Below are 114228 nucleotides of genomic sequence, written 5' to 3'. Positions count from 1 at the left end.
CACCGCAGCGCCCGCCACCTCACCCTCGGGCGTCAGGCACTGCAGTTGCAGGCGTACCGGCAGGCCACGCACCAGTTCACCCTGCTCCGACATTTCCCGCACCGCCGGAAACTCGCGCACCATGGCGTGTAAATCGGGTGCGCGTTGTTGCCCATCGAGCTGCACCGCCACACGCAGGAACTTGCCAAAGCGGCAACGCGCCTCTTCAAGCCCCCACAGCTGCTGCACCACAAACCGCGCCGCAAAGCCGTTGCGCCCCTGCTGCAGGCGGCCGCTCACGATGACCAGGGTGTCGTCTTGCAGCAGATGGCGGTAGGTGGTCAGCATGGCTTCGTCAGCCGTGGCCTCGATGGCCGCAGACTTGTCGTCCAGCGTGAAGATGCCCACCTTGCCGCGGTTGCCGTTGATGACCTTGAAACCGCTGATGATGCCGGCCAGCACCTGCGGCTCGCGGGTTTCCAGCACCTCCTCAATCGGCCGTTTGGCAAACCGGCGCACTTCCAGCGCCATCTCGTCAAACAGGTGGCCCGAGAGGTAAAACCCGACCGCCGACTTTTCCTGCGTCAGCTGCTCGCGCACGCCCCAGGGCAGCACTTCCACCAGATCGGGTTCCTGGGTGCTTGAGCCATGGTCGTCCTCGCCGCCCATGTCAAACAGGCCGTGCTGGTTCGCATTGGCGGCGCTGGCCGCGGCAAAGTCGAAAGCGCGGTCCATGCTTTCCACCAGGGAGGCCCGATTCAGGTGGATGGTGTCAAAGGCGCCGGCCTTGATCAGCGCCTCCACGCAGCGTTTGTTCAGGCGCGTGCGGTCTACGCGACGTGCAAAGTCAAACAGGCTCTTGAAGGGGCCCGCCTCTTCGGTCGGGCCACGGCCTTCGCGTGCCGCCACGATGGCCAGAATGGCCTGTTCACCGGTGCCCTTGATGGCGCCCAGGCCGTAGCGGATTTCCTTGTTGGAGATGGGCTCAAACCGGTAGAAGCCGCGGTTGATGTTGGGCGGCTCGAAGCTCAGGCCCATGGTCTCGGCGTCTTCAAACAGCACCTTCAGCTTGTCGGTGTCGTCCATTTCCACCGTCATGTTGGCGCAGAAGAACTCGGCCGTGTAGTGCACCTTGATCCAGGCCGTGTGGTAAGCCAGGAGCGAGTAGGCCGCGGCATGTGACTTGTTAAAGCCATAACCCGCAAACTTCTCCATCAAGTCAAAAACTTCATCGGCCTTTTCTTCGCTGATGTCGTTTTTGGCCGCACCGGCGCGGAAGATGGCACGGTGTTCGGCCATCTCTTCGGCCTTCTTCTTGCCCATCGCGCGGCGCAACATGTCGGCGCCGCCCAGCGAGTAGCCGCCCAAAATCTGGGCGGTCTGCATCACCTGCTCCTGGTAGACCATGATGCCGTAGGTCTCGGACAACATCTCGGCCACCAGCGGGTGTGGGTACTCGATCACCTCTTTGCCGTGTTTGCGCGCCACAAAGCTGGGGATCAGGTCCATGGGGCCCGGGCGGTACAGCGCGTTCAGCGCAATCAGGTCTTCCAGGCGGCTGGGTTTGGCGTCCACCAGCATGCGCTGCATGCCCACGCTTTCAAACTGGAACACGGCCTCGGTCTTGCCCTCACTGAACAGCCGGTAGACCTTGGCGTCATTCAGCGGCAGGTTTTCGTAGGCAAAGTTCTCCTGGCCCGGGTGGCGCTTCATGATGAACTCGCGCGCGATCTCCAGGATGGTCAGCGTGGCCAGGCCCAAGAAGTCGAACTTCACCAGGCCAATCGCCTCCACGTCGTCCTTGTCGTACTGGCTCACGGCGGATTCGCTGCCAGGCTGCTGGTACAGCGGGCAAAAATCGGTCAGCTTGCCGGGGGCAATCAGCACCCCACCGGCGTGCATGCCGATGTTGCGGGTCATGCCCTCCAGCTTGCGGGCCAACTCCAGCAGGGTCTTGACGTCTTCCTCTTTCTCTTCGCGCTCGGCCAGCAGGGGCTCGGCCTCGCTGGCATAGACGTATTTGTCGTTTTTCTTGCCGTCCGTGGGCGGCAGCTGCAGCGTGACGTTGGTACCCGGCTTGTTGGGAATCAGCTTGCTGATGCCGTCGCAGAAGGTGTAGCTCATGTCCAGCACACGGCCCACGTCGCGCACCACACCGCGCGCGGCCATGGTGCCGAAGGTGGCAATCTGGCTCACGGCGTCTTTGCCGTATTTGTCCTTCACATAGTCAATCACCAGGTTGCGGTTGGTCTGGCAAAAGTCGATGTCGAAGTCGGGCATAGAGACCCGCTCGGGGTTCAAAAACCGCTCGAACAGCAGGTTGTACTGCAACGGGTCCAGGTCGGTGATCTTGAGCGCGTACGCCACCAGCGAACCGGCACCTGAGCCGCGGCCTGGCCCCACCGGGCAGCCGTTGTTTTTGGCCCAGTTAATGAAGTCGCCCACGATCAAAAAGTAACCAGGGAAACCCATCTTCAAAATGGTGGCCAGCTCAAACTCCAGGCGCTCCACGTAACGTGGCATCTGCGCCTCGCGTGCGTCAGCCTTCGGGTAGAGGTGCAACATGCGGTCTTTGAGGCCCTCAAACGACGCGTAGCGGAAATACTCCTCCGGCGACATGCGCTGGCCATTCACCTCGGGCGTGGGGAACACCGGCAGCTGCGGCTTGCCCAGCACCAGCGTCAGGCTGCAGCGTTTGGCAATCTCCAGCGTGTTGGCAATGGCCGACGGAATGTCGGCAAACAGCGCCTCCATCTGCGCCGCACTCTTGAAATACTGCTCGCGTGTGAAGCGGCGCACGCGTTTGGGGTTGCTCAGGATCTCGCCATCGGCAATACACACACGGGCCTCGTGCGCCTCAAAGTCGTCAGGCTCGGTGAACTGGATGGGGTGCGTGGCCACTACCGGCAGCATCATGCGGGCGGCCAGTTGCACCGTGGCCACCACATGGGCCTCGTCATCGACCCGGCCGGCGCGCTGCACCTCCAGGTAAAAGCGGTGCGGAAACACACCGGCCAACTGCATGGCGGCTTCGTAAGCACGGTCGGTGTCGCCCTGCACCAGCGCCTGGCCTACCGGGCCCGCCTGTGCACCGGCCAGGCAGATCAGGCCCTCGTGCAGCTCCTTGAGCCAGGCCATCTTCACCACGGCCTGGTTTTTCACTACGTTTTGGGTGAAGGCGCGGGCAATCAGCTCCGAGATGTTGAGGTAGCCCTGCTTGTTTTGCACCAGCACGATGACGCGCGACACCGCGGCGGGGTCGGTACCCAAGCCTTCGATGATGAGCTCGGCCCCAATGAGGGGCTTGACGCCCTTGCCACGGCCTTCCCGGTAAAACTTGATGGCACCGAACAGGTTGTTCAGGTCGGTGATGGCCATGGCCGGCTGTCCGTCCTTGGCTGCGGCCTTGACCACCTCGTCAATACGGTTGGTGGAATCCACCACGGAAAATTCGGTGTGCAGGCGCAGGTGTACAAACATGGCTTGATTGTAGTTTTGCCAACGCCGCGACCAGGGCACAGGGGCACTGCCTTGCGTCACAATGACACTGCAGGAGACAAAATAAGCGGGAACACCCGCCTCGACCCGATTTGGAGCAAGAAACATGGCGACACCCGCCTTCCGCCCGCACGGTACTGCCCTGGTAGAACTGTCCGACGCCATCCTGACGGTCCACATGCGCGGCGACTGGAACGCAGAAATGCGCAGCCAGACATCCCAACAAATGCGGCAGTACGCCCCCGCGCTGAATGCGGCTGGCCCCTGGGCCATCTGCAACATCCTGCATGACACCCTGGTCTACAGCGAAGCGCTGTACACCAGTGCCCGCCAAGACTACGCGTCTCGCCCGGCTGCATCACGCCTGCAGGCAGTGGCTTTTGTGATTGGCCCCGCTGTGGAGGGCGCCACCTTGCTCAAGCCGCGTTTTGAGACCCTGCTGGACGGCGTGATAGACGCCCGGGTGTTTGCCGACACCGAAGGCGCACGCCAATGGCTGCTGCAGCAACTGGCCCGCGCCTGACAATCTTAAAATCAGGGGGTGAACACCATCCTGAACATCTCCACCTACAAATTCGTACCCATCAGCGATGCACCCGCATTGCGCGAGCTGCTGCAGCAGCGTGCTGTGGCGCTCCAGCTCAAGGGCACCATCCTGCTGGCCGAAGAAGGCATCAATCTGTTCCTGGCTGGCCCGGCCGACGCGGTGCGCGGTTTTGTGGCCCAGCTGCACACCGATGCCCGTTTTGCCGACATCACCCCCAAAGAGAGCTGGTCCGATACCCAGCCGTTCAAGAAGATGCTGGTCAAGGTCAAGGGCGAGATCATCCGTATGAACCACCCCGCCATCCAGCCGGCCCAGGGCCGTGCGCCGGCCGTGGCCCCAGCCACCGTGAAGCGCTGGCTGGACCAGGGCCACGATGACGAAGGCCGCCCGGTGGTCACCTTGGACACACGCAACGACTTTGAGGTGGACGAAGGTACGTTTGACGGCGCCATCGACTGGCGCATCACCAAGTTCACCGAATTCCCCGATGCGCTGCGCAGCCACCTGAACGACCTGAAAGACAAAACCGTGGTGAGCTTTTGCACCGGCGGCATCCGCTGCGAGAAGGCCGCCATCCTGATGCGTGAAGAAGGGCTGGAGCACGTCTACCAGCTCGAAGGCGGCATCCTCAAGTACTTTGAGGAAACCGATGGCAGCCACTACCACGGTGGCTGTTTTGTGTTTGACGAACGGCGTGCGCTGGGCGCCGACCTGCAAACCGTGGGTTTGCAGACCGAACCATCAGCGTCCTGACACGCTCACCGCTGCGTCACCAGCGGCTTGTCGACCAAGCCAGCACGCAGCATCCAGGCAAACACCGAATCCACGGTCACGGTCTCAATCTTGTCCGCATAACGCTTCACATCGGGGTGGTCGTCAAACGCCACATTCGCCTTGGTCATGCGCGCGCCCAGGCGGGTGAGCGCGGTAATGGTCAGGGTGCTGGGCTGGTAGTCCTGCTGCTGCAACCAGGCCTGGGCCTGCAGCCGGTCCAGCACCGGGGCCTTGCCGTCGGCCGCCAGGGCCAGGGCCAGCGTTTCAATCGCCCACTGGTTGGACTGCTGGTATTTTTGTGCCCAGGGGTAACTCACCATGTTGTAGGGCTTGTGGTGCAGCTGCAGGGCCTGTTTCTCGTCCAGCAGCACGGCCAGCAGGCGCTTTTGCACGGCGTCGGTGGGCACCAGCCAGGCCGCCTCGTACTGCCACAGATCGTCCATAAAAAATTCGCCCAGGCCCTGGCGGTAAATGGCCGATTCGGCCGTGCCGCATTGGTTGAGCTTGTGCAACACGCGCCACACCTGGCCACCCTGCCCGTCCGGCTGCTGGTAGGCAAACCCCAGGTGCGAGTAACGAATGCCGTATTTGCTCAAGTCCTGCCCGGCACGGGCCATCACCACCACCTTGGCACCGCTGGCGTCCAGCGTTTTCAGGGTGCTGAGGGCCAGGCCCAGCGAACGCTCCACCGTGGCCACCTTCAGGGCCTGGGGTTCGTTGCAGGGCCGGCCCGCCTGGGCCGGGGCCAGTGCCCCCAGCCCCAGGGCAAGCGCCACCACCCCACGGCATGCGGCGCTGCGCATCAGCGGCTCACACGTTCGTTGTGCAACAAGGCCTTGCCAATTTCATTGGGAATAAAGGCAATCACCGTGCCGGCCACCGACAGCACCACACCTGCACCAATCACGCTGACCGTGACCACGGTGCCCACGGCTGTGGAGGCACCACTGGCCACCTTGCCCGACACCTCCACGCTGGCGCGGGCGCCGTCGGATACACGTTCCAACAGGTAGACGGTGCCCTTGGCAGAGGCTTCCACGCCCTTGACCACCAGCACCGCACCGGCGCTAGAAAAAGCCACAGGAACCGCCACCACCGCGCCCGCACTGGCCCCTACCACCGACGCCAGTGGCATGGCCGACACGGCGCTCAGGGCCGATGCATCGGTTTGCGCTTGGGCATGAAATGAGGCTGTAGCCCCCATAGACATTGCGCAAGCAGCTAGCAAAGAGATAGCACGACGGTATTGCATAAGAGGAAAAACCTCGGGTTGCTGGCAAAAGTGCCGCAGCCATCTTAGCAAGCCGCATGCAAAAACCCAGGCCGGTGCCGCTGCACCGGGCCTGGGTTTCACAAGAGCAAAAGCCGCTTAACCGCGCTTGCCCGCCAGCGCAGCAATACGCTCGCCATACTTGCGTCCGGTTTCCAGATCACCGGGGTTCATCTCGTCGGCACTGGCGTCACCCGGGGTCTGGGCAATCGGGCCGGCGTTGGACGCCAGGTAGTTCAGGTCGGCGCGCTGGGAACCCTTGTGGTTGTTGTAGGCCATGCCGGTGCCGGCCCACAGGCCGCCGTGTTGCATGGCCAGGGTCATGAAGTAGTGCAGCGTGGAGTGTTTGTCGCCGTCCACGTTGGCGCTGTTGGTAAAGCCGCCAAAAATTTTGTCTTTCCAGGCCTGGACATACCAAGGCTTGCTGGAGGCGTCAGCAAACTTCTTGAACTGCCAGCTCACGCTGCCCATGTAGGTGGGCGAGCCAAAGATGATCGCGTCGGCCGCGGCCAGGGTGTCCCAGGCGGCTTCGGGCACATTGCCGTCGGCGTCGATGGTGATCAGGTCCGCCGCTGCGCCCTGTGCCACCGACTGCGCCAGGCGCTGCGTGTGACCGTAACCGGAATGAAATACCACTGCTACTTTTGCCATGTCAAAGCTCCTTGATAAAGGTGAAAGTTAAGGCGAAACAAGAGGGGCCCGCAGCGTGCGGGCTCCAGGGGGATTACTTGCCGCGCTTGGCGTCCAGGCTCAGCGCGCCGGGGCCAAAGGCCGTCAACATTAACAGACCACCCACGATGGCGATGTTTTTCATGAACATGATTTGTTGTATCTGCGCAGCTTCGGGGGCGGCGGCCCAGAAGGCGTGGAAAAACACACCCGCGGCCAGGGTGAACACAGCCAACACCAGTGCAGCCAAGCGGGTCTGCAAGCCCAGCAGCAGCGCAATGCCACCGCCCGCTTCGGCCACGATGGCCAGCACTGCGCCGACTACGGGCAGCGGCAAGCCGACCGAGCCGATGTAGCCCACGGTGCCGGCAAAGCCCGCAATTTTGCTGATGCCAGCAGGCACAAACAAGGCTGCCAACAGAATGCGCGCGGCCAGGGCCAGGGGGTTTTGGAATTTGTCAAACATGAGGATCTCCTTCGTTGGTTAAAGAACTAAAAAATCAGGCTTCCAGGTCAAACACCAAGACTTCGGCGTTGGACCCTTGGGCCAGGGTAATGCGGCTTTCGCCCTCAAGCAGCGCCGCATCACCCGTCGTGAGCTTGGCGCCATTCACTTCCACACCGCCACGCAGCACCTGCACATAGGCTTTGCGGGCGGGGTCCAGGGCCAGTTCGGCACTCTCGGCACCATCAAACAGGCCGCTGTACAGCTTGGCATCGGCGTGGATCAGCACGCTGTTGTCCGCACCGTCGGGCGACGCGACCAGCCGCAGCTTGCCTTGTTTCTCGGCAGTGTCAAAACTCTTCTGCTCATAGCTGGGCGGGATGCCGCGCACATTGGGCTCGATCCAGATCTGGAAGAAGTGTGTGGTCTCGCCCTGGGCGTGGTTGAACTCGCTGTGCTGCACACCGCTGCCCGCACTCATGCGCTGCACATCACCGGGCGGAATACCCTTGACGTTGCCCATGCTGTCCTTGTGCGCCAGGTTGCCCGACATCACGTAGCTGATGATTTCCATGTCGCGGTGGCCGTGGGTACCAAAGCCGGTGCCGGGGGCAATGCGGTCTTCGTTGATGACGCGCAGGTTGCCCCAGCCCATGTGGGCAGGGTCGTAGTAACCGGCGAACGAAAAGCTGTGGAACGACTTCAGCCAGCCATGGTCGGCTTGGCCGCGGTCTTGGGATTTGCGTAAGGTCAACATAGCGGTGTCCTTTCTCTGTGTGTCTTGCTGATGGGTTGAACTTTAGGCCTCGGAACAGTGTTTTCCATCCACGCTGTTTGATGGCATCATTCAAACCAATTCAACATAAAGGCCTGCTTCATGCAAAACGCCCGCGACTTTTTGACTCCCGACGCGCTCTCCATGCTGCAGACCATTGCGGTGGCCGGCAGCTTTGCCGCCGCGGCGCGCGAAATGGGCATGGTGCCCAGCGCGCTGACCTACCGGGTGCGCCAGATCGAGGACGCGCTGGACGTGCTGTTGTACGACCGCAGCTCGCGGCAGGCCAAGCTGACCGAGGCCGGGGCCGAGCTGCTGCGCGAAGGTGCGCGCCTGCTCGAAGAAATTGATGCGGTGGCCAACCGCGTCAAACGTGTGGCCACGGGCTGGGAGCCGCAGCTCACCATTGCCATCGACACCGTCATCTCCAAACCCACCATGATGGAGCTGTGCGAGAGCTTTTTCAGCCAGTCGCCCCCCACCCGCATCCGCCTGCGCGAGGAAACGCTGTCGGGCACGCTCGAAGCCCTGACCCGCGGCCAGGCCGACCTGGCCATTGGCGTGGGCCCAGACTCGGCGCGTACCGCCGGGGTGCACAGCAAACCCCTGGGCCACATCACCTTTGTGTATGCCGTGGCCCCCCACCACCCGCTGGCCAACGCGCCCGAGCCGCTCAGCGACGAGGTGATCCAGAAACACCGTGCCGTGGCGGTGGCCGACTCCATCAGCCGCGGTTTGGGCCAGACCTTTGGCCTGCTCAGCGGACAAGATGTATTCACCGTGCCCACCATGCACGCCAAGCTGGACGCACAACTGCGTGGCCTGGGCGGTGGCAACCTGCCACGCTGCATGGCCGACAGCTACATCGAAACCGGCCGCCTGGTGGTGAAAAAGACCGAGCGCGCCCAGCGCCAGGTGCCGCTGCACTACGCCTGGCGCCTGAGCAAAACCACCCAGCAGGGCAAGGCACTGCAGTGGTGGCTGAGCCAACTGGAAAGCCCGGCCACACGCGACGCGCTGCTGGAAGAACACCGCAACGCGTAAGCCCGTGGGGCCCGGCCAGCGTGTATAAAGAGACCACTACAACTATTGGAGATTGCGCCCATGACCACTTCCAAACACATCGCTATCGTGGGCGCCGGCATGGCCGGTATCGCTTGTGCACGCACGCTGGTGCAAGCAGGCCACCGGGTGACCGTGTTTGACAAAAGCCAGGGCTTGGGCGGGCGCATGTCCACGCGCAGCAGCGCGTTCGGCACCTTTGACCATGGCGCGCAGTATTTCACCGTGCGCGATGCACGCTTTGAGCTGGCCCTGCAAACCACCGCCGGCCTGTGCCGCCCTTGGAGCGCCAACACCGTGCGTGTGCTGGACTCCCACGGCCGCGTGGCCGCTGCCGGCCTGCCGGCACGCGAGCCGCATTGGGTGCCCTCGCCCGGTATGAACGCGCTGGTGGGCGCATGGGCCAAGCCGCTGGTGGACGCAGGCAACGTGGAATTGCAAACCCGCGTCATGGGCATTGCGCCCGACGCCCTCAACAAAAACCAATGGCAGCTGCGCACCACCGGTGCCGACGACAGTAGCCATGTGTACAGCGGTTTTGACGCCGTGGTGCTGGCCATCCCCCACCCGCAGGCCCAGGCCCTGCTGGCCACCACCCCCAAGGGTGAGGCGCTGGCCAAGAAAACCACCAAGGTGTCAGTGGCCCCGTGCTGGACACTGATGCTGGCCTTCCCGCAGGCCGTGCAACCCGGCCTCACCACCTTGGGCCCGCAGTGGAACGCGGCGCGCAGCACCCACCACCGTATTGCCTGGCTCACACGTGAATCGAGCAAACCGGGCCGTGGCCGCGTGGAGCGCTGGACCGTGCAAGCCAGCGCCGCCTGGTCACAAGAACATTTGCAAGACAACCCCGCCCGCGTGCAGGCCAAACTCATCAAGGCCTTCTCCGAGATCACTGGCATCCGCGCCGAACCGGCCCACGCCGATGTGCACCGCTGGATGTACGCCAAGACCGAACAGCCCCTGGGCCACAGCCACCTGCTGGACGCCAAGGCCGGCCTGGGCGTGTGCGGCGACTGGTGCCTGGGCCACCGCGTGGAAGATGCCTTTGTGTCAGGCCTTGAACTGGCACTCTCGATGGCGTGAACAGCCGTTTGACCTACCGAGGGCGATTCGCGCCCTCCCCCACGGGCCCGCTGCATGCGGGCTCGCTCGTTGCGGCGCTGGCCAGTTGGCTGGATGCGCGGGCGCATGGCGGGCAGTGGCTGGTGCGCATCGAAGACGTGGACACACCGCGCTGCATACCGGGTGCCGACCAGACCATCTTGCAGCAACTGGCCGCCTGCGGCCTGCACCCCGACGAACCGCCCGTGTGGCAAAGCCAGCGCAACAACCTGTACCAACAAGCGCTGGAGCAACTGATTGCCGCCGGCCTGGCCTATGCCTGCGCCTGCTCGCGCAAAGACATTGAACAAGCGCTGGCCGTGCGGGGCGATGGCAAGCCGCGCCACGGCGAACTGGTCTACCCCGGCACCTGCAGACCCGAGCAAGGCGGCCTACACGGCAAGCCCGGTCGTGCCTGGCGCCTGCGCACTGATACCGCTATTTTTAAGCCAAATTGGCCTCTAGCGCTTATGGATATTGCGCAAGCAGCTCCTGAATTCATAGCAAATAACGCCCAGCTACTGCACTGGACCGACCGCCGCCTGGGCCCACAAAGCCAGCATGTGGAACAGGCGGTAGGCGACTTTGTGCTCAAACGCGCCGATGGCCTGTGGGCCTATCAGCTAGCGGTGGTGGTGGACGATGCGGCACAAGGCATCACGCATGTGGTGCGCGGTGAAGACCTGGCCGACAACACGGCGCGGCAAATTGGGCTGCAGCGCGCGCTGGGCCTGCCCACCCCGCACTACCTGCACACGCCGCTGGTTCTGGGCCCCAACGGCGAAAAACTCAGCAAACAAAACGGCGCTACCGCACTGGACACCGCCACACCCCAGGCTGCGCTGCAAGCCCTGCAGCAGGCCGCACAGGCGCTGGGCCTGCCGCCAGGCGCCGGCACACACACGCCAGACCACCTAGCAAGCTGGGTGCAAGCATGGCGCCTGGCCACCGCCTCAGGCTGAGGGTTCGGGCGCAGGATCCTCTAGGTCCGAACGCCGCTTTTTCATCAGCGCCTTGGCCTGGTACATGCACTGGTCAGCCTGCGCAATGCACTGCGCCAGGGGTTGCTCTGCATTCGCACGCATGGCGTGGCCCAGCGCGGCGCTGGGGGCGCCCCAGGCATCCGGCGCGGCTGGCAGCCGGGCACCCAGGCAGCGCTGGCGCAGCCCCTCCATGCCCGCCAGGGCCTGGGCTTCGCTGGTAGCGGGCAGCACGATGAGGAACTCGTCACCCCCCATGCGGAAGAAATGCCCCTCGGGCCACTGCTCACGCACCAAGCCCGCAAACAGCAGCAGCAAGGCGTCACCCGCGGCGTGGCCGTAGCTGTCGTTCACACGCTTCAGGTTATTCAAGTCGGCCACCACCACGGCCTGCGGGTAGTCGGGCCGCAGCGCCTGCTCGGCCCGGTCGCTGAAGTAGTTGCGGTTGTGAAAGCCGGTCAGGGTGTCGGTGTACAGAAAATGCTCGCGCTCGGTCAAAAACTGGGTGCGGGCCTTTTGCTCGGCCAGCTTGCGCACCACCTTGATGACCAGCATCAAAATGCCCAGCAAGGCCGCCAGCAAAAACGCCACGATCAGGATCAGCCGCCGGTTGGCCTCGTTGCGCAGGGCCGGCACGCTCTGGATGCCGGCGTACTTGGCGTCCTCAAAGCGGATCAGCGGAATCACCTTGTCCATGATGGACGCCAGCTCGGGCTGGCGCCGGCTCACGCCAAAGTACACAAACGAGTCTTTGGAGGTGTTGCCGCGTTTCACCACGTCGGTGTAGCCCAGGCCGTTGATGTAGAACTCCACCACCGTGGGGTTCTCGATCATGTAGGCCACCTCGCCATTGCGCACCAGGCGCAGCGATTCCATGATGTCTGCGGTGCGCACGATCTGCGGGTTCTTCAGGTTCTTGCGCAGGTACTCCTCGTGCCAAAAACCGTCAATCACCGCCACCCGTTGCCCGTCCAGCCCGTACACATCCTGCACCGGCGCGCTGCTCTTGAGGCCCACGATGATGTCGCGCTCGGTGCTGATGGCGTGGGGAAACACAAAGTCTTTGAGCCGGTCTTCGGTCTTGGCCATGTTGGCCACGTCCACACCGCCCTTGCGCGCCTTGTCCATGATGTCGGCAAAGGTGCCACTGACCACCTCAAAGCGGATGCCCACCGTGTCGCCAATGCGCTGCAACATCTCGCCGGCAATGCCGCGGTACTCGCCTTTGTCGTAGTAGTCGAAAGGCAGGTAGTCCTCGGCCACGCCCACCACGGCGGTGCCGCTTTTCTCCAGCCAGCGCAACTCGGCCTCGCTCAGGCGCAGGATCTTGCGGTTGTACAGGCGCTGCGCCTTGGCTTTCACCTCCTGAATGACGGCCTCGCGCTGGGCAATGTAGCGGTCCAACAGGCCTGCCAGAAGCTGCTGGTCCCGGGCCACGGCCAGGGTCATGTCCGAGGTGATGGCGCGCAGCTCTGCCACTAGGGCCAGCTTGGGGTGGGCGTACAAAAATTCATACTCCAACCCGCCCCCCGCGGTCACAAAGCCGTCCAGCTCGCCGCGCTCCAGCGCCTTCAGGCCCGCCTCCTGTTCGTCAAACTCCACGCTCTGCACATGGATGTTCGGAAACTCCAGCGGCAGCTGCCCGATGACAAAGTCATTGCGAATAAAACCCACACGTTTGCCATCCAGGTCGCCCAGCGTCTGCACCGCCGTGTCGTTGCGTGCAAACACGGTGTAGGGGTACTTCCAGACCGGGCGGGTAAACCGCATGATGCGTTCGCGCTCGGGCGTGGCGTTAGCGCCGTAGAGGATGTCGATGTCGCCCGCAACAAAGCGGTTGTAAGCATCATCCCAGCCCTTGACCTGGGCTGGAACCACATGAAGCCCCAACTGGGCCTGCATGTCCTTGAGCAGGTCGTGCAACAGGCCCACGCGGTGGCCCCGGAATTCAAAACTGTCCATACCCGCAAACGGATCAAAACCCACCGTGTACGTCTTGCCGCGGTGCGCTGCCAGCCAAGCCTGCTCATCCACGTTCAGCTGCAACCCGGGCGCTGCGTGCGCCTGCCCCACCAGCACGCAGCTAGCCAGCAGCAGGCAAATGCGCAAACCGGTCGACCAGCCCTGAAGCACACGAAGCAGGAACACGACAACCCTCCCGAAGTGAAGCGAATTGTGAACGCCGCCCTAGCTTACGTGCAAATGCCCCGGCATCACCACTTGGGCAGTATGCGGTCGCCAGGCATCAGGTCGTAGGGCGCCACCCAGCCGGGCAAGGCCTGCATGCGCGCGACCCAGGCTGCCACATGCGGGTAGCGGTTCAGCAGGTCCAGCCCGTTTTCTTCCTCGGGGTAAAACGCGTAGCCGCTCAGCGAGAAGTCGGCAATCGTGGGGGCGTTGCCCACCATAAACGGTGTCTTGGCCAGGTGTTTGTTGACGATGTCGTAGGCCACTTCCAGCCGGCCCTTGAGCCAGGCCATCACGGCCGGGTCGGGTGCCACCGGGCCAAACGATTTGCTAAAACGGTAACTGGCGAAGTAGCTGGTGAACTTGTGGTTGTCAAACAAAATCCAGCGCAGCACCTCCAGCTTTTCCTCAGGTGTGGTGCCGCCATACGCGCCGTGTTTGTCCGCCAGGTAGCTGAGGATGGCACCGGACTGCGTGATGCGGCGTGTGCCGTCTTCCAGAATCGGCGCCTCGCCCATTTCATTGGTGGCCTCGCGCCACGCGGGGTCGCGTGAGGCCCCGTTCATGAAGTCCACAAACACTGGCTCGTAGGCCTGGCCCAGCGCACGCAGCAAAAAAGCCACCTTGAAACTGTTGCCCGATTGGGCGAAGCAATGCAATTTGTACATCCGGACTTCCTTTAGTTTTCGTCGATATAACCACGCTCGGCCGCAGTCTGCGTGTCCTGAAAAATGGCCATGGCTGTGCGCATGCGGCGAAAACCGAACTTGCGGTAGAAGGGCTCCTTGCCCGGCACCGCATAGAGAATGATTTTCTTGTGCCCCTGCGACAAGGCTACCAGCCGTGCCACGATCTCCTTGCCCAAACCTGTGCCCTGGTGGCTGGGCAACAGCGCCACGTCGCAAACATAGGCGCAGTCCACACCATCGGCCAGCACGCGGCCCACGCCTACCAGCGCGCCATCGTCATACACAAAGCAACGGAACAAGCTGTTGCCAAAGGCCGTTTTCAGCCCCTCGGGCGTCTTGTTGCCCAAAGGGGCTGCACGGTAGAGCGCGGCGAGTTCGTCCCAGTCCAGGGAGTCGGTGGAATCAGACCAGTGGTATGTCATGGGGGGCCATCTCAGGAGTTCGCGTTGTCAACTTCGTTCTGTTTATCTTCACACGATTTGCTGGCATGGATGGCTTCCACCTAGCGTGTGTAGTGAATATTGAACATTCTCAATCGACCCAAAGCGGTCTTCTGCACTCCCGAAATACCTGCCCGAAAGCAGACATCCGATCTGATACAAATGAGGTGCGCCTGCCGAGGTCGCCTATGCGGCGTCAGCAGTCATTCGGCGACATGGCTCAGTTGTAGGATTCCGATGACGTTTCCAAACATTATTCTTTAGGCCTTAAATGAAGCGCGATATCTGGGGTGTTTTTCACGACGGTGTGCTGAAGTACATCGACGGCAGCGTTCCAGGAACGCTAATACTTGAGGTCGAGATCGAGTATCTACGTGGCATGTTCGATGAGCCGGGAATTTCATTCCGAATCGAACTAACAGGCTACACCAAGGTTGTCTACAGCGAGTACGACGAAAAGCCAACTCAAGACATAACGAAGATCCAAGAGCGAGAGCCTGAAATTCTTTATGTCACCTCCGAGCAGCCGCTGCTTCTCGACTGCGTCATGGGAACTCTTGAGCTTGAATACGATGCTATGCGTGTCATGCTTCCGTCGGAAGTTGAGGTCAGTTACGAGTCCCTAGTCTCGGCCAGTGATACATACTGGAGCGAATTGAGTGTGAGGTCCAAAGGTGATGCACAACCCTTCAATCGAGAGGACAAATAGCGGCGGGTCGCGCCTTAGTACTTTTGCCTACGTACAGCCGCCGTTGTTTGCCTCTCATCTCAAACGTAATGACCGCTTTGGACCACTGCGAAAGACCGCAGTCAGTCTTTTGACGTCCCCGCTAGGCGGCGGAAGCGGACTGTCAATGAAGACACCGCGCGCTGGGTTATTGCAGGGTTCGGCCATTCCGTTATCACCATCAAATTGCATCCCACGTCAAAATGCGCAATGAAATCAAAGAGTTCCTGAGCTGGCGTTAACGGTGCTCATAAGCAAGCCGCCTTGTTCATAAGCAGGTTTGCAGGGTTTGGCCTCATTTTCATCGATGGCCACGCGGCATCGGGTCTGACTAATCGGATATAAATCAAGCACTTAAAGAATCCACGGGAGGGAATCATGGGTGTATGTGGCTCTGTTCATAAGACCTGTTTGACGTCTACAACACGTTGGACGTCATAGGAGAAGGTGTGAGTGAGTTATTGAACGAGTACGTGTCATATGAACCGCCAAAGTCGGTGTGCTTTGGACACCAGACGCGAATCAAGAACGCCAGAAGCGCGTGGCCACTCGTCGAGTCGTTCCTCGAAAAGAGGACAACGAGCACGCTCAATGAGCATATTTCTCTTCGGTGCGTGCTGCCCTTTTCTGGCCCAGTTGATGTCTTCAATGCGTACCGTTCGCACGCAAACAATGTGCTGGGCACATGCGATGAAGGCACATGGCACTTCACACCAGCACAGTTTAAAGAGGCACTGAATCTTTCTTTTGAGGAGGACCTCTGGCCGCGTCAGTCGGCTGGTGGTCCGGCGTGTCTTTCCTTCAGCTACACCTTTGCGTGGAAGGCTCCCTTCGAGCCTCTCGCCAGTGGCCTGCCAATAACTTCGCGCTTGAACGTCTTAATTGAGGCGCAGAGAATCTTTCTACAGCCTCATTTCATCTTCCCGTGGTCGTGGAGTTCAAGTGAACTGCGGGAGTTTCTCTGCTGCATCCAGGGCGATCTACCCCTAGATTTACGTGAGCAGTATTTCAAACGGCTGGTGTCTACAAAATCAGGCGGAAGTCGGGCGCTAAAACTTCCAAAGGGTTGGATGAATGCCGCCCAACAACAGGTTCAAGGTCCGACGTCTCCGCCTTCGGCGGAGCCGCGCCCTTAACCTGGGCGTAACGACTGCTTTGGAGCGCAGCTAAAGTCGGCTTTCAGTCTGTAGGCGCCTCGGCTCTGGGGCGAAAGTCGACCATTTTCTAAAAGTCTAGCCAGGACATTTTTGTGACCCACACGCCCGCTGAAGTAGACGAATGGACGCAAGAGCTGCTTGATGAAGCTCTCAGGGATTTGGTGTTCTTGTGGAATATACGGAAAGGTGACTTTAGCGAATTGCACAGACCGCCAGATGAGGAAACGATTGAGGCAGTTCTATCTGGCTTGGTGCGTGGCGGCTGCGTCGTCGGCTTTGGAGACCCAGGTACTTCCTCATGGACGGTTCCCTCTGAATTGAAGGTTTCGAGGGAAAACTTGCCGCAAGCAGTGTTGAACTTCTGTATGAAAAATCCTTCTGGTGACGAATTTCTGGTGTTCACCAGAAGGTAAACGACTGCTGTTGAGCGATACGAGAGTCGGCTTTCAGTCTGAAAGCGCCTCAGCTACGCAGCGAATGCGGTCTGCAAAATACACAGGCCAATGTTTCCGATAGCCCTTGTCCATGAACCGACCACACGACATCGAAGGTTTGTTTAATTTGTTTGCCACCTCTGAAAGTGGGCGGCGCTTAGCCGTACGCTCCGGCTATCGCCCGATACACAAAGTTCATGAGAACTATTTGTCATCCGGACATCATCAGTATCCCGACGTAGACGAAGTAAGCCCAGGGGAGGTCACCAGGGTGTTGATTTGGCTAATCTCTCCAGATGTCTATCCAGCTTCTATGTGGAATGGTCGAGAGATTGAGATTTCAGAGGGTACCCGTGCAATGGGGGTTGTGAAAATTACCAAAGTCTTGAACCCGGTTCTCTTAGGTAGCCCCGAGACTTTTTCATCTAAATGGATTGAGCCACACATTGTTAGCCCCCCCACAAGTGATAAGACCTAATTACTCTGACCGATTTGGAGTGCGACAAAAGTCCGCTTCCAGTCTGCAGGCGTCGTGGTGTCGGGTCGATAGGCTGCAAAATCGATAAATTTTTCGTTAGGTTGTATCAATGCACGAGATCGCAGATTTCATCGAGAAGTACACCGAAGCTGATCGGGAGCGGGTTGCCTTCGCTTGGAACGGCGAGCACGCGGCGGAATTCGAGGATGCCAATCAAGAGTTCCGGTGGAGGGTAGTGCATGCGTGCGTGGCCGCACCAGAGAGGGCACCGCCGCTCTTGCTTGAGCACCTTTTCCTGGCAGATGCTGAGTGGTCACGCGAAGCGTGGGGTTCTCCGCATCACTTCGCAGAACTTGGCGGCGCACTCCTTGTGCGCGGCGAAGATGCCGCACTGGGTTCGTTCGCGAAAGGTTTCGTCGCCTCGTTCGACACCTTTGGTTCCTGCCACGAGCTCCGCCTTCCGGCTGAACTACTAGCTCGCCTAACCCGCCACACACAGCAAGCACTGATAGGAATGAACGACGAAGAGCAACGAAAGCCACTCGAAGCCACTGCCGAGTTGTTCACGAAACTGCAAGCCGGAAATGCCGCACATGGCTGGGCGAGGGTTGAACCGGGTACGCAAGTCGCAAACGTTCATGTCGTGTGGCCGCGCTGGTATCACAAGGCCTGGATAAAGATTGCCTCGCTATGGAGGTCCAATGCAACCTAACGACTGCTTTAGATCGCTGCAAATGTCAGCAACCAGTCTATTGGCGTCTCCGCAAGGCTCAATCTTCCACACATGATTCGTTAGCAGGCACAAACATGACGACGGCGCTCACCTCAAAGCAAAAAAACGAACAGGCAGCTTTCGCTAGATTTGCGCGCGCCATGGAAATTGAGAGTGAATGGCTGAGTGTGTGCAGCAGGCCCGAACCTGAGCCAGACCTATTGTGCGTTCACGCGACTGATGGGCCAATTGCTTTCGAGTTGGTAAGTCTTACAGATGAGGACATATCTAAAGTGCAGGCTGCAGGTTCTAAGGCCCGCCAAGATGCTTTTTCCACTTCTGATCCCTCAGAAAGAATCATCCGCAAAAAGCTCAACAAGAAATACATGACATCGGTAAAGCGTATCGAGTTACTCGTTTACACCGATGGCCAAATCATTACACCAGACGACGTGATCATTCCAACCATTCTTCCCTGGCTCGACGCAACTACGCACCCGTTCTCTTGTGTATGGTTTATGGGGGAACGTACGACTTGCCGCTTATGGAGTCCCAGCTAGATATGCCAATCGACACGGCCCCACATTTGCGTGCAGCGGCTTCGTCGCGAAGGATGACGGGCTTGTCATTTTCACGTTAATACTGCATTTTCAAGGACTGCTTTCAGTCTGTAGATGCCCAAGCTTTGGGGCAGAAGCGATCATTCCGCATCCAGGCCCAGTTCGATACGATTTCGATGTCCATTTCATAGCTAATTCATTAGATCTCACGCAACAAATGGGAATTCGTATGCCATCTCGTCTGATAGTGAGTGCCGCCGTGACAATTCGCCTCCTTGGAGTAGTTCTTTGCAGTGCAATATGCGGCTCCACATTGGCACAAAGCAATTCAACTATTACGCAGGAAATTCTGACTTGCGTTCAGAAGACAGAGTTTTACCCCGATCGGCTTTATCGGGCTGGTGATTCATATGTAGCTGACCGTCTTAGCGCGTTCACGCAATGCCTGAATGCTTCGTCAAACCCCAAAGACCCCGAAGTTCTATTCGCGTTGGGTGCCGGCTACAAGTTTGAACCGATGCCACACGCAGATGGCTATATGGAGAACGCACGCAAAGCTTTTTGTGCTGCAGCAGAACAAGGGTATGTTCTCGCGCAAGAGGAATGTGCCGCCTTCAGCGCTGAAGACAAGCATGCCCAGTATCGATGGACACTCTCTGCAGCTCTCAATGGATCAAGCTCAGCGCAAGCAAACATTTCTCTGAATGCATGGGGCGATGCCGCTAGGCGAGAGGACCAAGCGTACAACAACTACTTGGTCAATTACCTCGCTTGCCATCCAGCCATGTTCAGGTCATTGGAGATAGCGTCTCCGGCGCCAATTGCCAGGAAAGAAGTACTTGCGGGAATGAAAGCGCAAGCCCGCGTAAAGCTTGCGAATCTGGCTCAATGCCAAAGAGAAGTCAACAAGTCACTTTCAGACAGCTTGGATGTCAATTCACGCAAGGAATGGGAATCGCGAGCAAGCAAGCAACTGAATGCAACGCTGGAAAACATGCGCCAGCAAGTAAAACGTTACCCTGGTCTGTCCAACCAGCAGCTGATTTCGCCTTGAACGGCGACGGAAAGATCAGCTGTCATTCTTCCCGCATCTACTTCATTGTCTCGGCATTGCAATTTGCCGCACGACACTACGGGCAGATGATGGCAGTAATACAGCCCACTGGACTTCACACGGTCCGGTAGACATAGTTCGACTTTCAGTTCGACGCGATCTCGATAGCAGTCATTCGCCAGAAACAGCATCCGGCCCCTTGGAGACCGTGCTATCGGAGCAGTTCGACGGCGGCAGCAATGAGCCAGACCTCCGGTCTGGTCTCGCGATGCATCCCGCGGAAGGCGTGGGTGTAGCCGCGCGTCAACTCATCCAATGCGGCGCTTACGTTTGGCGGTTCCGCGTCAAGGAACGCAAATGCATCTTCCAGGCAGCCTCGCTCGGTGTTGATGTCTGGAGGCAGGCTCTCGACAAGGGAGCACAGCCCCCTGGCGATTGATACTTTGTTTGGCGGCTCGATAGGCTGCTTGAGTTCATGAATACGCATTGTTCGTGACCTTTTCAACGAGACAACTGTTGAGGTTGACACACCTCAAGGGTCCAAGCATTGGTCTGGCCAGCGTCCCCAGAGCGGTCGGTCGCGACTGACTCGTTGTGGCCCTCAGTAGCTGTCGACCCAAATTAGACATCCCTGGGTCAACGGCTCATATGGAGAGTTTAGGGTTCCAGAATGATCGAGGAAGCCGAAGTGAGGAGCGCTACTTCGGCCACTCCTTGTACTTCGACGGACCGAGATCAGCGTGTTTGTCATTGAGAATGTTGAACAGCGCCTGATGCCGCTCGTTCTTGGAGTCTGTATTCCGATGACGGAATTGCTTCAGCCACGTATACACATCAGCAAGCTGCAGAAAGCGGCTTAGATGCGAGTGCGTGAAGTGCACGGAGTCTACGAGGTTGGTAATCTTCTGCCCGTACTGAAAGTCAGTGCCATTTACGCGATAGGACGACAGGCTGGTTGCGCATCTCGCCGCCGACGAATCAGTGTCCCGATCACCGATTAACATGCCCATCTTCCCCCGTGCCCGCATCAATTGGTTCGAGCGTTCGCACAAGAACATGAATGCAATGTCGGATGATGACTGGGTGTCATGGAGTTTGGCTTTGTTAATCTGGATGTCGATCAAGCTGACCTGTTTCAGCGACAGTATGCCAACAAACTCTTTCAGCAAATCAAGCCTGACTCCAAAATCATTCCAGGTTTTGAAGTGGGCCTTCCGATGAAATATCTCGGCGGCATGAAACTCCGTGTCGCGGCCAAGCACTGAGTTGTCGAAAGACTTCTCTGCCAATTGCGAAATGCGTGTTTCGACATCCGCAATGTCCGCTTCGTCGATGCACACGCCACCGATGTGATAGACCGGATAGTCGTCGTCGTCCTTCGCCTCGTCAAAGAAGATTAGTTGCACGATACGTTCAACACAGGATTTCGGCGAAGGGCTTCTTGTCCAAAATGGCGGCCTGCACTTTGTGCCGTAGCAGCGCTATGAGGTCACGTTCGTTCAACAGGAGCATGACGATCTCACGCAACGTGCATAGCGCCATGACCTTGTTGGTGGAGTGGGTCACGCATTCGGCGATGGCCGGCGCTGTGAAGTCGGAATTCGAGATAAAGATGCCGCGGACGCCCTCGCGGGCGAACAACCGCATCATGTGTGAGCCGAGTTCCGGCACACCCACCGGAGTGCTGAGCCACTTCATCTCAACTAGGTATATGTTTCCCTCGAACTCTATGACTCCGTCAATCTGCTCGACGACAACGCTGCCTGTCGGATCCTGTCGTTTGAAGTCCTCGCGAACCAGAATGCCATGAACGCGGAACAAGTCGTTCAACACTCCTTCTAGCAGCTTGCCGCGTTTCTGCGGCTCGGCGTCCAAGCCGAATAGCAGGTTCAAACGGTCGCGCACATCTTGAATCTTTCGGCGTTTCTCGGCCGCCGCTTCGCGTTCTGCACGCGCTTTCGCTGCAATATCCGCCTGCGCAGCCTCGCGTTGCTGGTTCATCCGTGTGAACGAGTCGCGATGGTTGACGATCTTGGCGAGGTCGCCGACGTTGGCCTTGGCCTTATGCACATCGCTTTCCCAGCACATCGAGAAGTGCTCGAACTCAACCACACGTTTTATGACTTCCCGACGCGGTCTAAGACCGGCATCGCCACGCTTGTTGAGTTTCTCCAGCACGTCGCGCACTATCGCGAATTTGCTCACCGAATTGCGGTCTGCACGTACCTTGGCTTGCATCTCCAGCAGATCGTCACTGGGCACGCCGGCACCGCGCAGGAACAACAGCACGTCATCCTTGCCTTTTGAGAGCAGAGGAATCGTGTCGACAAGCAAATTGAAAACATCCGGCGGGTAGTGGAAGCGGTCGTCCATGGCGAAATTATGCCGTCAGTACATACCACTGGAGTTGACACGCCGGACTCAACCCAAAGCTGACTATCACGAATGACCGTTACTGGCCCGGAGCCGACGATACATAGTGCAGTCCAATCGCGTTTTTGGGTTAGGTGTGAATCAGAACAATGGCCTGGTTTTCACAGGAATTGCTGGCAGGGATTGGATTGGAATAGCTGGGGAGTTTCAGTGGGATACATAGCCATCAAAACACTATGACAATGTTCACGTGATTGACTATCTCCCGATATGGAATAACGTCAAAAGGGTCACAAGACTATTTTTGCCGTACCTTCTCTCGCAGCCATGAGGCAGCAGCACCGGTGGTCGATGCAACGGATTGAGCGGTATTTTTCAGCTGCTCCTTGGTCGGTAGAGCCGCTTGAGCAGCACCTGCCGCACTCTTCAACCCGTGTTGGATCGAGCTGCCTGCTGTTGCAGCAGTGGTGCGGACGTCCTGCGCTGAAGGCATTGCCGATTGAATCCGATCCACTGTCTTAGATGCGCTCTCAGCTAAATGCGAGCTCACCGGGGCGATTGTCGCCTTGGCTTCTGCCCACCAATTTGCAAGATTTCCGTTGGGTACGGCGTGCAGTAATCTGGACACTTTGGTCAAAGTCTGTTCTTCCGCGGGGGTCAAAGCACCGGCTGATGTCAGCATCTCCCGAAGAAAGCCAGAAAGATCCGTAGCAATAACTTGGTGCTTGCAGTCTGGATTGGCGTGGAGGAATTCGGCCAGTTCTTGAGCCATCGCTTCCACGTTGAGTTTATTCAACTCAGGCTCAATCACCTGGAGAGCTTGCTTCACGAAATGGCCATCCAGTCCCCAGTCCTCGACGAGGTGCATTGTGATGAGCTCCCGCTCCTCAGGATCGATCTGTCCGTCTACCTTGGCCAAGCCAAGCGCTAGCGGTGCAATCAGATCGAATAAAGCCAGGCCTAACGCATCGAGCGGGGTGTTCAGGAAACGGGGTATCTCGATGACCCGACTGCCTTTCGAATTGCCGAGGAATCGATAGAGGCCATAACATGCGCCTCCAGAAGCAAGGGCGGCAAACGCTACCCAACCAATAGGCGTTGCAGCGGTCCCAATACCAATCGCTCCGAGTAGGCCAGATGGAGCAAAAAAAGAGGTCGCGACTAAGCTAGATTTGGCGACAGCTGCGCCCGTGCCAGCTGCGCCCAATACATCCCAAAGTTCACGCATCCCGTTGACTAGGCGAAGCGATGTATACGCCTCCTCGCCGATCGCAAGTTTGGCTTTGAATCGCAGTGGCTCGGCAACAACCCGTTCTACGCCTTCGAGCACTGCGGCTGCGCCAACCCGAGAAGAAACAGTGGTCATGCTGCGTCTGTCGCAAACCGAGCTGCGAATTCCTTGATTCGATCCGCAAAGTCCCCACTCTCATATTCTTTGAGAGCGCCCCAGCTCACGCCGAGGGCCAATGCCAACGGAGTAAGCACGGGGCTCAACAATCCACCGAGCAGAGGAACCATGCTGAGCAGAGCTGCCACCACGGCCGCAAGAATCACTGCAAAGCCTAGCTTCGGGAATTGCTGAATGAGCGACAGGACGAAGTCCAGAACTTTCCGGCCGATTCGCAGGACGGCATTGCCTACGTCGACACCAAGTTTGAGAAGGTCAGAAAGTAGTGCTTTAGCGTCTGCCGACAAATTCAGCGATTCAATCCGCCCCAGGATTTGGGCATCGGAACGCTCAGTCGAGTTCACAAAACTGATCAGATCAGACGTTGCAACGAGGTTTGAGGATGTATCGGTCTTATTCATAGCTTCTCCCTTTATTTGAGACACAGAGAACTGATCTTCTGTGCAAATGCTACACGACCGAGCCATGATTTGTTCTCGACTGTTGCAGTCGCTGTCGATCCTTCTGCTACAAAGAATCACTTTCGAAAAGGCTATGGCAGGTGCGACGTCCACCCAGTTTCAGTAGCACTTGGGTTTGGAGCCCAGGAGCGTAAGTACGGCAATCCGGTCGATCTTTTTTCGTGCTCCAAAGCGGACATTCACCAAGATCCGCAACTGGCCCACTGCCGAAGTCTAGCCTCCAGGCACGCCTGCTGACCTCAACCAATTTGGCATGGGCTTGCTTGCGGATTAATAAACCCGCAGCACCTCAAATTGCTGTTGAATTGGAGCGACCTGTATCCAAACCTCATCACCCTCACATTTACCCAGCATGGCCCTGCCCAAAGGGGCTTCGCTACTGATGACCTGAACGAGCTGAGCGCCGCTGACCAACTTCATGCTGCCCCCATCCGGCCCGAGAAAGAGCTGTTGCTGCTTGTCGTCGGAATCGACTAGGCAGACCAGCGCGCCGAGCTGTATACCTTTGCTGGCATCGTAGGGGCGCGGGCGGAATTGGCGCCAATTGGCCATCGCCTGGCGGATGCCTGCGGCGCGCCGAGCCTGGCCGGTAGCCAGGTAGGCGGCTTCGAGTCCCAATGTGTCGTATTTGTTTTCGGCAATGTTTTCTTCGTGAGTCGCCGTTTCATGGGCCGCACGCACTGCCTGTTCGGCTTGCAGCAGGTCTTCGGCGAGCCGCTCCAGCACCTGCTGCTGCAGCAAGAATTTATCTATGATGAAAGGTAGGCATCTCGAAAAGCGGGGGACAAGTGTTGACTATGAAGTGCTTTACCAGCCTTAGACGCTTCTGTTGGCTTCAGGCTAACTTCAGCTTGTCGGCTGCGTATCCCGCGGTGCGGCAAGTGGAAGCGATTGTCTTCCAGAAAGCATTCTCTGGCCAACTCCCGCAAGTGGCCCCCCCTTCCCGCGACTCCCAAAAATGCCCCCCACCGCCCCTGCATACAATGCAGGCCCGGCCTTTTTGCCGCGACTGCCGACCATGACCACCTCCACACCCGACACCACCCCGCCCGAGAACCCTGCCGAAGAAGGCGCCAAGCCCTTCATGCGCACCATCAAGAGTTTTGTGAAGCGCGCGGGCCGCATGGGCAGTGGGCAGATCAAGGCGGTGGAGGAACTGGGGCCGAAATTTCTCTTCCCCTACCAGCCATCTGCTATCGATTTCGAAGCTGCATTCGCAGGTGCGGCGGGGGCTAGCGGCCCAAATGATGCCCAAACTGGCACACAGCGCCCGGTGGTGCTGGAGATTGGTTTTGGCATGGGCGAGGCCACGGCCCAAATTGCGCTGACCCTGCCGGGCACCAACTTTTTGTGCTGCGAGGTGCACGAGGCCGGTGTGGGCGCCCTGCTCAAACGCATTGGTGAAAACAACATTCCCAACATCCGCATCTGCAACCACGACGCGGTGGAGGTGATTGACCACATGCTGCCGCTGGGCAGTCTGGACGGTGTGCACATCTTCTTCCCCGATCCCTGGCACAAGACCAAGCACAACAAGCGCCGCCTGATCCAGAGCCCGCTGGTGGCCAAGCTGGCCGCGCGCCTGAAGCCCGGCGGCTACCTGCACGCCGCCACCGACTGGGAGCCCTATGCCCAGCAGATTCTGGAAGTGCTGAGCGCCGAGCCCAAGCTGAAGAACCGCGCGCTGGCAGCCAACCCCGAGCTGGCCGGCTACGCGCCCAAGCCGCACTACCGCCCGCTCACCAAGTTCGAAAACCGTGGCATCAAGCTCGGCCACGGCGTGTGGGACGTGGTGTTCGAGCGCATTTAACCCGGCTGGCATGGCGCGCCCCCGCCCCAACGCCCCGCCCACGCGCAACGGGGTAGGCGCCAGCAGCGTGGTGCTGCCCGAGGGGCCCTGGGCCACGGTGCTCGAATTTTTGGTGCAACGCTTCCCCGGCATCCCCCACGCCCAATGGCTGCAGCGCCTGCAGGATGGCGATGTGGTGGACGAGCAGGGTCTGGTGCTGACGCCGCACAGCGCCTATGCGCCCAAGCGCCGGCTCTACTACTACCGCGCGCTGGCGGCCGAGCCGCCCATACCGTTTGACGAAGTGGTGCTGTGGCAGGACGAACACCTGCTGGTGGTGGACAAGCCACACTTTTTGCCGGTCGTGCCCTCGGGCAAATACCTGCAAGAGACCGTGCTGGTGCGCCTGAAGAACCGGCTGGGGCTGCACGACTTGGTCCCCATCCACCGCATTGACCGCGACACCGCAGGCCTGGTGCTGTTCTCCATCAACCCCGCTACGCGCGACGCCTACCACGCGCTGTTTCGCGACCGGGTGGTGGCCAAGACCTACGAGTGCATCGCGCCGGCCAACCCCGCCCTGCCCTGGCCCATCCACCGCGAGAGCCGCATCGCCGTGTCGTCCCACTTCATGCAGCAGACCGAGGTGGACGGCGCGGTGAACGCCATCACCGACATCACACCACTGGAAACCCTGGGGCCGTGGGCCCGCTACCAACTGCAGCCGCTGACCGGCCAGCGCCACCAGCTGCGTGTGCACATGGCGGCGCTGGGCCTGCCCCTGCTGTTTGACGGCATGTACCCCACCCTCACCCCCGAAGACGCTACCGATTACGCCCGCCCGCTGCAGCTGCTGGCCCAGCGCATTGCCTTCACCGACCCGCTGAGCGGCGAGGCGCGGCAGTTTGAGAGTCAGCGCAGGCTGCTGCCCTTGCAAAATTTGAATGAAATAGGCCTCTAGCCCTTATGGAGTATGCGCAAACAGCTCCTTAATTCATAGCAAATACAAGACCCTGGGAGCGCAGTACACTGCAGCAGCGCGCTGCAAGCTCAACCGCCTCCGAGGTGTTTTTGAACAAAAAGCTCACCATCACCATGGCCACATTGGCCGGCCTGCTGGCCGGGGCGATCCCCATCGGGGTGACGCTGCACATGGCCCAGCGGCAAAGCTTGCAGGCCGAGCAGCAGCACATGCTGGACTATGCCCACGCCGTGTTGCAGCGCTCCGAGCGTGCCACCAAGCAGGTGTATGCAGGCATTGCCAAACTGCAGGCCCACAGCGATGCCCCCTGCTCTGCCGCCCAGATGGCCCGCATGGGCGAGATCGATCTGGTCTCAGCCGACATCCAGGCCATGGCCCACATCGCCAACGGGCGCTTGTTGTGCACCTCCTATGGCAAGCTGGAACAAGCCTACACACTGCCCCCCGTGCCAGGCGCACCCAGCAAGGATGGCATCACCCTGTACACGCAGGTGCAGCTGCCATTTGCGCCGGGCATGACTTTCATTGTGGTGGAGCGCGGAGGCTACGCAGCCATCGTGCACGAAGCCATCACCGTCGACATTCCCACCACGCCAGCCGATGTCTCGCTGGCCACGTATTCCCCCCGCAACGGTAATTTCCGGTCCACACGCGGCACCGTGCAGCGCGCCTGGATAGACCGCCCACGCACCGGTGGCCAGGCCACCTTCATGGCCGATGGTTATCTGGTGGCCACCGTGGAGTCGCGCAACTTCTCTACGGTGACGCTGGCGGCCTTGCCACTGGCACAGCTGCAGGCCCACACCACGGCGGTCATTCGGGAGCTGCTGCCGCTGGGCATTCTGGCGGGCCTGGCACTGGCGTTTTTGGTGTTTCTGGTGGCGCGCCAGCAGATGGCGCTGCCCGCCATGATCCGCACCGGGCTGCGCAGAAACGAGTTTTACCTGCTCTACCAGCCCCTCATCGACCTGCACACGGGCGCCTGCGTAGGGGCCGAAGCCCTGCTGCGCTGGCGCCGTGGGGATGGCCTGGCCATGGGGCCGGACAAGTTCATCCCTGTGGCCGAGGAGTCGGGCCTGATCCAGGCCCTGACCCAGCGCGTGCTCCTGCTGTGCGCGCAAGATCTGGGGGACCTGCTGGTGCGCTACCCGGGCTTTCATATCGGCGTCAACCTGTCGTCGCTGGACCTCAAGTCGGCGTGCACGGTGGAGCGCCTGCGTGCCCTGCAGCACAGCAGCGGGGCCGGCCCACAGCAGCTGGTGGTGGAGGCCACCGAGCGCGGCCTGATGGACACAGTGCGAGTGCGCGAGGTCATCCGGGATATTCGCGCGCTGGGTATCGAGGTGGCGGTGGACGACTTTGGCACGGGCTACTCCAGCCTGTCCTACCTGGGCACCTTTGAGCTGGACTACCTGAAGATCGACAAATCGTTTGTGGACACCCTGGGCACCGGGGCCGCCACGAGCCATGTGGCCATGCACATCATCGACATGGCCAAGGATCTGAACCTGAAGATGATTGCCGAGGGCGTGGAGACCGAAGACCAGGCACGCCTGCTGCGTGAGCGTGGTGTGCAGCTGGCACAGGGCTGGCTGTTTGGCAAACCCATGCCTATGCCGCAATTGGTGCAGCGGCTGGTGCTGCAGCAGCGCGCCTAGCGCCGGGGCAGCAGCGGTGCAGAAGCGGGGCGCAAGGCCGCGTCCAGTGCCTGGGCATCGCCTCGGCGCAGACCATCAGACAGCGTGCGTGCCGCCTCTGCACGCTGCACCGCATAGGCCTGCAAAGCCCCCAGCGTAGCGGCCGAGGGCGCATCCCCGGCTGGGGCGGCAGCGGCCAGGCGGTCAAAACTGCGCGCGTAGCCCGCGGCCACTTCAGCGTCTATGCGCCCGGCCAGTTGCTCAAAAGTTTGCCCACCCTGCTGGCCGCTCTGCACCAGGCTGCCCCAGCGCTGGCTGATGCGCTGGTCTTCTTGCAAAAACTGGGCAATGCCGGCCCGGGCCTTCAGCTCTTCCCCCATCAGGTAGGGCGGTGCTGGCAAGGTGCGCCACAGCAGCGCTACCAGCAGCAACACCCCGCTGGCAGATGCCCACTGCCAAGCCCGCACTGGCGGGCTCTGGGCCGTCCACGGGCGGGCCAGCAGCCCGCCCAGCAAGGCGCCCGCCAGCAGGCCACCGGCGTGTGCCGCGTTGTCTATGCCAGGCAGTACCAAGCCCAGACCCAGCATCAATGCCGTAAAAAACAGTGCCCCACCAAACAGCCAGCGAAATTCGGACCGGTCCACCTGCCGGCGCTCGCGCCACAAAAACACCAGCAAGGCCCCGTACAGGCTGAACACCGCGCCCGATGCCCCGCCCGACACCGCCTGGTTGCCCTGCACCACCAGCGACACGCCATTGCCCAACACCCCGCTGCCCAGGTACAGCGCCGCAAACCGCCAGCGCCCCAGCAGCCCCTCCATCAGGCGGCCCACATCCCACAGCGCCCACATATTCAGCGCCAGGTGCATCACCCCAAAATGCACAAACATGGCCGTGCCCAAGCGCCACCACTGGCCGTCTTGCGTGGCCGGCCCAAAGTTGGCCCCCCAGGCCAAGGGCACGCCCTGCGCCGCATGCCACCAGCCTGCACCAGCCAGCAGCATGGCCAAGAAGACCATGACATTGACTGCCAGCACCCCACACACCACGGGCGCTGCAGATGCGGGGCTGCGCATCAGGTCCAGCAGGCTGGTGCGCGTTGTTACAAGTGGTGACACAAATGAAGATGGAAAGGAAAAGCGCTATTACACACGCCTGCACTGGAGAAATCTGCGGACATGCACAAAGCGCTAGTCCGATCGGATCATTGGTTACATGAAACGCCTGGTCTACAGTCCGCACGCATTCACAACCAAGAGGGAGACTTCATGACACTACACAAAATCATCATCAGCGCCGTACTGGGACTTGCTGCATCTTTGGCCAGCGCGCAAACCTATGTGGGATCCTTCACCACCGACGGCAACACCATTACCTTCGCCAACGGCACGTCCTCCAGCCTCGCGGCGGCACATTGGACCTCTAATCCAGGCGTGTTCTCGGGCCTCGACGCAGCCGCATTGATTTTTGGTGGTTTGGCCTCGCAATACGCCGTGTCCACAGATCGCCAGACGATCAACAACCTGGCCTGGTATGACGGCTGGGGCGACCATGCTGGACAAACCTACGCCAGCAACTACAAACTGGACAGCACAGGCTTGGGTTACAACGGCTGTGAAATCGCCGGGACCGACTGCATGTACTCGGCCTACTCGGCCTATATCAAGGATGGTTTCTCCAGTACCAACTACGTATTCCTGACCGCTGCTGTTCCCGAACCTGAGACCTACGCCTTGATGTTGGCGGGCTTGGGCTTTGTGGGCGCTGCAGTGCGTCGTCGCAAACAGGCGCTCCGCGCCTAAGCCCTCTCGGGCTTACCAACACAGGGAGCTTTTAGCTCCCTTTTTTGTGTGCCTCAGCGCCCGAAGGGGGCGGCCAGCGGCTCGCCGACGAACACGCCTTGTGCGGGCCAGGCCACGCTACGCCAGTAGGCTTCCAGCACACTGGCGCCCTGGGCGTAGTGCGCCAGCAGCAAGGCGGGGTGGGGAAACTTTTGCAGGTGGTTACAGGGTTCACTCACCGTGCCATAACTTGCCGTGGCGCCAGCCTCCAGCCAGTCCAGCACACTCATCTGGCCCTGTGCGTGGAGCAGCTGTCCGCCGAATGAGGTGAGGTGATCCGCCAGCGCGCCCGGCAGCCAGGCGATGCGTGCCATGTGCTCCTCACGCACACTGCCGGTTTGGTAGAGGATGACACGGGGCAAGGGCTCGGCCTGGCTGCTGTCCACGCGGTCAATCTGCAGGCCCAACGCAGGCACCATCGCAGCCACAGGAAACAGGGGTGCACGCACATTGCGCGCCTTGTCGAGGGTGGAGACAAATACGGCGTGGGCCAGTGGCACACCGCGCTTGCCCAGCTGCTGGTCGGCAGCCAGGCCACGGTCAATCAGCGCCTTGGCACTCTCCACGCTGCGGGCGGCCAGCAGCATGGAGGGGCGCAGGCCCTCTTCCGTATGCGCGGGGGTGAGCACCCGGTTGAACAGGGGCGAGGGCTTGCTGGGGGCACAGGTGTTTTTGCACACCTCGGGGTCAAAGCCCAGGGTGACGGCAGCGGTGATGCCATTGCACTCCACCGCATAGGGCTGGGTCCAGGCAAGCACTAATGCACGGGTCTTGCCACCCAAGGCGGCCTTGAGTTGCGCTTGCAGCGGCTCAAACTCGGCCGCACTGAGCACGGGTTTCACGGGCAGGTCTACAACCAGCACCTGGCTGGCATCCAGCCCCCGCTGGCGCATGTAGTAGTCGCCCACCGCCACCGAATACGGGTCGGCCTGGTTAACCACCAGGCCCAGGTCTGCCGCCAACACACGTTTGGCACCATGGCCTGCCACCTGTGCGCAGACGCCGGCACCAAGCAGCAGCAACAGCGCGCAGAGCGCCTTAGGAGGCCACCAACTCGGCATTCAGCCAGCCTCGCAAACTGTTGACAAACGCCAGGCCCTGCGCACGCTGCAAGTCCTCCACCCGCACCACGGCCTCGCTCACGCGGCCGCTTTGCAAAAGCACCGCACGGCCAATACCGGGCAGTAGGCCACAGGCCAGCGGCGGTGTGACCCAGCGGCCATCCAGCAACACGGCGATGTTGCCACGTGTGCACTCCGTCACCTCGCCCTGCGCGTTGAACAGCACGGTGTCAAACACGGTGGCATCGCTGGGCGTGAACGCGTCGTAGTGGGCGCGGCGTGTGGTTTTGAAACGCACAAACTCACTGTGCGCATCGGCCATAGGTGCACCGGCCAGTTGCAGCCGCACAGGCTGGGGCGTGTCCACCAGCGCAAAGGCCTGGGCCTGAAAATGCCCGTGGGCTGGCAACAGCAGGCGCACACGGTACGGGCCCTTGGGGTGGGTGGTGGCCAGAGTCTGCAAGGCTTGCAGTGCCCGCTGCCGGTCCCACGGTGTGCCAAAGTGCTGCGCGGCTCCGGCCATTCGGTTCAGGTGCAAATCGACGTGCGGCAACACACCGTCGCGCAGCGCCAGCGTTTCCAGCAACTCAAACGGTTGGCTGGCGCGCTCCAGAAACATACGTTTGCTACGCCACTCGTTCCACTCACCTTCGGCCTGCGCATCAAAGGTAATGCCACTGCCAATGCCACTGCGCGCCGCGTTACCCTTCACGGTGACGGTGCGAATCGCCACATTGAAGGTGGCGTGGCCGCCCGGTCGCACCACGCCGACCGCGCCGCAGTACACACCGCGCTGGTCGGGTTCCAGGGCCTTGATCATGCGCATGGCCTGAACCTTGGGCGCACCGGTGATGGAGCCGCAGGGAAACAGCGCTGTAAACACGTCCAGCAGCGTGGTGCCGGGGCGCGTCTTCGCCTCCACGTCCGAGGTCATTTGCCACACGGTGGGCAGCGCCTCCAGATGGAACAGACGCGGCACTTTCACGCTGTGCGGCTGCGCAAGGCGGGACAGGTCGTTGCGGATCAGGTCCACGATCATGACGTTCTCGGCCCGCTCTTTGGGGGTGTTGCGCAGGTTCGCGGCGTTGGCGGCATCGTCCTCGGGCGTGGCGCCACGTGCGGCGGTGCCCTTCATGGGGCGGCTCAGGATGTGCGTGCCATCCCAGTCAAAAAACAACTCGGGCGAGACCGAGAGCACCTGCTCGGTCCCGGCGTCGATGAAAGCGCTGTAGGCCCGTGGCTGGGCGCGGCGCAGCGCCTGAAAATAGGCCAGCGCACTGCCCGCAAATGGGGCCTGCAGTGGCGCGGTGTAGTTGACCTGGTACAGCTCTCCCGCCGCAATGGCCCGATGGATCTCTGCCATGTTCTGGTCAAACACCACACGCTCCACGCCACCGCCCCACACCACCGTGGGCTCGGCGGCACTGGCGGGCAAGACGTCTGGCAAGGGCTGCGTGTGCACGCCAAACCAGGCCAGCGGCCCGTCGGCCGCATGCACCTGCAGCGCCGCGTCAAACGCGGGTGCCGCTTCGTACCGCACATAACCCACACACCAGCGTCCTTGGCGGCTTAGCGCGTCCACCTGCGCCAGCACGGCGGCCACCTCGTCCACCGCATGCGCCACCAGCACCTGGTCGGGCGGCCCAAACGCCAGCCGCAGCGGGGCTGCGGTGTGGTGCGGGTCACCAAAATCAATCAGGGCATGGGGCTGGGGCATAGGCAGAGTGTGGGGCCAATCGTCAGGCCGTTCAGGCCGCGATTTCCTTGGCGCTGATTTGGTACTTGAAGTCGTCCGGCGCGTAAGAGTCCAGGCGGCCCGCGGCAGTCTCGGCCGCGGGGTACATAAAGAAGCCCAGCTTGGGGCTGGTGGACTGGGGCAGTGCTACATCATGTGCCACGTTGTAGGCCATCCAGTTACCTTCCCAGCCACCAAACAGGCCCTTGTTCACCGGGGCTACCAGCGGGTTCTTGGCGGTCTTGATCCACTCCGGGGTTTCCTGGCGCATCACCTTGGCCACGTCGGCCGGGTCCATGCCCACCCAACCATGGCCCTTGAGGTAGACCTCGGCACGGCAGTGTTGTGCCCCCTTGAGGCTGGCAGAGTTGCCGCCCAGCTCACGGTAACCAAAGGCACTGGGCGCCACGCGCAGGCCGTACACATCGCGCGCGGGGATACCAACGGAGCGGCACAGGCCCACAAACAGCGCGTTCAGGTCGGCACACTTGCCGCCCAGGTTGTTGGTTTCCAGCATGGTCTTGATGTCGCCTTCGCCACAGCCACGCACCTTGGGTTCGCGGTAGGTGTTGGTCACGATCCAGTCAAACAGCTTTTGGGCCTTCTCCACATCGGTCTTGGCGCCGCGGGTGGCCTCTAAGGCCGTGGTGCGCACAATGCCGTCGGTGGGCAGCAGGCTGGTCGGTTGGGTCCAGTACTTGAGGCTGGCGGCGTCTTCAGCCGGGGCAGACTTTTGGCTCCAGTCCTGAGCCCGGTTCTGGGTCTGGATGCGGCTGGTCAGCTCCACAAAAGGTTTGGCCTGGTCGGCGGCAAACTCGACGTACAGCATGCGTGCGCCATAGGTGTTGTCGTCTTCCATGCGGGCCGTGCCGTTGGTCTGGTAGCTACTTTCCAGTGACTTTTGCCAGTCGCTGTTGACCGAGGGAATGGGCAGCCACAGGCGGGTCGCGCCCTGGGGCTTGGCAATGTCCACGCGGGTGGTGACCTCAAAGGTGCGCCACGCGCCCGGCTTGGGGCTGAACTGGCGCTCGGCCATGCTGGCCGATTGTGCAAAATTGATAGCAGGTAGCGCAGTACCTACAAGGGCTACAGCCGAATTGGCCATAAATTTACGGCGCGAAGCCACACGGGAAGCCACGGGGGCAGAAGAAGTAACGGGGGTCATACAGAGATCTCCGGGTGGATGAAAAGGCGGCGCGTACGGCGTAACACAAAGTACCCCGGGGTGGCGCAGGCCCGATTATCCCTGCTGCCTGTATATTCAGCCCTCCCCCGCGCTGAAGGTCCCCCCGTTTGTCCGACTTTTCCTCCCTGCCGCCCGCCAGCGCCGCCCTGGCCCAGCACGCCCTGCACGCCTTCGAGACCGTGGTGGGCAGCACCAGTGGCTTTAGGCGCCGCCCCGGCCAGCACCAGATGGCCGAAACCGTGGCCGCCACGCTGGCCCAGGCCGATATTGGCGAGCACCCCAACCCCACCAAGGCCATTGCCGTCATCCAGGCCGGTACCGGTGTGGGCAAGAGCGCGGCCTATGCCAGTACCGCCATCGCCATGGCACTGGAGCGCAAGACGCGCGTCATCATCAGCACCGCCACCGTGGCCCTGCAAGAGCAGCTGATGACCAAGGACCTGCCCGCCCTGGCCCGCAGCATGGACCAGCCCTTTGCCTACGCGCTGGCCAAGGGCCGCGGGCGCTACGTCTGCAAGGTGAAGCTGGAACGCCTGGTGGGCAGTGGCGCGGCCGAGGACGACATGTTTGACGACGACATGCCGCAGCCCAAGGTGTCGGCGTTGTCGCAAGAAGCCATTGAAGAACGCCGCCAATCGTTGTACGAAAGCATGGCGCACAAGCTGGCCGTGGTGAGCTGGGACGGCGATCGCGACACCCTGCCCGACACACCCGACCCGCGCGACTGGTCGGCCGTGGCCGCCGAGCGCCACACCTGCACCGCACGCCACTGCCCGCGCTACAAGGAGTGCAGCTACTACAACGCCCGCACCAAGCTGGCCGAGGCCAATGTCATCGTCGCCAACCACGACCTGGTGCTGGCCAGCCTGGGCATGAAGACCCTGCCCGACCTGGACAACTGCCTGGTGGTGTTTGACGAAGGCCACCACCTGCCCGCCGTGGCGCTGGACCAGTTCTCCAACGCCATGGACCTGAGCAACCTGCGCTGGCTGGACAAGCTGCCCAAGGCCATGAACGAGGTGGCCGGCAAGCTGGCACTGCATGTGGGCGAAGACGTGCAAACCGTGACCAGCCAGCTCAAAGGCGCACTGACCACCCTGGCCCGCATTGCCATGGACCTGGTGTGGGCCCACACCGGTCAGAACGCGCGCGGCGAAGGCAACGACGGCACGCTGCGCTTTGCCAACGGGGTTTTACCCGACGCATTGCATGAGCCGGTGACACAAATCCACGCGCAGGCCAATGGCCTGTCCAAGGCGCTGGAGGCACTGGGGGTGGAGGTGAAGGCCATTGCCAAAGACGATCCATCGCAAGCCGTGTTGTGCGCCCAGCTGTATGCGCAGCTGGGTGGCCTGGCGCCGCGCCTGGGCAGCCTGGTGTCCACCGCACAACTGCTGCTGGAACATGGCGAACAGCCGCTGGCCAAATGGCTGCAGGCCGAGAGCGAAAACGGCTACCTGACCATGACCGCGCACGCCTGCCCCATCGTGCCGGGTGACTTGCTGCGCCAGTTTTTGTGGAGCCAGGTGCGCGGCGCCATCGTCACCAGCGCCTCCCTCACCAGTTGCGGCAGTTTTGATTACTTCCTCAAAGAAGCAGGACTGTCCAACAAGCCCTATGTCACCGCGCTGGAAGTGGCCAGCCCCTTCAACTACAGCGCCCAGGGCAGCCTGACCGTGGTGCACACCCAAGCCGACCCCAAACACGCCGACGCCTACACCGCCGAGATGGTGCGCGCGCTCATGGACGACATTGAGCAGGTGAAACGCGGCGCGCTGGTGCTGTTCACCAGCCGCGCACAGATGCGCGCCGCCACCGACGCCCTGCCCGGCCATTTGATGGACATGGTGCTGGTGCAAGGCACACAGTCGCGCACGCGCCTGCTAACTGCACACGCAGAACGTGTGGAAAGTGGTTTGCCGTCTGTGTTGTTTGGCCTGCAGAGCTTTGGCGAAGGGCTGGACCTGCCCGGCGCGCTGTGCGAAACCGTGTTCATCGCCAAGCTGCCGTTTGCCCCGCCCAGCGACCCGGTGGACGAAGCGCGTGCCGAGTGGCTACGCAGCGTGGGGCGCGACCCGTTCAACGAACTGGTACTCCCCGCCACGGGTGTGAAGCTGCTGCAATGGACCGGCCGCGCCATCCGCACCGAAGAAGACCGCGCGCAGGTGATTTGCTACGACAAGCGGCTGACGCAAACGAGTTACGGGAAGCGCATGCTGGCGGGGTTGCCGGCGTATAAGTTGGGGACGAGGGTGGTGGGCGGGTAGCATGGACGGCCGATATGCGGCGGAAGCAGTCTTCCAAAGAAATTCCAATAAATTTTTAGCTTCGTGAAATGCGACATCTTCGACGTCCACACAAAACCATCACTTCGAATACGAGGCACTACCGCTCTCGACTGATTCGCATGCCGAAAGAGCGGCTGCGAGGAGTGGTCCGAGGTAGTGTGGGGCGATTCCGAAATTTTGTGCCTGGCAGTGCTAGACGGACTTTGGGAAGGCGAATAGACCGCCTTCTGCAACTCTACGAACTAAGCCAAGGTCAGGATGGCTTCATTCAAGAAATAAAGACAAAGCTTGTAACTCCCTTGCCTCGATTCAATTGGCTTCCTGGCGGTTATGCATACTGGAGAAAGCACATCACTGGTCGGTGACTGAACGTCCGCTTTGTAGCGCACGAAAGGACCGCTTCGAGTCTGTAGATGCCTCGGCTTCGCGGCGACAGCAGACTTCGCCCCAATACTTCGACTCCAGAAAATTCAATCCAATGACCTTAAATCTTGATCAAACCAAGATACTCGCATTTGCCGTGTACGAGCTGCGACTACTACTAGCTGGGCACTTGGGTAGCGACGTGAATGGCGAGCCTTCGGTCCGTGCCGCCGCGCATCTTGCATATGCACTGCACAACCAAGCATTGGCAGTGCTGGAAGGACGCTCATTTGATCCAGCCGAAGCTGTGGAGGCAATCGCAAGAGTTGATAAGGTGCTTGGCGAGAATTTCGTGCAGCAGCTGTCTGAGGCCGCCAGCCGTTCTACCTGAAATCATTTGACTGTGGCCCATGCCCGAAACTCCCACTGACCAAAGTTTTGACGCCCGCTTTGCGGGTTATTCCATGTCGGCCTACAGTCTACTGAAGCCTCAGCGCACCGGCAAAAAGCAGGCAAAGGCCTGTGCATGGCCCTTTACAAAAATCAGATTCAAGCCGTAAGCAACCGGAGAAAATACCGCTTTAGCCCATAAGGTACTTGTGAACCCCTCCCCCGCCCAAACCGATCTCCTCGCCACCTACCGCAGAGCGGAAGCAGAAGCTGCACACAAGTTCGGCTTGATCAAAGTGGTGGCCAACAAAGGGCCCAAGGCAATTCAGGCTGCGGTAGAGACGGCAGCCAAGGCTGCCAAGCGCCGGGATGCGTATGCCAAGAAACTACTGACGCTGGGGGTCGAGCTTAAGGACTGAGAGGCGTGTCGCCTACCCCACCCAGCGCTTGCTGCTTGCGCGCTGCGTGGTAAGCCGTCAGCACCTGCGTCGCCACCATATCCAGTGCGGGCCGGGTGTTGCCTTGTTTATCGGTCCACACCTTGGGCGTCAACGCCCCGGCCAGTGCCACCGCATCGCCATCGTCCAGCGCCATCAATGCAGCGCTGGCCTCTGCTGCAAAGGCAATCACGTTCACGATCAGGCTCTCGCCATCGCCTGCAGTGGCTTTGACTTTGGCCAGCGCAAACATGCTGTCGTTTTTGCCTTGGCGGGTTTCGGCCAGGCCGACCAGGTGGCCGGCAATCAATCCTTCAATCATGCTCACTCCTGCGGGCTCAGTTCCAAACGGGTCATCTTAAAACCACGCTGGGCCAGGCGGGCCAGCAAGGCTTGGTAAGCGGCGGGCTCCACCGTGGGGGTGCGCGAAAGCACCCACAGGTATTCGCGCTCGGGCTCGCTCACCGCCACCAATTGGTACTGTGGGTCCAGGTCAATGACCCAGTAGTTGCCCCACACCATGGGCAAGAACGACAACCACGCGGGCGCAAAGCGTACTTGCAGTTTGGGGGAGTCCGCAGGCCCTACCTGGCGGGCGGCGCCCAGCGCTTCGGTGGTTTGGCCATCAGCCATCACACAGCGGTTGAGCACTTGCACGGTGCCGTCCGGCTTGGCCTGGTAATCGGCGCGTGTGTTGCGGGCGCATTTTTTCTGAAAGCTGTTGGGGTACTTGGCAATTTCATACCACGTGCCCATGTAGCGCGCCACATCCAGAGAGGCTATCGGCTGCAAGGGCGACTTGTCGGCTTGGGCTACAGCGGCGCTGCTGGCCAAGGTGGTGGCAAGCGCCCACAGGAGAAAATGTTGTTTCATAGGCTCAGTATGCATGTGCACAGGGCTCCATCGGTGCGGCAACGCACGCGTTTACAACGCATGGGCCTTAAGTTGCTCCAGGCTCACAGACTCCAGGGCCTTGGCGTGGGTGGCCTCCAGATGCACGGGCGGGGCCACACCCGCCCGCAGGGCTTCCAGCCAGCGGTTGACGCACAGACACCAGCGGTCGCCGGGGCGCAGCCCCACAAAACGGTATTCGGGCCGCGGGGTACTCAGGTCATTGCCCCGTTGCAGTGAATACGCCAGAAAATCAGCCGTAACTTTGGCACACACCACGTGGGTGCCGTGGTCGTGGGCATCGGTGTTGCAACAGCCGTCGCGGGAAAACCCGGTGAGCGGGTCAAACGAGCAGGCTTGCAAGGCAGTGCCTAAAACATTCAGGGCGGACATTCTCAACTCGCTTTCAGACACACAACAATGGCCCCCAGGGACACACGGGGGGCGGTTTCCCACAAAATACGGGCACCGCATGCTGCCACAGTGGCAAGCAAGCTTTGTATGTATGGCTTTTCAGGACGCAACCATGGACAACGACGACGAGCGCTGCTGCGGAACCAGTGCCTTGCAACAAGGCGAAGCCCCATGATCGCAGCCCCCACATCCCTGCCCTTGCCGCGCTGGGCCGCCCGGCTGGGCTATGCCGGTGCGCTGCCGTTTATTGCGCTGGCTGTGGCCGCCTGGTGGGCGCCAGCCGCCTACCGCAGCCAAGCGGCCTTGGCCCTGCTGGCCTATGGCGCAACCATTGCCAGTTTTATGGGAGCCATCCACTGGGGCTTGGCCATGCGCGGGCCACTCACGCCACAACCCGGCCCGTTTGTATGGGGCGTGTTCCCCAGCCTGGTGGCGTGGGTGGCGCTGCTACTACCACTGGCACAAGGCCTGGTCACGCTGGCCTTATTGCTAGGTATCTGCCTGGCCGTGGACCGGCGCAGCTACCCAGCCTATGGTCTAACCGACTGGCTACCCATGCGTCTGCACCTGACACTAATCGCGGCGTTAAGCCTACTGGCTGGGAGCCTAGTCTCATGACGCGGGCCCAAGTTGCCCTGACAGAATCTGACGTTTCGCGCATCGTGGAAATGGCTTGGGAAGACCGCACGGCGTTTGAAACCATTGAGACCCAATTCGGCTTGAATGAATCCGCCGTGGTGGATGTGATGCGCAGGCACATGAAACCCAGCTCGTTTCGCATGTGGCGCAAACGCATGGCCGGCCGGACCACCAAACACCTGGCGTTGCGATCGTCCGAGGTCCAACGGCACCGCGCCAGCCACACCCGGCAGGCATAAAAAAGGCCTGCAAGCAGGCCTTTCCTGTAAATCGCAGGCCGCTTGGGCCACTGTGTTTATTGCTCCACGAAGGCGCGTTCCACCACGTAGTCGCCTGGAGTGGTGGTGTTGCCTTCCTTGAAACCCTTGGCATCCAGGATTTCGCGCATGTCTTTGTTCAGGCCAGGGCTGCCACAGATCATGATGCGGTCCACGGCCGGGTCCAGCGGGGGCAGGCCCAGATCGGCAGACAACTTGCCGCTTTCGATCAGTGTGGTGATACGGCCCTGGTTTTCAAAGGCTTCACGGGTCACCGTGGGGTAATACAACATTTGCTGGCTGACCGTTTCGCCCAGGAATTCGTGCTGGGGCAGCTCAGTTTTGAACAGGTCGTGGTAAGCCAGCTCTTTCACTTCGCGCACGCCGTGCACCACGACAACCTTCTCGTATTTCTCGTAGGTCTCGGGGTCCCGTGCCACGCTCAAAAACGGGGCCAGGCCGGTGCCGCTGCCCAGCAGGTACAGGTTTTTACCGGGCAAGAGGTAGTCAATCAACAAAGTGCCGGTGGGCTTGCGGCCCACCACAATCTTGTCACCCACCTTGATGTGCTGCAGCTTGGAGGTGAGCGGGCCGTCTTGCACCTTGATACTCAAAAACTCCAGGTGTTCTTCGTAGTTGGCGCTGGCAATGGAATAGGCGCGCAAGAGCGGCTTGCCATTGTCTTGGCGCAGGCCAATCATGGTGAAGTGACCGTTGGAAAAACGCAGAGCCGGATCCCGAGTGGTGGTGAAGCTGAACAAACGGTCTGTCCAGTGGTGTACGCTTAAAACTGTTTCTTCCAGAAATGCACTCATGGGGGCCTTGGGTGAGGGTCAGTCAGTGGGAAATGCCCGCAGCCACTTTCGGCTAGGGCGAAACCCTATATTGTAAAACTCCATACCCCCACGACTTGTTATATCGATATTGATTTGAGTCATTAGCGCGACCGCCATGCCCCACGCCTCCGCCCCGTCCGAAACTACCTCTAGCGCCCCACTGCTGGTGGCCTGCCTGTGTGCCCAGTGGTGTGGCACCTGCACCGAGTACCAGCCGCTGTTTGCCCAGCTGCAGGCCGACTTTCCCGGCGCGCGTTTTGTGTGGGTCGATATTGAGGACGAGGCCGACCTGGTGGACCCGGTCGAGGTGGAGAACTTTCCCACCATCCTGATTGCGCAGGGCACGCAGCCCCGTTTTTTTGGCACCGTGATGCCACACCTGGAGACCCTGCGCCGGCTCATCCAATCCAGCAGCGCGCCCGATGCGCGCGCCGTGCAGGCCCCCGAGGTGCTGGCCTTGGCTCAGCGCTTGCGCGCGCGCTGAGGCTGCAGCAGGGGCTGCCAAAGGCGCTCCCCCTCGGGCCCAGCCCAGTCCAGCGCGCCACGTACCACACTGCGCGTCCGGCCGTCGGAATCAATCAACACCGTGGAGGGGTAAATGCGGATACCCCAGGCTTTGGCAGTGTCGCCTTGTACATCGCGCACCACAGGCAAAACCAGACCCGTGTTTTGCACAAAACGGGCGATAGCCTCGGAAGATTCTTTGAGGTTGATGGTGAGTACCACCAGGCGTTCGCGCTCGCGTTCGGCCAGGGTTTGCAGTGCGGGCATCTCGGCGCGGCAGGGTTCACACCAACTGGCCCAGAAGTTCAGCAAAACCGCACGGCCCTTGAGCGCAGGCAGGTTCCAGCGTTTGCCTTCCAGGTCCACCCAGTCCACGGGCGGCTGGGTGTGTTGGCGGTTCCAGGCCAACACGTCAAAACCCGGGCTGGCTGCGGCAAACCCAGCCCAAGGCGCCACACTTGCCACGCCCAAGGCGCCCAGCAGGTGGCGGCGTTTCATGGGCATTTATGCATCAAATAGGGCTCTAGCCCGCATGGAATATGCGCAAGCAGCTCCCTATTTGATAGCACATCCACAGCCACTTATAGCTTGGCAGTCACCCAGGCCTGCACGCTGGCCAGCGCGCCGGCCAGCTTGGCGGGCTCGGTACCGCCGGCCATGGCCATGTCGGCCTTGCCACCACCCTTGCCGCCCACTTGCGCGGCCACAAAGTTGGCCAGCTCACCGGCCTTGACCTTACCCGTGGTGTCGTTGGTCACGCCCGCGGCGATCTGCACCTTGTCGCCATCTACCGCGCCCAGCACGATGACGGCCGTCTTGAGTTTGTCCTTGAGCTTGTCCATGGTGTCGCGCAGGGTCTTGGCATCGGCGCCGTCCAGCTTGGCGGCCAGCACCTTCACGCCGTTGATCTCCACTGCGCCACCGAGCAGTTCGTCGCCCTGGGCAGACGCCAGCTTGCCCTTCAAGGCCGCCACTTCTTTTTCCAAAGCCTTCACTTGGTCCAGCACCTGGCCCAAGCGGTTGCCCAGCTCAGCCACGGGGGCCTTCAAGGTGGATGCCGCGGCGTTCACCGTGGTTTCCAGGTCTTGCAAGTAGGCCAAGGCGCCCTGCCCGGTTACGCCTTCGATACGGCGCACGCCAGCGGCCACGCCGCCTTCTGCCACCACCTTGAACAAGCCGATATCACCGGTGCGCTGCACGTGGGTGCCGCCGCACAGTTCGGTGGTGCTGCCGATGTCAAGCACGCGCACGACCTCGCCATACTTCTCGCCGAACAACATCATGGCGCCGGTTTGTTTGGCGGCCTCAATGTCCATCAGGCGTGCCTGGGTGGCCGCGTTGCTCAGGATTTCCGCGTTCACGATAGCTTCGATCTGCTGCACCTGCGCGTCGGTGACCGGTGCGTTGTGTGCAAAGTCAAAACGCGTGCGCTCGGCGTTCACCAGGCTGCCCTTTTGCTGCACGTGGTCGCCCAGCACTTCGCGCAGGGCTTTGTGCAACAAATGGGTGACCGAGTGGTTGCGCTGGGTGGCGGCGCGCTGGGCGGCGTCCACATGGGCAGTCACTGCGTCGCCCACCTTCAGGCTGCCGGTCTTCAGCATGCCGTGGTGGCCAAACACATCGGCCTTGATCTTTTGGGTGTCGCCCACTTCAAACAGGCCCGCGTCGGAGAACACCGCGCCCTCGTCGCCCACCTGGCCACCGCTCTCGGAATAGAAGGGCGTGGTGTCCAGCACCAGCACGCCTTCTTGACCGGCTTTGAGCTCGGCAACCGGCGTACCGTCTGCGTAGAGCGCTACGATTTTGCTAGCTTGTGTGAGGTGCTCATAACCCACAAAGGTGTTGCCTGCGCCGGTGTACTCCAGCGCCTTGTCCATCTTGAACTTGCCCGCCGCGCGGCCTTTGGCCTTTTGCTGCTCCATGGCGGCCTTGAAGCCCGCCTCGTCCACGTCCACACCGTTTTCACGGCACACGTCGGCCGAGAGATCCAGCGGAAAACCATAGGTGTCGTGCAACTTGAAGGCCACCTCGCCGGGCAGAACAAGCCCCCTCCAATCTCTTGGAACAAAGTCAATGCTCTTATAGCTGCTCAATGACTCAACCAATTTTTCGACAATATCTTGTTCAGGGATTACGTCCACAACAAACACGGCCTTAGACAACTCACCAGTCGAATCACTCAGTGACTGATAGCGAAAGCCGCCTCCAGTTGGGACTACGCCTTCCAAGACCAAGTTCGGTTGACGCTTCTTTACCTGTTCGCAATCTAAAGACATATCCAGTATGTCCATACCGGTAGCCAAGGTTTCAAAGAAGCGTTCTTCTTCCACGCGCAGCACTTCGGTGATGCGGGCTTCTTGCGACGCCATGTTGGGGTAGGCGGCGCCCATCACCTGCACCAGGTCCTTGACCAGCTTGTGGAAGAACGGTGTCTTCTGGCCCAGCTTGTAGCCGTGGCGGATGGCACGGCGCACGATGCGGCGCTGCACGTAGCCGCGACCTTCGTTGCTCGGGATCACGCCATCGCTCACCAGGAACGCAGTGGCGCGGATATGGTCGGCAATCACGCGCAGGGACTTGTTGTCCAAGTCGGCGCAGCCGGTCTCGCGGGACGCGGCCTTGATCAGGGTGTCGAACAGGTCGATCTCGTAGTTGCTGTGCACGTGCTGCAGGATGGCGGCCAGGCGCTCCAGGCCCATGCCGGTGTCCACACAGGGTGCGGGCAACGGCGTCACGGCGCCGGTCTCGTCCATGTTGAACTGCATGAACACGTTGTTCCAGATTTCGATGAAGCGGTCGCCGTCTTCATCCGGGCTGCCGGGGGGGCCGCCGGGGATGTGGTCGCCGTGGTCATAGAAGATTTCGGAGCACGGGCCGCAAGGGCCGGTGTCGGCCATCATCCAGAAGTTGTCGCTCTTGTAGCGGCCGCCCTTGTTGTCACCAAGGCGGATGATGCGTCCCTCTTGCTTTACGCGCTCAGGCGTCCAGCCGGACTTGACAAAAATATCTTCCCAGATGGCATGGGCCTCGTCGTCTTCCTGGTAGACCGTGGCATACAGCTTGTCAGCGGGGAGCTTGTAAACGGTGGTCAACAACTCCCAAGCCCAGTTCAGACTCTCCTTCTTGAAGTAGTCGCCAAAGCTCCAGTTGCCCAGCATCTCGAAGAAGGTGTGGTGGCGCGCGGTGTAGCCCACGTTTTCCAAGTCGTTGTGTTTGCCGCCTGCACGCAGGCAGGCTTGCACAGACGCGGCGCGCACATACGAGCGCTTGTCGGTGCCCAGAAACACGTCCTTGAACTGCACCATGCCCGAGTTGGTGAACATCAGCGTGGGGTCGTTGCCGGGGACCAGCGGGCTGGACGCCACTACGGTGTGGCCCTTTGAGGCAAAGAAGTCGAGGAAGGTTTTGCGAATGTCGGAAACACTCATTACAGGCTGGGTCATGTCTGGTTTTCTTCGCGCGTGGGGTCAATAGAGCCTTCTATTATCGCCGCCCCGGGGCGACAGCCCGCCCGCACCCCACAAGGCCCCGCACAAGGGTAAACACCATGCATTTCGCATTGAAATTTAACTAACATGTCAGTCATGACACAGGCTGCAGCCACCGCCCCCGACGACACCACCAGCCAGCGTGCGCGCGCCTACCAGGGCTTCACCCAGCAAATCTTCAACGGCGGCATACGCGCCGGGCAGTTCATCTCGCAGCGCGAGCTGATGGCCCTGCTGGACATGCCCCTGGGCGCCGTGCGCGAGATGATCCCCCGCCTGGAAGCCGCCGGCCTGGTAAAGACCGTACCCCAGCGCGGCCTGCAGGTGGCGCATGTGGACCTCAAGTTGATCCGCAATGCCTTCCAGGTGCGCTCCATGATTGAGCGCGAGGCGGTGCTGAACTTTGTGCGCAGCGCCAGCGAGACCGAGCTGGCCGCCATTGAGGCCAGCCACCGCGACATCTTGCACCGTGCCGAAGCCCCGGATGCGCTGAACGACACCGCCCTGCTGGACGACGCCCAGGCCGTGGACTGGGGCTTGCACGACCGCATGGTCGACGCGCTGGGCAACGACATCATTTCCGAGCAGTACCGCGTGAACAGCCTGCGCGTGCGCCTGATCAAGCTGGAGCACAGCGTGATCACGCCCAGCCGATTGATTCCGGCCATGCAGGAGCACCTGCGCTTTATCGAAGCCCTGCGCCAACGCAACGCCGCACTGGCGGTGGAGTTGCTCGAAGACCACATCAGTAGCGCGCGCAGTCGCGTGATGAACGCGCCCCTGGAACAGGTGCGCAGCGAATGGAACACCCCCCACACCCCAAGGAGAAGCGTTTGAACCCCGATATCCACGGCCTCTGGCCTGCCCTGTTGTTGCCCGTCACCACCGACGGCGCGCTCGACACCCCGCGTGCCATTGCCCATGCCCAGCGCCTGCTGCAAGCCGGTTGCGACGGTGTCACCCTGTTTGGCACCACAGGTGAAGGCCCGGCCTTCACCGTGGCCGAACGCAAAGGCTTGCTCGAATCCATGCTGGGCGCAGGTATTCGAGCCGACCAGATCATCGTCACCACCACCGCACTGGCGCTGGGCGAGGCGATTGAACTGGGCCAACACGCCAGCCGCCTGGGTGTGCACCGCCAAATGCTGATGCCGCCGTTCTTCTTCAACCAACCGCGCGACGCGGGCATCATTGAAGCCGTGTCGCAAGTGGTGCGCGGCATTGGGGACGATGGCCTGAAACTGCTGCTCTACCACTTCCCCGCCATGAGCACCTTTGGTTTTTCACACGCCGCCATTGCCGAGCTGGTGCGCCGCCACCCCGGTCAGGTGGTGGGGGTGAAAGACAGCAGCGGCGACCGGGCCCATTCCCTGGCGCTGGCACGCGCTTTCCCACAACTGGCCATTTTGGTGGGCGCTGAGCCTGATGTGGCCCCCGTGATGTGTGAAGGCGGTTCCGGCTCCATCAACGGTTTGGCCAATATTGCGCCGCGCCTCATGAAACGTGTGATGAGCGCCCCCGACAAAGTGGCGCCAGCCGATGCCCAGCTGATTCTGGACCTGCTCAAGCTGCTCTCCATCAAGCCCGGCATGCCCTTTGTAGGCGTGTACAAAGCCATGCTGGCCGAACAGACCGGTGACAACGCCTGGCTAACCATGCGCGCACCGCTGAGCCCCTTGGATAACACCGAGCTGGAAACCGTGCGCAGCGGTTATCGTGCCATCGGTAGCGCTTTGAGCCACCTGTGATTTGAGATTGACATAACTAAAGGAGACACAACCATGACCACATCCCACCTGAACCGTCGCACCCTGCTGGGTGCTGCTGCTGCCCTGGGCGCTAGCGCCCTGCCCGCCATGGCACAGACCAAAACCGTGCTGCGCATCTCCACACCCGCCGTGCCCGATGACTGGCACGCCAAGATGTGGACTGTGTTCAAAGAGCAACTCGAAAAGACGGCTCCAGGCGAATTTGACGTGCAGATCAACCTGAACGCCACACTCTTCAAACAAGGCACCGAACCCGCCGCCATGGCGCGTGGCAACCTGGAGCTGTCCAGCATTTCCGCATTTGACATTGCCAAGCTGGTGCCCGAGTTCTCCATCTTCACCGCGGGTTACGTGGTGCGCGACCCCGAGCAGCAGCAAAAAATCTTCAACGGCCCCATCGGTGCCGAGCTGTTCAAGCTGGTGTCTGAAAAAATGGAAGTCACCCCGCTGGCCACCGTGTACCTGGGCACCCGCCAGGTCAACATGCGCGAAGCCAAACCGGTTAAGACCCCGGCCGACCTGAAAGGCGTGAAGCTGCGCATGCCCGGCTCCAAGGAATGGCTGTTCCTGGGCGAAGCCTTGGGCGCCACCGCCACCCCGCTGGCCTTTGGCGAGGTCTACATGGGCCTGAAGACCGGCACCATCGATGGCCAGGACAACCCTCTGCCCTCGGTGCGCGCGGCCAAGTTTTATGAGGTGACCAAGCAGTTGGTGCTGACCAGCCACCTGGTGGACGGCATCTTCATCGCCATCTCCAACAAGAGCTTCAACGCACTGACCACCGCACAAAAACAAAAGGTGACCGCCGCCGCCCAGGCAGCCGCGGCCTACAACAACGAAAACCGCATCAAGGAAGAAGGCCAGTTGGTGGAGTTCTTCAAGAAGGAAGGCCTGCAGGTCATCACCCCCGATGTGGACGCCTTCCGCAAATCGGTGCAGACCACCTACCAGACGTCTGACTACGCCAAGGTCTGGCCCAAGGGTCTGCTGGATCGCATCAACGCGACCAAATAAGCGACGCATTCCCCATGTTGCGTCGATTGCAACAGGCCGCCAACCTTCTGGGCGGCGGCCTTTTCCTGACCCTGTTTGTCGTGTTCATCATCCAGATAACAGCGCGTTTTGGCTTCAACAAGCCCTTGCCGTGGACCGATGAGGCGGCCGTCATTTTGTACGTGTGGGTGATTCTGTGGGCCGCAGCTGCCGTGGTGCCAGAGCGCGAACACGTGGTGTTTGACCTGGTGTGGAACAGCGTGAACACCCGCACCCGCCAAGCCATGCGCATTGTGGGCAACCTGATGGTGGGTGGCCTGGCCCTGGTGGCCATTCCTGCCAGTTGGGACTATGTGCACTTCATGGCCCGCGAAGGTTCACCCGTGCTGAGCCTGCCGTTTATGTGGATTTTCTTGCCGTTTGTGTTGCTCTTGATCGCCCTGGTCATCCGCAGCGCCTGGGCCATCTGGAACGCCGTGCGTGGCATCGGCCTGGAAGCGGAATTGCGACTATGACCTCTGGAATCTGGATTCTTGTTGGCGTGATGGTGGCAGGCCTGCTGCTGCGCATGCCTATCGGTTTTTCCATGCTGGTGTCGGGCGTGGCCTACCTGCTGGTCAAAGGCCAGGATGTAGGCCTGGTGGCCGAACAGGTAGGCAACGGTCTCTACAACAGCTATGTGTTGCTGGCGGTGCCGTTGTTTGTGTTTGCCGCCAACATCATGAATGCGGGCACCGTGAGTGAGCGCATTTTTGACTTCTGCCGCATCCTGGTGGGCCGCATGCGCGGTGGCCTGGCGCAGGTGGACATTTTGGTCAGTGTGATCTTCTCTGGCATGAGCGGCAGTGCCATTGCCGATGCCGCGGGCCCCGGCCTGGTAACCATTCGCCAGATGCTGAAAAAGCCGGAGTACACACGCGGGTTTGCCGGTGCCGTGGTGGTGGCCAGTGCCACGCTGGGGCCCATCATTCCACCCAGCATTCCCATGGTCATCTATGCCCTGGTGTCGGGCGCCTCCGTGGGCGCACTGTTCCTGGGCGGTGTGGTGCCGGGCTTTCTGATGGCCGGGCTGATGATGTTTGTGGTCCACATCATTGCGGTCAAACGCAATATGCCGCGTGACGAGCCGGTGCCCCGCTCCGAGTGGGCAGGTCTGATCTTCCGTGGTGCTCTGCCTTTGTCTATGCCTATCGTCTTGCTCGGTGGCATCTACTCGGGCGCTTTTACCCCCACAGAAGCAGCGGCCGTGGCCGCGCTGCATGCGCTGATTTTGTCCACCGTGGTGTTCCGCGCACTCACCTGGCGCAGCTTTTGGGGCGTGGTGCTGGAGTCCACACGCGGCAGCGCCGTCATCACGATCATCCTGGCTGGCTCCTTCATGCTGAACTACGCCTTCACCGCCGAGGGTGTTCCCCAAAGCATGGCGACGTGGGTGGACAGCATGGACCTCACCAAAATCCAGTTTTTGCTGCTGGTGAACGTCATGTTCCTGGTGCTGGGCTGCTTTCTGGATGTATCCGTGCTGCTGCTGGTGTTTGTGCCCATGTTGCTGCCCGCAGCCAAGCTACTGGGTGTGGATTTGGTGCACTTTGGTGTGCTGGTGGTGCTCAACATGATGATTGGCCTGATTCACCCACCTTTTGGCATGCTGCTGTTTGTTACCAAAGCTCTCACCGGCATTCCGATTGGCGAGATGATGAAAGAAGGCTGGCCCTTCCTCGTCATGCTCTTGTGCCTGCTGCTGGCAATCACCTGCTTCCCCCAAATCGTGCTTTGGCTGCCCCAGACCATGGGTTATGTGACTGGATAAAACGATGCAACTCACTCCCGACAACACCCTCCCCCTCGACGGCACCCAAGGTGCCCTGGTCGGCCGCATCTGGCGCCCCGACGTGCAAGGCCCCAGCGTGGTGGCGCTGCGTGACGGCATGGTGCTGGACATCAGTGCTACCTACCCCACCGTGCGCGATCTCTGCGAAACCCCCGACCCCGCCGCTGCTCTGCGGGCGGCTCAAGGAAAGGTGGTTTGCAGCCTAGAAGATTTACTGGCCAACAGCAACGGCCACCAGAACAAGCAAGACCGCCCTTGGCTATTGGCGCCTTGTGACCTGCAAGCCATCAAGGCAGCAGGCGTGACCTTTGCCACCTCCATGCTGGAGCGCGTGATTGAAGAAAAGGCACGCGGCAACCCGGCCGCTGCCGTCGCGATCCGCACCGAAATTCAGGCACTGATTGGCGACGACCTCTCCAAGCTGACACCGGGCTCCGAGCAGGCCATGGCGCTCAAACAAGTGCTCATCGCCCAAGGCGCCTGGAGCCAGTACCTGGAGGTTGGCATTGGCCCGGACGCAGAAATTTTTACCAAGGCTCCAGTGCTGGCCGCCGTGGGCTGCGGGGCCGACGCAGGTCTGCACCCCGCATCCCACTGGAACAACCCGGAACCCGAAGTGGTGCTGACCATCAACTCGCGCGGCCAGGTGGTGGGCGCCACCCTGGGTAACGACGTGAACCTGCGCGATGTGGAAGGCCGCTCGGCCCTACTGCTGGGCAAGGCCAAGGACAACAACGCCTCGGCGGCCATTGGTCCTTTCATCCGCTTGTTTGATACCAGCTTCAACATCGACGACGTGCGCCAGGCCGAGCTGAGCCTGCGGGTGGAAGGGGAAGATGGTTTTGTGATGGACGGTTATTCGTCTATGGCCCGCATCAGCCGCGACCCGCTGGCATTGGCGGGCCAACTGATGGGGGCGCACCACCAGTACCCGGATGGCGCCATGCTGTTTTTGGGCACGCTGTTTGCGCCCGTGCAGGACCGCGATGCGCCGGGCAGTGGATTCACCCACAAACTGGGCGATGTGGTGACCATCACCAGCCCCAAGCTGGGCACGCTGCGCAACCGCATGCAGGCTACGGACCACTGCCCACCTTGGACTTTCGGCGCTTCGCACCTGATGCGCAACTTGGCTAAGCGTGGGTTGCTGTAACTCACTTTTTTTGTTGGGCTGCACCGCTTTTTTGGACACCCACTCCCCCAGCCCCTCGCCCCGTCGGCGAGGGGAGCCTTTTTAACAGCCGATTTGGTGGTGTTGCTCCGGCTGCGGTGCTACACAAGGACTGTCGCCAGCGGGTGGGTGCGCCACGGCCAGTGCCAACGGTTGTAGTGGCCACGAACGTGCTTGCGCTCCACTCCTGGCGTGCGCAGCCGCCAGCGGTTCCGCGCACACCCATCAGAAGTCCTACAACCGCCGCCCGGGGCCGTGGAGCGAACAAACAGTCGCAACAAAACTCCAGTAGCCATGTAGTCGGCGCACAACGAAAAAATACGGCTGTTAAAAGCTCCCCTCGCCGACGGGGCGAGGGGCTGGGGGAGTGGGTGTCCAAAAAAGCGGTCTAACCCAACCAAAAACTACCGCAAATGCCCCCCCGTAGCCGGCAAATACCCATCCAGCGTAGGCCGCACCGCCGTCAAAAAGTTGCTCAGCGACTCCGGCAACACCGCCCCCTTGCGCCAAGCCAACCCCACATCCAGTGGCGGCAAGGGCTGCACCAAGGGCCGTGCCTCAATGCGATCCCCCTCCAGCGACCAAGGGCGGTACAACATGTCGGGCAACACCGAACAGCCCGCCCCAGTCGCTACCAGGCTGCGCACCGCCTCCACCGACGAGGTACGGATCAACACATTGGGGTCGGCACCGCCGGCATTCCACAGCGCCGTGGTGGCATCGCCCAGCTCGTCCACCTGCAGCAGGATCAGTGACTGCTGCGCCAGCTCCGCGGCCTGGATTCTTTCCTCGCTAACCAACCGGTGGTTCACCGGGCACCAGACCCGCCAGCCGGAGCGCAGAATGGTCTCGGTCTCCAGTGCGCGGTAGTTCTGCAGCTGTGACACCACGATCAGCGCGACATCGAGCTCCCCACTCACCAGCAAATGCTCCAGGTAATCGCGCCGGTCTTCGGTGATCTGCACCTGGATGCGGGGAAACACGCGGCGGAAGCGGTCCAGCAGAAACGGCAGGTAATAACCCACCATCAGGCTGGTCACCCCGATGTTGAGACTGCCGGTAACGGTATGGGGGCGGGAGGCCAGGGCATCGCGCGCGTTGCGCATGGCCACCTCAATTTGGTGGGCGTGGCGCAAAAACTGGTGGCCCGCATGGGTGAGCGACATGCCACGTGCCCGGCGTTCGAACAGCAGGGTGCCCAGGTCGGCCTCGATTTGGGCAATTGCGGCCGAAACCACTGATTGCGAGACGCCCAATTCCTGAATGGCAGCAGAAATGGAGCCAGATTCGGCCACCGCTATGAAATACCGAATGCTCTTGAAAGACGTGCTCATTTCGCTATTTCTTCATTTCAGGCACCTTTTTGGCTCGTTTAAAGGGTAAACCCGCAAATGCACTGCTTTGAGGCATAGGGTAAACCACTAAATAAACGTTTTTTGGTGCGAGGTTTCTGTTTTCCCGATGGATTGTATTGCCTTGGCGATATGGTTCAAGTCCAGGGCAAAACCTAAGATGCTTTTCAGGCCCGCACCTGCGCGCCCCAACAACCAACGTCAGGAGTTCTTCATGTCCCAAACCCGCGCACTACTCACCGGTTTGCTGGCCGTGGCCGCCGCCACCTCCAGCCTCGCAGCTCCCCCCAAGGCACTTGGCAAGGGGGAGGGGCAGCTCAACATCATCGCTTGGGCCGGCTACATCGAGCGCGGCGAAACGGTCAAGGAATACGACTGGACCACCAGCTTCGAAAAGTCTTCGGGCTGCAAGGTCAATGTCAAGACCGCTGCCACCTCGGACGAAATGGTGTCCCTGATGAAGGCCGGTGGTTACGACCTGGTCACGGCATCCGGTGATGCCAGCGGGCGCCTGATCGCCTCCAAGCTGGTGCAAGAAGTCAACATTGGTCTGGTACCCAGCTACAAAAACATCGACTCGCGCCTGCAAAACGCGGCCTGGCACACGGTGGATGGCAAACACTATGGTGTGCCTTACCAGTCCGGCCCCAACGTGCTGATGTACAACACCGATGTGTTCAAGAAGGCCCCCGACTCCTGGGCCGTGGTATTTGAAGAGCAGAACCTGCCCGACGGCAAATCCAACAAGGGCCGTGTGCAGGCCTACGACGGCGCCATCTACATCGCCGATGCCGCGCTGTATCTCATGAGCAAGAAGCCTGAGCTGGGCATCAAGGACCCCTACGAACTCAACGAAAAACAGTACGCCGCCGTGCTGGAGCTGCTGCGCGGCCAGAAGAAGCTGACCCACCGCTACTGGCACGATGCCACCGTGCAGATGAATGACTTCAAGGGTGAAGGTATTGCCGCTTCGGGCTCCTGGGGCTTCATGGTGAACTCGCTCAAGGGTGAGAAGAAACCCATTGCCTCAGTCGTGCCCAAGGAAGGTGCAACTGGCTGGGCCGACACCACCATGCTGCACGCCAACGCCAAAAACGTGAACTGCGCCTACCAGTGGATGGAACACCAGTTGAGCGACAAACTGCAGGCCCCCTTGGCCGAGTGGTTTGGCACTGTGCCGGTCACACCGGGCGCGTGCAAAGCCAAAGCCCCCGGCGGCAGCGACTTCTGCAAGGTCAACGGTTTTGACGACCTGAACAAGATCAAGTTCTGGAAGACTCCCCAGGCCAAATGCACCACCCAAGGCACGTGTGTCCCCTACGCCAAGTGGGCGATGGATTACATCGCCATCATGGGTGGTCGGTAAGTTTTAAAAAATAAGGTGTGTATGCCAGTTGCAATCGAGTTCAAGGGTATTTCCCGGCATTACGGTGAGGTCAAGGCGCTGGACGGCGTCAGCTTCACCGTGCAGGAAGGGGAGTTTTTCTCCATGCTGGGGCCTTCGGGCTCCGGCAAGACCACCTCCCTGCGGCTGATGGCCGGCTTTGAGCAACCGAGCAGTGGCAGCCTGACCCTGATGGGCCAGGAGGCCTCTGGCACACCTCCGTATGAACGCGACGTCAACACCGTCTTCCAGGACTACGCGCTGTTTCCGCACATGGACGTGCTGGACAACGTGGCCTACGGATTGATGGTGCGCAAGGTTCCTCTGGCTGAGCGCCATGCCCGGGCCCGTGAGGCCCTGGCTATGGTGGCCCTGCCCGACCATGCACAGCGCACACCGGCCCAGTTGTCCGGCGGCCAACGCCAGCGCGTGGCGCTGGCCCGGGCGCTGGTCAACCGCCCACGCATCCTGTTGCTGGACGAGCCGCTGGGCGCACTCGACATGAAGCTGCGCGAGCAAATGCAGGTCGAACTCAAGGTGCTGCACCGCAAGCTGGGCATCACCTTTGTCTATGTCACGCATGACCAGGGCGAGGCCCTGTCCATGTCAGACCGTATTGCCGTTTTTAACCAGGGAAAGATCGAGCAGATTGCCAGCCCGCGGGACTTGTACCACCAGCCGCGCACCCGTTTTGTGGCCGACTTTGTGGGCAGTGCCAATGTGATCGATACGCCACTGGCCCACACCCTCACCGGCGCACCGCAGGCCTTTGCCGTGCGGCAGGAAAACATCGGCATCCACCCAATCGGCACAGCTGCTGCGGCAGGCCGTTGGCTGGTGGAAGGTGAAGTGCTGGCGATCCAGTTCCTCGGTGCCAGCCAGCGGCTGGAGGTTCAGGTCGGTGGGCAGGTCATCACGGCCATGCAGGCTGAAAGCGAGGCCGCCTCGGCACTGGCTGCCCAGACCCAGCCCGGCCAGCGTGTGGCGCTGAGCTGGTCGCAGCAGCACATGGTGATGCTGGACGCCTGAGACCCCTGCCATGCGCGCACTCTCCAACCTCATTTACCAGCGGCGCACACTCACGCTGCTGCTGATCCTCATGCCACCGTTGCTGTGGTTTGGCGTGGTCTATGTGGGCTCGCTGCTCACGCTGCTAAGCCAAAGTGTGTTTGTGTTCGACGACATGAGCATGTCCGTCGTGGCCGAATTCACCACCGACAACTTTGCCAACCTGCTGGTGCCGGCCAACCTGGACATTGTGCTGCGCACACTGGGCATGGCCATCGCCGTGACACTGGGCACGGTGCTCATTGGGTTCCCTATGGCCTATTACATGGCGCACCACGCCAGCCCGGCAGAAAAGGGCTTCTTTTATGTCGGCGTGATGTTACCCATGTGGGCCAGCTACATCGTCAAAGCCTATGCCTGGACCGTGCTGCTGGCCCAGGGCGGTGTGATTTACTGGGTGGTCAATGCGCTGGGGCTGCAAGCGGTGCTGCAGGCCGTACTCGCCATCCCGGTGATTGGGGGCGACACCCTGGCCACCTCCAACCTCGGGCGTTTTCTGGTGTTCACCTACATCTGGCTACCTTTCATGGTGCTGCCCATCCAGGCCGCCATCGAGCGTGTGCCGGCCAACCTGCTACTGGCCTCAGGCGACCTGGGCGCCCGCCCTTGGCAGACCTTCCGCACCGTGCTGTGGCCGCTGGCGTTCCCCGGTGTGGTGGCGGGTTCCATCTTCACCTTTTCGCTCACGCTGGGTGACTACATCATTCCCCAACTGGTGGGCCCCTCGGGCCTCTACATCGGCAACATGGTCTACACCATGCAAGGCACCATCGGCAACATTCCCATGGCCGCAGCCTTCACTTGTGTGCCGATTGTGCTGATCACGATCTACCTCTCTATCGCACGCAGACTGGGGGCATTTAATGCACTCTAAGCACCGTTTACTCCGCATCACCGCCTATGCGGGCCTGGCCTTTTTGCACCTGCCTTTGTTGTTCATTGCGCTGTACGCCTTCAACAACGCCGACAGCAGCTACAGCTTCCCCATGGAGGGGCTCACACTTCGCTGGTTCGCCCGGGCGCTGGAGCGCACCGATATCCACGAAGCGATTTACCTCTCCATGTCGGTGGCGGCCATGGCCACCATCATCGCCATGGTGCTGGGCACCCTCACTGCCGCCGCACTGAACCGCGACCGTTTCTTCGGCAAGGACGCCTTCACCACCATGCTGATCATGCCCATCGCATTACCGGGCATCGTGACCGGCATTGCCCTGCTGGCGGCCTTCAAGATGCTGGAGGTCAACCCCGGCTTCTGGACCATCGTGGTGGGCCACGCCACGTTCTGTGTGGTCATCGTGCACAACAACGTAGTGGCGCGCCTGCGCCGCCTGCCCAGCCGCCTGTGGGAGGCCTCCATGGACCTGGGCGCGGACACCCTCACCACGCTGCGTTACATCATCCTGCCGCAGCTGGGCACGGCCTTGCTGGCCGGCGGCATTCTGGCTTTTGCGCTGTCGGTGGACGAACTCATCGTCACCACCTTCACCGCCGGTGCCGACAAAACTTTGCCGATCTGGCTCATGGGCCAGTTGGGCCGCCCGCGTGAGGCGGCCATTACCAACGTGGTGGCACTGGCCATCATGGTTCTCACCATGCCCCTGATCCTGCTGGCCTGGCGCCTGACCCGCGATGGCGACGCCAGCCCCAATACCCGCTAACAACACGTCATTCCTTTTCTCTCACCCTTGGAGCACCCCATGGCTGCAACCCGTTTTCCGACCCAACTTCTGATCAATGGCCAACGCGTTACCGGTGAAGGGCGCGCAGAAGCCGTCCTCAACCCGTCCACCGGCGAGCAGCTCTGCGAAGTGCGCGAGGCCAGCGCCGACCAGTTGCGCCTGGCGGTGGACGCCGCGCACGCCGCCTTTCCTGCCTGGGCCGCCCTGACCCCGCGCGACCGCAGCGCCTACCTGCTCAAGATTGCCGATGCCATTGAAGCCAATGGCGACGAGTTCGCCATGCTGGAGTCGCTGAACTGCGGCAAGCCGCTGGCTGCCGCGCGCAACGACGAGATCCCGGCGATTGCCGATGTCTACCGCTTCTTTGCCGGCGCCATCCGCAATATGTCGGGCGCATTGGCCGGTGAATACCTGCCGGGCCACACCAGCATGATCCGGCGCGACCCGCTGGGTGTGGTGGCTTCCATCGCGCCGTGGAACTACCCGCTCATGATGGCGGCCTGGAAACTGGGGCCGGCCATTGCCATGGGCAACACCGTGGTGCTCAAGCCGTCGGAAAACACACCGCTGACCACGCTGCGCATGGGCGAGCTGCTGGCCGAAATCCTGCCGCCGGGCGTGGTCAACATCGTGTGTGGCCGGGGTGACACCGTGGGTGCACCGCTGATCCGCGACCCGCGCATTCGTATGGCGTCGCTCACGGGTGATGTGTCCACCGGCAGCAAGATCATGGAGTCGGCCGCACGTGGCATCAAACGCACCCACCTGGAACTGGGCGGCAAAGCCCCGGTCATCGTGCTGGACGATGCCGATCTGGGTAGCGTGGTGGAAGGCCTGCGCACCTTTGGGTATTACAACGCCGGGCAAGACTGCACCGCCGCCTGCCGCGTCTACGCCACCGAGGGCATCTACGAGAAGCTGGTGGCCGACCTCAGCAGTGCGGTGTCCACCATCAAAACTGGCACCCAGCAGGAACCCGGTGTGGAGATGGGGCCGCTGATCTCGGCCCGCCAGCGTGATCGCGTAGCCAGCTTTGTAGACCGCGCCAGCCAGCTGCCGCATGTGGAAATCACGGCGGGTGGCAGCACCCTGGGCACCAAAGGCTTTTTCTACAAACCCACCGTGGTGGCCGGCGCCCTGCAGGACGACGAAATTGTGCGCAGCGAGGTGTTTGGTCCGGTGGTGTCCATCACCCGTGTGAAAGACGCCGAGCAGGCCGTGGCCTGGGCCAATGAGTCGGACTACGGGCTCTCCAGCTCGGTGTGGACCAGCGATGTGGGCCGCGCCATGGGCATTGCCTCACGCCTGCAGTACGGCTGCACCTGGGTCAACACCCACTTCATGCTGGTGTCCGAAATGCCACACGGCGGCATGAAACACTCGGGCTACGGCAAAGACATGTCGGTCTACGCGCTAGAGGACTACAGCTGCGCCCGCCATATCATGGTGAAACACAACGCCTGAGCAGCCATTTTTGAAGGTATTGCACATGACCACCAACAACAGCACATCCGCTACCAACGCCACCCTCATGGCCCGCCGCCGCGCCGCCATCCCCCGCGGAGTCGGCCAAAGCCACGAAGTTTTCATCACCAAGGGCGAGAACGCCGAGGTGTGGGATGTGGAGGGCCGGCGCTACATCGACTTTGCCGGTGGCATTGCCGTGCTCAACACCGGCCACCGCCACCCGGAGATCATTGCAGCGGTCAAAGACCAGTTGGACCACTACACCCATACCTGCTTCCAGGTGCTGGCCTACGAGCCTTATGTGGAGCTGGCCGAACGCATCAATGCGCTGGCGCCCGGCAACTTTGACAAGAAAACCTTCTTTCTGAGCTCCGGTGCCGAGGCCGTGGAAAACGCCGTCAAGATCGCCCGTGCCTACACCAAACGTGCTGGCGTCATCGCGTTCACCAGTGGCTACCACGGCCGCACGATGATGACGCTGGGTTTGACTGGCAAAGTAGCGCCTTACAAGGTAGGTTTTGGCCCTTTCCCGGGCGACATCTTCCATGCGCAGTTTCCCAATGCGCTGCATGGCGTGAGCGTGGATGACGCGATGGCTTCCTTGGAAACCATCTTCAAAAACGACATCGAAGCCAGCCGTGTGGCGGCCATCATTGTGGAACCCGTGCAGGGCGAAGGCGGGTTTAACGTAGCGCCGTTTGACTTTTTGCAACGCCTGCGCGCCCTGTGCGACCAGCACGGCATTCTGCTGATTGCCGACGAAATCCAGACCGGCGCGGGCCGCACTGGCACCTGGTTTGCCATCGAGCAAAGCGGCGTGGCACCCGACCTGATCACCATGGCCAAGTCCATGGCCGGGGGCTTTCCCATCTCTGCCGTGGTGGGCCGTGCTGAAGTGATGGACGCCCCCGCTCCCGGTGGCTTGGGTGGCACCTACGCGGGTAGCCCGCTAGGCTGTGCGGCGGCCCTGGCCGTGCTGCAAATCTTTGAGAAAGAACAACTGTTGCAACGCAGCCAGGCCCTGGGGCAGCGCATTACCAGCCGCCTGCAGACACTGGCGACCACGCAACCCGCCATTGCCGACGTGCGCGGCTTGGGTGCCATGGTGGCCATGGAGCTGTGCAAAAACGGCGATGTGCACCAACCCGATGCCGATCTGACCAAACGCCTGTGTGCCGAGGCCACCAAACAAGGGCTCATCCTGCTGTCCTGCGGCACCTATGGCAACGTGGTGCGCATCTTGGTGCCGCTGACGGCCAGCGACGCCATCGTGGACAAAGGCCTGGACATGCTGGAAGCCGCCTTGGCGACTGCGCTGCAAGCCTGAAACCGGCGGACGGAAGTACCATAGACCTTCCGCCCCGCCTTGTCCTTTGCCATGACCACCGAGAGCCCCATGAACAGTCCCCTTGCCCTGCTCAAAGACCCCACCCTCCTCAAGACCGATGCGCTGATCAATGGCCAGTGGGTGGCCGGCGCCTCCCGCTTTGACGTGTTGGACCCCGCCACTGGCGCCAAATTGGCCGATGTGGCCAACCTGGGGCCCCAAGACGCCAACGCCGCGATCGCCGCCGCCAACGCCGCCCTGCCGGCCTGGAAAGGGAAAACTGCCAAAGAGCGCAGCATCATCCTGCGCAAGTGGTTTGACCTGCTGATGGTCAACCAGGAAGACCTGGCCCGCATCATGACGGCCGAACAAGGCAAGCCCTTTGCCGAGGCCAAGGGCGAGATTGCCTACGGCGCCAGTTTTGTGGAATGGTTTGCCGAAGAGGCCAAGCGCGTCAACGGCGAAACCCTGCCGCAGTTCGACAACAACCGCCGCCTGATGGTGATCAAGCAGCCTATCGGCGTGTGCGCGGCCATCACCCCCTGGAACTTTCCGCTAGCCATGATCACGCGCAAAGTGGCGCCTGCGCTGGCGGCCGGCTGCACGGTGCTGATCAAACCCGCAGAACTCACGCCACTCACCGCCCTGGCCGCGGCCGAGTTGGCGATTCGTGCGGGCATTCCGGCCGGCGTGCTCAATATGATCACGGCGGATAGCGAACAGTCGATTGCCGTGGGCAAAGTCATTTGCGCCAGCGACGTGGTGCGCCACCTGAGCTTCACCGGCTCCACCGAAGTGGGCCGCATCCTGATGGCGCAGAGCGCGCCCACCGTCAAGAAGCTGTCGCTAGAGCTGGGCGGCAATGCCCCCTTCATCGTGTTCGACGATGCCGATGTGGACTCCGCCGTGGAGGGTGCGCTGGCCAGCAAGTACCGCAACGCGGGCCAAACTTGCGTGTGCGCCAACCGCTTTTATGTGCAGGCCGGGGTGTACGACCAGTTCGTCGCCAAGTTCAGCGCCAAGGTCAAGGCCATGAAGGTCGGCAACGGCTTTGAAGACGGAGTGCTGCAAGGCCCGCTGATCGAAGACGCCGCGGTAGAGAAGGTCAAACGCCACGTGGCCGACGCCGTGGCCAAAGGCGGCAAGGTGGAAACTGGCGGCCACGCGCTGCAAGGCCAGTTCTTCGAACCCACGGTCGTATCCGGCGCCACCGCCGACATGTTGTGCGCGCGCGAAGAGACCTTTGGCCCCTTCGCCCCGGTGTTCAAGTTCACCACCGAGCAAGAAGCGATTGACGCCGCCAACGCCACCGAGTTCGGCCTGGCCAGCTACTTCTACAGCCGAGACATCGGCCGCATTTACCGCGTGGGCGAGGCACTGGAGTACGGCATGGTGGGTGTCAACGTCGGCATACTCGCCACCGAGCACGTGCCCTTCGGCGGCGTCAAGCAGTCCGGTCTGGGCCGCGAAGGCTCGCACTTCGGCATGGACGACTACATTGAGGTCAAGTACCTCTGCTTGGGCGACATCCTGAAATAAGCCCCGCCCCACGCTCCCCCACAAGCCGGCTTTTGCCGGCTTTTTTGCGCGCATTCAATTGCCCACGCAATATCAGCCTTGACAATATTTGCTTAGGCAATTAATATTCGGCCCATGCCAAAACCCAGCACACCTTCGTTCTATCACCCTGACAGCTACCGGCCGGAAGACAGCGTGGGCTATCTGATGCGCAACATCATCAGCCACGTCTCCCAAGCCGTAGACCGCAAGCTCGCCCATACCGAGCTGACCCATGCGCAGTGGATTCCACTCTTCAAGCTGTACAACAAGAGTGCCTCTACGGTGGCGGAATTGGCCCGCGCTTGCGAGATTGACAACGGCGCCACCACCCGCATGCTGGACCGCATGGAGGCCAAAGGCCTGTGCCAGCGGGTACGGTCCGAGCAAGACCGCCGGGTCGTCAACCTGGAGCTCACGCCTGCCGGCAATGCTGCGGCAGCCGATATCCCGCGCATCCTGAGCGACGTGCAAAACGCCCACCTCGAAGGCTTTACCCAGGAAGAGTTTGACAACCTGCGCGGCTACTTGCACCGCATCCTGGACAACGCCCAACGCATCAAAGCCGCCAACGGCACCGCTGCCAACCCCACCTCTCCCGATAGCGAAGCCCCTCATGTCTGACACCACCAACCCCACTTCCCCCGCGCTGCGCTGGAGCCGTTTTGCGCTCAGTGCCATCGCCCTCGCGTCGTTGACCGCCTGCGCCAATTTCTCCGGCATCTTTTCGCAGGCCAAACCCGTGGCGGCCCAGCAGGCGGGCCTGTCGACCCAGGCCATTCCCGCCGACAGCGTGGCGCTGGACAGCCAATGGTGGAAAGCCTATGGCGATGAACAGCTCAACCAGCTGGTGGACACGGCCCTGGCCAACAACCCCAGCCTGCGCGTGGCCCAGGCCCGGGTGCAGCGCGTGATGGCCTCCATCGACAACGCCGATGCCGCCAGCGCCCCACAACTGAATGCCAGCCTGGATGCATCCCGCCAGCTCTACACCCGCAACGGCCTGGTGCCCGCTCCGATTGCCGGTAGTGAGCGCGAGATTGCCACCCTGCAGGCCTCGGGCAACTGGGAGCTCGATCTGTTTGGTAAGAACCGCGCTGCGCTGGATGCGGCCATCGGCCAAAGCCGCGCCGCTCAGGCAGACGAGCAAGCCGCCCGCATGCTGCTGGCCAGCAATGTGGCGCGCAACTACTTCCAGTGGATGCGTATCCAGGGTCAGTTGGAGGTGGCACAACGCACCCTGGCCCAGCGCCAGCAGACGCAGCAGCTGGTGAAAGACCGCCTGCAAGCCGGCCTGGATACGCAGCTGGAACTCCAACAAAGCGAGAGTGGCCTGCCCGATGCCCGCTTCCAGATCGAAGCCCTGAAAGAACAGGAAGCCTTGCTGCTGAATGCCCTGGCCGCACTCACTTCACAACAAAACAAGCCTCTAGCGCTCACCAGTATTGCGCCAGCAGCTATTAATTCAGTAGCAAATGCGCAGACCCAGGTGCAAGCGGTGCCACTGGACCTGCTGGGCCGCCGGGCCGATGTGGTGGCTGCGCGCTGGCGCGTCGAAGCGGCTACCCGCGACGTCGACAACGCCAAGACCCTGTTCTACCCCAACATCAACCTGACCGCTTTCGCCGGCTTCTCCAGCATTGGTTTTGACAAGCTGGTGCAAAGCAGCAGCACGCAGTGGGGGGTGGGCCCGGCCATCCGCCTGCCCTTGTTTGAAGGGGGCCGCCTGCGCGCCAACCTCAAGGGCAAGACCGCCGACCTGGACGCCGCGATCGAGACCTACAACGCCGCCGTCGTCGACGCGGTGCGGGACGTGGCCGACCAGTTGGCCTCCACCCAAGCTATTGCCCGCCAACAGACCGAACAAAAAGCGGCACAACACGCGGCCGAAGCGGCCTACGCCATTGCCGTTCAACGCTACGAAGCGGGTTTGGGCAACTACCTGAACGTACTCAACACTGAAACCGCCGTGCTGGCCCAACGCAAGCTGGGCGTGGACCTGGCCGCCCGCAGCGTGGGCACGCAGATCCAGCTGATCCGTGCCCTGGGCGGTGGATTCAACGACACCTCCTCCGACACCAGTACCGCACAGGCCGACCACCACGCCGCCCGCTAAACACCCCATACACCGACCGAACCGATTGAAAGACAGCACTATGAGCACACCCTCCACCTCCGTCGCATCCGCTCCCGCCGGCAACCCCACCCGCAAGAAGGCCCTGACCGTCCTGTCCATCGTCGTCCTGCTGGGCCTGGCCTACGGCGGCTTCGAGTACTACGGCGCCCGCCACTCAGAAGAAACCGACAACGCCTATGTGCAAGGCAATGTGATCCAGATCACCCCGCAGGTGGGTGGCACCGTCACCGCCATCATGGCCGACGACACCGACTTTGTGAAAGCTGGCCAGGCACTGGTGAAGCTGGACCCCGCCGACGCCAAGGTTGCGCTGGACCAAGCCGAAGCCAACCTGGCCCAAGCCGTGCGCCAGGTGCGCACCCTGTATGCCAACAACGGCAGCTTGTCCGCCCAGGTGACCCTGCGCGAATCGGACATCGCCCGGGCACAAACCGACATCGCCCGCGCCACCGATGACCTGAACCGCCGCCAGGCCCTGTCGGGCAACGGCGCCGTGTCCAAGGAAGAGCTCAACCATGCCAAGTCGCAACTGGCCTCCGCCCAGAACACGCTGGCCGCGGCCCAGGCCGGTGTCGCCGCTGCCCGCGAACAACTCAACAGCAACCAGACCCTGACCGAAGGCACCAGCGTGGAAAACCACCCCAGTGTGATGGCTGCTTCTGCCAAGGTCCGTGAGGCCTTTCTGGCGCTGCACCGTGCGGAGCTGCCCGCCCCGGTGGATGGGTACGTGGCCAAACGCACGGTACAGCTGGGCCAACGCGTGGCCGCCGGTGCCCCGCTGATGGCCATCATCCCGCTCAACCAAGTGTGGGTGGATGCCAACTTCAAGGAAGTGCAGCTGCGCAACATCCGCATCGGCCAGCCGGTCAAACTCACCGCCGACCTGTACGGCAAAAAGATGGAATACCAGGGCACCGTGGCCGGCCTGGGTGTGGGTACCGGCGCAGCCTTCTCGCTGCTGCCCGCCCAAAACGCCACTGGCAACTGGATCAAGGTGGTGCAACGTGTGCCGGTGCGGGTGGCGCTGGATGCAGCGCAACTGGCGCAGAACCCGCTGCGCGTAGGCCTGTCCATGGAAGCCACGGTGGATGTAACCGACCAGAGCGGCAAGTCCCTGGCCGATGCCCCCCGCACCGCCTCCGCAACGCAAACCGATGTGTACACCGTGCTCGACCAGCAGGCCAACGATGAAGTGCGCAAGGTCATTGCCGCCAACCTGGGCCGGGGCGCCAAGCCCAACGTCCACGCTGCCGCCACCACCGCAGCCGGTGTGTAAAGCCCCATTGCGCCCGGCCCCCACCACGACCGCCCCATGAGTTCTACCGCCTCTTACACCGCACCCGCGCCCTTAGAGGGTTCGGCGCGCCTGTGGGGCACGATTGCCTTGTCAGCCGCCACGTTCATGAACGTGCTGGACTCGTCGATTGCCAACGTGTCCCTGCCCGCCATCGCTGGCGATCTCGGTGTCAGCTCCAACCAGGGCACCTGGGTGATCACCAGCTTTGGTGTGGCCAACGCCATCGCCCTGCCCCTGACAGGCTGGCTCTCGCAACGCTTCGGCCAGGTCCGCCTGTTCGTGACCAGCGTGTTGTTGTTTGTGCTGTCCAGCTGGCTGTGCGGCATTGCCCCCAACATGCCTTTTTTGATTGGCGCCCGCGCGCTGCAAGGTTTTGTGGCCGGCCCCATGATGCCGCTGGCACAAACGCTGCTGCTCTCCAGCTACCCGCCGGCGCTGGCCGGGCTGGCCATGGCGCTCTGGGCGATGACCACGCTGGTGGCGCCCGTGATGGGGCCGCTGCTGGGCGGCTGGATCACCGACAACGCCCACTGGGGATGGATCTTTTTCATCAACGTGCCCATCGGCTTGATTGCCGGCTTCATCACCTGGAGCATCTTCCACAAACGTGAAACGCCCACCCGCAAACTGCCGATTGACACCGTGGGCCTGGCCCTGCTGGTGATTGCCGTGACGGCCATCCAGATGATGCTGGACCGTGGCAAGGAGCTGGACTGGTTCCACTCCAACGAAATCATTGCGCTGACCGTGCTCTCGGTGATTGCCTTCGCTTTCCTGATTGCCTGGGAGCTAACCGACGAACACCCGGTGGTGGACCTGAAACTGTTCAAGCAGCGAAACTTTCTGACCGGCACCGTGGCCATGTCGATTGCCTACGGCCTGTTCATGGGCAACATCGTGCTGCTGCCGCTGTGGTTGCAAAGTTTCATGGGTTACACCGCCACGCAGGCGGGCATGCTGATGGCGCCGGTGGGCTTGTTTGCGATCATCCTCTCGCCCATCATCGGCAAAAACATCGCCAAGTTCGACACCCGAAGGCTGGCCACCATCGCCTTTCTGGTATTTGCCCTGGTGCTGTGGATGCGTTCACAGTTCAGCACGCTGTCGGACTTCAACACCATGATGATTCCGACGCTGATCCAGGGCATTGCGCTGGCGCTGTTTTTCATCCCGCTGACCAGCATCATCCTGGGAGGCTTGCCGGGCGACAAGATCGCCTCGGCCTCGGGCCTGAGCAGTTTCTTCCGGGTGTTGTTTGGCTCCTTCGGTACCTCGATCTCAGTCACCGTGTGGCAGGACCGCACCACCCTGCACCACGCACAGCTCACCGAGTCGATCAACCAGGGCAATGCAGCATCGAATAGCGCCCTGGCGGGTTTACATGCGGCAGGCCTGAGCACCGAGCAGGCCTTCAGCCAGATCAACCGGATGATCGACCAGCAGGCCGCGACGCTGGCGGCCAACGATGTGTTCTACGCATCGGCCCTGATCTTTGTGGCGTTGATTCCTCTGGTGTGGTTGTCACGCCCTGCCAAGACTGGCGGCGGCGCAGCGGCCGATGCTGCAGCCGCAGCGCATTGATACCCAGGCTTGCACGCGACCATAAAAAACGGGGCCTAGGCCCCGTTTTTTGATTCCTGAAATCCTGCTCAGCCCAGTTCTGGGCCGTTGGATGTTGCTGCCGTTCGGCTGGTACGGCTCGCGCCGTTGTTCACCGACCAGGGAATGCTGGCCGGCTTGTCCAGCGGTGCCACCTTGGCCAGCAAGGCTTGCCAGAAGAAGCCGCTCTGGATCGCAATCACCGCAAACAGCATGTAACTCTGCGAGCTGGAGGCCAACCACAGGTTATAGGTGGGCATAAAAACAAAAGGCGACACCAGCAGCGGCAGCACGATGCGCAGCACCTGCATGGACTCGATGCCCTTGCCCATGTTGAACAGGTCCCAGTAGTAGTTGGTGAACATGCCCAGAATCATCCAGCACACCAGATGCCATGCGTACACGATGCTGTGGTTGCGCACCAGCAGCGTGATCCAGGCTTGTGAGCCCTCGTCCGCATTAACAATCAGAACCATGAAGGTTCCCGTGGTGAGAAACACCACGAAGTAGATGAACATCAGGAATTTGAGCGCTCTGGACATGTTTTCCCCGGGTTTGAAATAGCGAAAGTATCTTACCCGCTGTCAGGTGCTGCTCAGAGCAGGGGAACCCCTGTTTTCTCCTGCAATTCCTCACGTGTCACGCCGGGTGCCAACTCCACCACTTTCAGGCCTTCGGGGGTCACGTCCATCACGGCCAGGTCGGTGATGATGCGGTCCACCACACCCATGCCGGTCAGCGGCAGGGTGCATTGGGGCAGGATTTTCAGGTCGGTGGTGCCGTCTTTCTTCTTGGCCACGTGTTCCATCAGCACGATCACACGCTTCACGCCCGCCACCAGATCCATGGCGCCGCCCATGCCTTTGACCATCTTGCCGGGGATCATCCAATTGGCCAGGTCGCCCTTGGCGCTGACCTGCATGGCCCCCAGGATGGACAGGTTGATCTTGCCGCCGCGGATCATGGCAAAACTCTCGTGGCTGCCAAAAATGCTGCTGCCCTTGATGGTGGTCACGGTTTGTTTGCCCGCGTTGATCAGGTCGGCGTCCACCTCGTCTTCGGTGGGGAACGGGCCAATGCCCAGCATGCCGTTCTCACTCTGCAGCCACACTTCTTTGTCGGCGGGCACATGGTTGGCCACCAGCGTGGGGATACCGATGCCCAGGTTCACATAAAAGCCGTCTTCCAGCTCGTGGGCCGCGCGGGCCGCCATTTGGTCTTGGTTCCAGGCCATGATTACACCCCCGCCTTTTCAGTGATGGTTCGTTTCTCGATGCGTTTTTCCGGTGTGGCGTTGAGCACAATGCGGTGCACATAAATACCGGGCAAATGCACTTGGTCCGGCGCAATATCACCGGTTTCCACAATCTCTTCCACTTCCACCACCGTGATCTTGCCGGCCATCGCCACCGCAGGGTTGAAGTTGCGTGCGGTAAAGCGGAACTGCAGGTTGCCGGATTTGTCCGCGCGGTGTGCCTTCACCAGCGCCACATCGGGCACCAGGGCACGTTCCATCACATAGGTCTCGCCGTCGAACTCGCGCAGTTCCTTGCCGTCGGCCACGATAGTGCCTACACCGGTCTTGGTGAAGAAAGCCGGAATGCCTGCGCCGCCAGCGCGCAGCTTCTCGGCCAGCGTGCCCTGGGGCGTGAACTCCAACTCCAGCTCGCCTGCCAGGTACTGGCGTTCAAACTCCTTGTTCTCACCCACGTACGAAGAAATCATCTTCTTGATCTGGCGCGTCTCCAGCAGCTTGCCCAAGCCAAAGCCGTCCACCCCTGCGTTGTTGGAGATGGCGGTCAGGTTCTTGGCACCGCTGTCGCGCAGCGCGTCAATCAATGCCTCGGGAATGCCACACAGGCCAAAACCGCCCACGGCCAGCAGCTGGCCGTCCTGGACGATGCCTTCAAGTGCCTTGGCGGCACTGGGATAGATCTTGTTCACAACAGGTCTCCATAAAAAGAAGCAACGGCCGTACGATACTACGTATGACCCTACGTAGTTCCCCGTAAAGCGCAACCCTATGGACATTGACTACCGCCTCGCGTTCGACATGGCCCCAGTGGGCCTGGCACTCTCGCGCAACCGCACCATGGTGGACTGCAACCAGCGCCTGTGTGACATGTTTGGGGCCGAACGGACGCAGCTCATCGGCCAGTCCTTCCAGGTGCTCTACCCCAGCGCCGACGAGTACGAACGTATTGGTGCGCGCATGGTCCCCATCCTCAACCGCAACGGCACTTACGCCGACGACCGCATCATGAAACGGCTAGAAGGCCGCTTCAAGGGCGAGACCTTTTGGTGCCACGTGACCGGGCGGGCGCTGAACCGCGATGCCCCCCACGAGGCCGGCATCTGGAGTTTTGAAGACCTGAGCGCGCGCCGCCCCGTCAAAGCCGAACTGACGCCCCGCGAACGCGAGGTGGCGGCCCACCTGATGCAGGGTCTGACCTCCAAACACATTGGTAAAACACTGGACATCAGTCACCGCACGGTGGAGATTTACCGTGCCCGGTTGATGCGCAAGTACAAGGCCTCCACCACCGCCGACCTGGTGCACAAACTCATGTCGGGCAGCTAGGCGCGGCTCACAGGTGCAGGCTGCGCTGCACCAGCCCGGCAGCAATCGTCCACATCATGCCGGCCACCAGCAGGTCCAGCAGGCGCCAAGCCAGCGGCTTGGCAAACAAGGGCGTGAGCACGCGCGCACCATAACCCAGCGCAACAAACCAGGCCGTGCTGGCACAGGCCGCACCCAGTAAAAATGCGCCCTGTGTGCCAGCCGGCTGCTTGGCCCCCACCGCGCCCACCAGAATCACCGTGTCCAGGTACACATGGGGGTTGAGCAGGCTCAGGGACAAGGTCTGCGCCACCATGCGCGAAGCTGACACCGGCACACCGGCTGCTGCCGTTTGCAGCGCTGCGGGCTGCAAGGCCCGGCGCAAGGCCAGGGCGCCATACACCGCCAGCACCGCAGCCCCCAGCAGGCCCAGCGCATCCAGCGCGCCAGGGTACTGGCCCAGCGAGGCCGCCAGCCCGCTCACGCCCAGGGCCATCAGCACCACGTCGAGCAGCGCACACACCGCCACCACGGCAGCCACATGTTCGCGGCGCAGGCCCTGGCGCAACACATGCGTGTTCTGGGCCCCAATGGCCATGATGAGCGACAGGCTGAGCGTCAACCCGGTGAGGAATACAGAGAAGCTGAAGGAAGAAGACATGCCCGCAGTATCGCCATGCAGGACCCCACAGACTACTGAAACCTGCTAATGTAGAAACAGCACTACTTAACTTAAATCACTATGCTCGACACTGCCCTGCTGGCCACTGTGGCCGCCGTGGTGCGCGAAGGCAGCTTTGAGCGCGCCGCCCGCACCCTGCACATCACCCCCTCTGCCGTGTCCCAACGCATCCGCCTGGCCGAGGAACGTGTAGGGACCGTGCTGGTGGTGCGCGGCCAGCCCTGCACGCCCACCGAGGCCGGCGCCCGCCTGTGCCGCCATGCCGACACCGTGGCCCTGCTGGAGAACGACCTGCGCCGCGACATGCCCGCGCTGCGGCAGGACGACGCAGCGGCGCCCCACACCACCATCCGCATTGCCATCAACGCCGACAGCCTGGCCACCTGGTTTGTACCCACCATGCAGAAGTTTTGTGAAACGGGTACCCCACTGCTGGACATTGCGCTGGACGACCAGGACAAAACCAGCGAATGGCTGCGCCGCGGCCAGGTGCTAGCGGCGGTCACTTCGCTGGCCAAACCGGTGCAAGGCTGCCGCAGCCGCAAGCTGGGCGCGCTGCGTTACTGCGCCACGGCATCGCCCGCCTTTATGCAGCGCTGGTTTGCCACGGGCGTGAACGCCGAGGCCCTGGCCCGCGCGCCCAGCCTGGTGTTTGACCGCAACGACCGCCTGCAGGAGCAATGGGTACGCCGCGTGGTGCGCAAAGACCTGGCCCTGCCAGCCCACCGCATGCCCTCGTCCCAGGCGTTTATCGACGGGGCACTGGCAGGCATTGGCTGGGGTATGAACCCGCTGGCGCTGGTACAGGAGCACTTGGCTGCGGGTCGCCTGGTAGAGCTGCTGCCGGACCGGCCGCTAGACATTCCGCTGTACTGGCAGGTGGCCAAGTTGCCCTTGCCCGAATTGGCGCGGTTGAGTCAGTGTGTGCTGGCGACTGCGGGGAGGGTGTTGGTGGGGTGAGGCGGCCCCTTGGTCTTTCGCTGGATTTAGTTGGTTGGGTTGGACCGCTTTTTTTTAACACCCACTCCCCCAGCCCCTCGCCCCGTCGGCGAGGGGAGCCTTTTGAACAGCCGATTTGGGGGCTGTCTCCGACAAGGTTGCTACACAAGGACCGTCGCCAACGGGTGGGTACGCCAAGGCCCGAACTAACGGTTGTGGAAAACGCGGATGTGCTGGCGCGGAGCCACTGGCGTGCGCAGCCGCCAGCGTTGGCAAACAAACATATCCGAGGTATCCACAACCGCAGGCACTGGCCGTGGAGTGAAGCAACGGTGGCAACCTCACCCCAGTAGCCACGTATCCGGCGCCCAACAGATAAATACGGCTGTTAAAAGCTCCCCTCGCCGACGGGGCGAGGGGCTGGGGGAGTGGGTGTTAAAAAAACCGGTGCATGCACAAAAAGAATGAAAAAGAGTCACCCAGGCTGAGGCCCGTCATACCCCTCAATCACAATCACATCCGCCGTAGCCGCCCCCACCCGGCAGTCCCGCGCCGCCTTGTACTCCGCCGAATTCCAGCAATCCAGCGCCGCCTGGTAACTCGGAAATTCAATCAACACATTGCGGCTACGCGCCGTGCCCTCCACCGCCTCAAAGGCACCCGAGCGCACCAAAAACCGCGCCCCGTATTTGGCAAATGCCACCGCGTTGGCAGTGATGTAAGTCTTGTACTTTTCAGGGTCGGTCACATCCACACGCGCCACCCAATAACCTTTGCTCATTCGTTGGTCTCCTTGTTTCAAATCAGGTTGCGCATCGCGCGTGCGGTCTCCTGCAGCACGGGCAACACGCGGTTCACGGCGTCGTCGGTTGACTCATTGCCCATGGGCATGGTCACGTTCAGCGCCCCCACCAGCACGCTGTGCCGGTCCATCAGCGGCACGGCCACACCGCGGTGGTTCAGTTCCAGCTGTTGCTCCGACACCGCCCAGCCCTGCATACGAATGCGTGCCAGTTCCACGCGCAGCCGGTCTTTGCTGGCGATGCTGTGGGAGGTGTAGGCGCGCAGTTCGCGGGCCGTAATCCAGCGGTCCAGCCACTCGGGGTCACGCATGGACAGTAACAACATGCCCGCGGCGGTTACCTGCGCCGGCACGCGCGCGCCCAGCACATACCCCGTGTTCATGGTGCGGTTGGTGCCGTTGCGGGCGATGTAGACGATGTCGTCACCATCCATCACACACACGTAGGCAATCTCTTGGGTGCCCGCCGTCACCCGCTGCAAAAACGGCTGCACGATGCGCGGCAGCCTTGCCGACTCCAGGTAGGACTGGCCCAGGCGCAGCACACGCGGGGTCAGCCAAAACAGCTTGCCGTCGGTGGCCACATAGCCCAGGTACTGCAGGGTGAGCAGGTAACGGCGCGCGGCGGTGCGTGTCATGCCACAGCGCTCGCCAGCCTGGCTGGCGGTCATGCGCGGGTGGGCGTCGTCAAAGGTTTCGATGATGGACAGGCCTTTTTCCAGCCCGGCAATCCAGTCTTTCTTATCCAGCCCGGGCAACTCGGGTTCAGTCAGGGCGGGTGGCGTGTTGGCAGTGCTTGGCATGGGCCAAATTCTGGGGGTCTACACCCACCGTTCGCCCTAGTGATAACCCGCATTACGAACGATCATCGAACAAACATGTTCGATAAACGATCTTTTTAGGTAGATTTTGCTTTTTAAAACCATTGGCCCTGGCTAAAGTTCGCTCCGAAATTGCCAAATTGATCGACAACCGTACATTCTTATGCACTCCGCCGCCACATCCGCTCTCTCGGGCACTACCGACGTGTATTTGATCGTCGGCCACCCCGTGGCGCAGGTGCAGGCGCCCGCCCTGTTCAACGCCGTGTTTGCCCGCGCGGGCCTCAATGCGGTGATGGTGCCGGTGCAGATTGCGCCTGGTCAGGTGCTGGAATTTGTGAAGGCTGCGTTCCTGGCCCCCAATATCCGAGGCCTGTGCGCCACCATTCCGCACAAAACCGTGCTGGCCGAGTGGGTGGACGACTGCAGCCCCATGGGCCGCATTGCCGGCGCCGTGAACGCGGTGCGCCGCCACGCCGACGGACGGCTTGAAGGCGCCTTGTTTGATGGCCAGGGCCTGCGCGCTGCACTGGACTACTTTGGCATGGCCTACGCCAGCCGGCGCGTGCTGGTGTTGGGCGCGGGGGGTGCCGCCGCCGCCATTGCCACGGAGCTGGCCTGCGCCATGCCGGGCGCTGCGGCCCACGTGAGCCTGTTTGACCCGGTACCCGGCAAAGCCGAGGCGGTAGCCAGCCGTATTGCCCGCCACACCCCCGCCCAGGTGCTGGCCGCTAGCAGCAACGACCCCGCCGGGTTTGACCTGGTGATCAACGCCAGCCCACTGGGCCTGCAGCCGGACGACGCCTTGCCCTGCGACGTATTGCGCATGGAGCCACACGCGGCGGTGATGGACATTGTGATGAAGCACCAACCCAGCCCCTGGGTGCGCGCGGCCCGGGCCCGAGGCCTGTTGGCCCAGCCCGGTTTTGAAATGCTGATCCAGCAAACCGTGCCCTACCTGGAGTTTTTTGGCCAACACACTGCCGCCGAACTGGTGCGCACCGACGCCACCTTTCTGCGCGAACAGATTTACCCGAGCACGCTGCGCAGCGAAATCCGCGGGCGCGAGCCGCACCTGCTGATCCCTGCGCTGCTCTGACGCGATCCCCCACCGCTTTTCACCCTGGCATTCTTATTTATTCAACCGAGGAGACAATGACATGCAAAAACGAAATACTCTCAAATTGATAGCTGCTTGCGCAATGCTGATGGGGGCTAGCGCCTCTTTTGGTCAAGAAACTATCAAAATCGCGAACATTGTGGAGCTGTCCGGCGGCGGTGCCACGGCCGGCACCAACTTCAAAAACGGCGTGGAACTGGCCGTGAAGGAAATCAACGCCGCAGGCGGCATTCTGGGCAAGAAGATCCAGACCATCACCTCCGATACCCAGTCCAACCCCGGCGTGGCCAAGGGCCTGACGCAAAAGGCCGTGGACGATGAGGTGTTCGCCATCTTCGGCCCGGTGTTCTCGGGTTCCATCATGGTGTCCATGGCCGAGAGCCGCAAGGCCGAGATCCCCAACTTCACCGGTGGCGAGGCGGCCAGCATCACCATGCAGGGCAACCCCTACATCTTCCGCACCAGCTTCACCCAGGCCACGGCCATGCCCAAGGTGGCGCGTTACATCAGCGACCAGGCCAAGCTCAAGACCCTGGCCGTCATCTATGTGAACAACGACTTTGGCAAGGGCGGCCTGGACATGATCAAGAAGGCGCTGGACAAGTCGCCCACCAAGATCGTCACCGAAATCTCCACCGACTCCGGCCAGGTCGACTTCTCGGCTGCCGTGCTCAAGGCCAAACAAAGCGGCGCCGACGGCGTGTTTGTCTACTCCAACGAAGAAGAGTCGGCCCGCATGCTGCGCGAGTTCCGCAAACAAGGCTGGAATAAACCCATCATTGGCGAAACCACACTGACCGGCCAAAAGGTCATTGAACTGGCCGGTGAAGCCGCCAACGGCGCGATTGCCCACGTGGGCCTGACCGTGGACGCCCCGCTGCCCGCGATCCGCGCGTTCCGCGCCAAGTTCGAGCGCGACTACAAATATGTGTCCGACCACAACGGCATGAAGGGTTACTCCGGCATCTACACGCTCAAGGCCGCCATCGAAAAGGTCGGCAAGCTCGACCGCAAGGCCGTGGCCAACGCGCTGCACAGCCTGGTGGTCACCACCGACAAGGAACCCGGCATCCTGATGAACGTGGCCTTTGACCAGAACGGCGACCTGGACCGCGAGAGTTTCCTGGTGGAAGTGAAAAACGGCCAGCAAGTGGTAGTGGCCACGCTGCCCCCGCTCAACCCCATGGCGATCAACAAACCCGCGGCAGCTGCCAAACCCGCCGCCCCGGCCAAGAAGTAAGCCTGCGCCTGAACGCCCAACGCGCCACACCACGGGATCCCCCATGACCGACTTTCTCCAACTGCTCTTCAGTGGCATGGCCACCGGGGCCATCTACGGCCTGGCTGCGCTGGGCTTCACCCTGCTGTGGCAGGCCAGCGGCACCATCAACTTCGCCCAGGGCGAGTTTGTCATGCTGCCAGCCTTCATGATGCTGGGCTTTTTGAGCCTGGGCGCGCCCATGGCAGTGAGCTTCAGCATGACCGTGGTGCTGGCGGTGTTTCTGCTGGGTTGGGTGTTCAAGCGGGGCCTGGTGGACCCGCTGTTCAAGTACGGCATGATGCCCATCGTCGTGGCCACCATTGGCCTGTCGATTGCCATGCGCAACGGCCTGCGTGCCGGCTACAGCGCCGAGGCCCACCCCTTCCCCAGCCTGTTTGCCGACAAGTTGTTCAACATCGCGGGCGTGACCATCACGCTGGCCGATGTGGGCACCTTCAGCATCGCGCTGGTGCTGGTGTTTGCCACCCAGGCCTTCATGACCAAAACCGTGACCGGCCGCGCCATGCAGGCCGTGGCGCAAAACACCGAGAGTGCCTCGGTGCTGGGCATCAACGTGCCGCGCATGATCTTCTACGCCTTTGCAATCAACGCGGTGCTGGCGGTGGCTGCGGCCCTCTTGGTCACCCCCACGTATCTCGCCAAGTTCGACATGGGCGAATCCTTGGGCAACAAGGCCTTCTTCGCGGCCATCATCGGCGGCTTCAACAACTCGCGCGGCGCGCTCTTGGGCGGGCTGATTGTGGGCGTGTGCGAAAACCTGGCCGCGGCCTACATCTCCCCGGCCTACAAAGACGCGGTGGCACTGGTCATCTTCATGGTCGTGATCCTGTTCAAGCCGCAAGGCCTGCTGGGCAAGAAAGTCGAACGCAAGGTCTGACATGAAAAAACTCACTCTCATTTTGATAGCTGCTTGCGCAGTACTGCTGCTGGCTGCACCGCCTTTTCTTAAAAATTATGGGGTGTACCTGCTGTCCTACTGGCTGGTGTTTGTCATCGCCACCATGGGCCTGAACCTGACCGTGGGTTACGCCGGGCAAAAGTCCCTGGGCCACGCGGCCTTCTTTGGCATCGGTGCCTATACCGTGGCCATCATGATGAAAGCGGGCATCAGCTTCTGGCTGGGCCTGCCGGCGGCCGCGCTGATCTGCTTTTTTGTCGGCATTGCGCTGGGGTTTCCAGCACTGCGCGTGCAGACCATTTACCTGGCCTTTGCCACGCTGGGTTTCAACACCGCGGTGTGGCTGGTCATGCGCAACGAAGAGTGGCTGACGGGTGGCACCTTTGGCATCAATAACATTGCCCGCCCCAGCCTGGCCGGCTTTTCGCTGGAAGGCAACCTGGCCTACTACTACTTTGTGCTGGCCACCACCGTGCTGCTGGGCGCCCTGCAATGGGGCCTGCTGCGCAGCCCCTGGGGCAAGGCGTTTACCGCGCTGCGTGACAACCCCATCCGTGCCGAGAGCTTGGGGCTAGACACCCGCTCTTACACGCTACTGAGTTTTGCCATTGGCGCGGTGTATGCGGGCATTGCCGGTGCCTTGTTCGCCTCGCTGGTCCAGTTCATCGAACCCGCCCCCTTCACCGTGGGCGCGTCCATCATGATGTACCTGATGGTCGTCGTTGGTGGCCCGGGTTACTTTTTGGGCCCCTTGCTGGGCTCGGCCGTGGGTGTGATCCTGCCGGAGTGGCTGCGTTTTGCGCAGGCCTGGTACCTGTTCGTCTTTGGCGCCGCCGTGGTGCTCTTGATGATCTGGCTACCCGATGGCCTGCTGAGCATTCCCGACCGCATCAAGGCCAAGCGCCAGGCGCGCGAAGCCAGTGCCGCCCGCGCTGCGGTCGCCCAACAACAGGGAGCCCAACAATGAGCCAGCCCGTCCTTAAAGTGACCAATATCAAAAAGGCCTACGGCGCCATCCAGGCCGTGGGTGGTGTGTCCTTCGAAGTCATGCCCGGAGAAATCTTCGGTGTGATCGGGCCCAACGGCTCGGGCAAGACCACGCTGTTTAACAGCATGCTGGGCCAGATCACGCCGGACGCCGGCCAGATCGAGCTCAACGGCAAAGACGTGACCCAAGCCGGCCCGCTGGAACTTAACCGCCTGGGCGTGGGCCGCACCTTCCAGACGCTACAGGTGTTTGGCAAGATGACGGTGCGCGACAACCTGATCGTGGCCGCGCAGGAGCACCAAGGCAGCATGCTGAGCCGCATGTTCGCGCCCTCCGATTCGGGCCTGGGCGCCAAGGCCGATGCGCTGATCGACCAGTTCCGCATCCGCCACGTGGCCGACAAAAAAGCCGGCGAGCTGAGCTACGGCCAGCAGAAGCTGGTGGACATTGCCATGGCCTTCATGAGCGAGCCCGACCTGGTGCTGCTGGACGAGCCCTGTGCAGGCGTGAACCCCAGCCTGGTGGGTGGCATCAGCACGCTGCTGAAAGAACTCAACCGCAACCCCAAGTTCGGCAAGAAGAGTTCATTTGTCGTTATCGAACACAACATGGACTTTGTGATGGACCTGTGCCACCGCATCATGGTGATGGTGGAGGGCCAGGTGCTGGCCATCGGCACGCCGGAAGAAATCCGCAGCAACAAACAGGTGCTGGACGCCTACCTCGGGAGCTGAAGCATGAGCACTGACACCTGCATTGAATTCAAGGACGTGGTGGCGGGTTACAAGGATTTCATGATCCTGAACAACCTGTCGTTCAAGGCCAAGCGCGGCACCATCACCCTGCTGCTCGGACCCAATGGCGCGGGCAAATCCACCGTGCTCAAGGCGCTGTTCGGCCTGCTCAAGCCGCGCCAGGGCGACATCCTGCTGGACGGTGTGAGTGTGGCCGGCGCCACGCAAAAGCAACTGCTGGCCCAGGGCATTGCTTTTGTGCCACAGGGTCGCAACCTGTTTGGCCAGCTCAGCGTGTGGGAGAACCTGGAGCTGGGCGGCATCACGCTGGGTATGAAAACCACGCACGAACGTATCCCCGAGGTGCTGGAATTTTTCCCGCGCGTGAAGGAGCGCCTGCACTCGGCCGCCTCTGCCTTGTCGGGCGGCGAGCAAAAGCAACTGGAGATTGGCCGCGCCCTCTTGCTGCGCCCCAAGGTCATCCTGATCGACGAGCCCTCCATTGGCCTGTCGCCCATGGTGGTGGCCGATGTGTTCAAGCTCTTGCGCAAGCTGGCCGACCAGGGCACTACGGTGCTCATGGTGGAACAAAACGTGAAGAGCGCGCTGAAGATTTCGGACGAGGCCATTGCGCTGGAGTCGGGCCGCCTGGTGCTGCAAAAGCCGGCATCGGAATTGCTGGCGGACCCGAACATCGAACGCCTGTTCCTGGGCGGTGCGCACCAAGCCAGCGCAGCACCTGCGACGGTTTAATTTCTGGATTTTTAGGGAGTCTTTATGGCCAACACCACCACCCCACGCCCTAGCGGCGCAGACCGCGAACACATTGACGAAGGCCCCAACCCGCTGGGGTTGGAAGGCATCGAGTTCATCGAGTACGCCACCTCCAAGCCGCAGGCGCTGGGCCAGGTTCTGGAGGCGATGGGTTTTCGCCCGATTGCACGCCATCGTTCGCGCGAGGTGCTGCTGTACCGCCAGGGTGATATCAACGTCATCGTTAACGCGCATGGCCGCGGTGCCGCCCTGACCGAGAAACCGGTAATTGCCGCCATCGCCCTGCGTGTGCAAGATGCCACCGCTGCCTACCAGCGCGCGCTCACACGCGGCGCCTGGGCCGTGCCGGTGCAGGTGGAGGTGATGGAGCTGCACATCCCCGCCGTGCATGGGGTGGGCAACAGCCGCATTTATTTTGTCGACCGGCACCGCGAGTTCTCCATCTACGACGTGGACTTCACCCCCGTGCCCGCGGTGGACAAGAACCCGCCCGCCATCACCGGCCTGCACTTCTTTGGTGTGGTGCAGTACATCGGTAACGACCGTGTGGACGACTGGACCGAGTTTTACAGCGCGCTGTTCGGCTTCACCGCACTGGAGCCCGAAACCCGCTTTGGCATCTTGCCCAAAGGCCGCATTCTGCAAAGCCCGTGCAAGACTTTTTACCTGCAACTCATCGAGCCCGAACCCGGTGTGCTGGACGTGGAAGACGACGAGTGTTTCCAACGTGTGGGCCTGGGCACGCCGGACGTGCAAGCCACCGTGGCCGCGCTGCGCACCCGTGGCGTGGACTTTGTGCCGTCCAAAGACCCGGCGCAGGACGACAAGGGTGCGCTGACCCGCCCGACCATGGGTAACGCCATGTTCGAGCTGGTCCACCACGTGCGGAGCTAGACCACCATGAGCCAATTCGAAGGCAAATTTGACGACTTCGGGATGGACACCATCTCGCTGGCCGGTCCGCTCAAGGCCAAACTCTCCGCCATGAAAGCCGCTGGCTTCACGCAGGTGATGCTGCTGGCCCGCGACCTGGTGAGCCACCCCGATGGCTGGCAGGCCGCTGTGCAGGAAGTGAAAGACAGTGGCCTGCGCGTCACCGGCTTTCAGGTGCTGCGCGACTTTGAAGGCCTGAGCGGCCACCTGCACGAGTACAAGGTGGACATTGCCAAGAGCATGATGGAGATGTGCGCGGCACTGGACTGCCGCGTGATGCTGGCCTGCTCCAGCACCTCGACGCATGCCACCGGCGATACCGACGCTCTGGTGCGTGACCTGCGCAAGCTGGCCATGCTGGCCATCCCCATGAACATCAAGATCGCGTTTGAGGCGCTGTCCTGGGGCCGCACCATCAATGAGTTTCCCCAGGCGTGGGACCTCATCATGCAGGCCGACATGCCCAACCTGGGCCTGGGCTTTGACTCCTTCCACCTGTTTGCCACCAAGACCCCGCTGGAAGAGCTGGAGATTCTGGACCCCAGCAAAATCTTCCTGGTGCAGCTGGCCGATTTCATGTGGAACGAGATCAAAACGGTGGAAGAACGCATCACCACCGCGCGCACCTTCCGCGTGTTCCCCGGCGAAGGTGTGCACAGCGAGGCGCTGGCCGAACTGGTGCTCAAGCTGCACCAGCTGGGTTACCGTGGCGACTACAGCTTTGAGGTGTTCAACGACGACTACCAGCAAATGCCGCTGGAAACCGTGGCCGCGCGCGCGCGCCGCGCCGCGTTGTGGCTGGGTGAAGACGTGTTGCGCCGCTCGGTGCCCCTGCCCAATCAACTGCGCCTGAAACAAGCTGTGCGCTGAGGTGCCATGAGCAGCGTCTTCGACGATTTTTTGCACCCGCCCGAGGTGCTGGACGCCTTTGGTGCCCAGCGTTTTGTGGCCGCCATGCTGCGTGTGGAGGCTGCGCTGGCCCAGGCACAAGCGCAGTGCGGCGTGATTCCGGCCTCGGCCGCAGTCTCCATCGTCGGCACCTGCAAGGTCGATTTGTTTGATGCCCCCAAGATCGTGCGCGACAGCGGGCGCGCTGGCAGCCTGGCGATTCCGCTGGTCAAAAGCCTCAAGGAGACCGTGGGCCTGTTCAACCCCGACGCCGTGCCCTATGTGCACTTTGCCTGCACCAAGCAGGACCTGGTGGACACGGCCACCGTGCTCATCACCCGCGATGTGCTGGAGCGGCTGCGCACCGATGTGCAGCGCTGCACTCAGCGCCTGCAGACCCTGGGTGCCCCCGATGCCGCAGCCCCCCTGCTGCGCGGACTGCAGCGGCTGGCGCACAGCGCCACCGACGCCCTGACCGTGCAACTCAGCGGCACGCTGGCCCAAACGCCAGACCACGGCGCCGAGGTGGTGCGCCTGGTGGCCCAGCAACTGGGGTTGGCCGTGCCTGCCGCCCCCTGGCACACCCAGCGTGACGCTTGGGTGGCCCTGGGCTGCGACGTGGGCTTGCTGATTGGCAGCCTGGGCACGCTGGCCAAGGGCATGGCCCGTGATGCCGGGCCCGAGCAGGTGCCTGCGGGCTGTCTGGTTGCCCTAGCCATGGCCAAACGTGCCCCGCAGCGGGTGGCCAGCCTGTTGGCCTCCATGCCCGAGGCCTTTGAGCGCGGCCTGGGTGTCTGGCAGGCCGAGCAGGCCGACTGGGCGCAACTGCTCATCTCAGCCCACGCCAGTGCCAATGCACTGTGCCAGTCACTGCAGCACGATGCGAGGCACTGGGCCAACGCGCCATAAGGCAAGGCCCATACGCAATCGGCAGTGCACCAGTACTTTTTTGGCGCTCACCTGCACCGCTAGGGAAAGCCCTAGCCGATATTGAAGGCACGGTACAAACCGGCGCAAGCTGGGTATTGGCGCAAGACAGTACCGGGCCCTAACCTCCGCTCCAGTGTGTCACTGGATCGTATGGGTTATGAAAACAAAACGTTGTTGGAATCGGCTGCACGTGGCTGTGCTGTGCCTGGGTGCGTGGGGGGCAAATTGCCTGGCCACCGATATCACCGTGGCCACGGTGAACAACCGGCAGATGATCGAGATGCAAAAGCTCAGTGTGCATTTCGAAAAGGCCAACCCCGACATCCGCCTGAAGTGGACCACCATGGAAGAGGCCGACCTGCGCCAGCGCGTGAGTGCGGACGTCACCCACAAGGGCGGCCAGTTTGATGTGGTCACCATTGGCATGTACGAAACACCCATCTGGGCCGCCAAAGGCTGGCTGCGCGAGATCACCCCCACCGACGCCTACAACGTCAAGGACCTGATCCCCACGGTGCGCGACGGCCTCTCGTACAACAAGCGCCTGTACGCCGCGCCCTTCTATGGCGAAGGTTCGATGACCATGTACCGCACCGACCTGTTTGACAAGGCCGGGCTCAGCATCCACAACCGCCCCACCTGGGAGCAGATCGCCGCGGCTGCGGCCAAGATCCACAACCCCGCCGCCGGCGTCTACGGCATCTGCCTGCGCGGGCGTGCCGGCTGGGGCGACAACATGGCTTTGCTGGGCACCATGGTCAACACCTTTGGGGGCCAGTGGTTTGACATGGCCTGGCGTCCGCAGATCCACACCAAGCCGTGGAAGGATGCGGTGTCGTTTTACGTGAAGCTGCTCACCCAGTACGGCCCGCCCAACGCGGTGGCCAACAGCTTCAACGAAAACCTGGACCTGTTTGCCCAGGGCAAATGTGGCATCTGGGTGGACGCCACCAGCGCCGGTGGCGCACTGATCGACTCCAAGTTCAGCAAGGTGGCCAGCGTCACCGGATTCTCGCTGGCCCCCACTGCAGTCACGCCCAAGGGCGCGGGTTGGCTCTGGTCCTGGGCGCTGGCCATACCGGCCAGCAGCAAAAATGCCGATGCGGCCCAGCGTTTTGTGCAGTGGGCCACGTCCGAGCCCTACCTGCGCCTGGTGGCCCAAACCAACGGCTGGGCGGCCATGCCCTCCGGCACCCGCCTGTCGACCTACCAGCGCCCCGAGTTCACCAAGGCCGCGCGTTTTGCCATGACCGAGGCGATTGCCATGGTGACCGCCAACCCGCGCGATGCCACCGAGGGCAAGGCTCCCTATGTGGGCGTGCAGTTTGTGGCCATCCCCGAGTTTCAGGACATTGGCGAGATCACCGGCGCCGAGATCCGCGATGCGCTGGCGGGCAAACAAACCGTGGACCAAGCGCTGCAAAAGGCGCAGGCCAAAACCGACCAGCTGATGCGCCTGGCCGGCTACTACCCATGACCAGGAACACCGCCATGCCAAGTCACACCGTCTGGACCATCGGGCGCCAACTGGGCGCCGCCTTTGCCGCCGTCGTCGCCCTCGTACTGCTGCTGGCGCTGACTGGCTGGAGCCGTATTGCGGCCATCAACCAGGACTTGCAGTCACTGGTGGACCAGACCCTGCCCACGCTCACCGCACTCAGCGAAGTGAACGATCGGCTGCAGCTGGTGCGCACCGCCGAGCTGAGCCACCTGGCGGCGCTGACCATGCCCGCCAAGGACCGGGAAGAAACCGCCGTCAAAACTGCCGCAAAAGCGCTGGACACGGCCCTGCAGCGTTACACCGCCACCGGGGGTGCCCAAGACCAGGCGGCCGAAGTCAAAACACTGACCGATGCGCTGGCCCAATTCAATGCCTCGCGCAGCACCTTCCTGCAAATGTCCAACTCGGCCGCAGGCGCCGAATCCGAACGCGCGGTGGAGGCCAGCGACTATTTCACCGGACCCAGCCAGCTGGCCTACCAGGGCGCTTACGACGCCGTACAAAAACTCTGGGCGGCCCATGTGGCCGAGGCTGAAACGGCCAAGGCGGCTGGCCGCAGCTCGGTGCAGCGGGCCAACCTGATGCTGGCCGCGGTGTCGGCCATGTCGGTGCTGCTGTCCATGGTGCTGGCCGTGTTCATCACACGGCGCCTGTTGCGCCAGTTGGGCGGGCAGCCGGCCTATGTGGCGCAGCTGGCGCGCAGCATTGCCGATGCCAACCTGGCCACCCCGATAGCGGTACGCAGCGGCGACACGCGCAGCGTAGTGGCCGCCATGGCGCGTATGCAGGCCTCGCTCACGCGCATCGTGCACGCGGTGCGCGACGGGGCAGACGGCGTGGCCACCGCTAGCGCCGAAATTGCCCAGGGCAACCACGACCTGAGCAGCCGCACCGAACACCAGGCCGGCGCACTGGAAGAAACCGCCGCCAGCATGGAAGACCTGAACGCCAAGGTGCGGCAAAACGCGCTGAGTGCGGGCCACGCCAACCAGCTGGCGCTGGACGCCTCCACCGTGGCCGTGCAAGGTGGCGAGGTGGTGGGCCAGGTGGTGCAGACCATGAAGGGCATCAATGAGGCCAGCCGCAAGATCGAGGACATCATCCAGGTGATTGACGGGATTGCATTCCAGACCAACATCCTGGCGCTGAACGCAGCGGTGGAAGCCGCCCGTGCGGGAGAACAGGGCCGTGGTTTTGCGGTGGTGGCATCCGAGGTGCGCAGCCTGGCCGGCCGCAGTGCCGAGGCGGCCAAAGAGATCAAACAACTCATCAGCACCAGCGTGCAACGCGTGGAGCAAGGCACGGCGATGGTGGACCGTGCGGGCAGCACTATGGCCGAGGTGGTGAACGCCATCCGCAAGGTAAGCAATATCGTGGGTGAGATCAGTACCGCTAGCGCGGACCAAAGCGCCGGCGTTTCACAGATTGGGGAAGCCGTGGGCGAAATGGACCAGGTGACGCAGCAAAACGCCGCGCTGGTGGAAGAAATGGCAGCCGCAGCCAGCAGCCTCAAAGCCCAGGCCAGTGCGCTGGTGGGGGTGGTTTCGGTATTCCAGACCGGGGAAAAAACGCTACAAAATCAGGAGCTGCTTGCGCATACTCCATAAGGGCTACAGGCCTAAAACACTATGAAACGCGGGGGAGCGTGACGGTGATGGAGGTGCCCTGTGGGTCGGACACGTCCAGCGCCACATCGCCACCCTGGGCCGTGGCCAGCAGCTTGGCCGAGTAGGTGCCCAGACCGGTTCCACCGGGCTTGCCGTGGGTCACAAACTTGTGGAAAAACCGCTCCTGGATGTCGACCGGCACCGCACCCTGGTTGTGGATCAGCACCTGCAGCGGATCGCTGCCATTCAGCGCCACCAGCACCCGGCCCTGCGCCGGCGACGCCTCGCAGGCGTTCTTGATGAGGTTCTGGAAAAGCGAATAACACAACATCGCATCCCCCAGCGCCTGCGGCGGGGCCTGCTCGGGTGCGCTGTCGGACTGCAGCTCCACCACCACCGGCTTGCCCGCGTAGGTGCTGTTGGCAATTTCCACCAGGCGGCTCAACACCTCGGCCAGCTTGACCGGCTGGGCCTGCAGTGTGAAGCGCCCGGTCTCGATCTTGTAGAGCTCGGACGAGAGGTTGATCATGTCCAGCACTTGCAGCGTGGTTTGCTCCGTCAACCGCAGCTGCGCGGTCTGGTCGGGGCTGAGCCGGCTGTCTTGTGCCAGGCTCTGCACCAACCCCAACACACCGGCCAGTGAACCCTTGAGGTCGTGCCGCGTGATGTGCTCCACGTCCTCGCGCAGGCGTGCGGCCTCCTGCATGGAGTCGTAGTCCGCCTGCAGCTGTTTGTGCAGTTCCACGTAACGCAAAAAGTTGCGCACACGGGGCTTGAGCACATCGGGGTCTACCGGTTTGGTGACAAAGTCCACCGCACCCATCGAGAGGCCCTTGAGCCGCGCGTCGTTGTCGGTCATGGCGGTGACAAAAATCACCGGAATGTGTTCGGAGCTGGGGTGCTCGCGCATGCGCTGCGCCACCTCAAAACCATCCATGCCCGGCATCATGATGTCTAGCAGCACCAGGTCGGGTGGTGTGTCGGAATGGCAGATGGCCAGGGCCTTTTCACCGTTGGAGGCCACACGCACCTTGTAGTCGTCCTTGAACAAGGCGGAGAGCAGGTGCAGGTTGTCGGGCGTGTCGTCCACCACCAGGATGGTGGGGCGTGGCGCCACGGCTGCGCTGGCTGGTGCGGCAGGGGCCGCGGCCTGCGCATCGTCCCCGTCGCCGCCCAGCTGCAAGGCGGGTGCGGGCTGCAAGGCCCGCGCAATGCGCGACTCCAGGTTGGCCGCCGAATAGGGCTTGACCAGAATATTGCTCACCCCACAGGCAATCGCCTCCTGGATACGGGTGCGCTCCACCTCGGCCGTGATCATGATGAAGGGCAAGAGGCGCAGCTTGGCATCGCTGCGAATGGCCTTGAGCAGATCCAGCCCGTGCATCACCGGCATGTTCCAGTCCGAGATCACCACGTCAATCGCCTCGGCATGCAAGACCTTGAGCGCCTGCACGCCGTCCTTGGCAGTGAATATTTTGCTATGGCCCAGGCTCATGAGCTGGTTGCTGGTGACCTTGCGCATGGACTCAAAATCGTCCACCACCAAAAAGGCCAGGGCGCTCACGTCGCACCCCCGACGGCTGCAGTGCTGAGGTACTGGGCCTTCTTCTCCAGGTCGGTGTCGGAGTCGGCATAACGCTGGGCAATGGCGCGAAACTCTTCCTGGATCTCCAAAAAGCCGTCCACGATGTCGGGGTCAAAGTGGCTTGCCCGGCCCTGCACGATGATGTCCACCGCCTGCGCGTGCGACATACCCTCTTTGTAGACACGGCGGCTGATCAGCGCGTCGTACACATCGGCCAAGGCCATGAGCCGTGCCGAGATCGGAATGGCGTTGCCGCTCAGGCCTTCCGGGTAACCCGTGCCATCCCATTTTTCCTGGTGGTACAGCGCAATGTCCTTGGCCATGCTCAAAAACTCCACCTTGGTGCCCAGCGCGTCTTCGGCATGCGCAATCGCATCGCGGCCCAGGGTGGTGTGGGTTTTCATGATCTCGAACTCTTCGGGCGTGAAGCGGCCGGGCTTGAGCAGGATGCAGTCCGGAATGCCCACCTTGCCAATGTCATGCAGGGGCGCCGAACGGAACAACATCTGGATGTTGTAGGGCGTCAGAAAGCCGGTGAAACGTGGGTGCTGTTTGAGCGCCTCAGCCAGCGCTTGGACGTAGTACTGGGTGCGCCGGATGTGGTTGCCGGTGTCGGAATCGCGCGTCTCGGCCAAGGAGGCCATGGCCAGGATGGTGACCTCCTGGATGGCCATCACCTCCTGCGTGCGCTTGGCTACCTCTTGTTCCAGAAAATCGTTCTTGTCGCGCAAAAAATCGGCACTGGCCTTGAGCGAGAGCTGGGTGGCCACACGCGCCAGCACGATGGACGGACTGATGGGTTTGGTGATGTAGTCCACCGCGCCCAACTCCAGGCCTTTTTTCTCGTCCTCGGTTTCCGATTTGGCGGTCAAAAAAATCACCGGAATGTCGCGCGTGGTCGCGTGCGCCTTGAGGCGGCGGCAGACCTCGTAGCCGTCGATATCCGGCATCATGATGTCCAGCAAAATCAGATCCGGTGGGTTGTCCGACATGGCGATCTTCAGGCCCTTGTCGCCATGGTTGGCCACCTTGACCTTGTAATGGTCCTTGAGCAGGGCCGACATCAGGCTCAGGTTCTCGGGCGTATCGTCCACCACCAGCACGGTGGATTTTTCGGTGAAGTCGAGTGAGTTCATAGCCTGGGGTCCTGGTTCATGTGTCCATGGCAGCCTGCGCCACCGCCGCATTCAAGGCCTGCAGGGCCGCTTCAAAATCGAAAGCATCCACCGCCGCTTCCACCGCGCGAAAGCCCGGCCCCCACGCCGCACGCAGCAGCGCCGCGTGTTGCCGTAGCACGTCGGCAGCCTCCGAGTCGTCGTCGGCCAGCAAAGCCGCCAATTGGTGGCTGGCCGCCGCCAGTTGCTCCGGGTCCACCGCAGTGCTGTCCGGCACCGCAACGTCAGGCGGCAAGGCAGCCCCCAAATCGGCCAGCAACTGGGTCAGCAGGCTGCGGGGCTTGTCCATCAAATCCTGCACCTGCGCGGCGGGTTCTTGGTCGTGCAGCGCGCGCTCCACTTTGGCCATGGCGGCCTGCAGGTCGCTGGCACCAATGTTGCCCGCTACGCCCTTGAGGGTGTGGGCCATGCGCTCGGCGGTGGCGCGGTCGCCCGCCTCCAGCGCCTGGACCAGCGGCTCCAGGCCAGCCTGGTTGCCAGCCACAAACTTGCGCAGCAGGCTCAGGTACAACGCCTCCTTGCCCATCACACGGCGCAGGCCCAGTTGGGTGTCCAGGCCCGCAATGTCGCGCGGAATGGTTTCGCTGCCACTGGCAAATGGCGCTGGCAAAACGGCCTCCAGCGACTGGCCTGTGGCCCCCACCAAAACAGACGCCTGGCCCAGACCAGCCCGCGGGCGAATCCAGCGTGCCAGCGCCTGCCATAGCGCATCGGGGTCAATCGGTTTGGTGACAAAGTCGTTCATGCCTGCGGCCAGGCAGCGGTCCCGGTCAACCTGCATGGCGTTGGCCGTCATGGCCACAATGGGCAACTCGGCGTGGCGTGCATCCTGGCGAATCTCTTCGGTCGCACTCACCCCGTCCATCACCGGCATCTGCATGTCCATCAGCACAATGTCGTACGGGGCCTGGGCCGCCATGGCAGCCACCACCTTGTCCACGGCAATGCGGCCGTTGTCGGCCACGTCCACCACAAAACCGGCATCGCTCAACAGCTCTTGGGCAATCTGCTGGTTCAGGTCGTTGTCCTCCACCACCAACACCCGCGCACCACGCAACGGGGCTAGCAGACCCAGCGCCGTGGTCGAGCGCGCCGCATAGGGCACGCTGTCCTGCGCATCGGCATGGCCCAGCACGCGCAGCATGGTGTCAAACAGCACCGAGGCATTGACCGGCTTGATCAGCACATCGTCAATGCCCGCCTCCTGCGCACTCTTGATCACTTCTTCACGGCCATACGCGGTCACCATGATGGGGTGTGGCGCAGGGCTCAAGCCCAGGGCCCGGATGCGTTGCGCGGTTTCAATACCGTCCATATCGGGCATCTGCCAATCGAGCATGAGAATGTCAAAACCCTGGCCGCGTGCCGCAGCCTGGCGCACCTTGTCGATGGCCTCGCGCCCGGAGTAGGCGGATTCCACGGTAAAACCAATCGAACTGAGCAGGTGGGCCAGCACCGCGGCGGCGCGTTCGCTGTCGTCCACCACCAGCACGCAGCGGCTCTGGATATCGTGGCGCGAGAGGTGCAGCTGCGCTTGCGCCTCGCCCAGCCCCAGGCGCGCGGTAAACCAGAAGGTGGAGCCCTTGCCATGTTCGCTCTCCACGCCCACGGCGCCGCCCATCAGCTCGGCCAAACTCTTGCTGATGGCCAGGCCCAGGCCAGTGCCACCATATTTGCGGGTGGTGGAGGTATCGGCCTGCTGGAAGCTCTGGAACAGCCGGTCCATCTGCTCCTGCGTGAGGCCAATGCCGGTGTCGCGCACCTCAAAGCGCAGCAGCGCCTCATTGTCCGAGCCCTCCTTGAGGCGCACCGCAATGCTGATCTCGCCTTTTTCGGTGAACTTGATGGCGTTGTTGGCGTAGTTGATGAGCACCTGCCCCAGGCGCAGCGGGTCACCAATCAGGCTTTGCGGCACCTCGGGCGAAACATCACAAATCAGCTCCAACCCCTTGGCACTGGCCTTGTCCACAATCACCGTGGCCACGTTCTGCAGCACCTTGTCGAGCTCGAACGGGATGCTCTCCATCGACAGCTTGCCGGCTTCCACCTTGGAGAAGTCCAGGATGTCATTGATGATGCCCAGCAGGTGTTGGCCCGACTGCTGGATCTTGCTGATGTAGTCGTGCTGGCGCGGCGTGAGTTCGGTTTTGAGCGCCAGGTGCGACATGCCAATGATGGCGTTCATGGGCGTGCGGATTTCGTGGCTCATATTGGCCAAAAAGTCGCCCTTGGCCTGGCTGGCCGCATCGGCGGCATCCTTGGCGCGCTGCAGCTCTTCAGCAGCCTCGCGGGCGGCGGTGATGTCTTCCAGCACCCAAACTGTGCCCCATTCGGGGTGTTCCATGTCCAGCGCACGGCCATGCACACTGGCCCAGAACAGGCTGCCATCCTCGCGCTGGTAATGCTGCTGTCCGGTGTACAGCGCGCCCTGGGAGATCACGGCATAGGCCTCGTCACCGGCCTGCGCATAGGCCTCGGGGCTGGCGTACAGCAGCTCGGTCGACTGCCCGCGCAGTACCTCCGGGCCATAGCCAAACATGGTCTCGATGGCGCGGTTAAAACGCTTGATCTTGCGGTCCACGGTCAGCAGCACGCCCAGGCTCACAGCCTCGAAAATCACGCGCTGCTCCTGCGCGGCCTCGGCAATGGCGCGCTCGGCAGCCTTCTGCTCTGCCACGTCCACAAAGGTGCCCACCAGCCCGGCGGGCGCGCCATCGGCCCCCGCAAAGCCGGAGACAAAGTACAGCGTTTCGTGCGCGCGCCCGTCGGCAAACGGCATCACCATCTCGCGCTGGGCGTGGCCGGTGGTGGCGATGATGGCCTCGTCCTCAGCCTGGTAAGCCTGGCGGTCTTCGGGCGGCAGGTATTCCAGGTCCAGCACGCGCTTGCCCAGCAGATCGGCGCGCTGCACACCAAACACACGCTCATAGGCCCGGTTCACGCCCAGAAAGCGGGCGTCGGCCCCCTTGTAGAAGACGGGATAGGGAATGGTGTCCACCAGCGCGCTCTGGAAGCTGGCCTGGGCGGCCAGGTGGGCCTCCATGGCCTTGCGCTGCTCGTCGCGCTGCTTGAGTTCGTCAATGCTGCGCACAAAGCCGGTCCACAGGGTGCTGCCATCGGCCTCCAGCTTGGGCGTGGCCGCCAGGTTGACCCAGTGCGGTGTGCCACCCGGGTCGCCCACCCGCATGTCCAGGTTGCATGGCTCCAGCGTTTGCGAGGCGGCCGCCCCAAAGGCTTGCAGCTGGCGGCTGTCCTCTACGTGCACGCGGCTGAAAAACGCGGCGCTGTCGGCCACGATGGCCTGCGGGAGCACGCCCCACAGCGCCTCGATCTGGTGGCTGAAGTAGGTAAAGTTCAGACGGCCCGCCGTGTCGCGGTGGGCCCGAAAAATGGCCAGTGGCAAGGCCTCGGTGATTTCGCGCAACTGGTCTTCCGCTGCGCGCAGGGCGGCGTCTTTTTCCAGCCGGGCTGCGGCACCGGCCAGCTCCATCTGGCTGCGCATGGACTCGGCCTGCGCGGCAATACGCTGGCGGCTCTGGCGCAACGTGGCTATGGCAAACAGCAGGGTCAGCCCGCACAAAAACACGGTTAGGGCTGCATTGGTGGTGAGCTGCGATTTGACCTCGGCGGTACGCGCATCCACCGTGAGCGCCGAGGACTGCCCGGCTTCCACAGTCAGGTCACGGATCGGGTCCTTCAGGGCGTCAAGCAGGTCTTTCAGCTCCTGCAGGCCCGCAGGGTCGGGCTGGCGGCGGGCATCGGCGTTGCCAAAGGTGCGGTCCGCCAGCGCCATAAAGTCTTTGAGCGAGGCCAGCGCCTCTTTGTAGACCTCCTGGTCGTTGATCAGGCCGCGCATATCGGTGCGGTCCAGCGCACTGGTGCGGCTGACAAAGATGTCGTAGCGCAGCTGCAGCTGCTCCATGGTGATGCTTTGGGAGGACAGGACGCGCTGGTTCAGCGCGTTGCTGAAGCGCAGGTACTCGCTCTCCAGCTGGAAGAAGGTCCATAGCGCCTCGCGGTCGCTCTTGAGCATGACGCGCTTGAGGCTGTCGTGCTGGCGAAACTGCACCACGCCAATGGCGAGGTACAGACCCGCCAGGCCTGCAACGATCAGCGCCATCAGCAGTTTGCTGCGCTTCATCGGCCGCCCTCCCGTGTGTGGTGAAGCGCCTTACTGCACGATGAGCCGCGCCAGCTGCCAGGCCGAGCGGTTGTAGTAGACCTGCGACTGCAGCTCGGGCTTGGCGTCCAGCGGGTAGACCACAAACAAAGGGCCTTTTTCGCGCACCGGCATGGGCTTGCCGTTCATCAACCTGGCCAGAATCACGTCGTGCTGGGTGGCATCGTCAAACGGAATGTCGGTCTTGTAGTCGTTCAGGGCCACCGCCACGATCTTGCTGCCCTTGGCACCGGCGGCGGCCAGCACATCGCGCAGCAGCGGCCCGGTGAACTCGGCACCGGCCGGGTACCAGGGCGACTTGGTAACCACCTTGCGCTGCGGCAGCTTGGCCAGCATCTCCATGCTGAAGACGGCCGTCTTGCCCGCATTGGTGACGCTGACATTCCCGGAGATGATGAGCACCACCGGATCGGTGGGTTTGTCCAGCGCCCAGGCAGCAGGCGCCAGTGCAAGACAGGCGCCCAACAGCAAGGCGGTGGTGGAAGAAACTGCGGCCATAGTTGTGCTCTTGACAGATTTCATAGGGTTCCCCTGGTAGCCGATTCGCGGGTGCTGCACGTGACTGGCGTGCAATGGCGAAGGGCATGCGCATGTATATCACATGCGACCCGGTTCAGGCCGTATTGCCCGCAGTCCCGGTGTAGAGTGATGCCGCTGCGCTACGGTGGCGCAGCATCCCTTTTTGCAGGAGCTCCATGTTCACCACCCTTGCCACCATTTGGGTCCTCCACGTTGCGGCCATGATGAGCCCTGGCGCCAACGTGCTGCTGGTGTCCCAGCTGGCCGCCAGCGACCACAGCGCCAACGCCCTGCGTGCGGCCCTGGGCATCACCGTGGGCGCGGCCATCTGGTCGGTGTCGGCGGTGTTGGGGGTGAATGCGGTGTTCAGCGCCTTCCCAAGCCTACGCCTGGGGCTGCAGGTGGTGGGTGGCGTGTATTTGCTGTGGGTGGCCAGCCGCCTGTGGCGGGCCAGCGGCCCTGAGCTGGGTGGCGCAGGCGCCAGCATGTCGGGCTGGTCGGCGTTTCGCCGTGGCTTTCTGACCAACATCACCAACCCCAAGTCGGCGCTGTTTTTTGGCAGTGTGTTTGCCGCGTCGTTTCCCCACGCACCCAGCCACACCCTGCAGGCCGCGGCGGTGCTGATGATCGTGGGCAACGCCCTGCTGTGGCACACGCTGCTGGCCTACCTGTTCTCTCGCCAGCGTGTGCGCCAGGCCTATGCCCGTGGCAAGACTGGCGCCAACCGCGTGGCCGGGCTGCTGCTGGGCACCATGGGGGTGGGCTTGCTGGCCGCCACCGCCCGTGAAGCGCGCGGATAAACAACACAATTTGCTCCTAAAACAGGAGCTGCTTGCGCATATTCCACAAGGTCCAGGGCCATATTTCGTTCAAATCACCCGTTTGGGGGATGGTGCTTTTTGCAAAGCACGACAGAATCAGTGCGCCTTACGCCCTTCGCTTTACCCCAGGAACCCCATGGACAGCCTTGCACTGCTCATCTCCCCCGCCTACGCGCCCTTCACCGGCGCCTTGCTGGCCGTTATCGTGATCCTGACCCTGGAGGTCACGCTCACGGCCCTGGCTGGCTCCGGCTTGTCGGACATTCTGGATTCGCTGATCGAAACCCAGTCCCTGCCGGACTCCAGTTTCACCAACTGGCTGCTGGTCAAGGAGCTGCCCATGCTCATCGTCATCTGCAGCCTGCTGGCCAGCTTTGGCATCTGCGGCCTGCTGCTGCAGGGCGTGATGACCCACGCTTTCAGCCTGCCCCTGCCTACCTGGCTGGTGGTGGGCCTGTCGCTGCTGGGGGCCTTGGCTGCCGTGCGCACCATGGCCAAAGCGCTGTCCGGACTCAAGCTGGTGCACAGCGCGGCGGTATCGCCCGCCAGCTTTATTGGCCAGCGTGTCACCCTGAACAGCCCCCAGGCCAGCCAGGGTTACGCTGGTGCCGCCAGTTTTATCGACCGCTACGGTGCCACCCACACCCTGATGGTGGAACCCACCCTGCCCGACGTGACCTACACCGCGGGCGAGGTACTCACCGTGGCCGAGCGCGTTTCCATCGCGCTGTACCGGGTCAGCAAATAAACACGCCACCATTCACTACCAAGAAAGAGGACTGAGACATGAACGAGATTCTGGGCACCTTGAGCCCCCTCATCAGCATCGTAGGCACCATTTTGGGCGCCGTGCTGATCATCGCCACGCTGGGCTTTATCGGCCTGAAGTTCTACACCCTCTCCAGCAAAGAAAAGGCCTTTGTGCGCACCGGCGCGGGCAGCCAGAAGGTGGTGCTCAACGGCGGTGCTTTTGTCATCCCCGGCATCCACGAGATTGTGGAAGTCAATATGCGCACCCTGCGCCTGGAGGTGGACAAGCAGGGCCGCGAATCCCTGATCACCGCCGACCGCCTGCGCGTGGATGTGAAGGTGGAGTTTTATGTGCGGGTGAAGGCTGACGAAGAGTCGGTCGCCAACGCCGCCCAAACTCTGGGCCGCCTGACCATGGCCCCACCCGAGCTCAAGGCCCAGGTGGAAGCCAAGTTTGTGGACGCGCTGCGCGCTGTGGCCGTGAAGATGCCCATGTACGACCTGAACGCCCAACGCGCCCAGTTTGTGCAACAGGTGCAGCAGGTGGTAGCCGAAGACATTGCCAAAAACGGCCTGGAGCTGGAGAGTGTCTCCCTCACCGCCCTGAACCAGACCCAGAAGCAATTCTTCGACCCGTCCAATGCCTTTGACGCAGAAGGCCTGCTGGTGCTGACCCGCGAGACCGAAGCACGCCGCAAAAATGTGAACGACATTGAGCAGGACACCGCGGTCGCGATTGAGACCAAAAACCTGGAGGCCACGCGCCTGCAACAGTCCCTACGCAAACAAACCGAAGAGGTGCGCCTGAACACCGAGCAGGACATTGCCACGCTGACCGCCAACCAGCAGTCGGCCATTGCCGCCACCGAGGCGTCGGCCCGCAAGGACGCCGAGTCCGCCAAGATCGCGGCCGACCGCGAAATCCAGACCAACCGCATTGAGGCCAACCGGGTCACCGAAGAAGCCAATGTGCAGGCCAAGGCCGCCGTCACTATGCGCGGCCAGGAGCAAAACATCTTGGTCGCCAACAAGTCCAAGGACGAAGCCGCCGCCAAAGCACTGGCCGATGAGGCAAGGGCCAAGGCCGTGGCCGCCGAAGAAGCGGTGGAGACCGCCCGCCAGGTGGAAGTGGCCAACCGCAACAAACAAGTGACTGTGGTGCGCGCCGAGGAGAAGGCCAAAGAATCTGCCATCAGCCTGGTGGTGGCCGCCGAAGCGGAGAAAGAAGCCGCCACCCACAAGGCCGAAGCCGCCCGCATGGACGCCCAGGGCGAACGCGATGCCTCGGTGCTGCGCGCCGAAGGCACGATTGCCGAGGGCAACGCCATCGCCGAAGCGCTGGTGAAGAAGAACCAGGCGCAAAACGAACTGTCGGCCGAACAGATTGCCCTGCAGGTGCGCCTGGCGGTGCTGGCAGCCTTGCCGGCCATCGTGGAACAAAGCGTGAAGCCGCTGCTCAACATCGACTCCATCCGCATTGCCGAAGTGGGTGGCTTGTCGGGCGCCAGCAGCAGCAACTCGGCCAACGATGCGCAGAGCGGTGGATCCGGCGGCGGCCTGAGCGACCAGGTGGTGGCCAGTGCCCTGCGTTACCGCACCAATGCCCCGGTGGTGGACGCGTTGTTGGGCGAAGTGGGCTTGAAGAGCGGGGGCGACATGTCGCAACTGCTGGCGGGCGCCCTCACCTCTTCGTTCGTGGCCCAAGAGGCAACGGCGGAACCCAGCGCCAGTTAAAGGCAGGGGCACCAAGCCCCAGCCGGGCGGGCCTCAGACCTGCCCGCCCACCACCTCGTTGGCGGTGCGAAACGCCTCCACCGATGTGGGCACGCCGCAGTACACCGCGGCGTGCAAGAGCACCTCTTGAATCTCTACCGCAGTGGCGCCGTTGTTCAGCGCGCCGCGCACATGGCCCTTCAGTTCATTTTGTTTGCCCAGCGCGGTCAGCATGGCCACGGTGATCAGGCTGCGGGTTTTCAAGTCGAGCCCCGGGCGCTGCCACACATCGCCCCAGGCAGCCCGCGTGATGTGCTCCTGGATGGGCGCGGTGAACGGCGTGGCATTGGCAAAGGCGACCTCCACAAAGGTCTCGCCCATCACCTGGGTACGCATGGCCAGGCCTTTGTCAAAGGCTTCGGGCTGGGTGGAGTGGGGCAAACGGTCAGGGTCCAGGGGCATGAAGGGCTCCATCAGGGCAAAGGTGGCAATGCCCGTGATGGTAGCCGCGGCATCAGCCGCCGTGCCACTGCGCCAAGTTGGCCAGGGTGGCGATCAGGCCACTGCCCCAAATAGCCAAGCCAAGGGTCTTTTGAATCTGTGCCATGGTGGGTGCTCCGGTTGCGCGAGAAGGTTCGCAGTAGGATGAATGGTAGAAATTTGCGCCGCGTGTGTACATTCAATTGAACACATGGCTGCGATAGCTTTTATAAAAACAGGAGACTCCCATGGCCACCGTCCGCTACCCCCTGCCCGACCTCAACACGCTGCCCGAGGACATCCGCGCCAAGATTTTGGAGGTGCAGGAGAAGTCGGGCTTTGTGCCTAACGTGTTCCTGGCCTTTGCCCGCCGCCCGGCCGAGTGGCGCGCCTTCTTTGCCTACCACGACGCGCTGATGCTGCGCGAAGGCAGCAGCCTGAGCAAGGGCGAGCGCGAGATGATCATCACAACCACCAGCGCGGCCAACCACTGCCTGTACTGCGTGGTGGCCCACGGTGCCATCTTGCGCATCTATGAGAAAAGACCGCTGGTGGCCGACCAGGTGGCGGTGAACTACCGCAAGGCCGACATCACACCCCGCCAGCGCGCCATGCTGGACTTTGCCATGCAAGTCTGCCTGGAAAGCCACACCGTGGAAGACGCCGACTTTGAAGCGCTGCACGCCCACGGTTTTGACGACGAAGACATCTGGGACATTGCAGGCATCACCGCCTTCTTTGGCCTGAGTAACCGCATGGCCAATGTGACCAGCATGATGCCCAACCCCGAGTTTTACCTGCTGGGCCGCGTGCCCAAGGCCAAGTAGGCGCTATCTATTTCATAGCTGCTTGCGCATATGAAATAAGCTCCAGAGGCCAATTTCTCTTAAAAATCGCCATGCTCCACCGCCCACTCCGCACCTTGGCCAGCGCCACGCTGCTGGCCGCCACGCTGGCAGGCTGCGCCAGCGCCCCCCAGGCCTGGCGCTACGAAGTGCCCGCGCAGCCCGAAGGCGCCACCGGCAGCACCACCAAACCTGGCTGGGCCACACGCACCTATGCCGTGGCCGCGGCCAACCCGCTGGCCACCGATGCCGGCCAGCAGGTGCTGCGCGCCGGCGGCAGTGCGGTGGACGCCGCCATTGCGGTGCAAATGGTGCTGGCCCTGGTGGAGCCGCAAAGCAGCGGCATTGGTGGCGGTGCCTTTTTGCTGCACTTTGACGGCAAGGCCACACAGGCCTTCGACGGCCGCGAGACCGCCCCTGCCGGCGCCACACCGCGGCTGTTTCTGGACGACAGCGGCCAGCCGCTCAAATTTGCAGAGGCCGTCGTAGGCGGGCGTTCTGTTGGCGTGCCCGGTGCCGTGGCCATGCTGGCCCGGGCCCACCAGCAGCACGGGCGCCTGCCCTGGGCCCGGCTGTTCGCCCCAGCCATCACACTGGCCACACAGGGCTTTGCCATCAGCCCGCGCATGGCCACGCTGCTAGCCAGCGAGCCGCACTTGAAGAAAGACCCGGTGGCCGCCGCCTACTTCTACGACGGAGCCGGCAAACCCTGGCCTGCCGGCCACGTGCTGCGCAACCCGGAGCTGGCGGCGGTGCTGCAGCGCATTGCCAATGAAGGACCGGCGGCTTTGCTGCAGGGCGAGGTGGCGCATGCCATCGCCCGCAAGGTGCAGGACCACCCCAGCAACCCCGGCACGCTCACCACCCAAGACCTGGCCCGCTACCAGCCGCTGGTGCGCGAGCCGCTGTGTTTTGACTACGCCGTCAAGGCGACGGCCCGGGACTACCGCATCTGCGGCATGCCGCCGCCCAGCTCGGGTGCCATTGCCATCGGCCAGATCCTCAAGTTGCTGGACAGCACCCCGGCCGACCGCTTGCCCCTGGCGCAAGGCCTGCCCACGGCCGACTGGTTGCACCTCTACACCGAAGCCTCCCGTCTGGCCTTTGCCGACCGCGCGCAGTTTGTGGCCGACCCGGCCTTTGTACAAGCACCTGCGGGCAACTGGCAGAGCCTGCTGGATGCGCCCTACCTGGCCCGGCGCGCCCAGGCCATCGACACCAGCCCCTTCGGCAAAAGCATGCAAACGGCCCCGCCCGGCAACCCGAGTGCAGCACCTCTGGCCTACGCGCCCATGCCCCAGCAGCTGGAGTACGGCACCTCGCATATCTCGGTGGTAGACGCCTATGGCAACGCGCTGGCCATGACCACCACCATCGAAGACGCCTGGGGTTCGCGCCAGATGGTGAACCGCGGTGTGGGCCTGGCGGGCGGTTTCTTGCTCAACAACCAGCTCAGCGATTTCAGCTTTCTGCCCACCGGGGCGGACGGCCTGCCCATTGCCAACCGCGTAGAGCCGGGCAAGCGCCCACGCTCGTCCATGTCGCCCACGCTGGTCTTTGACAAGGCGACCGGGCAGTTGGTGATGAGCGGTGGCAGCCCGGGCGGCGCGCTCATCATCCACTTCACCACCAAGACGCTGTACGGTGTGATGCACTGGGGGCTGAACACCCAGCAGGCGATTGACCTACCCAACTTCGCCTCGCTGAACGGGCCCACGCTGTTGGAGGAAAAGCGCTTTAACGCGGCGACCCTGAACGCCCTGAAAGCGCGTGGCCACACAGTGGTGGAGATTCCCATGCCCAGCGGGCTGCAAGCCATCCAGCGCACGCCGGGTGGCTATTTCGGCGGCGCAGACCCGCGGCGCGAGGGTGTAGTGCTGGGGGATTGAAACGGGGCGATTAGATGCCAAATTGGCACCTAGCCCTCGTGGAGTATGCGCGAGCAGCTATACAAACCATAGCAAAACTGGCATCCACAGCACCTTCTACCCCCAGGAGCACAACGCCGCCTTCCTACAATCACCGCATGGCCATCCCCCAAACCTTCATCCAGGAGCTGATCGCGCGTACCGACGTGGTGGAGATCGTGGGCCGCTATGTGCAGCTCAAGAAGGGCGGCGCCAATTTCATGGGCCTGTGCCCCTTCCATGGCGAGAAGTCGCCCTCGTTCTCGGTCAGCCCCACCAAACAGTTCTACCACTGCTTTGGCTGCGGCAAGAACGGCAACGCCATCAGCTTTTTGATGGACCACGCGGGCATGACCTTCATTGAAGCGGTGAAGGACCTGGCCGGCCAGTACGGCATGGTGATCCCCGAGGAAGAAGGCAGCCCGCAGGACCGCGCCCGCGCCCAGGAGCAGCGCCAAAAACAGAACACCTTGACCAGCGTGCTGGAGAAGGCCGGCGACGCCTACAAGCGCGGCTTGAAGGAATCGCCCCGCGCCATCGAGTATTTCAAAGGCCGTGGCCTGTCCGGTGAAATCGCCAAGCAGTTCGGCCTGGGCTACGCTCCCGAGGGCTGGCGCAGCCTGGCCAGCATCTTCCCGCAGTACGACGACCCGCTCTTGGTGGAGAGCGGTCTGGTCATCCTGCACGAGGCCGAAAACGGCGGCGAGGAAAAGCGCTACGACCGCTTCCGCGACCGCGTGATGTTCCCCATCCGCAATATCAAGGGTGAATGCATCGGCTTTGGCGGCCGCGTGCTGGGCGACGAAAAGCCCAAATACCTCAACTCCCCCGAAACCCCGGTCTTCAGCAAAGGCCGCGAGCTCTATGGCCTGTTCGAGGCGCGCAGCTCGCTGCGCGAGTTTGGCTATGTGCTGGTGACCGAAGGTTATATGGACGTGGTGGCACTGGCGCAGCTGGGCTTTCCCAATGCGGTGGCTACGCTGGGCACGGCCTGCACCAACGAGCACGTGCAAAAGCTGTTCCGCTTTACCGACGCGGTGGTCTTCAGCTTTGACGGCGACGCCGCCGGCCGCCGCGCCGCGCGCAAGGCGCTGGACGGGGCCCTGCCCTTTGCCACCGATGTGCGCAGCATCAAGTTTCTGTTCCTGCCTGCCGAGCACGATCCCGACAGCTTTATCCGCACTTATGGCCAAGAGGCGTTTGCCGACTACGTGTCCAAGGCCACGCCGCTGAGCCGCTTTTTGGTCGAAGCCGCGCAAGAAGGCTGCGACCTCACGACCGCGGAGGGCCGCGCCCACATGGCCAGCAATGCCAAGCCGCTGTGGACCCAGTTGCCCGATGGCGCGCTGAAGTTGCAACTGCTGGCCGAAATAGCCAGCCTGGTGCAGCTCAGCAGTGCCGAGCTGGGAACCCTGTGGGCCAGTTCCACCGCGAAGCCAGCGGCCGAACCCCAACGCCGCAAAGCCGCGCCCCCGCCGGCCTACGACGCGGGCCCACCCGACGATGGCCACTTTGCCTACGAAGAGCCGGCCGAGCCCTGGATTCCCCAGGAAGAGTGGAAGAAGAAAAACGACTGGAAAAAAGAAGGCTGGACCCCGCGCAGCGGCAAATGGGAAGGCAAAGGGGGCGGCCGTTTTCCGCCACGTGAGCCCCGCCCCAGCGGCCCGCGCGCCAAGATAGACAGCCGCGCCGACCACGCCGCCCGCATCTTGCTGAGCCACAGCGAGCTGTGGGAGGTGCTGACCAGTGAAGACCACGCCCTGCTGTGTGAGCTGCCCTCACCACATGGCGACCTGTTCATCTGGCTGGAGGGCCAGCTGCACGAGCACGGCCCGGTATCGCGCGGCACCTTGAAAGATGAAATTGTCGGCCACCCGGCCGAAGACCTGGCGCTGCGCCTGCTGGCCGGCCCCAGTGTGGCCAGCGAGCCGATGACCGAATCCGGCCCCGAGCTGCGTGACCTGCTCAACCGCATGCTGATTGACCGCATCAAGGAACAGGAAACCGAGGCCATCGCAGCCTCCGCCCATGATGCCGGCGCCCTGCAGCGCTACCGGGAGCTGCAGCTGCGCCGCAAGCAACTGGAGCTGGCCGTACAGCCCAACGCGGCAGCGGCCGGCTAAATGCCGTCAGCGCACCAATAGCCGTGCGCTATTTGGCGGCCTTCAGCAGGTACTTCTGCCGCAGCTGGGTGTAGCGCCCGTCATTGCGCAGCTTCTGCAAGGCGGCATTCAAGCGTTTGGCAACGTCAGGGTCCACTGACAGGTTCAGGCCGTACCAGTAGTTCAAGCTGTCATCCAGCACCAGCGCCGGTACCAGGTCGGCGGGGTCAATGCCGGCATTTTTGGCGTTGTAGGCGGCAGCCCAGTCCAGCGACACCAGCAGGTCAAAACGCTTGGCGATGAACTTGCGCATGTTCTGCTCGTCGTTCGCCCCCTGCTCCAGCCCCGAGGCGGCGCCGTCCGTGGGCATGGGCACAAAACCCTGCTTGATGAGGTTTTTGGTCGCCGCTGACTCCAGCGTGGTGCCAATGCGGTAGTTCCGGACATCGTCCAGCGTCTTGGGCTGGATGTCGGTGCGGTCTGCCCATTTGTAAAGCAGGATGCGCCGCGGCCCGATCGGCCCCACCCAGCGAAACAGCGGCTCACGTTCAGGGGTGCGCACCAGCGAGTACAGCACCGTGTCGCCCGGCTTGGTGGCGCGGTCATAGGCCCGCACCCAGGGCAGCAGCTGTTTTTGCAGGGAAATACCGGCCTCAGCGGCCATCAGGTCCAGCAACTCGCTGGCAAAGCCGGTGATCTTGCCATCCTGCTCGTAGTTCAGCGGGGGCAATGACTCGGTCAATGCCTGCAAAACCGGTGTCTGGGGCTGTGCAGAAGCCCATGGCCCACCCGCCAACAGGGCCACCAGAAGCAGAACACCATTGAATAAATACATTTACAAACTATAATGCTGGATTATTTCGGCAAGAGCGACAGCAGCACCTCCGGGCTAGGCCACACGTTGACACCAAGTCACAACCGGCCACCTCACCGCAAGGACTGCACCCCAAATGATCGCCCTCCCATCTTGCCACAGGGGTATTACTGCCCCGTCTTGCCACCTACTTCGCCCACCGCGTGATGTAGCTGGTGCCTGATCTGTTTGCCAGTTTTTTTGTTGACCTGAGGTTTTTGCATGCCCGCTTCAAAATCCGCCAAGCCTGTCCAGCCTGCCAGCAAGTCCGCCCCGAAGACCGATAAGAAAGCCTCCTCCGTGTCCGCACCCAAATCCAAAGCCGCCCAGTTAAAAGAGGCTGCCGACGCGCTTCTGGCCGCCGCAGAAACGCCCGCCAAGAAGAAAGCCGGCCGCCCCGCCAAAGCCGCGGCAGACGAATCCTCCGCTCCGGCAAAAACCACGACCGGCGCCAAGCGCGGTCGCAAGCCCAAGGCTGCGGCTTCCGAGTCCGGTGGTGACGACATGGACATGTCCGACATTGAAGCGGACTTGGTAGGTGAGCCCGAAGCTGCGGCCGCAACGCCCGGCGAGAAGGTCAAACCCCTGCGCATGAAAATCAGCAAGGCGAAAGAACGCGCCTTGATGAAGGAATTCGGTCTGGACGAGACCGTGCTGTCTGAAGAAGACATGGCCAAGCGCCGCGCGCGCCTCAAGGCCCTGATCACGCTGGGCAAGACCCGCGGTTACCTGACCCACGGCGAAATCTCCGACCACTTGCCCGACAAGCTGGTGGATGCGGAAACACTGGAAGTCGTGATCTCCATGTTGAACGACATGGGCGTGGCCGTTTACGAACAGACACCCGACGCAGAAACCCTGCTGCTGAACAACAACGTTTCTACTGCTGCGACGGTGGAAGAAGCCGAAGAAGAAGCCGAAGCCGCTTTGTCCACCGTGGACAGCGAGTTCGGCCGCACCACCGACCCCGTGCGCATGTACATGCGCGAAATGGGCACCGTGGAGCTGCTGACGCGCGAAGGCGAAATCGAAATCGCCAAGCGCATCGAAGGTGGCTTGATGTTCATGATGGAGGCGATCTCTGCATCGCCCGCCACCATTGCCGAAATCCTGCGTCTGGGCGAAGAAATCCGCGAAGGCAAGGTTGTCATCACCACCATCGTTGACGGTTTCTCCAACCCCAACGAGGCCGACGACTATGTGGCCGAAGAAGACTTTGACGAATTTGACGAAGCCGACGATGACGACGGCAAGGGCGGCTCCAAGGCGCTGACCAAGAAGCTCGAAGAGCTGAAGAAGCAAGCGCTGGAGCGCTTCGACAAGATGCGCGAGCTCTTCGAGAAGGTTCACAAAATCTACGACAAAGAAGGCTACGGCACACCCGCTTACGTGAAGGCCCAGAAGGCCCTGAGCGAAGAGCTGATGACCATCCGCTTCACCGCCAAGGCGATTGAAAAACTGTGCGACATGGTACGTGGCCAGGTGGACGATGTGCGCAAGAAAGAGCGCGAGCTGCGTCGCATCATTGTGGACAAGTGCGGCTACCCGCAAGAACACTTCATTGCCGACTTCAGCGGTCGCGACAAGGCCGGCAACAAGGTGGCCTCCAACCTGCTGAACCTCAAGTGGATTGAAAAACAAGCGGCCTCCGGCAAGCCATGGGCCGCCGTCATGGGCCGCAACATTCCGCCGGTGCAAGACCTGCAGCAAAAGCTGATGGACCTGCAAGCCCAGGTGGTGGTGCCTTTGGACCAGCTCAAGGACATCAACAAACGCATGAACGAGGGTGAATACGCCTCGCGCGCGGCCAAGAAGGAAATGATCGAGGCCAACCTGCGCCTGGTGATCTCCATCGCCAAGAAGTACACCAACCGTGGCCTGCAGTTCCTCGACCTGATCCAGGAAGGCAATATCGGTTTGATGAAAGCGGTGGACAAGTTCGAATACCGCCGCGGCTACAAGTTCTCGACCTATGCCACTTGGTGGATTCGCCAGGCCATCACCCGCTCCATTGCGGACCAGGCGCGCACCATCCGTATTCCGGTGCACATGATCGAAACCATCAACAAGATGAACCGCATCAGCCGCCAGCACCTGCAGGAGTTTGGCTTTGAGCCCGATGCCTCGGTCTTGGCCGAGCGCATGGAGATTCCGGAAGACAAGATCCGCAAGATCATGAAGATCGCCAAAGAGCCGATCTCCATGGAAACGCCGATTGGTGACGATGACGACAGCCACCTGGGCGACTTCATCGAAGACAGCGCCAACACCGCGCCTATGGAAGCTGCCATGCAGGCCGGCCTGCGCGATGTGGTCAAAGACATCCTGGACAGCCTCACGCCCCGCGAAGCCAAGGTGCTGCGCATGCGTTTCGGTATCGAGATGACGTCCGACCACACCTTGGAAGAAGTGGGCAAGCAGTTCGATGTGACCCGCGAACGCATCCGCCAGATCGAAGCCAAGGCGCTGCGCAAGCTGAAGCACCCCAGCCGTTCGGACAAGCTGCGCAGTTTCACCGATACGCTGTAAAGCCCCTCGGCTTTTAAGCCATTTAGCGCCCCAGCCCACATGGAATGTGCGCGGGGCGCTATTTTTTTGATAGTAAATTAGCCTACATTGCTCTGATGGCCCACGAACAACCGTACCGACTCGCCGGCGTGATGGGATGGCCCGTCGCCCATTCCCGCTCCCCCATCCTGCACAACCATTGGATCGCCGAGCACGGCCTGCGCGGCGCCTATGTGCTGTTGCCCGTACAGCCCGAGAAGATAGAGCAGGCCCTGCGTGCCCTGCCGATACTGGGCTTTGCCGGCTGCAACCTGACCATCCCGCACAAGGTGGCGGCCATGGCCATCGTGGACCATCTGGAGCCGCTGGCCCAGCGCATCGGCGCGGCCAATACCATCGTAGTGGGGGCCGATGGCTCGCTGACCGGCCGCAATACCGACGCCTTTGGTTTTATCCAGAGCCTGCTCGATGCGCAGCCCACTTGGCGCGCCGATGCCGGAGCTGCCTGCGTGGTGGGCGCCGGTGGTGCTGCGCGTGCCGTGATTGCGGGCCTGCTGGACGAAGGCGCCACCGAAGTCCGCCTCACCAACCGCAGCGATGCCAAAGCCGTGGACATGGCCCAAGAGTTCGGCCCCTTGGTGCATGCCGTCCCTTGGGCAGAACGCCATGCTGCACTGGACGGCGTGGCCTTGCTGGTGAACACTACCAACCAGGGCATGCACGGCCAGGCCGCGCTGGACCTGCAACTGGACGCACTGCCCGCAACCGCCCTGGTGTCAGACATCGTCTACGTGCCGCTGGAAACACCCCTGCTACTGGAAGCCAAAGCCCGTGGCAATGCCACCGTGAATGGCCTGGGCATGCTGCTCAACCAGGCACGCCCGGCGTTTGCAGCCTGGTTTGGCCCCCTGCCTGCCATCTCCCCGGCCCTGATGGACAAGGTGCTGGCCAGCTTTTAGCGCCTAGCGGGGGGCCTTGGCGGCGCGCTCCTGCACAAAGCCAAAGGCGAACTGCAGCACTTCTTCGAGTGAGAGCTCAATGGCATGGCGCTCCTGCTCGGTCAGGTAGAACATCATGTCCACATCGTGGCGTACATAACGCGCGGGCAGCCGGTTCAGGGCTACACAGGCCACATCGGCCAGCATGTCATTGGTGAAAGTGGGGTGCGCCTGGGCGCGGCGTACCACTTCTTCAAATACCAGACGCTCGTAGTAGTTGTGGACTTGTTCGAAATTGAAATTCATGGATGTCTCCGCAAGATGCTCACCCCAAGAGGGCCTTGCAAAGAACGTTAGCACCTCCCCTGCGCACTGGCAAGAGCGGCTACACACCCTCGGCGGCCGGGCATTCCGGGTGTTTTTAGGGGGTGTTGCCCGAAAAACATACGCCAGCAGCTATGAAACTTGTAGCAGCCGAAAATCTGCGCTATAGTTTCTGCTCATTTCAGCGGTTGTGGCCCCACGGGCGCAATCTGTCACGGTACAGACAAAAGGGTAAGGTAATGAGTGCAAAAGAAACGATCGCAGTGGGACAACTGTTGGGATTGCTGGAATCCCGCTATGCGATTCGCGTTTTGTGGGCCTTGCGCGACGGCCATGCACAAACCTTCCGCCTGCTGCAAGACAGCGTGGGCGGTATTACCCCCAACACCCTGAACACCCGTATCAAGGAACTGCGCGAAGCCGGCCTGCTGACCCATGGCAGCGACGGTTATGTGGTCACCGCTGCTGGTGCCGACCTGCTCAAGCGCCTGGGCGACCTGCAGGCTTTTGCCGTGAAGTGGTCCACCAGCCTGGCCAAAAAGGCCAAGTAAGCCGGGCCGGCGCAGGCCGGCGGCAAGCACCCACCAGACAGGCTTAGCCTGTCTTTTTTTCGTCTGCGGCATAATTTAGGGCTTTTCAGCCCTCCAGCGCACGCCCCATGTGCGTGAGCAGCTACTCTTTTTATAGCAAACAAGGAACTCCCCATGCCAACCACCGCCAGCGGCCTGCAATTTGAAGACACCGTGGAGGGCACCGGCCCTGTGGCCACCAAAGGCCAAAGCGTCACCGTGCATTACACCGGCTGGCTCTACAACGACGGCACCCAGGGTGCCAAGTTCGACTCCAGCAAAGACCGCAATGACCCGTTCGTGTTCAGCCTGGGTGCCGGCATGGTGATCCGCGGTTGGGACGAAGGCGTGGCCGGCATGAAGGTGGGTGGTGCCCGCACCCTGATCATTCCCGCAGCCCTGGGCTACGGCGCGCGCGGCGCTGGCGGCGTGATCCCTCCCAACGCCACCCTCAAATTTGATGTGGAATTGCTGGGCGTATCGGGCTAAAACCCCTTGAAACTGCGCTCCCGGACACCATCTGGGGCGCATTCCCGCCTAACTTCCATCCAAACGCATGTCTGACACCTCCTCTACCCCTACCCCCAACCCTACGGCCGCCAATTACCAAAGCACCGAGGACATGGTTGCAGCCCAGGCCGCCAACGAGGCAGATGCCCTGACCCAAGCCCAGGCCGAGCTGGCCACCCTGCAGGCCAAGAGCAGCGAGCTGGCGGACCAGTTTCTGCGCGCCAAGGCCGAGGCCGAAAACGCCCGCCGCCGCGCCGAAGACGAAATCGCCAAGGCCCGCAAGTTTGCCGTCGAGTCGTTTGCGGAGAGCATGTTGCCCGTGGCCGACAGCCTGGAAGCCGGTCTGGTGATCAAGGACGCCACCCCCGAGCAAATCCGCGAGGGCGCCCAGGCCACGCTGCGCCAGCTGGTAGCGGCGCTAGAGCGCAACAAGGTCATCGCCATCGCCCCTGCTGCAGGTACCAAGTTTGACCCGCACCAGCACCAGGCCATCAGCGTAGTGCCGGCTGAGCAGGACGCCAACACCGTGGTGAGCGTGCTGCAAAAAGGGTATTCGATTGCTGACCGCGTGTTGCGCCCGGCCTTGGTCACCGTGACCGCCGCAAAATAAAGCAAGCGCTCTAAAAAATACCACTTTGGGCCTTGGGGGCTCTTGAAAGTCCAAAAGTACCCCACACCTTATCCACATCTGAATTTTTAAGTTAGCAGGAGTAAATCATGGGAAGAATCATCGGCATTGACTTGGGTACCACCAACAGCTGCGTGGCCATCATGGAGGGCAACACCCCCAAAGTCATCGAGAACGCAGAAGGCGCACGTACTACACCGTCCATCATTGCGTACCAGGAAGATGGCGAAGTGCTGGTTGGCGCGTCCGCCAAGCGCCAGTCGGTGACCAACCCCAAGAACACCCTGTACGCGGTCAAGCGCCTGATCGGCCGCAAGTTCACAGAAAAAGAAGTGCAGAAGGACATCGACCTGATGCCCTACACCATTGCCGCAGCCGACAACGGCGACGCCTGGGTGGAAGTGCGCGGCAACCGCATGGCCCCCCAGCAGGTCAGCGCCGACATTTTGCGCAAGATGAAGAAGACCGCCGAAGACTACCTCGGCGAAGAAGTGACTGAAGCCGTCATCACGGTGCCGGCCTACTTCAACGACGCACAGCGCCAGGCCACCAAGGACGCCGGCCGTATTGCCGGTCTGGATGTCAAGCGCATCATCAACGAACCTACCGCTGCCGCACTGGCATTCGGTATGGACAAAAACGAAAAGGGCGACCGCAAGATCGCCGTGTACGACTTGGGTGGCGGCACCTTTGACGTGTCCATCATTGAAATCGCTGACGTTGACGGTGAGAAGCAATTCGAAGTGTTGTCCACCAACGGTGACACCTTCCTGGGCGGCGAAGACTTCGACCAGCGCGTGATCGACTTCATCATTACCGAGTTCAAGAAAGAGCAAGGCGTCGATCTGTCCAAGGACGTGTTGGCCCTGCAACGCCTGAAAGAAGCCGCGGAAAAGGCCAAGATCGAACTCTCCAGCAGCTCACAAACCGACATCAACCTGCCTTACATCACGGCAGACGCGTCCGGTCCCAAGCACCTGAACATCAAGCTGACCCGCGCCAAGCTGGAAGCCCTGGTGGAAGAACTGATCGAGCGCACCATTGCGCCGATCCGCACCGCCTTGAAGGATGCTGGCGTGTCGGCCTCCGACATCCATGACGTGATTCTGGTAGGTGGCATGACCCGCATGCCCAAGGTGCAAGAGAAGGTCAAGGAACTGTTCGGCAAGGAACCCCGCAAGGACGTGAACCCTGACGAAGCCGTGGCCGTGGGTGCTGCGATCCAGGGCCAAGTGCTCTCGGGTGACCGCAAGGACGTGTTGCTGTTGGACGTGACACCTCTGTCTCTGGGTATTGAAACCCTGGGTGGCGTGATGACCAAGATGATCACCAAAAACACGACCATCCCCACCAAGTTTGCACAGACCTTCTCGACTGCCGAAGACAACCAGCCGGCCGTGACGATCAAGGTGTTCCAGGGTGAGCGCGAAATCGCTGCCGTGAACAAGATGTTGGGTGAGTTCAACCTCGAAGGCATTCCACCCTCGGCCCGCGGTACCCCGCAAATTGAAGTGTCGTTTGACATTGACGCCAACGGCATCTTGCACGTGGGCGCCAAGGACAAGGGCACCGGCAAGGAAAACAAGATCACCATCAAGGCCAACTCCGGTTTGTCCGAAGCAGAAATCCAGCAAATGGTGAAAGACGCCGAGCTGAACGCTGCCGATGACAAGAAAAAGCTGGAACTGGTGCAGGCCAAGAATGAAGCCGATGCCAATGTGCACAGCGTCAAGAAGAGCCTGACCGAATACGGCGACAAGCTGGAAGCCGGCGAAAAAGACGCTATCGAAGCCGCGATCAAGGACTTGGAAGACACCCTCAAGGGCGACGACAAGGACGCAATCAAGGCCAAGAGCGAAGCGTTGATGGCTGCTAGCCAAAAGCTGGGCGAGAAGATGTACGCCGATATGCAAGCCAAGCAGGCGGCTGAAGGTGGCGAGCAAGCGGCGCCCGAGCAAGGCGCTCAGGCGTCTTCCAAGCCCGCAGACGATGACAACGTGGTGGACGCGGAAGTCAAGGAAGTCAAAAAAGGCTGATTGCGCGGACACGCGCAGCTGAAAGATGCCGCGTTGAACGCCTGCTGGGGTTCAACGCGGCTTTTCTGTTGTAAACGGGCACAGAGACACACATGGCCAAACGAGACTATTACGAAATCCTGGGCGTTGCCAAAAACGCCTCCGAGGACGAGATTAAAAAGGCCTATCGCAAGTTGGCGATGAAGCACCACCCTGACCGCAACCAGGGCGATGCGGCCAAGGCCGCCGAAGAAAAGTTCAAGGAAGGCAAAGAAGCCTACGAGATGTTGTCGGACGCGCAGAAACGCGCTGCCTACGACCAGTACGGCCACGCCGGTGTGGACCCCAACCGCGGTGGCGGCGGTGGCGGCGAGGGTTATGGCGGTTTTGCCGAAGCCTTTGGCGACATCTTTGGCGACATGTTCGGCCAACAGCGCGGCGGTGGTGCGCGCGGAGGTCGCCAGGTCTACCGTGGCAGCGACCTGAGCTACGCCATGGAAGTGACGCTGGAAGAGGCCGCCCGCGGCAAGGACGCACAAATCCGCATCCCGAGCTGGGACAGCTGCGACACCTGCAAAGGCAGCGGCGCCAAGCCCGGCACCCAGGTCAAAACCTGCGGCACCTGCAATGGCGCTGGCACGGTGCAAATGCGCCAGGGTTTCTTCAGCGTGCAACAGACCTGCCCCACCTGCCGCGGCAATGGCAAGGTGATTCCTGAGCCTTGCATCGCGTGCAGCGGCCAGGGCAAGATCAAGCGCCAGAAGACGCTGGAAGTCAAAATCCCCGCCGGCATCGACGGTGGCATGCGCATCCGCAGCGCAGGCAACGGTGAGCCCGGTACCAACGGCGGCCCGCCCGGCGACCTGTACATCGAGATCCGCCTGAAGAAACACGACATTTTTGAGCGTGATGGCGACGACCTGCATTGCTCGGTGCCCATCAGCATCGTCACCGCATCGCTGGGTGGCGAGATTGATGTACCCACGCTAGCTGGCAAGGCCGCGATCGATATTCCGGAAGGCACCCAGACCGGCAAACAGTTCCGCCTGCGTGGCAAGGGCATCAAGGGCGTGCGCTCCAGCTACCCGGGCGACCTGTACTGCCACATTGCGGTCGAGACCCCGGTCAAACTCAGCGAGCACCAACGCAAGCTGCTCAAGGAGTTGGACGAGTCCTTCAAAAAGGGCGGCAGCAAACACTCACCCTCGGGTGACAGCTGGACCGATCGCTTGAAGAGCTTCTTTAGCTGATCCAGGTCAAGAAAAGCGGGACTCCCCCGCGCTCTTGTCAAGCCGCCCGGTCTATAAACGACCCGGCGGCTTTTTTCTTGGAGGACTCCATGGGCGTTTCCATCACCTTTCTCGGCGCAGCGGGCACGGTCACAGGCTCCAAGTACCTAGTGCGCTGCGGTGACCAGTCCCTGCTGGTGGACTGCGGCTTGTTCCAGGGCTACAAACAGCTGCGCTTGCGCAACTGGACACCACTGCCCATCGCGCCCGACCAAGTGGACGCGGTGTTACTCACCCATGCGCATCTGGACCACAGTGGCTACCTGCCATTGCTGGCCAAAGAAGGCTACCGCGGCCCCATCTATGCCTCGGCCGGTACCCGTGATTTGTGCCGTGTGTTGCTGCCCGACAGCGGGCACATCCAGGAAGAAGATGCTGCCTTTGCCAACCGCCATGGCTTCTCCAAACACACACCCGCACTGCCGCTCTACACCCGCCAGGATGCCTTGGACTGCCTTCCGCTGATCAAAACCGTGCACCAGCGCAAAACCTTCCAACCCCTGCCCGGCTGGCGCGCCACCTTTCAGCCAGCGGGCCATATCCTGGGCGCGTCCAGCATCTTGCTGGAAGTCGCAGGGCGCAGAATTTTGTTTTCCGGCGACCTGGGGCGCCCCGATGACTCCCTGATGAACCCACCGGATGCAGCCCCGGCCGCAGACACTGTGTTGATCGAATCCACCTACGGGGACCGCTCCCACCCACAGGACAACCTGCTGGCCGAATTGGGGCCGGCCCTACAACGCTTGGCGGCGCGCGGCGGCGTGGCCGTGGTGCCTGTGTTTGCCGTTGGGCGCGCACAAGCCCTGCTGCACGCCATAGCCCAACTCAAGGCCAACGGCACCCTGCCCCACGGGCTGCCCGTGTTTCTGGACAGCCCCATGGCAGTGCACACCACCCATTTGTTTGAACAGCACCCCGGCGAACACCGGCTGAGCCGTGACGCAGTGCATGCCATGACCCATGCCGCCACCATGGTCAATAGCACCGATGAATCCAAAGCCCTGGCGTCACGCCATGGACCCATGGTCATTCTCTCAGCCAGCGGCATGGCCACCGGTGGCCGGGTACTGCACCACCTGGCCCACCACGCGGGCAACCACCGCAACATGGTCATCCTCACGGGCTACCAGTCGCCCGGCACGCGCGGTGCCACACTGGCCAGCGGCGCGCGCACTGTGCGTATCCACGGCCGCGACGTGGAGGTGCATGCCGAGATCGTGCAACTGGAGTCGGCCTCTGCCCACGCAGATGCCACACAGCTGCTGGACTGGCTGCGCAACAGCCCCAGCCGCCCCGACCAGGTGTATGTGGTGCATGGCGATCTGGAAGCCGCCGACACCTTGCGGGCGCGCATTGAGCGCGAGCTGCACTGGCGTGCACTGGTGCCCGAACACGGCTCCACCTGGCCCTGCTGAACACCACACCCCCCCTGCCCCAAGGCACAATTGCACCATGCCCTCCCCCCGTTACCTGACCGCCGCTTTTTACAAGTTTGTGGACCTGCCCGACTACGCCGAGCGCAAGCCTGCGCTGCTGGATTTTTGTGAATCACACCAGGTCAAAGGCCTGATTTTGCTGGCCCGTGAAGGCATCAACAGCACCATTGCCGGTGCGCCCGACGATGTACATGCCGTCTTGGCCTATCTGCGTGCTGACCCGCTGCTGGCCGACCTGCAGCACAAAGAATCGTTTGCGGACAAGGCACCGTTTTACCGCATGAAGGTGCGCCTGAAAAAGGAAATCGTTACCATGCAGGTGAACGGCATCAGCCCCACCCAGATGGCCGGCACCTACGTGAAACCCGAAGACTGGAACGCGCTGATCTCCGATCCGGATGTGGTGGTGGTAGACACCCGCAACGACTACGAAGTGGACATTGGCACTTTTGCTGGCGCCATCAACCCCCATATCAAGACCTTTGCCGAGCTGCCCCAGTGGGTGCAGCAATCGGAGCGACTGCACCCCCCAAGCGGTAAAAAACCCAAGGTCGCCATGTTTTGCACCGGAGGGATCCGCTGCGAAAAGTCCACCGCCTACATGCGGGCACAAGGTTATGACGAGGTCTACCACCTGGAGGGCGGCATCCTCAAATACCTCGAAAACATTCCACCCGCGCAAAGCCTCTGGCAAGGTGAATGTTTTGTGTTCGACGAGCGCGTCTCGGTGGGCCACGGCCTGGTGCCCGGCCACCATGGCCTGTGCCGCGCCTGCCGCCAGCCGCTGGAAGACGGCGCCACCACATCGCCCCTGTATGAGGCGGGGGTGAGCTGCCCGCGCTGCCATGCCGCCACCAGCGACACCCAGAAAGCCAGTGCCCGCGAACGCCAGCGCCAGTGGGAGCTGGCCAAGGCGCGCCAGCAGGTGCACATCGGTGCCGTCTTGCCCCACAAGTCCGAGCCCTGAGGACACGGCATGCCGGTGCTCTACTCGTTCAGGCGCTGCCCGTACGCCATGCGGGCCCGCATGGCCCTGGCGGTCAGCCAGCAGACCTGTGAGCTGCGTGAGGTAGTGCTGGCGCAGAAGCCAGTGGCGCTGCTGCAGGCCTCTCCCAAAGGCACCGTGCCAGTGCTGGTGCAAGACGATGGCACGGTGCTGGAGCAAAGCCTGGAGATCATGTTGTGGGCACTGCAACGCCATGACCCCCACGCCTGGTTGCCCACTGATACAGACGCTTGGGCCAGCACCCACGCGCTGATCGCCCACAACGACGGATCGTTCAAACGCCAGTTGGACCGCTACAAATACCCTGCACGCCACGGGCTGGAGAACGGCCAAACCGAACGGGATGCAGCAGCGCCTTGGCTGCAAACCCTGAACACCACACTCGCCCGCCAAGCCTATCTGGGCGGCGGCCAATGGGGCCTGGCGGATGCTGCCATCGCCCCTTTCATACGCCAATTCGCCCACACCGACCCTGCGTGGTTTGCTGCGCAAGCCTGGCCAAAACTGCAGGCCTGGCTGGGCCACTTTGAGACATCGGACACTTACCTGCGCTGCATGGACAAGTACACGGCCTGGCAACCTGGCCACGCTGCGACCTACTTTCCGCTAGTCTGATCGGGCTATTTACAAATCGTTACCAGAAACCGAGGCCGTACTTTGTAAATCTGCCGCTTTGGATGGTCCAAGACCTAGGGCACGGGCATGGTCCATGCGATCATTCCGCATCAGAAATACAGTCGATGGACGAACGGATCGCCAGCCCCGGGGGCTGCGTCACCATTCAGCGGTACATGAGCGCATTTCAGCCTTTTTCAGCCAGCACCAGCACCCCGGAGTCGCGCGCGCAAGCGCTGCGTCTGGTGCGCGCCATGATGGGGAAAACGCTGGGCTATTTTGAAGACCGCGAAGACGCCCAGCTCAAACAAATCCGCACCCACTTGCTGGACCTGGCCGACAGCAAGCTGCCCCTGTTGCAATCCCAAAACCTGCGCACAGCAGCCGTGTTGCTGGACCGCCAGGCCACCACGTTCAAGCGTCTTTACCGCGAAGCACTGCAACAGTGTCTGCAGGAAGAGGTGCAGGCCGTCTGGCCCGAGATGGAAAAACTCGGGGCCAAACCCGCCCCAGCCAGCGACCACGCGCTGGACGGCATGACGCTGAGTTTGATTGATGTGGATGAGGTGCACCGCATCCTGCTGCTGGACCGGGTGGCCCAGCAGTTCAACACCCGCTACGAAAGCACCCTCAGCCCGCTCACACAAAAACTGGGGGCGCTGTTTGGCAACGAATCGCCCACCCTGTCGTCCAACCCGTTTCGCCCTGGTGTGCTGCTTGGGGCCTTCATGCGCGCCTGGGACAAAGGCGAGTTTGAGCCCCAAGCCACCGAACACCTGGTGCAGGCGCTGGAGCCCGGCCACACCATGGACCTGGCGCCGCTCTACACCGACCTGGGCGCCACACTGACCCAGGCGGGCATTCAGGCCCAAACCGTACACCGCATTCGCAAGTCCGTGTCCTCGGCCTATGCCCCGCTGACGGGTTCAGCCCCCTTGGGAGACGCGAGCCAGAGCAGCCAGGTGCCGCTGCAGTCGGCACCCGCACCGCTCACGCAACACGCGGCCCTGGCCCCGGCAGGCGCCGAGCCTGCACGCAGCGCCTGGAGTGCGCTGGCCCCGGCAGGCCAACAAATTGCCACCCAGGTCAAAGCCTTTTTGCAACGTCTGGGTGTGGGCGCCGCACCCGGCAATGTCGGCACCGCAGGGGCTTCCGCTGGCCATGGCGGCGCGGGCAACGCCTATGCCGGTGCCGCCACAGCGGCCGGCGGTGCAGCCCGCCTGTACGACGGCGACACCAACGGCACTGAACACGGGTACGCCAACACCCTGCAACCCGCGGGCAACATGGTGCCGGCCGATCCGGCGCTGCTCAATTACCTGGGCCAGATGCAGGCGAACGCCGGACCTAACGCCTCGCGTTTCCAGTTTTTGCAGCCGCAAGACAGTCCGCACGGCCACCACAATGTGCTGCGCCAGATACGCGAACAGGACGCGATTCGCCAGGCCCCCGAGCTGGACCGCGGCACGGTGGATGCACTGGCCGAGGTGTTTGACTACGTCTTTGCCGACCAGGCCATCCCCATGCAAATGAAGGTGGTGATCGGCCGCCTGCAGATTCCGGTGCTGCGCGCGGCCATGATGGACCGTGACTTTTTCTTGAGCAGCGAGCACCCTGCGCGCAAGCTGGTGGATACGCTGGCCTCGTCCTCCGTGGCCTGGACCCCAGAAAAAGGCGAAGAAGATCCGCTGTACCAGCGCATCGAACACACCGTGCAGCGCGTGCTGCACGAGTTTGAAGACGACCTGACACTGTTCAGCCTGCTGCTGGCCGAGTTCACCGAGTACCTGTTTGAGAGCGAACAACAGGCACAGCAGCAAATCGAGCCGGTTGCCAACCAGGAACGCGACCAGGAAGCGCTGAATGCCGCACTGGCCCATGCCGACGAAATCGTGCACGCCCGCATCAGCGCGCTGCCCGACAGCCTGCCGCTGGTGCCCTTCCTCAAGCCTTTTCTCACCACCGAATGGCGCCAAGTCATTGCCGCGGCCTGGATGCTGGAAGACAGCGAGCCTGGCCGCTGGAACGCGGCGCTGCAGACCATGGACCAGCTCATCTGGAGCACCCAGCCCAAGACCACCTCAGAGGAGCGCAAGGCCCTGGTCGGTGTGCTGCCCGAGCTGGTGCGCGTCCTGAACGTGGAGCTAGATGCCATCGAGTGGTACGGCGACCCACGCGCCACCTTCACGCGCCGCCTGATCGGTACCCACATGCTGGCCATCCGCATGAAAGCGCCGCCCCCCATCGACACGCAAAGCGCGGCGCTGGAAGAAAGTGCGGGCGACGCTGCCATGGAGGCGCTGGACCAACGGCGTGCCACGCAGCTCACGGTGCACGACCCGGCGGCCATGGATGATTTTGACGCCAGCGCGCAGTTGCTGACGCGTGGCGTGTGGTTTGAAGTGGCCGAGCCCGACCTGCCCTCGCACCGCTGCCGTCTGAGTTGGGTCAGCCCCATGCGCACGCGTTTTTTGTTCACCAACCGCGAAGGCTTTGACGCCTTTGTGCGCAATGAACGTGAAGTGGCGGCCATGCTGCGCAACGGTGCGCTGCGCATGCTGGAGCAGGCGCCGATTGTGGAGCGTGCGCTCAACCGCCTACTGGCCGACAACGAGACCGAACTGCGCCTGCAGGCCTGAGCTCAGCCGGTCTTGCCTGCAAGACTGCTCTCAAAAAAATAGCGCCTCGCGCAGACTGCACGGGCGCTAGAGGCCTAAAACTTGATTTCTAGTTCGAATCGCGACATTGGTTGCGCAGTTCCGAGAGTACCTCAGCAGGGGTCTTGAAGCCCAAGCATGCACGCGGTCTGGAGTTAAGCAGGCGTTCAATGCGCGCAATCGAGCGTT

General features: G+C 62.0%; 107 protein-coding genes (1 of these 107 only partly in view). 68 read left to right on the top strand and 39 right to left on the bottom strand.

The annotated features are described in order from the left end of the window. Positions 1 to 3459, bottom strand: partial view of a DNA polymerase III subunit alpha gene (gene dnaE / locus C5F53_RS06350; RefSeq protein WP_105260952.1) — the 5' portion only. The gene continues 108 nt to the left of window position 1, outside the view; only the first 3459 of its 3567 coding nucleotides appear in the window; the start codon lies at positions 3457 to 3459; its stop codon lies off the left edge, out of view. A gap of 124 nt (positions 3460 to 3583) precedes the next feature. Between dnaE and C5F53_RS06345 the strand changes: the two genes are divergently transcribed. Further along, on the top strand, positions 3584 to 4000 hold the full coding sequence (locus C5F53_RS06345; protein WP_105260535.1) for a hypothetical protein: 417 nt from the start codon (positions 3584 to 3586) through the stop codon (positions 3998 to 4000). Positions 4001 to 4018: 18 nt separating this feature from the next. Continuing rightward, a complete protein-coding gene (locus C5F53_RS06340; protein ID WP_105260534.1) occupies positions 4019 to 4777 on the top strand; it encodes a sulfurtransferase in 759 nt (252 codons plus the stop codon). 5 nt (positions 4778 to 4782) lie between these two features. Here the strand turns inward: C5F53_RS06340 and C5F53_RS06335 are convergent, their stop codons facing one another. From C5F53_RS06335 to C5F53_RS06315, 5 genes are all read right to left on the bottom strand, one after another. Next, positions 4783 to 5601, bottom strand: a complete 819-nt coding sequence (locus C5F53_RS06335; protein WP_105260533.1) for a DUF2145 domain-containing protein — start codon at positions 5599 to 5601, stop codon at positions 4783 to 4785. Continuing rightward, positions 5601 to 6050, bottom strand: a complete 450-nt coding sequence (locus C5F53_RS06330) for a hypothetical protein (RefSeq protein WP_105260532.1) — start codon at positions 6048 to 6050, stop codon at positions 5601 to 5603. Before C5F53_RS06330 ends, C5F53_RS06335 begins: the two co-directional genes overlap by 1 nt. Positions 6051 to 6167: 117 nt before the next feature. After that, positions 6168 to 6719 carry a flavodoxin family protein gene (locus C5F53_RS06325; protein WP_105260531.1) on the bottom strand — a complete coding sequence of 184 codons (552 nt, stop codon included), beginning with the start codon at positions 6717 to 6719 and terminating at the stop codon, positions 6168 to 6170. Positions 6720 to 6792: 73 nt separating this feature from the next. Next, positions 6793 to 7203: a DoxX family protein gene (locus C5F53_RS06320; RefSeq protein WP_105260530.1), complete on the bottom strand. Its 411-nt coding sequence runs from the start codon at positions 7201 to 7203 to the stop codon at positions 6793 to 6795. 34 nt (positions 7204 to 7237) lie between these two features. Beyond that, complete coding sequence (locus C5F53_RS06315) at positions 7238 to 7939, bottom strand: pirin family protein (protein ID WP_105260529.1); 702 nt, start codon at positions 7937 to 7939, stop codon at positions 7238 to 7240. A gap of 120 nt (positions 7940 to 8059) precedes the next feature. Here C5F53_RS06315 and C5F53_RS06310 point away from each other — a divergent pair, with 120 nt between their 5' ends. The 3 genes from C5F53_RS06310 to gluQRS are packed head-to-tail and all read left to right on the top strand — an operon-like array spanning position 8060 to position 11085. Next, positions 8060 to 9001 (top strand): LysR family transcriptional regulator, encoded by a 942-nt coding sequence (locus C5F53_RS06310; RefSeq protein ID WP_105260528.1) that lies wholly within the window; start codon positions 8060 to 8062, stop codon positions 8999 to 9001. A gap of 60 nt (positions 9002 to 9061) precedes the next feature. Then, positions 9062 to 10105, top strand: a complete 1044-nt coding sequence (locus C5F53_RS06305) for an NAD(P)/FAD-dependent oxidoreductase (RefSeq protein ID WP_146097310.1) — start codon at positions 9062 to 9064, stop codon at positions 10103 to 10105. After that, positions 10102 to 11085 (top strand): tRNA glutamyl-Q(34) synthetase GluQRS, encoded by a 984-nt coding sequence (gluQRS, locus tag C5F53_RS06300; RefSeq protein ID WP_236635270.1) that lies wholly within the window; start codon positions 10102 to 10104, stop codon positions 11083 to 11085. The genes C5F53_RS06305 and gluQRS overlap by 4 nt, the downstream gene beginning before the upstream one ends. Here gluQRS and C5F53_RS06295 read toward each other — a convergent pair. The 3 genes from C5F53_RS06295 to C5F53_RS06285 form a co-directional block, all read right to left on the bottom strand. After that, the gene (locus C5F53_RS06295; RefSeq protein ID WP_146097309.1) at positions 11077 to 13251 is read right to left on the bottom strand and encodes a transporter substrate-binding domain-containing protein; all 2175 of its coding nucleotides are present in this window, start codon (positions 13249 to 13251) and stop codon (positions 11077 to 11079) included. The genes gluQRS and C5F53_RS06295 overlap by 9 nt on opposite strands. A gap of 65 nt (positions 13252 to 13316) precedes the next feature. Next, a complete protein-coding gene (locus C5F53_RS06290; protein ID WP_105260526.1) occupies positions 13317 to 13958 on the bottom strand; it encodes a glutathione S-transferase family protein in 642 nt (213 codons plus the stop codon). 11 nt (positions 13959 to 13969) lie between these two features. Then, the gene (locus tag C5F53_RS06285) at positions 13970 to 14401 is read right to left on the bottom strand and encodes a GNAT family N-acetyltransferase (RefSeq protein WP_105260525.1); all 432 of its coding nucleotides are present in this window, start codon (positions 14399 to 14401) and stop codon (positions 13970 to 13972) included. A 289-nt stretch (positions 14402 to 14690) separates the two neighbouring features. Here C5F53_RS06285 and C5F53_RS06280 point away from each other — a divergent pair, with 289 nt between their 5' ends. The 6 genes from C5F53_RS06280 to C5F53_RS20075 all read left to right on the top strand — a co-directional run bounded on the left by C5F53_RS06280 (position 14691) and on the right by C5F53_RS20075 (position 19541). Continuing rightward, positions 14691 to 15128 (top strand): hypothetical protein, encoded by a 438-nt coding sequence (locus C5F53_RS06280; RefSeq protein WP_105260524.1) that lies wholly within the window; start codon positions 14691 to 14693, stop codon positions 15126 to 15128. Positions 15129 to 15595: 467 nt separating this feature from the next. Next, positions 15596 to 16282 (top strand): hypothetical protein, encoded by a 687-nt coding sequence (locus tag C5F53_RS20085; RefSeq protein WP_146097308.1) that lies wholly within the window; start codon positions 15596 to 15598, stop codon positions 16280 to 16282. A gap of 113 nt (positions 16283 to 16395) precedes the next feature. Then, a complete protein-coding gene (locus tag C5F53_RS20080; RefSeq protein WP_146097307.1) occupies positions 16396 to 16716 on the top strand; it encodes a hypothetical protein in 321 nt (106 codons plus the stop codon). Between the two features lie 608 nt (positions 16717 to 17324). Continuing rightward, complete coding sequence (locus tag C5F53_RS06275) at positions 17325 to 17927, top strand: hypothetical protein (protein WP_105260523.1); 603 nt, start codon at positions 17325 to 17327, stop codon at positions 17925 to 17927. Positions 17928 to 18022: 95 nt separating this feature from the next. Continuing rightward, positions 18023 to 18487 carry a hypothetical protein gene (locus tag C5F53_RS06270; RefSeq protein ID WP_105260522.1) on the top strand — a complete coding sequence of 155 codons (465 nt, stop codon included), beginning with the start codon at positions 18023 to 18025 and terminating at the stop codon, positions 18485 to 18487. Positions 18488 to 18746: 259 nt separating this feature from the next. After that, entirely contained in the window at positions 18747 to 19541 is a 795-nt protein-coding gene (locus tag C5F53_RS20075; protein ID WP_146097306.1) for a hypothetical protein, read from the top strand. Positions 19542 to 19752: 211 nt separating this feature from the next. Here C5F53_RS20075 and C5F53_RS06265 read toward each other — a convergent pair whose 3' ends face one another. The 6 genes from C5F53_RS06265 to C5F53_RS06240 all read right to left on the bottom strand — a co-directional run bounded on the left by C5F53_RS06265 (position 19753) and on the right by C5F53_RS06240 (position 24536). Further along, a complete protein-coding gene (locus C5F53_RS06265) occupies positions 19753 to 20028 on the bottom strand; it encodes a hypothetical protein (RefSeq protein ID WP_105260521.1) in 276 nt (91 codons plus the stop codon). Between the two features lie 211 nt (positions 20029 to 20239). Next, entirely contained in the window at positions 20240 to 20947 is a 708-nt protein-coding gene (locus C5F53_RS06260; protein ID WP_105260520.1) for a DUF3800 domain-containing protein, read from the bottom strand. Between the two features lie 7 nt (positions 20948 to 20954). After that, entirely contained in the window at positions 20955 to 21914 is a 960-nt protein-coding gene (locus C5F53_RS06255) for a restriction endonuclease (protein ID WP_105260519.1), read from the bottom strand. A 298-nt stretch (positions 21915 to 22212) separates the two neighbouring features. Then, entirely contained in the window at positions 22213 to 23280 is a 1068-nt protein-coding gene (locus C5F53_RS06250) for a TerB family tellurite resistance protein (RefSeq protein WP_146097305.1), read from the bottom strand. Beyond that, on the bottom strand, positions 23277 to 23723 hold the full coding sequence (locus tag C5F53_RS06245) for a hypothetical protein (protein ID WP_146097304.1): 447 nt from the start codon (positions 23721 to 23723) through the stop codon (positions 23277 to 23279). The genes C5F53_RS06250 and C5F53_RS06245 overlap by 4 nt, the downstream gene beginning before the upstream one ends. A 330-nt stretch (positions 23724 to 24053) precedes the next feature. Then, positions 24054 to 24536: a GreA/GreB family elongation factor gene (locus tag C5F53_RS06240; protein ID WP_105260517.1), complete on the bottom strand. Its 483-nt coding sequence runs from the start codon at positions 24534 to 24536 to the stop codon at positions 24054 to 24056. A gap of 265 nt (positions 24537 to 24801) precedes the next feature. On the opposite strand from C5F53_RS06240, the gene trmB reads away from it, so the two are divergent. The 3 genes from trmB to C5F53_RS06225 all read left to right on the top strand — a co-directional run bounded on the left by trmB (position 24802) and on the right by C5F53_RS06225 (position 28212). Further along, positions 24802 to 25593, top strand: a complete 792-nt coding sequence (gene trmB, locus C5F53_RS06235) for a tRNA (guanosine(46)-N7)-methyltransferase TrmB (protein WP_105260516.1) — start codon at positions 24802 to 24804, stop codon at positions 25591 to 25593. Positions 25594 to 25603: 10 nt separating this feature from the next. Then, complete coding sequence (locus tag C5F53_RS06230; RefSeq protein WP_105260515.1) at positions 25604 to 26533, top strand: pseudouridine synthase; 930 nt, start codon at positions 25604 to 25606, stop codon at positions 26531 to 26533. A gap of 110 nt (positions 26534 to 26643) precedes the next feature. Then, positions 26644 to 28212, top strand: a complete 1569-nt coding sequence (locus C5F53_RS06225) for an EAL domain-containing protein (protein ID WP_161499893.1) — start codon at positions 26644 to 26646, stop codon at positions 28210 to 28212. On the opposite strand, the gene C5F53_RS06220 is transcribed toward C5F53_RS06225, so the two are convergent. Continuing rightward, positions 28209 to 29309 (bottom strand): rhomboid family intramembrane serine protease, encoded by a 1101-nt coding sequence (locus C5F53_RS06220; protein WP_201740812.1) that lies wholly within the window; start codon positions 29307 to 29309, stop codon positions 28209 to 28211. The genes C5F53_RS06225 and C5F53_RS06220 overlap by 4 nt on opposite strands. 150 nt (positions 29310 to 29459) lie before the next feature. On the opposite strand from C5F53_RS06220, the gene C5F53_RS06215 reads away from it, so the two are divergent. Beyond that, positions 29460 to 29993: a PEPxxWA-CTERM sorting domain-containing protein gene (locus C5F53_RS06215; protein ID WP_105260512.1), complete on the top strand. Its 534-nt coding sequence runs from the start codon at positions 29460 to 29462 to the stop codon at positions 29991 to 29993. A gap of 53 nt (positions 29994 to 30046) precedes the next feature. Here C5F53_RS06215 and C5F53_RS06210 read toward each other — a convergent pair whose 3' ends face one another. From C5F53_RS06210 to C5F53_RS06200, 3 genes are read right to left on the bottom strand one after another with little or no spacing between them, the layout of a single operon-like run. Next, positions 30047 to 31093 (bottom strand): TIGR03790 family protein, encoded by a 1047-nt coding sequence (locus C5F53_RS06210; RefSeq protein WP_105260511.1) that lies wholly within the window; start codon positions 31091 to 31093, stop codon positions 30047 to 30049. Further along, a complete protein-coding gene (gene pabB / locus C5F53_RS06205) occupies positions 31071 to 32810 on the bottom strand; it encodes an aminodeoxychorismate synthase component I (RefSeq protein ID WP_105260510.1) in 1740 nt (579 codons plus the stop codon). The genes C5F53_RS06210 and pabB overlap by 23 nt, the downstream gene beginning before the upstream one ends. Before the next feature lie 31 nt (positions 32811 to 32841). Further along, positions 32842 to 33993, bottom strand: a complete 1152-nt coding sequence (locus C5F53_RS06200; RefSeq protein WP_105260509.1) for a transglutaminase family protein — start codon at positions 33991 to 33993, stop codon at positions 32842 to 32844. 128 nt (positions 33994 to 34121) lie between these two features. On the opposite strand from C5F53_RS06200, the gene dinG reads away from it, so the two are divergent. The 3 genes from dinG (at position 34122) to C5F53_RS06185 (ending at position 37474) form a co-directional block, all read left to right on the top strand. Then, positions 34122 to 36281 (top strand): ATP-dependent DNA helicase DinG, encoded by a 2160-nt coding sequence (dinG, locus tag C5F53_RS06195; RefSeq protein ID WP_236635268.1) that lies wholly within the window; start codon positions 34122 to 34124, stop codon positions 36279 to 36281. Positions 36282 to 36780: 499 nt separating this feature from the next. Continuing rightward, positions 36781 to 37056, top strand: a complete 276-nt coding sequence (locus tag C5F53_RS06190) for a hypothetical protein (protein WP_105260508.1) — start codon at positions 36781 to 36783, stop codon at positions 37054 to 37056. Between the two features lie 208 nt (positions 37057 to 37264). After that, the gene (locus C5F53_RS06185) at positions 37265 to 37474 is read left to right on the top strand and encodes a hypothetical protein (RefSeq protein ID WP_105260507.1); all 210 of its coding nucleotides are present in this window, start codon (positions 37265 to 37267) and stop codon (positions 37472 to 37474) included. Here C5F53_RS06185 and C5F53_RS06180 read toward each other — a convergent pair. From C5F53_RS06180 to C5F53_RS06170, 3 genes are read right to left on the bottom strand one after another with little or no spacing between them, the layout of a single operon-like run. After that, a complete protein-coding gene (locus C5F53_RS06180) occupies positions 37464 to 37814 on the bottom strand; it encodes a single-stranded DNA-binding protein (RefSeq protein ID WP_105260506.1) in 351 nt (116 codons plus the stop codon). The two genes, C5F53_RS06185 and C5F53_RS06180, sit on opposite strands and share 11 nt — an antisense overlap. Positions 37815 to 37816: 2 nt before the next feature. Beyond that, positions 37817 to 38365, bottom strand: coding sequence for a lipocalin family protein (locus tag C5F53_RS06175; protein WP_105260505.1), 549 nt, complete (start codon positions 38363 to 38365; stop codon positions 37817 to 37819). Positions 38366 to 38416: 51 nt separating this feature from the next. Next, entirely contained in the window at positions 38417 to 38776 is a 360-nt protein-coding gene (locus C5F53_RS06170; RefSeq protein ID WP_105260504.1) for a DUF2237 family protein, read from the bottom strand. Positions 38777 to 38968: 192 nt separating this feature from the next. On the opposite strand from C5F53_RS06170, the gene C5F53_RS06165 reads away from it, so the two are divergent. Both C5F53_RS06165 and C5F53_RS06160 read left to right on the top strand, forming a co-directional pair. Beyond that, positions 38969 to 39415 (top strand): DUF3429 domain-containing protein, encoded by a 447-nt coding sequence (locus C5F53_RS06165; RefSeq protein ID WP_105260503.1) that lies wholly within the window; start codon positions 38969 to 38971, stop codon positions 39413 to 39415. After that, positions 39412 to 39675, top strand: coding sequence for a TIGR03643 family protein (locus tag C5F53_RS06160; RefSeq protein ID WP_105260502.1), 264 nt, complete (start codon positions 39412 to 39414; stop codon positions 39673 to 39675). The genes C5F53_RS06165 and C5F53_RS06160 overlap by 4 nt, the downstream gene beginning before the upstream one ends. A 56-nt stretch (positions 39676 to 39731) precedes the next feature. Here C5F53_RS06160 and C5F53_RS06155 read toward each other — a convergent pair whose 3' ends face one another. Continuing rightward, positions 39732 to 40508, bottom strand: a complete 777-nt coding sequence (locus C5F53_RS06155) for a ferredoxin--NADP reductase (protein WP_105260501.1) — start codon at positions 40506 to 40508, stop codon at positions 39732 to 39734. A gap of 136 nt (positions 40509 to 40644) precedes the next feature. Between C5F53_RS06155 and C5F53_RS06150 the strand changes: the two genes are divergently transcribed. Next, positions 40645 to 41013 carry a thioredoxin family protein gene (locus tag C5F53_RS06150; RefSeq protein ID WP_105260500.1) on the top strand — a complete coding sequence of 123 codons (369 nt, stop codon included), beginning with the start codon at positions 40645 to 40647 and terminating at the stop codon, positions 41011 to 41013. Here C5F53_RS06150 and C5F53_RS06145 read toward each other — a convergent pair. Together C5F53_RS06145 and alaS are read right to left on the bottom strand one after the other, a co-directional pair. Next, the gene (locus C5F53_RS06145; RefSeq protein WP_161499892.1) at positions 40992 to 41531 is read right to left on the bottom strand and encodes a TlpA disulfide reductase family protein; all 540 of its coding nucleotides are present in this window, start codon (positions 41529 to 41531) and stop codon (positions 40992 to 40994) included. The two genes, C5F53_RS06150 and C5F53_RS06145, sit on opposite strands and share 22 nt — an antisense overlap. A gap of 83 nt (positions 41532 to 41614) precedes the next feature. Continuing rightward, the gene (gene alaS, locus C5F53_RS06140; RefSeq protein WP_105260948.1) at positions 41615 to 44461 is read right to left on the bottom strand and encodes an alanine--tRNA ligase; all 2847 of its coding nucleotides are present in this window, start codon (positions 44459 to 44461) and stop codon (positions 41615 to 41617) included. A gap of 156 nt (positions 44462 to 44617) precedes the next feature. On the opposite strand from alaS, the gene C5F53_RS06135 reads away from it, so the two are divergent. From C5F53_RS06135 to C5F53_RS06110, 6 genes are read left to right on the top strand one after another with little or no spacing between them, the layout of a single operon-like run. Beyond that, entirely contained in the window at positions 44618 to 45358 is a 741-nt protein-coding gene (locus C5F53_RS06135; protein WP_105260498.1) for a GntR family transcriptional regulator, read from the top strand. Continuing rightward, positions 45355 to 46269, top strand: a complete 915-nt coding sequence (locus tag C5F53_RS06130; RefSeq protein ID WP_161499891.1) for a dihydrodipicolinate synthase family protein — start codon at positions 45355 to 45357, stop codon at positions 46267 to 46269. The genes C5F53_RS06135 and C5F53_RS06130 overlap by 4 nt, the downstream gene beginning before the upstream one ends. Positions 46270 to 46302: 33 nt before the next feature. Then, on the top strand, positions 46303 to 47304 hold the full coding sequence (locus tag C5F53_RS06125) for a sialic acid TRAP transporter substrate-binding protein SiaP (RefSeq protein ID WP_105260496.1): 1002 nt from the start codon (positions 46303 to 46305) through the stop codon (positions 47302 to 47304). A gap of 14 nt (positions 47305 to 47318) precedes the next feature. Beyond that, a complete protein-coding gene (locus C5F53_RS06120) occupies positions 47319 to 47798 on the top strand; it encodes a TRAP transporter small permease (RefSeq protein WP_105260495.1) in 480 nt (159 codons plus the stop codon). Then, the gene (locus tag C5F53_RS06115; protein WP_105260494.1) at positions 47795 to 49093 is read left to right on the top strand and encodes a TRAP transporter large permease; all 1299 of its coding nucleotides are present in this window, start codon (positions 47795 to 47797) and stop codon (positions 49091 to 49093) included. The genes C5F53_RS06120 and C5F53_RS06115 overlap by 4 nt, the downstream gene beginning before the upstream one ends. A 4-nt stretch (positions 49094 to 49097) precedes the next feature. Beyond that, the gene (locus C5F53_RS06110) at positions 49098 to 50267 is read left to right on the top strand and encodes a fumarylacetoacetate hydrolase family protein (RefSeq protein ID WP_105260493.1); all 1170 of its coding nucleotides are present in this window, start codon (positions 49098 to 49100) and stop codon (positions 50265 to 50267) included. A 422-nt stretch (positions 50268 to 50689) separates the two neighbouring features. On the opposite strand, the gene C5F53_RS06105 is transcribed toward C5F53_RS06110, so the two are convergent. Continuing rightward, positions 50690 to 51619, bottom strand: a complete 930-nt coding sequence (locus tag C5F53_RS06105) for a LysR family transcriptional regulator (RefSeq protein WP_105260492.1) — start codon at positions 51617 to 51619, stop codon at positions 50690 to 50692. 232 nt (positions 51620 to 51851) lie between these two features. Between C5F53_RS06105 and C5F53_RS06100 the strand changes: the two genes are divergently transcribed. The 11 genes from C5F53_RS06100 (at position 51852) to C5F53_RS06050 (ending at position 65137) form a co-directional block, all read left to right on the top strand. Next, positions 51852 to 53003: an ABC transporter substrate-binding protein gene (locus C5F53_RS06100; protein WP_105260947.1), complete on the top strand. Its 1152-nt coding sequence runs from the start codon at positions 51852 to 51854 to the stop codon at positions 53001 to 53003. A 21-nt stretch (positions 53004 to 53024) separates the two neighbouring features. Continuing rightward, positions 53025 to 54050, top strand: a complete 1026-nt coding sequence (locus tag C5F53_RS06095; RefSeq protein ID WP_105260491.1) for an ABC transporter ATP-binding protein — start codon at positions 53025 to 53027, stop codon at positions 54048 to 54050. A 10-nt stretch (positions 54051 to 54060) separates the two neighbouring features. Next, positions 54061 to 54963: an ABC transporter permease gene (locus tag C5F53_RS06090; RefSeq protein ID WP_105260490.1), complete on the top strand. Its 903-nt coding sequence runs from the start codon at positions 54061 to 54063 to the stop codon at positions 54961 to 54963. Beyond that, positions 54953 to 55750 carry an ABC transporter permease gene (locus C5F53_RS06085; RefSeq protein WP_105260489.1) on the top strand — a complete coding sequence of 266 codons (798 nt, stop codon included), beginning with the start codon at positions 54953 to 54955 and terminating at the stop codon, positions 55748 to 55750. Before C5F53_RS06090 ends, C5F53_RS06085 begins: the two co-directional genes overlap by 11 nt. A 39-nt stretch (positions 55751 to 55789) precedes the next feature. Next, positions 55790 to 57235, top strand: coding sequence for a gamma-aminobutyraldehyde dehydrogenase (locus C5F53_RS06080; protein ID WP_105260488.1), 1446 nt, complete (start codon positions 55790 to 55792; stop codon positions 57233 to 57235). Between the two features lie 25 nt (positions 57236 to 57260). Then, positions 57261 to 58565, top strand: coding sequence for a 4-aminobutyrate--2-oxoglutarate transaminase (gene gabT / locus C5F53_RS06075; RefSeq protein WP_105260487.1), 1305 nt, complete (start codon positions 57261 to 57263; stop codon positions 58563 to 58565). Between the two features lie 69 nt (positions 58566 to 58634). Further along, complete coding sequence (locus tag C5F53_RS06070) at positions 58635 to 60104, top strand: NAD-dependent succinate-semialdehyde dehydrogenase (RefSeq protein WP_236635266.1); 1470 nt, start codon at positions 58635 to 58637, stop codon at positions 60102 to 60104. 114 nt (positions 60105 to 60218) lie between these two features. Next, on the top strand, positions 60219 to 60746 hold the full coding sequence (locus C5F53_RS06065) for a MarR family winged helix-turn-helix transcriptional regulator (RefSeq protein WP_105260485.1): 528 nt from the start codon (positions 60219 to 60221) through the stop codon (positions 60744 to 60746). Then, the gene (locus tag C5F53_RS06060; protein WP_105260484.1) at positions 60739 to 62238 is read left to right on the top strand and encodes an efflux transporter outer membrane subunit; all 1500 of its coding nucleotides are present in this window, start codon (positions 60739 to 60741) and stop codon (positions 62236 to 62238) included. Before C5F53_RS06065 ends, C5F53_RS06060 begins: the two co-directional genes overlap by 8 nt. A gap of 40 nt (positions 62239 to 62278) precedes the next feature. Beyond that, positions 62279 to 63535, top strand: coding sequence for an efflux RND transporter periplasmic adaptor subunit (locus C5F53_RS06055; protein ID WP_105260483.1), 1257 nt, complete (start codon positions 62279 to 62281; stop codon positions 63533 to 63535). A gap of 36 nt (positions 63536 to 63571) precedes the next feature. Then, the gene (locus C5F53_RS06050) at positions 63572 to 65137 is read left to right on the top strand and encodes a DHA2 family efflux MFS transporter permease subunit (protein ID WP_105260482.1); all 1566 of its coding nucleotides are present in this window, start codon (positions 63572 to 63574) and stop codon (positions 65135 to 65137) included. A gap of 68 nt (positions 65138 to 65205) precedes the next feature. Here the strand turns inward: C5F53_RS06050 and C5F53_RS06045 are convergent, their stop codons facing one another. From C5F53_RS06045 to C5F53_RS06035, 3 genes are all read right to left on the bottom strand, one after another. After that, positions 65206 to 65631, bottom strand: a complete 426-nt coding sequence (locus C5F53_RS06045) for a hypothetical protein (RefSeq protein WP_146097303.1) — start codon at positions 65629 to 65631, stop codon at positions 65206 to 65208. A gap of 119 nt (positions 65632 to 65750) precedes the next feature. Beyond that, a complete protein-coding gene (locus tag C5F53_RS06040) occupies positions 65751 to 66389 on the bottom strand; it encodes a CoA transferase subunit B (RefSeq protein ID WP_105260480.1) in 639 nt (212 codons plus the stop codon). Between the two features lie 2 nt (positions 66390 to 66391). After that, complete coding sequence (locus C5F53_RS06035; protein ID WP_105260479.1) at positions 66392 to 67099, bottom strand: CoA transferase subunit A; 708 nt, start codon at positions 67097 to 67099, stop codon at positions 66392 to 66394. Between the two features lie 79 nt (positions 67100 to 67178). Here C5F53_RS06035 and C5F53_RS06030 point away from each other — a divergent pair, with 79 nt between their 5' ends. Further along, positions 67179 to 67736, top strand: coding sequence for a PAS and helix-turn-helix domain-containing protein (locus C5F53_RS06030; protein WP_105260478.1), 558 nt, complete (start codon positions 67179 to 67181; stop codon positions 67734 to 67736). A gap of 7 nt (positions 67737 to 67743) precedes the next feature. Here the strand turns inward: C5F53_RS06030 and C5F53_RS06025 are convergent, their stop codons facing one another. Further along, complete coding sequence (locus C5F53_RS06025; protein WP_105260477.1) at positions 67744 to 68376, bottom strand: LysE/ArgO family amino acid transporter; 633 nt, start codon at positions 68374 to 68376, stop codon at positions 67744 to 67746. An 81-nt stretch (positions 68377 to 68457) separates the two neighbouring features. On the opposite strand from C5F53_RS06025, the gene C5F53_RS06020 reads away from it, so the two are divergent. Further along, positions 68458 to 69357, top strand: coding sequence for a LysR family transcriptional regulator ArgP (locus C5F53_RS06020; protein ID WP_105260476.1), 900 nt, complete (start codon positions 68458 to 68460; stop codon positions 69355 to 69357). 454 nt (positions 69358 to 69811) lie between these two features. Here C5F53_RS06020 and C5F53_RS06015 read toward each other — a convergent pair whose 3' ends face one another. Both C5F53_RS06015 and C5F53_RS06010 read right to left on the bottom strand, forming a co-directional pair. After that, positions 69812 to 70117 carry a DUF1330 domain-containing protein gene (locus C5F53_RS06015; protein WP_105260475.1) on the bottom strand — a complete coding sequence of 102 codons (306 nt, stop codon included), beginning with the start codon at positions 70115 to 70117 and terminating at the stop codon, positions 69812 to 69814. Positions 70118 to 70134: 17 nt separating this feature from the next. Beyond that, a complete protein-coding gene (locus tag C5F53_RS06010; protein WP_105260474.1) occupies positions 70135 to 70941 on the bottom strand; it encodes an IclR family transcriptional regulator C-terminal domain-containing protein in 807 nt (268 codons plus the stop codon). 181 nt (positions 70942 to 71122) lie between these two features. On the opposite strand from C5F53_RS06010, the gene C5F53_RS06005 reads away from it, so the two are divergent. From C5F53_RS06005 to C5F53_RS20665, 11 genes are all read left to right on the top strand, one after another. Beyond that, entirely contained in the window at positions 71123 to 72058 is a 936-nt protein-coding gene (locus C5F53_RS06005; protein WP_105260473.1) for a shikimate dehydrogenase, read from the top strand. A 61-nt stretch (positions 72059 to 72119) separates the two neighbouring features. Further along, positions 72120 to 73319, top strand: a complete 1200-nt coding sequence (locus C5F53_RS06000) for an ABC transporter substrate-binding protein (protein ID WP_105260472.1) — start codon at positions 72120 to 72122, stop codon at positions 73317 to 73319. A 43-nt stretch (positions 73320 to 73362) separates the two neighbouring features. Then, entirely contained in the window at positions 73363 to 74238 is an 876-nt protein-coding gene (locus tag C5F53_RS05995) for a branched-chain amino acid ABC transporter permease (RefSeq protein WP_105260471.1), read from the top strand. A gap of 1 nt (position 74239) precedes the next feature. Next, positions 74240 to 75226, top strand: coding sequence for a branched-chain amino acid ABC transporter permease (locus C5F53_RS05990; protein ID WP_105260470.1), 987 nt, complete (start codon positions 74240 to 74242; stop codon positions 75224 to 75226). Beyond that, positions 75223 to 75981, top strand: a complete 759-nt coding sequence (locus tag C5F53_RS05985) for an ABC transporter ATP-binding protein (protein ID WP_105260469.1) — start codon at positions 75223 to 75225, stop codon at positions 75979 to 75981. Before C5F53_RS05990 ends, C5F53_RS05985 begins: the two co-directional genes overlap by 4 nt. Before the next feature lie 3 nt (positions 75982 to 75984). Further along, entirely contained in the window at positions 75985 to 76734 is a 750-nt protein-coding gene (locus C5F53_RS05980; protein WP_105260468.1) for an ABC transporter ATP-binding protein, read from the top strand. A 24-nt stretch (positions 76735 to 76758) separates the two neighbouring features. Next, positions 76759 to 77649 (top strand): 4-hydroxyphenylpyruvate dioxygenase, encoded by an 891-nt coding sequence (locus C5F53_RS05975; RefSeq protein ID WP_105260467.1) that lies wholly within the window; start codon positions 76759 to 76761, stop codon positions 77647 to 77649. Positions 77650 to 77655: 6 nt separating this feature from the next. Then, complete coding sequence (locus C5F53_RS05970) at positions 77656 to 78558, top strand: sugar phosphate isomerase/epimerase (protein WP_105260466.1); 903 nt, start codon at positions 77656 to 77658, stop codon at positions 78556 to 78558. Between the two features lie 6 nt (positions 78559 to 78564). Beyond that, positions 78565 to 79485 carry a lyase family protein gene (locus tag C5F53_RS05965; protein ID WP_105260465.1) on the top strand — a complete coding sequence of 307 codons (921 nt, stop codon included), beginning with the start codon at positions 78565 to 78567 and terminating at the stop codon, positions 79483 to 79485. Between the two features lie 178 nt (positions 79486 to 79663). After that, a complete protein-coding gene (locus tag C5F53_RS05960; protein WP_105260464.1) occupies positions 79664 to 80983 on the top strand; it encodes a sugar ABC transporter substrate-binding protein in 1320 nt (439 codons plus the stop codon). A gap of 14 nt (positions 80984 to 80997) precedes the next feature. After that, positions 80998 to 82614 carry a methyl-accepting chemotaxis protein gene (locus tag C5F53_RS20665; protein WP_105260946.1) on the top strand — a complete coding sequence of 539 codons (1617 nt, stop codon included), beginning with the start codon at positions 80998 to 81000 and terminating at the stop codon, positions 82612 to 82614. A 19-nt stretch (positions 82615 to 82633) separates the two neighbouring features. Here C5F53_RS20665 and C5F53_RS05950 read toward each other — a convergent pair whose 3' ends face one another. Genes C5F53_RS05950 through C5F53_RS05935 form a run of 4 tightly spaced genes read right to left on the bottom strand, consistent with a single transcriptional unit; the run spans position 82634 to position 90052 of the window. Further along, positions 82634 to 84178 carry a response regulator gene (locus C5F53_RS05950; protein ID WP_236635264.1) on the bottom strand — a complete coding sequence of 515 codons (1545 nt, stop codon included), beginning with the start codon at positions 84176 to 84178 and terminating at the stop codon, positions 82634 to 82636. Further along, complete coding sequence (locus tag C5F53_RS05945) at positions 84175 to 85335, bottom strand: two-component system response regulator (RefSeq protein ID WP_105260463.1); 1161 nt, start codon at positions 85333 to 85335, stop codon at positions 84175 to 84177. Before C5F53_RS05945 ends, C5F53_RS05950 begins: the two co-directional genes overlap by 4 nt. Positions 85336 to 85351: 16 nt before the next feature. Then, positions 85352 to 89515: a response regulator gene (locus tag C5F53_RS05940; RefSeq protein WP_105260462.1), complete on the bottom strand. Its 4164-nt coding sequence runs from the start codon at positions 89513 to 89515 to the stop codon at positions 85352 to 85354. A 30-nt stretch (positions 89516 to 89545) separates the two neighbouring features. After that, positions 89546 to 90052, bottom strand: a complete 507-nt coding sequence (locus tag C5F53_RS05935; RefSeq protein WP_105260461.1) for a molybdopterin-dependent oxidoreductase — start codon at positions 90050 to 90052, stop codon at positions 89546 to 89548. A gap of 197 nt (positions 90053 to 90249) precedes the next feature. Here C5F53_RS05935 and C5F53_RS05930 point away from each other — a divergent pair, with 197 nt between their 5' ends. The 3 genes from C5F53_RS05930 to C5F53_RS05920 all read left to right on the top strand — a co-directional run bounded on the left by C5F53_RS05930 (position 90250) and on the right by C5F53_RS05920 (position 93378). Next, the gene (locus tag C5F53_RS05930) at positions 90250 to 90873 is read left to right on the top strand and encodes a LysE family translocator (RefSeq protein ID WP_105260460.1); all 624 of its coding nucleotides are present in this window, start codon (positions 90250 to 90252) and stop codon (positions 90871 to 90873) included. Between the two features lie 157 nt (positions 90874 to 91030). Further along, entirely contained in the window at positions 91031 to 91642 is a 612-nt protein-coding gene (locus C5F53_RS05925) for an OB-fold-containig protein (RefSeq protein ID WP_161499890.1), read from the top strand. Between the two features lie 38 nt (positions 91643 to 91680). Continuing rightward, positions 91681 to 93378, top strand: coding sequence for a flotillin family protein (locus C5F53_RS05920; RefSeq protein ID WP_105260458.1), 1698 nt, complete (start codon positions 91681 to 91683; stop codon positions 93376 to 93378). 33 nt (positions 93379 to 93411) lie between these two features. On the opposite strand, the gene C5F53_RS05915 is transcribed toward C5F53_RS05920, so the two are convergent. Then, positions 93412 to 93819 carry a carboxymuconolactone decarboxylase family protein gene (locus tag C5F53_RS05915; protein WP_105260944.1) on the bottom strand — a complete coding sequence of 136 codons (408 nt, stop codon included), beginning with the start codon at positions 93817 to 93819 and terminating at the stop codon, positions 93412 to 93414. 266 nt (positions 93820 to 94085) lie between these two features. Here C5F53_RS05915 and C5F53_RS05910 point away from each other — a divergent pair, with 266 nt between their 5' ends. The 3 genes from C5F53_RS05910 (at position 94086) to dnaG (ending at position 98712) form a co-directional block, all read left to right on the top strand. Continuing rightward, positions 94086 to 94664, top strand: coding sequence for a peroxidase-related enzyme (locus C5F53_RS05910; RefSeq protein ID WP_105260457.1), 579 nt, complete (start codon positions 94086 to 94088; stop codon positions 94662 to 94664). 71 nt (positions 94665 to 94735) lie between these two features. Next, positions 94736 to 96571 carry a gamma-glutamyltransferase gene (ggt, locus tag C5F53_RS05905; protein WP_105260456.1) on the top strand — a complete coding sequence of 612 codons (1836 nt, stop codon included), beginning with the start codon at positions 94736 to 94738 and terminating at the stop codon, positions 96569 to 96571. Between the two features lie 137 nt (positions 96572 to 96708). Then, a complete protein-coding gene (dnaG, locus tag C5F53_RS05900; protein WP_105260455.1) occupies positions 96709 to 98712 on the top strand; it encodes a DNA primase in 2004 nt (667 codons plus the stop codon). A 28-nt stretch (positions 98713 to 98740) separates the two neighbouring features. Here dnaG and C5F53_RS05895 read toward each other — a convergent pair whose 3' ends face one another. Next, positions 98741 to 99526, bottom strand: a complete 786-nt coding sequence (locus C5F53_RS05895) for an ABC transporter substrate-binding protein (RefSeq protein ID WP_105260454.1) — start codon at positions 99524 to 99526, stop codon at positions 98741 to 98743. A gap of 240 nt (positions 99527 to 99766) precedes the next feature. On the opposite strand from C5F53_RS05895, the gene rpoD reads away from it, so the two are divergent. Beyond that, positions 99767 to 102073, top strand: coding sequence for an RNA polymerase sigma factor RpoD (gene rpoD, locus C5F53_RS05890; protein ID WP_105260453.1), 2307 nt, complete (start codon positions 99767 to 99769; stop codon positions 102071 to 102073). A gap of 95 nt (positions 102074 to 102168) precedes the next feature. Beyond that, positions 102169 to 103011 (top strand): shikimate dehydrogenase, encoded by an 843-nt coding sequence (locus C5F53_RS05885; protein WP_105260452.1) that lies wholly within the window; start codon positions 102169 to 102171, stop codon positions 103009 to 103011. Positions 103012 to 103014: 3 nt separating this feature from the next. On the opposite strand, the gene C5F53_RS05880 is transcribed toward C5F53_RS05885, so the two are convergent. Further along, on the bottom strand, positions 103015 to 103296 hold the full coding sequence (locus C5F53_RS05880; protein WP_105260451.1) for a late competence development ComFB family protein: 282 nt from the start codon (positions 103294 to 103296) through the stop codon (positions 103015 to 103017). 257 nt (positions 103297 to 103553) lie between these two features. Here C5F53_RS05880 and C5F53_RS05875 point away from each other — a divergent pair, with 257 nt between their 5' ends. From C5F53_RS05875 to C5F53_RS05835, 9 genes are all read left to right on the top strand, one after another. Further along, positions 103554 to 103865, top strand: coding sequence for a helix-turn-helix domain-containing protein (locus C5F53_RS05875; RefSeq protein WP_105260450.1), 312 nt, complete (start codon positions 103554 to 103556; stop codon positions 103863 to 103865). A 153-nt stretch (positions 103866 to 104018) separates the two neighbouring features. Then, positions 104019 to 104372 carry an FKBP-type peptidyl-prolyl cis-trans isomerase gene (locus C5F53_RS05870; protein ID WP_105260449.1) on the top strand — a complete coding sequence of 118 codons (354 nt, stop codon included), beginning with the start codon at positions 104019 to 104021 and terminating at the stop codon, positions 104370 to 104372. A 67-nt stretch (positions 104373 to 104439) separates the two neighbouring features. Then, the gene (grpE, locus tag C5F53_RS05865; RefSeq protein ID WP_105260448.1) at positions 104440 to 105003 is read left to right on the top strand and encodes a nucleotide exchange factor GrpE; all 564 of its coding nucleotides are present in this window, start codon (positions 104440 to 104442) and stop codon (positions 105001 to 105003) included. Between the two features lie 107 nt (positions 105004 to 105110). After that, positions 105111 to 107057, top strand: a complete 1947-nt coding sequence (dnaK, locus tag C5F53_RS05860; protein ID WP_105260447.1) for a molecular chaperone DnaK — start codon at positions 105111 to 105113, stop codon at positions 107055 to 107057. Positions 107058 to 107149: 92 nt separating this feature from the next. Further along, positions 107150 to 108286, top strand: coding sequence for a molecular chaperone DnaJ (dnaJ, locus tag C5F53_RS05855; RefSeq protein ID WP_105260446.1), 1137 nt, complete (start codon positions 107150 to 107152; stop codon positions 108284 to 108286). An 89-nt stretch (positions 108287 to 108375) separates the two neighbouring features. Further along, positions 108376 to 109740: an MBL fold metallo-hydrolase gene (locus C5F53_RS05850; protein ID WP_105260445.1), complete on the top strand. Its 1365-nt coding sequence runs from the start codon at positions 108376 to 108378 to the stop codon at positions 109738 to 109740. A gap of 37 nt (positions 109741 to 109777) precedes the next feature. Continuing rightward, positions 109778 to 110728 carry a rhodanese-related sulfurtransferase gene (locus tag C5F53_RS05845; RefSeq protein WP_105260444.1) on the top strand — a complete coding sequence of 317 codons (951 nt, stop codon included), beginning with the start codon at positions 109778 to 109780 and terminating at the stop codon, positions 110726 to 110728. A 9-nt stretch (positions 110729 to 110737) separates the two neighbouring features. Further along, the gene (locus tag C5F53_RS05840; RefSeq protein WP_105260443.1) at positions 110738 to 111382 is read left to right on the top strand and encodes a glutathione S-transferase; all 645 of its coding nucleotides are present in this window, start codon (positions 110738 to 110740) and stop codon (positions 111380 to 111382) included. 176 nt (positions 111383 to 111558) lie between these two features. Further along, entirely contained in the window at positions 111559 to 114021 is a 2463-nt protein-coding gene (locus C5F53_RS05835; protein WP_161499889.1) for a DUF1631 family protein, read from the top strand. Positions 114022 to 114228 lie beyond the last annotated feature (207 nt).

Origin of the sequence: Rhodoferax sp. TS-BS-61-7, from assembly GCF_002943465.1 — a bacterium.
In the GTDB taxonomy this organism is placed as follows: domain Bacteria; phylum Pseudomonadota; class Gammaproteobacteria; order Burkholderiales; family Burkholderiaceae_C; genus Allorhodoferax.
The sequence above is the reverse complement of the archived record's forward strand: the minus strand, read 5'-3'. Positions and strand labels throughout refer to the sequence as shown.

Bases quoted from the DNA above. Each gene is read 5' to 3' on its own strand.
- C5F53_RS06320 (WP_105260530.1), bottom strand. From the start codon at position 7,203: ATGTTTGACAAATTCCAAAACCCCCTGGCCCTGGCCGCGCGCATTCTG.
- C5F53_RS06285 (WP_105260525.1), bottom strand. From the start codon at position 14,401: ATGACATACCACTGGTCTGATTCCACCGACTCCCTGGACTGGGACGAA.
- C5F53_RS06250 (WP_146097305.1), bottom strand. From the start codon at position 23,280: ATGACCACTGTTTCTTCTCGGGTTGGCGCAGCCGCAGTGCTCGAAGGC.
- C5F53_RS06345 (WP_105260535.1), top strand. From the start codon at position 3,584: ATGGCGACACCCGCCTTCCGCCCGCACGGTACTGCCCTGGTAGAACTG.
- C5F53_RS06070 (WP_236635266.1), top strand. From the start codon at position 58,635: ATGAACAGTCCCCTTGCCCTGCTCAAAGACCCCACCCTCCTCAAGACC.
- C5F53_RS06010 (WP_105260474.1), bottom strand. From the start codon at position 70,941: ATGCCAAGCACTGCCAACACGCCACCCGCCCTGACTGAACCCGAGTTG.
- C5F53_RS06255 (WP_105260519.1), bottom strand. From the start codon at position 21,914: ATGGACGACCGCTTCCACTACCCGCCGGATGTTTTCAATTTGCTTGTC.
- C5F53_RS06135 (WP_105260498.1), top strand. From the start codon at position 44,618: ATGACACAGGCTGCAGCCACCGCCCCCGACGACACCACCAGCCAGCGT.
- C5F53_RS05990 (WP_105260470.1), top strand. From the start codon at position 74,240: ATGAAAAAACTCACTCTCATTTTGATAGCTGCTTGCGCAGTACTGCTG.
- C5F53_RS06175 (WP_105260505.1), bottom strand. From the start codon at position 38,365: ATGAAACAACATTTTCTCCTGTGGGCGCTTGCCACCACCTTGGCCAGC.
- C5F53_RS05945 (WP_105260463.1), bottom strand. From the start codon at position 85,335: ATGAACTCACTCGACTTCACCGAAAAATCCACCGTGCTGGTGGTGGAC.
- C5F53_RS05975 (WP_105260467.1), top strand. From the start codon at position 76,759: ATGGCCAACACCACCACCCCACGCCCTAGCGGCGCAGACCGCGAACAC.
- C5F53_RS06160 (WP_105260502.1), top strand. From the start codon at position 39,412: ATGACGCGGGCCCAAGTTGCCCTGACAGAATCTGACGTTTCGCGCATC.
- C5F53_RS05835 (WP_161499889.1), top strand. From the start codon at position 111,559: ATGAGCGCATTTCAGCCTTTTTCAGCCAGCACCAGCACCCCGGAGTCG.
- C5F53_RS06270 (WP_105260522.1), top strand. From the start codon at position 18,023: ATGACGACGGCGCTCACCTCAAAGCAAAAAAACGAACAGGCAGCTTTC.
- C5F53_RS20665 (WP_105260946.1), top strand. From the start codon at position 80,998: ATGCCAAGTCACACCGTCTGGACCATCGGGCGCCAACTGGGCGCCGCC.
- C5F53_RS05960 (WP_105260464.1), top strand. From the start codon at position 79,664: ATGAAAACAAAACGTTGTTGGAATCGGCTGCACGTGGCTGTGCTGTGC.
- C5F53_RS06190 (WP_105260508.1), top strand. From the start codon at position 36,781: ATGACCTTAAATCTTGATCAAACCAAGATACTCGCATTTGCCGTGTAC.
- C5F53_RS06060 (WP_105260484.1), top strand. From the start codon at position 60,739: ATGTCTGACACCACCAACCCCACTTCCCCCGCGCTGCGCTGGAGCCGT.
- C5F53_RS06310 (WP_105260528.1), top strand. From the start codon at position 8,060: ATGCAAAACGCCCGCGACTTTTTGACTCCCGACGCGCTCTCCATGCTG.
- C5F53_RS06090 (WP_105260490.1), top strand. From the start codon at position 54,061: ATGCGCGCACTCTCCAACCTCATTTACCAGCGGCGCACACTCACGCTG.
- C5F53_RS05915 (WP_105260944.1), bottom strand. From the start codon at position 93,819: ATGCCCCTGGACCCTGACCGTTTGCCCCACTCCACCCAGCCCGAAGCC.
- C5F53_RS05970 (WP_105260466.1), top strand. From the start codon at position 77,656: ATGAGCCAATTCGAAGGCAAATTTGACGACTTCGGGATGGACACCATC.
- C5F53_RS06015 (WP_105260475.1), bottom strand. From the start codon at position 70,117: ATGAGCAAAGGTTATTGGGTGGCGCGTGTGGATGTGACCGACCCTGAA.
- C5F53_RS06265 (WP_105260521.1), bottom strand. From the start codon at position 20,028: ATGCGTATTCATGAACTCAAGCAGCCTATCGAGCCGCCAAACAAAGTA.
- C5F53_RS05920 (WP_105260458.1), top strand. From the start codon at position 91,681: ATGAACGAGATTCTGGGCACCTTGAGCCCCCTCATCAGCATCGTAGGC.
- C5F53_RS06005 (WP_105260473.1), top strand. From the start codon at position 71,123: ATGCACTCCGCCGCCACATCCGCTCTCTCGGGCACTACCGACGTGTAT.
- C5F53_RS05985 (WP_105260469.1), top strand. From the start codon at position 75,223: ATGAGCCAGCCCGTCCTTAAAGTGACCAATATCAAAAAGGCCTACGGC.
- C5F53_RS06325 (WP_105260531.1), bottom strand. From the start codon at position 6,719: ATGGCAAAAGTAGCAGTGGTATTTCATTCCGGTTACGGTCACACGCAG.
- dnaG (WP_105260455.1), top strand. From the start codon at position 96,709: ATGGCCATCCCCCAAACCTTCATCCAGGAGCTGATCGCGCGTACCGAC.
- C5F53_RS06290 (WP_105260526.1), bottom strand. From the start codon at position 13,958: ATGTACAAATTGCATTGCTTCGCCCAATCGGGCAACAGTTTCAAGGTG.
- C5F53_RS05995 (WP_105260471.1), top strand. From the start codon at position 73,363: ATGACCGACTTTCTCCAACTGCTCTTCAGTGGCATGGCCACCGGGGCC.
- C5F53_RS06245 (WP_146097304.1), bottom strand. From the start codon at position 23,723: ATGAATAAGACCGATACATCCTCAAACCTCGTTGCAACGTCTGATCTG.
- C5F53_RS06230 (WP_105260515.1), top strand. From the start codon at position 25,604: ATGGCGCGCCCCCGCCCCAACGCCCCGCCCACGCGCAACGGGGTAGGC.
- C5F53_RS06305 (WP_146097310.1), top strand. From the start codon at position 9,062: ATGACCACTTCCAAACACATCGCTATCGTGGGCGCCGGCATGGCCGGT.
- C5F53_RS05840 (WP_105260443.1), top strand. From the start codon at position 110,738: ATGCCGGTGCTCTACTCGTTCAGGCGCTGCCCGTACGCCATGCGGGCC.
- C5F53_RS05875 (WP_105260450.1), top strand. From the start codon at position 103,554: ATGAGTGCAAAAGAAACGATCGCAGTGGGACAACTGTTGGGATTGCTG.
- pabB (WP_105260510.1), bottom strand. From the start codon at position 32,810: ATGCCCCAGCCCCATGCCCTGATTGATTTTGGTGACCCGCACCACACC.
- C5F53_RS05925 (WP_161499890.1), top strand. From the start codon at position 91,031: ATGGACAGCCTTGCACTGCTCATCTCCCCCGCCTACGCGCCCTTCACC.
- C5F53_RS06170 (WP_105260504.1), bottom strand. From the start codon at position 38,776: ATGTCCGCCCTGAATGTTTTAGGCACTGCCTTGCAAGCCTGCTCGTTT.
- C5F53_RS06280 (WP_105260524.1), top strand. From the start codon at position 14,691: ATGAAGCGCGATATCTGGGGTGTTTTTCACGACGGTGTGCTGAAGTAC.
- C5F53_RS05845 (WP_105260444.1), top strand. From the start codon at position 109,778: ATGCCCTCCCCCCGTTACCTGACCGCCGCTTTTTACAAGTTTGTGGAC.
- C5F53_RS05850 (WP_105260445.1), top strand. From the start codon at position 108,376: ATGGGCGTTTCCATCACCTTTCTCGGCGCAGCGGGCACGGTCACAGGC.
- C5F53_RS06045 (WP_146097303.1), bottom strand. From the start codon at position 65,631: ATGGTTCTGATTGTTAATGCGGACGAGGGCTCACAAGCCTGGATCACG.
- C5F53_RS06100 (WP_105260947.1), top strand. From the start codon at position 51,852: ATGTCCCAAACCCGCGCACTACTCACCGGTTTGCTGGCCGTGGCCGCC.
- C5F53_RS06040 (WP_105260480.1), bottom strand. From the start codon at position 66,389: ATGGCCTGGAACCAAGACCAAATGGCGGCCCGCGCGGCCCACGAGCTG.
- grpE (WP_105260448.1), top strand. From the start codon at position 104,440: ATGTCTGACACCTCCTCTACCCCTACCCCCAACCCTACGGCCGCCAAT.
- C5F53_RS06065 (WP_105260485.1), top strand. From the start codon at position 60,219: ATGCCAAAACCCAGCACACCTTCGTTCTATCACCCTGACAGCTACCGG.
- C5F53_RS06210 (WP_105260511.1), bottom strand. From the start codon at position 31,093: ATGCCGAGTTGGTGGCCTCCTAAGGCGCTCTGCGCGCTGTTGCTGCTG.
- C5F53_RS06180 (WP_105260506.1), bottom strand. From the start codon at position 37,814: ATGATTGAAGGATTGATTGCCGGCCACCTGGTCGGCCTGGCCGAAACC.
- C5F53_RS06115 (WP_105260494.1), top strand. From the start codon at position 47,795: ATGACCTCTGGAATCTGGATTCTTGTTGGCGTGATGGTGGCAGGCCTG.
- C5F53_RS05870 (WP_105260449.1), top strand. From the start codon at position 104,019: ATGCCAACCACCGCCAGCGGCCTGCAATTTGAAGACACCGTGGAGGGC.
- C5F53_RS05930 (WP_105260460.1), top strand. From the start codon at position 90,250: ATGTTCACCACCCTTGCCACCATTTGGGTCCTCCACGTTGCGGCCATG.
- C5F53_RS05940 (WP_105260462.1), bottom strand. From the start codon at position 89,515: ATGAAGCGCAGCAAACTGCTGATGGCGCTGATCGTTGCAGGCCTGGCG.
- C5F53_RS06030 (WP_105260478.1), top strand. From the start codon at position 67,179: ATGGACATTGACTACCGCCTCGCGTTCGACATGGCCCCAGTGGGCCTG.
- C5F53_RS06275 (WP_105260523.1), top strand. From the start codon at position 17,325: ATGCACGAGATCGCAGATTTCATCGAGAAGTACACCGAAGCTGATCGG.
- C5F53_RS06000 (WP_105260472.1), top strand. From the start codon at position 72,120: ATGCAAAAACGAAATACTCTCAAATTGATAGCTGCTTGCGCAATGCTG.
- C5F53_RS06020 (WP_105260476.1), top strand. From the start codon at position 68,458: ATGCTCGACACTGCCCTGCTGGCCACTGTGGCCGCCGTGGTGCGCGAA.
- C5F53_RS06335 (WP_105260533.1), bottom strand. From the start codon at position 5,601: ATGCGCAGCGCCGCATGCCGTGGGGTGGTGGCGCTTGCCCTGGGGCTG.
- C5F53_RS05980 (WP_105260468.1), top strand. From the start codon at position 75,985: ATGAGCACTGACACCTGCATTGAATTCAAGGACGTGGTGGCGGGTTAC.
- C5F53_RS06125 (WP_105260496.1), top strand. From the start codon at position 46,303: ATGACCACATCCCACCTGAACCGTCGCACCCTGCTGGGTGCTGCTGCT.
- C5F53_RS05935 (WP_105260461.1), bottom strand. From the start codon at position 90,052: ATGGCCGCAGTTTCTTCCACCACCGCCTTGCTGTTGGGCGCCTGTCTT.
- C5F53_RS06165 (WP_105260503.1), top strand. From the start codon at position 38,969: ATGATCGCAGCCCCCACATCCCTGCCCTTGCCGCGCTGGGCCGCCCGG.
- C5F53_RS06150 (WP_105260500.1), top strand. From the start codon at position 40,645: ATGCCCCACGCCTCCGCCCCGTCCGAAACTACCTCTAGCGCCCCACTG.
- C5F53_RS05885 (WP_105260452.1), top strand. From the start codon at position 102,169: ATGGCCCACGAACAACCGTACCGACTCGCCGGCGTGATGGGATGGCCC.
- rpoD (WP_105260453.1), top strand. From the start codon at position 99,767: ATGCCCGCTTCAAAATCCGCCAAGCCTGTCCAGCCTGCCAGCAAGTCC.
- gabT (WP_105260487.1), top strand. From the start codon at position 57,261: ATGACCACCAACAACAGCACATCCGCTACCAACGCCACCCTCATGGCC.
- dnaJ (WP_105260446.1), top strand. From the start codon at position 107,150: ATGGCCAAACGAGACTATTACGAAATCCTGGGCGTTGCCAAAAACGCC.
- C5F53_RS05910 (WP_105260457.1), top strand. From the start codon at position 94,086: ATGGCCACCGTCCGCTACCCCCTGCCCGACCTCAACACGCTGCCCGAG.
- C5F53_RS06145 (WP_161499892.1), bottom strand. From the start codon at position 41,531: ATGAAACGCCGCCACCTGCTGGGCGCCTTGGGCGTGGCAAGTGTGGCG.
- C5F53_RS06025 (WP_105260477.1), bottom strand. From the start codon at position 68,376: ATGTCTTCTTCCTTCAGCTTCTCTGTATTCCTCACCGGGTTGACGCTC.
- C5F53_RS06105 (WP_105260492.1), bottom strand. From the start codon at position 51,619: ATGAGCACGTCTTTCAAGAGCATTCGGTATTTCATAGCGGTGGCCGAA.
- C5F53_RS06085 (WP_105260489.1), top strand. From the start codon at position 54,953: ATGCACTCTAAGCACCGTTTACTCCGCATCACCGCCTATGCGGGCCTG.
- ggt (WP_105260456.1), top strand. From the start codon at position 94,736: ATGCTCCACCGCCCACTCCGCACCTTGGCCAGCGCCACGCTGCTGGCC.
- C5F53_RS06080 (WP_105260488.1), top strand. From the start codon at position 55,790: ATGGCTGCAACCCGTTTTCCGACCCAACTTCTGATCAATGGCCAACGC.
- C5F53_RS06330 (WP_105260532.1), bottom strand. From the start codon at position 6,050: ATGCAATACCGTCGTGCTATCTCTTTGCTAGCTGCTTGCGCAATGTCT.
- C5F53_RS05965 (WP_105260465.1), top strand. From the start codon at position 78,565: ATGAGCAGCGTCTTCGACGATTTTTTGCACCCGCCCGAGGTGCTGGAC.
- C5F53_RS06215 (WP_105260512.1), top strand. From the start codon at position 29,460: ATGACACTACACAAAATCATCATCAGCGCCGTACTGGGACTTGCTGCA.
- C5F53_RS06055 (WP_105260483.1), top strand. From the start codon at position 62,279: ATGAGCACACCCTCCACCTCCGTCGCATCCGCTCCCGCCGGCAACCCC.
- C5F53_RS06095 (WP_105260491.1), top strand. From the start codon at position 53,025: ATGCCAGTTGCAATCGAGTTCAAGGGTATTTCCCGGCATTACGGTGAG.
- C5F53_RS05880 (WP_105260451.1), bottom strand. From the start codon at position 103,296: ATGAATTTCAATTTCGAACAAGTCCACAACTACTACGAGCGTCTGGTA.
- C5F53_RS06110 (WP_105260493.1), top strand. From the start codon at position 49,098: ATGCAACTCACTCCCGACAACACCCTCCCCCTCGACGGCACCCAAGGT.
- C5F53_RS06200 (WP_105260509.1), bottom strand. From the start codon at position 33,993: ATGACCCCCGTTACTTCTTCTGCCCCCGTGGCTTCCCGTGTGGCTTCG.
- dnaK (WP_105260447.1), top strand. From the start codon at position 105,111: ATGGGAAGAATCATCGGCATTGACTTGGGTACCACCAACAGCTGCGTG.
- C5F53_RS06155 (WP_105260501.1), bottom strand. From the start codon at position 40,508: ATGAGTGCATTTCTGGAAGAAACAGTTTTAAGCGTACACCACTGGACA.
- C5F53_RS06120 (WP_105260495.1), top strand. From the start codon at position 47,319: ATGTTGCGTCGATTGCAACAGGCCGCCAACCTTCTGGGCGGCGGCCTT.
- C5F53_RS06050 (WP_105260482.1), top strand. From the start codon at position 63,572: ATGAGTTCTACCGCCTCTTACACCGCACCCGCGCCCTTAGAGGGTTCG.
- C5F53_RS05895 (WP_105260454.1), bottom strand. From the start codon at position 99,526: ATGTATTTATTCAATGGTGTTCTGCTTCTGGTGGCCCTGTTGGCGGGT.
- alaS (WP_105260948.1), bottom strand. From the start codon at position 44,461: ATGAGTGTTTCCGACATTCGCAAAACCTTCCTCGACTTCTTTGCCTCA.
- C5F53_RS06315 (WP_105260529.1), bottom strand. From the start codon at position 7,939: ATGTTGACCTTACGCAAATCCCAAGACCGCGGCCAAGCCGACCATGGC.
- trmB (WP_105260516.1), top strand. From the start codon at position 24,802: ATGACCACCTCCACACCCGACACCACCCCGCCCGAGAACCCTGCCGAA.